This is a genomic window from Amycolatopsis sp. TRM77291, from assembly GCF_054166285.1.
Genome location: NZ_JBSZHF010000001.1, coordinates 8,162,772 through 8,274,823 on the forward strand (window position 1 = coordinate 8,162,772; position 112,052 = coordinate 8,274,823).

The window sequence follows — 112,052 nt, forward strand, 5'->3', positions numbered from 1 at the left end:
CTCGTGCTGCTCTGCACCAAACACCACCGGTTGATCCACCACAGCGAATGGACAGTCCACATCGCCCAAGACGGACTCCCCGAATTCACCCCACCCAGCTACCTCGACCCCACCGGCACACCGAGACGGAACACCATGCATCTCAGGGCATAGGCCGGCCCCGTGGACATGCATTTAGCTGACTAATTGCGAGACGAGCGGCCGGTCCCTTAAACGAGCCGGAACCGCACCCGCTGCCCGGGTCGCACCTGCGCGGCCAGGCCCAGTTCGCCCACCCACCGGGACGCCGAGACGCAACACCATGCATCTCAGGGCATAGGCCGGCCCCGTGGACACGCATTCAGCTGGCTAAATGCGAGACAGGCGGCCGGTCCCTTAAACGAGCCGGAACCGCACCCGCTGCCCCGGCCGCACCTGCGCGGCCAGATCCAGATCCGCCTCCTCCACCACCGCGATCACCGGATAACCCCCGGTCACCGGGTGGTCGGCCAGGAACAGGATCGGCTGCCCCGAAGGAGGAACCTGCAACGCGCCCGGCACGGCGGCCTCGGGCGGCAGCTCGCCACCCCGCGCCCGCGACAGCGCAGGGCCATCGAGCCGCACACCCACCCGATCGACATCGGCCGTGGCGCCGTAACCGGAAGAGACCAAAGTGGACAGTGCGTCGGGAACGAACCAAGAAACCCGAGGTCCTGGAGTGACCCGCAGGACCGGTTCGTCGGGCAAAGAAGCAAGAAGAGCCAGATCCACCCCGGGATGGACCAGTGACTCCTGCCCCACCGGCAAGGTCATCCCCGCCGATAGCGCGGGCGGGCCGAGTTTGCCGAGGGTGTCGGTCGCCCGTGCGCCGAGCACCGGAGGGACGTCGACACCGCCGCGCACGGCGACATAGCAACGCAAACCGTGAGAAGCCATCCCGAGAACGAGTTCGTCGCCCGCACGCACGAAAATCGGCGAGCCGGGGCCGAAAGCCCGCCCGCCGGCGGTGATCGAGCAGGGCGCGCCGGTGACGGCGACGGTCGCGGGAGCGGAGAACCGCAGGACGAGGCCGCCGAGAACGCACTCCAGGGCCGCGTGGCTCTCGGGGTTCCCGACCAGCCGGTTCGCCAGCCGCAGCGAGCCGCGGTCGGCGGCGCCGGACCGGCCGACGCCGATCGCGGCCAGCCCCGGTCGCCCGAGATCCTGCACGGTGGCGAAGAGACCGGGCCGGACCACTTCGATCTTCGCGGTCATGAAGTGAACCGGATCCGGGTACCGGGCGCCAGCAGGTTCGGCGGCTCCCGCTCGACGTCCCACACCGGCAGCGAGGTCCGCCCGATGAGCTGCCAGCCGCCGGGGGAGGCGTTCGGGTACACCGCCGTGTACTCGCCCGCGATCGCGACCGACCCGGCGGGCACCCGCGTGCGCGGGCTCGTCCGGCGCGGCAGGTGCAGCGCCGGGTCGAGTCCGGTCAGGTAGGCGAAACCGGGAGCGAAACCGCAGAACGCCGAGACGTAGGTGCCGTCCTCGTGCCGCCGGACGACGGCTTCCGCCGACATGCCGGCGGCGGCCGCGACGTCGGCGAGGTCCGGGCCGTCGTAGTGCACCGGCACGACGATCTCGGCGGTCTCGCGCGGTTCGATGTCCACTGTGGACCGATGGAGGACGTCTTCGGCGAGCCGGTCGTGGTGGGTCCGGCCGGGGTCGAACCGGATGAGCAGGGTCCGCGCGGCGGGGACCAGTTCGACGACGCCGTCCGGCGGGTCCTGCTCCAGTGACGCGTGCAGCCCGAGCACCTCCGACGGATCGTCGAAGTCGACCATGGCCGCACGCGCCCCATAGGGCAGCACTCGCATCATGCGGCCTCGATGAAGGGTCCGATGTGGACACCGGAGGCGTCGAGTCCCGCGCGGATCCGTCGCGCCAGCTCGACGGCGCCGGGCGTGTCGCCGTGCACGCACAGCGAATGCGGCTGGAGGGCCAGCTCGGTCCCGTCGGCGGCGACGACCTTGCCGGTGGTCGCCATCGTCACCGCCCGCGCGGCCACCTCGTCGGCGTTGTGGAGCACGGCGCCGGGCAGTTTTCGCGAGACCAGAAGGCCTTCGGACGTGTACGCGCGGTCCGCGAACGCCTCGGCGTACGCGGGGAGCCCAGCCTTTTCGGCCTGTTTGGCCATTTCCGAGCCCGGCGGGCAGAGCAGTGCGAGCCCGGGGTGGAACCGCCGGATCCCTTCGACCACCGCGGCCGCCTGATCCGGATCCACCCCGGCCGTGTTGTACAACGCCCCGTGCGGTTTGACGTACCGCACCCGCGAGCCCGCCGCGCGGGCGAACGCCTCCAGCGCGCCGATCTGGTAAAGCACGTCATCGGCGAGGTCGGCGGGGGCGACGTCCATCGCCCGCCGCCCGAATCCGGCGAGATCGCGGTAGGCGACGTGCGCGCCGATGACGACACCGCGCTCCGCCGCGCGCTCGCAGACACGCCGCATCACCGACGGGTCGCCGGCGTGGAAGCCGCAGGCGACGTTCGCGCTGGTGACGATGTCGAGCATGGCGTCGTCGTCGCCCATCTCCCAGGCGCCGAAACCCTCGCCCAAATCGCTGTTGAGATCCATCAGGCCACCCTGAACTCACTGTCGAGCTTGTCGGTCACGAACATGTAGCCCGGCGCGTGCGTGATCGCGAACGGCGGCCGCGAGGCCATCAACGCCGCCTGCGGGGTCACGCCGCACGCCCAGAACACCGGCACGTCACCGGGTTCCGCGTCGACCGGGTCGCCGAAATCGGGTTTGCCGAGATCGGTGATGCCGAGCGCGGCCGGGTCGCCGATGTGCACCGGCGCACCGTGCACGGCGGGCATCCCGCGGGTGATGCGCACGGCGTCGTCCACGCGGTCTTCGGGGATCTGCCGCATCGAGACCACCATCGGCCCGTGCAGCCGCCCGGCGGGGACGCACTCGCGGTTCGTCACGTACATCGCCACGTTGCGGCCCTGGTCGACGTGCCGCAGCGGGATGCCCTCCGCGGCCAGCGCCGATTCGAAGGTGAAACTGCATCCGATCGAGAACGCGACCATGTCGCTGCGCCACAGCCCGCTCGCGTCCGTGAGCTCGCCGGACAGCGCGCCGTTCTGCCAGACGCGGTACCGCGGCAGGTCGGTGCGCAGATCCGCGCCGGGCGCCAGCCGGGTCGACGGGTCGCCTGGGTCGCTGACGTCGAGTACCGGACAGGGCTGCGGGTTCCGCTGGCAGAACAGCAGGACGTCGTAGGCCCAGTCCTCGGGGACGGCGATCAGGTTGGTCTGGGTGAACCCGTTCGCCCAGCCGGTGGTCGGGCGGGCGGTGCCCGCGCGGAACAGGGCGCGGGCCTCGCCGGGGGACAACGTCGCCGGTTCGTCGAAGGTGGTCATCGCGGTGCCTCCTCTTCCGATTGTGGTCACAGAAGTTCGCGGCCGCGAGTCTCGGGCAGGCCGAGCAGCGCCAGCACGGCGATGCCGTAGCCGACCGCGCCGAACACCATCGCGCCGCCGGCGCCGAGGAAACCGACCACGGCGGGGAACGTGGCGCCGATGGCGCGGCCGAGGTTGTAGGTGAAGCCCTGCCCGGTCCCGCGCAGCGCCGACGGGTACAGCTCAGCGAGGAAGGCGCCGAACCCGCTGAAGATCGCGGACATCGAGAACCCGAGCGGGAACCCGAGGAACAGCACGAGTGTGTTCGCACCCGCCGGGATCTGCGTGTACGCGACGATGAGACCCGCCGACAGCACCGAGAACAGCAGGAACGTCTTCTTGCGGCCCAGGAGGTCCGTCAGGTAGCCGCCGGTGACGTAGCCGATGAAGGCGCCGGAGATCAGGAACGCGAGATAGCCGCCGGTCCCGATGACGGTGAGGCCGCGGGTGGTCTTCAGGTAGCTGGGCAGCCAGGTGGCGAGGGTGTAGTAGCCGCCCTGGACACCGGTGGCCAGCAGCGCGGCGAAGAACGTCGTGCGCAGCAGGTCCGGTTTGAAGATGCCCGCCAGTGAACCGCGTTCCTTCTTCGTGGCGCGGGCCGCTTCGGCGACCGGCGCGTCCTGGACGTTGCGGCGGACCCACAGCACGAGCAGCGCAGGGATGACGCCGGTCCAGAACATGACCCGCCAGGCGACGTCCGGGCTCCAGATACTGAAGACGACGGTGTAGACGACGACCGAGAGCGCCCAGCCGACAGCCCACGCGCTCTGCACGAAGGCGACCGTGCGGCCGCGATACTTCGCCTGCGAGTACTCCGCCACCAGCGCGGCGCCGGCGGCCCATTCGCCACCGAAGCCCAGGCCCTGCAGGGCGCGGAAGACCAGGAGCGTCTCGAAGTTCGGCGCGAACCCGCAGAGCACGGTGAAGATCGTGTACATCGCGATGGTGAGCTGGAGGGTGCGGACCCGGCCGATGCGGTCGGCCAGGATGCCCGCGCCGATCCCGCCGATCGCCGAAACCACCAGCGTGGTGGTGCCGAGCAGGCCCGCCTCGCCGCCGGAGAGGCCGTAGTAGGCGGTGATCGCGGCCAGGCCCAGCGGCAGGGTCTGGTAGTCGAACGAATCGAGCCCGTATCCGCCGAACGCGCCGACGAAGGCCCGGCGGCCTCGCGAACCGAGCGTGCGGAACCAGGCGAAGGGGCGTGTGTCTTCGGTAGTGGCTGTCGCGTTCATCGGCACCTCCAGAGGGTGAATCTCAGGGTGGCACGGGTCACATGAATAGCCACTGTAGGTATTGTTCAACAATTCCACAAGAGGATCCTTGGCTGAGCCTCTTGTGCCTAGGTAGGATCGGTCACGTGACGATCGCGGAGGGTGGTCCTGCCTCGGTAGAAGGACTCGAGGCGGATCGCGGCATGATCAGCCGGACCAGCACGGCCGAAAGGGTCGCGGGCGTCCTCCGCACGCGTATCGCGGAAGGTTTCTTCCTGCCCGGCGTCCGGCTGTCGGAGCAGGACATCGGCTCGGCGCTCGGCGTCTCCCGCAACACGCTGCGCGAGGCGTTCCGCCTGCTCACGCACGAACGCCTGCTGACCCACGAGCTCAACCGCGGTGTGTTCGTGCGGGTGCTGCCGGTCGAGGACGTCGTCGACCTCTACAAGGTGCGCAAGGTCGTCGAGTGCTCCGCGGTGCGGGCGGTGACGGAAAAACCCCCGACGTTCGGGAAACTCGCGCGACTGGTCGAGGACGGCAGGATCGCCGAGCGGGGTGAACGCTGGCAGGACCTCGGCACCGCGAACATCCGGTTCCATTCGGCGATCGCGGAGCTGAGCGGCAGCGAGCGGATCGACGAGCTGATGCGCGGCATCCTCGCCGAGCTGCGGCTGGTGTTCCACATGATGGCCGACCCGCGGCGCTTCCACGAGCCGTACCTCAAGCGCAACGCGGAGATCCTCGAGCGCATCGAAGCCGGCGACGGCCTCGGCGCCGAAAAGCTCCTCGCGCAGTACCTCACCGACGCCGAAAACCAGCTGGTCGAGGCCTACGCCGAGCGCTCCTCCTGACGCGTTTCGTCCTCTGGATGCGGTAGTTCGAAGTGCGAACCACCGCATCCAGAGGACGAAATGCGAGGGGTGGCTAGGGAGTGACCCACTTCTGGTTCGCGGCGCCGGTACAGGACCAGATCTGGAGCCGGGTGCCGTTGGCCGAGGAGTTGCCGGTGGCGTCCAGGCATTTACCCGAACCGGAGTTCACCAGGTCGCGGGCGGTGCTGGCCGCCCAGCGCTGATTCGGCCCGCCCGCGCAGTCCCACAGTTGCAGTCGCGCGCCGTCCGCCGTGGACATCCCGGTGACGTCGAGACATTTGCCCAGCGCCCGCACCGTGCCGTCCGCCTGGAACGACCACTGCTGCGCACCGGAGCCATTGCAGTCGTAGAGCTGCACCGTCGTCCCGTTGGCGCTGTTCGCCCCGGTGACGTCGACGCATTTGCCGCCGAGCCCGGTGATCGCGCCGGTGCGGACGCCGCCGCCCGACTGCGTCCCCGACCAGGTGAACGTCGCCGACGTCGACGCGGGCAGCGTGTACGTGAAGGACTGCCCGCCCCAGTTGACGCGCACGTTCTGGTTCACGCCACTGGTGTTGTACGCGATCAGCGCCTTCGACCCGTCCGGGTTCTTCCACGCGACGTTCCGCACGGCGGAGTTGTCGTTGGACGAGATCCGGTGCGCGCCCGGCTTCACGAACTTCGTCAGGTGACCCATCGTGTAGTACTCGACGGTGTAATCGACCTGCCCGTGCCGCGAATCTCCATTGTGGACGGTGATCAGTCCGGTGCAGGTGCCGCAGCCGCCGTTGTGCGGACCCATGTTCTGGTCCACCGCGAGGCTCCACTTGATGAAGCTCTTGCTCCAGTTCCTGGTGTAGTCGACGATGTTCGCCATGTCCTCGGCCTGCTGATGACTCACCCACGTCCCGCCCGAATGCTCCGTGCTGTACGCGGGCACGTCCGGGTACTGGTTGTGCACCGCGGTCTGCTGGGCGACGTCGCCGCCGTAGCCGTGCCAGGCCATCCCGCCGAAGTTCGGGTCGTTGCGGATCGAAGCGTCGTCCATCGTGGGTGCGCCGAATTCCGTGTACTTGTCCCAGTTCCAGTCCAGCGCGAGGACCTTTGTGGACAGACCAGAGCCGCGAAGGGCCGGCAGGAGGTTGGTCTTCGTGAAGTACTGGAGGCCGGCGCCGTTCCAGTTCATCGACGGATAGCTCGCGCAGCAGGTCGGCTCGTTCTGCACCGACACGTAATGAATCGGCACTCCCTGCGCCTGGTACGCCTGGATGTACTTGACGAAGTACTGCGCATAGACCGGGTAGTACTCGGCCTTCAGCCAGCCCAGCTTGAAGTCGCCGTTGTCCTTCATCCACGGCGGCGCGCTCCACGGCGACGCCATCACCTTGGTCGCCGGATTGATCTCCCGCGCCTGCTTGGTCAGCGGCAGGATGCTGTCGAGATCGTGGCCGATCGAGAACTTCGCCAGGCTCGGATCGGTCTGCCCGGCGGGGAGATCGTCGAACGAGTAACTGAACCGCGCCAGATCCGAGGAACCGAGCGGGTTGCGGATGAAGTTGACACCGATCCCCGAAACGGGATCGAACAGCTTCCGCATGGTCTCGTCGCGGGTCGCCTGCGACAACGCGCCGCTGCCCTTCATCAGCCACGCCGCGGTGTCGGTGAACGACGCGCCCGCGCCCTCGAACTGCTGGTACGTCGTGTTCTCGTCGACGGTGATGGTCTGCTGGCCGGTCCCCGTGCCCGCGGCGAAGGTGACCGGTGACTGCTGCTGGAGCCCGCGCGTGACGTTCACCCCGCGCGAGTCGTTCGTGGTGGTGAGCCAGATGTTCACGGTTTCCCCGGCGGCTCGCGCCGGGGTCGCGACGAGCGTGGCCGCCGCGATCACCGCGGCGCCGAGCAGCGGCAGCCTTCTCACGGCGTCGTCCACTTCTGGTTCGCGCTACCGCCGCAGGTCCAGAGCTGGAGTCTCGTCCCGTTCGCGGAGCTGTTCCCGGTGGCGTCGAGGCATTTGTTCGCCTGCGGGTTCACGATGTCGCGTGCGCCGCTGATCGCCCATTTCTGCGCGCCGGATCCGTTGCAGTCCCACAGTTGCACGGCCGTGCCGTCCGCGGTCCCGCCGCCGGAGACGTCCATGCACTTGCCGAGCGCGCGGATCGTGCCGTCGCCGCCGATGGTCCAGTTCTGCGCGGCGTTGCCGTTGCAGTCGGTGATCTGGAGCGGGGTGCCGTTGGCGGTGTTCGCCCCGGCGACGTCGACGCATTTCCCGCCGATACCGGTGATCCGCCCGGTGCGCCCGGCGGTGTCGCTGGAATTGACGCGCACGTAATCGACGACGAGACGCTGCGGGAAGACCGTGCTGGAGTTCGGGTCACCGGGCCAGTAGCCGCCGACGGCGAGGTTCAGGATCAGGTAGAAGGGGTGGTCGAAGACCCAGCGGTTGCCGTTGAGGTCGGCGGGTGTGCGGGTCTGGTAGAGGTTCCCGTCCACGTACCACTTGATCTGGTTCGGTGCCCAGTCGACGGCGTAGGTGTGGAAGTCGTCGGAGAAGTTCGGGCCGTTGTAGGCCGCGCCGATGCCGCCCGCGCCGGAGTAACCGGGGCCGTGAAGGGTGCCGTGCACCGTGTTCGGCTCGAAGCCGACGTTCTCCATGATGTCGATCTCGCCGCTGTTGGGCCAGCCGACGTTGCCGATGTCGGCGCCGAGCATCCAGAACGCGGGCCACATCCCCTGCCCGCGCGGAAGTTTCATCCGCGCTTCGAACCGGCCGTAGGTCTGGGTGAACTGGCCCTGCGTGGACAGCCGCGCGGAGGTGTACTCGCAGCGCCCGTACCAGCAGTTGTAGTTGCCAGGGTTCTCCTTCTTCGCGGTGATGACGAGGTTGCCCTGGCCGTCGAGCGCCGCGTTGTTCGTCCCGGATGTGTACCACTGCCGCTCGTGGTTGTTGACGTTGTCGCCGGTCTCGAAATGCCACTTCGAGGTGTCGATACCCGCCCCGGCGGGCCCGTTGAAGTCGTCGGTGAAGGTCGCGGCCGTGACCGCGGCCTCGGAGGCCGGGGCTTGTGCGGTGGCCGGGAGCGAGCCGAGGAGGACGCCGGCGGCGAGGAGTGCCGTCCAGCGGAAACGAGCTGAGATGGACATCGTTGTCGCCTCTCTGACCGTTGGGGACCCGAGGAGAAGGCTGGCAGAACTACTTTGTTGTGCCTGACAACAAAGTATGCATGGTCTCTACCACTGCGACAAGATGTATTTTTCGAGCTCGAATTAAGGTCAGGCGGCCGTGCCCCGCTTCGATCCGGCCGTGCGCGGGTCCGCGCCCTGTTCCAGGAGGGCGGCGACCGGGAGGGTGGCGGCTCCTATGGCGACGGCGTCCGGGCCGAGCTGTCCGAGCTCGATCTCGGTCTGGTCGAACACGTGCGCCAGCGCGTGCTCGCCCGCCACGCGCCGGATCTCGGGCAGGTACCGCTCGCCGAGGGCCAGCCCGGCCCAGCCGCCGAGCACGATCCGCTCCGGGTCGAACAGGTTGATCAGGTTGCCGATCCCGGCGCCGAGATAGCCCGCGGTCTCTTCCAGCACCTTGGCCGCGGCCTTGGACTTGCCCGCCGACTCCAGCAGGGCGGCGAACTGGGTCCGCTCGTCCTCGTCCGAGGTCTTTCCGCCGCGTGCCTTGCGATAGCGGGCGAGGACGCCCTCCGCACCGACGTAGGACTCCAGGCACCCGCGGGATCCGCAGCGGCATTCCTGCCCGCCGTAGACGATCGTCGTATGGCCCCATTCGCCCGCGCTGCTGGTGGAGCCCCGGTAGGTGGTGCCGTCGGCGACCACGGCCGCGCCGACGCCGGACCCGATCAGCGCGATCACCGCGTGCCGGGCGCCGCGGCCGGCACCGAACCACATTTCGCCCTGCCCCTGGGTTTTCGCGCCGTTGTCCACGAACAGGGGCAGCTCGACGCCTTCCGCGCGCAGGAGGTCGGTGAGCGGGACCTCCTTCCAGCCGATGGTGGGCGCGTGCACGCGCAGCGCTTCGCCCTGCTGGACGGTGCCGGGGACGCCGACGCCGACACCGAGCACGGTCGCCTCGTCGATACCCGATTCCGTGATCACCTCCCGGAGCCCGGACGCCACCTGGGTGACCGCCGCGGCCGCGTCCGGCCGGGGCGAGGCGAGGGGATGCTCGACGGTGGCGAGCCGGTTCATGGTGAGGTCGAACAGCTCGACCTTCACCCCGGTCTCGCCGATGTCGACGCCCGCGACATGCCCGTACGCCGGGTCGACGCGGAGCAGGACGCGCGGCCTGCCGCCGTCGGACTCGACCAGCCCGGCCTCGGTGATGAGGCGTTCTTCGCCGAGTTCGGCGGTCACGTTGCTGACGGTCGCGGCGCTCAACCCGGTCAGACCGCTCAATTCGTGGCGGCTGAGCGGGCCGTCGAAGTAGAGTTTCGACAACAGGAGGGAACGGTTGTGCCGCCGCAGGTCACGGACGGTGGTGCGCTTGGCAGGCATGCGGATACCCATCTTGTGGCGGCGGACCTTTCCAGGATGCCCCACGACCTTATCCTCCGCCATGTATCAACTGGTGAAATAAGGCGGGAAGAGGGGCCATGACGGGGGACGACGAGCTCATCGGTACCTTGCCGCCGGACTTCCGGTGGGGTGTCGGCAGTTCGGCGTACCAGGTCGAAGGCGCGGTCGCCGAAGACGGAAGAACACCGTCCATTTGGGACACCTGGGCCCGGTCCCCGTGGTCGGTCGACAACGGGGACACCGGCGAGATCGCCTGCGATCACTACCACCGCATGCCCGCGGACGTCGCGCTGCTCAAGGAACTCGGCGTCGACACCTACCGCTTCTCCGTTTCCTGGCCACGGGTGCAGCCGCGTGGACGCGGCGGCGTCAACCCCGCCGGGATCGCCTTCTACGACCGGCTGGTCGACGAACTGCTCAACAACGGCATCGACCCCTGGCTGACGCTGTACCACTGGGATCTTCCGCAGCACCTCGAAGACGCCGGCGGCTGGCCCGCGCGCGACACCGCCGTCCGGTTCGCCGACTACGCGATGCTCGTGTTCGAGCGCCTGAGCGACCGGGTCCGCCACTGGACCACGCTGAGCGAACCGTGGTGCACGGCCATGCACGGTTACGTCCACGGGGTGATGGCGCCCGGCCGCCGGGACGCGAAGGCGGGGATGGCGGCGGCCCATCACCTGCTGCTCGGCCACGGTCTCGCCGTGCGGCGGATGCGGGAGCTCGCGCCGCCGGGGACCGAGTTCGGGATCACGCTCAACCTGAGCACCGCCGACCCGGCCACCTCGAGTGAGGCCGACCGGGCCGCCGCGCGCTTCGAGGACGGGCTCGGGACGAGGTTCTACCTCGACGCGCTCGTCCACGGCCGGTACCCGGAGGACGTGCTCGAGACCCTCGCCCGGCAGGGCATCCGCCTGCCGTCCGAGCCGTGGGATCCGTCGATCATCGCGGCCCCGCTCGATTTCCTCGGGGTCGACTACTACTTCGGAACGCGGTACTCCGGGGTGGAGGAGAACGGGGACGCGGTGGAGCATTTCGGGATGCCCGCGTTCCGCAAGGTCCCGTTCGGGGCCCCGTCGACGGTGCTGGGCTGGGAGATCCTGCCGCACAAGCTCACCGAACTGCTCGTCCGGATCAGCCGGGACTATCCCGGTCTGCCGCTCTACGTAACGGAGAACGGGGCCGCGTTCGCCGACGTCCCCGACGAGACCGGCTTCGTCCGCGACGACGACCGCGCCGAGTACCTGTCGGCGCATATCGCCGCCACGGCCGCCGCGCGGCGGGCGGGCGCGGACGTCCGCGGCTATTTCGCCTGGTCCTTTTTGGACAGTTTCGAATGGGCGTACGGCTACGCGAAGCGGCTCGGCCTGGTGCGGGTCGACCGCGATACGCAGGCGCGGACGATCAAACAGAGCGGGCTGGTCTACCGGGATCTCGTGCAGCGGGTGCGAGGCGGACGGCGGTAGGGCCTGCTCCACCTTCGAACCGGCGGTCCGCTCCATTCTTCCCGGCCACCCCACGTCCTAGGTTCGGCAGCGGAAAGTTGTTTGCCGTTACCGGAAAACGTGGGGGACAGTGATGACTGTCAGGCTCGAACAACGTGACCAGCGGGAGGCGCCACGGAAAGCGTGGTGGCGAAGGCCTTGGGTCGTGCCGTTGGCCGTCGTCGTCGTGGTCTTCCTGGCCTTCTCGATGCCGCCGTACCTGTCGTTGGATCCGGCTCAGTCACGGGTCCCGCAGCCGCCCGGCTTCACGACGCACTACTGGTTCCTCGCGGCGCACGTCCTGTTCGGCTCGATCGCGATGGTCGGCGCGCTGCTGCAGATCTGGCCGTGGTTCCGGACGAAGTACCCGGCGGTGCACCGGAAGATCGGCCGGGTGTACGTCTTCGCCGGGGTGCTCCCGGCCGGGCTGCTGGCGCTGGTCGTCGGTTCGGTGAGCCCGTTCGGCCCGGCGACGCGAGTGGCCAACACGCTGGCCGCGGTGCTGTGGCTGGGGTGTACGTTCGCGGGCTGGCGTGCGGCTCGGCAGCGCCGGTTCGGCGACCATCGGCGCTGGATGATCCGCAGTTTCGCGCTGACCATGTCGATCATCCTCAGCCGCCTGATCGGTCCGGTCGCGGTGATCGTGCTGGGACCGCGGCTGGAGACCACGTTCGGCGGCAGCGAGATCGCCTTGACCCAGTCGGTCGCCGCGATCACGGCCTGGCTGAGCACGACGCTGGCCCTGCTCGCTGCGCAGTGGTACCTGGATCGCCGTCCGGCTAGGAAGAAGTCAGCGACCGCGCGATGATCGTCCGCTGCACTTCGGAGGCGCCTTCGTAGATCCGCGGCGCCCGCACCTCGCGGTAGAGGTGTTCGAGCAGATGCCCTCGCCGCAGTGCCCGGGCGCCGTGGATCTGCACGGCCGAGTCGACGACGTACTGCGCGGTCTCGGTGGCGAACAGTTTCGCCATCGCGGCCCGGCCGGCGAGATTCCGCTCGCCGGCGTCGTACGCGGCCGCGGCGGCGTAGATGAGCAGGCGTGAGGCCTCGGTGCGGGTCGCCATTTCGGCGAGGGTGTGCGCCACGGTCTGCTGCTTCAGGAGCGGGCCGCCGAACGCCACGCGAATCTTGGCGTGGGCGACGGCGGCGTCGAGCGCGGCCTGCGCCATCCCGACGGCGAACGCTCCGACACTCGGCCGGAACAGGTCCAGGGTCCGCATCGCCACACCGAAACCGCGATCTTGCTCGCCGAGCAGTTCGTCCCGTTCGACACGGACGCCGTCGAAGACCAGGGTGCCGATGGGATGCGGGCTGACGAGGTCGAGGTGCTCGCCCGAGAGCCCGGCGCGGTCGGCCGGGACGACGAACCCGGACACGCCGCGAGAACCCGCGTCCGGGGTGGTGCGGGCGAAGACGCTGTAGAAATCGGCCTCGGGGGCGTTGGAGATCCACATCTTCTCGCCGGTGAGACGCCAGCCGTCGCCGTCGGGCTCGGCGGCGAGCTCCAGTGCCGCCGCGTCCGAGCCCGCGTTCGGCTCGGTGAGCGCGAACGCGGCGACGGCGTCGCCCGCGGCCACGGCGGGCACCCACTTCGAGACCTGCGAATCCTGCCCGGACTGCAGTACCGGATACGTGCCAAGGCCCTGGAGTGCCAACGCCGTCTCGGCTTCGGTGCTCTGACTGGCCAGGGATTCGCGCAGGATGCACAGATCCGTCGCGGCGGCCTCCCGGCTCGGGCTGCCGCCCTCGACGCCGGGGAACAGCCGGGCGAGCAGGCCGAGCGCGCCCATTTCCTTGAGCAGGGGCCGGTTCACCGCGCCTTCGGTGCCGGATTCGGCCAGCGGGCGGAGCTTCTCGGCGCCCAGCCGCCGGACTTCTTCGGCGAAAGACTGCTGTTCAGGGGTCAGTGCGAAGGCGGTCATCGGTCGCTCCCAGGTCGCCAGCGGGCATGCGCGGTGCCGGGTTCTCCCGAGCGAAGGAGTTCCAGCCGTGGTTTCGGGCCATCGGTGCGGCCGCCCTGCGGTTTCCGGCTGCCCGCCGCGAACTGTTTCGGCCACGGCATCGGATAGCCCTGCTCGGCGGCGGCGTGCAGTGTCCACTGTGGATCGTAAAGGTGGGTCCTGCCGAGCGCGCACAGATCCGCGCGGCCGGCCAGGATCAGCGAGTTGACGTCGTCGTAGGAGGAGATCGCGCCGACGGCGATCACCGCGATGCCGTACTCGCGCCCGATCTCGTTGCGGATCCGGTCGGCGTACGGCGTCTGGTAACTGCGGCCGTACTCGGGTTTCTCCTCGCTGACGACCTGTCCGGTCGACACGTCGATACCGTCGGCCCCGTGCTCGGCGAACGCGCGGGCGATCTCGACGGCGTCGTCGACGTCGATCCCGCCGTCGTACCAGTCGGTCGCGGAGATGCGGACCGTCATCGGCCGTTCCGCCGGCCACGCCGCGCGGACGGCGTCGAACACTTCGAGCGGGAAACGCAGCCTGTTCTCCAGCGAGCCGCCGTATTCGTCGGTGCGCCGGTTGGTCAGCGGCGAGAGGAACGACGACAGGAGGTAGCCGTGCGCGCAGTGGAGTTCGAGGAGGTCGAACCCGGCGCGCGCGGCGGCTCGGGCGGACGCCGCGAACTGTTCGCGGATCTCTTGTAGCTCGGTGACCGCGAGCTCGCGCGGGGTCTGGTTCGCTTCGCTGTAGGGGATCGCCGACGGCGCGCAGATCTCCCAGTTGCCCTCGGGGAGCGGCTGGTCGATGCCGTCCCACATCAGTTTCGTGGAGCCCTTGCGTCCCGAATGTCCCAGCTGGACACCGATACGCGCGGGGGTGTGGCCGTGGACGAAGTCGGTGACCCGCCTCCACGCCTGTTCTTGTTCCTCGGTGTACAGGCCGCCACAACCCGGGGTGATACGGCCGGTCTCGGAAACGCAGACCATCTCCGTCATGACCAGCCCGGCGCCGCCGAGCGCCTTGCTTCCCAGGTGTACCAGGTGGAAATCGGTCGGGACGCCGTCTTCGGAGGAGTACATGTCCATCGGCGAGACGACGACACGGTTCGGCAGGTCGAGGCTCCCGATGCGGAACGGCTGGAACATCGGGGGCCGGACGTCGGAGTCAAGAGTGGAGGCGAACCAGGTGTCCAGCTCGGCGGCGAACTCGGGATCGCGCAACCGGAGGTTGTCGTAGGTGACGCGGCGGCTGCGGGTGAGGATGTTGAACGCGAACTGCGCGGGATCCTGATGGGTGTACTGGCCCAGGTTCTCGAACCATTCCAGGCTCGCCTGCGCGGCGCGCTGCGTGGAGTTGACGACCGGGCGGCGCTCGGCTTCGTAGGCTTCCAGCGCACTGTCCATATCGGACTGTTCGTGCAGGCAGGCGGCGAGGGCCAGCGCGTCCTCCATGGCGAGCTTCGTGCCGGAGCCGATGGAGAAATGCGCCGTGTGCGCGGCGTCGCCGAGCAGGACGACGTTCTCGTGCCGCCAGCTCGCGCTGCGCACGGTGGCGAACGCGGTCCACTTCGAGTTGTTGGCGAACACCTGATGGCCGCCGAGGACGTCCGCGCACAGCTCGCGGATGACCTCGATCGACTTCTCATCACTCTCACCCGGTGCCAGTGAGGTCGCGGCGATCTCGCCGAACGCGCGCTGCCAGACGTCCTCGTGCAGTTCGAGGATGAACGTGCTCGCGGTGTCGCTGTAGGGATAGCCGTGGATCTGCATGATCCCGTGCGGGGTTTCCAGCACGTAGAACTTGAAGGCGTCGAACACGAGATCCGTGCCGAGCCAGATGTACTTACAGCGCCTGGTCTGGAGGCTCGGCCGGAAGCTCTCGGCGAAGGCGGCGCGGGTGGGGGAGTTGACGCCGTCCGCCGCGACGACGAGGTCGTACTCGGCGGCGGCCTCGGCCGCGCTCGGCGCCTCGGTGCGGAAACGCACGTCCACGCCGAGCTCCGCGCAGCGTTCCTGGAGGATGCCGAGCAGCCGTTTGCGGCTCATCGCGGCGAACCCGTGCCCGCCCGAGGTGTGCACCGTGCCGCGGAAGTGGACGTCGATGTCGTCCCAGCGCGCGAACTCGCGGCGCATGGCGGCGTGGATCACCGAATCGGCGTGTTCGATGCCGCCGAGTGTCTCGTCGGAGAACACCACCCCGAACCCGAAGGTGTCGTCGGGCGCGTTGCGCTCCCAGACGGTGATCTCGTGATCGGGATGGAGCTGTTTCGCCAGCGTGGCGAAGTAGAGCCCCGCCGGGCCGCCGCCTAACACCGCGATACGCACGTCGCTCAGGGTATGTCGCGGTATGTACGACCGTCAACGATACGGGATATGGTGACCCGTATGGAGCGCATCAACCCGCCCGGGCTCGGCCGTCCCTCCGGCTTCTCGCACGCGGTCGCCGCGACCGGGAGATTCGTCTTCCTCGCCGGTCAGACGGCGTTGGACGAGGAGAACCGCATCGTCGGCGACGGCGTGGTCGAGCAGTTCGAACGCGCGCTGTCCAATCTGCTCACCGCGTTGCGCGCGGCGGGCGGGGAGCCGTCGGACCTGTGCAGCGTGACCATCTACATCGTCGACATGGACGATTACCGCGCCCACGCGCGCGAGATCGGCGCGGTGTGGAAACGGCTGGCCGGGAGCGAGTACCCCGCGATGGCGGGAATCGGCGTCAGCCGGCTTTGGGACGCGGAGGCGCTGGTGGAGGTGCAGGGCTTCGCGGTGGTCTAGGGCAGCGTGCGCGAGACGTGCGCGGCCGCGGCCTCGCCCAGCCGCGCGTGCAGCGTGAAGAACAGGTCCGCCGCCCGGATACCCGCCCAGCCCGGCGGCAGCAGTTCGGCGGGCAGGCCGGGGTCGAGGTAGGGCAGCCGCCGCCAGTCGGTCAGCACGCGGACGTAGTCGGCGAACGCTTCGGCCTCGTCCGTGGTCTTGCGCCGCTGCCACCGCCGGAGCGCGGCCGCGTGCTCGTCGAGGAAGGCCGTGTACAGCGACTCGAGCTGATCGAGGTCCCACCAGTCACGGATCTTCTCCCGCACGTCGCCGAACGCGAGGTGCTCGGCGTGGAAGAGATCGGCGTACCCCTCGAGTTCGAGCCGTCGCAGCATGTCGGAGGTCGCGTCGCGCAGATGCGCGGGCGCGATCCAGACCCCGGACGACGCGGTCCCGAAGCCGAGCCGGGCGAGCTGTGTGCGAAGAACGTGCCTTTTGTGCCGTTCGGCTTCCGGGACGGAGAACACCGCGAGCAGCCAGCCGTCGCCGGGGGTGGCGCGTTCGCGGCGGAAGATCCGCTCGTCGCCCTCGCGCAGGATCGCCAGCGCGGTTTCGGAAAGTTCGTAGCCCGCGGCCCCGTTCCGGCGTACCGCCGAAAGGATCCCGCGCCGTTTCAGCCGGGAGATCGACGACCGGACGGCCGGTTCCTCGACGTCCACCACGGCCAGCAGGTCGATCAGGGAACGGACGGAGAGCCAGCCGCCCTCGCCTCGTGAATAGAGGCCGTACACGGTCACGATGAGCTGGCGCGGTTGCGCCGTCCGCCCCGCGCCGTCGACTTCGGTTGCCTCCGACACGGCCGTCACCCGGTCACCATAACAACGACGATGTGCTCATGTTTCGGCCGTGACCGAAGCGTTCCGCACTTAGCGTCACGGTATGGACGATCCACTGATCGAAGCCCCCGTCCCGCCGGTGCCCCAGGACGTCGAGCCGGCAGGAGTCCGGTGGTTGCGGGCGAACGTCGCCCGGTTCAGCCGCCCGGAGGACCACCCGCGGCGGCGGGCGCTGGTGCTCGCCGAACTCGCGCCGATGGAATCCCTGCGGGACAAGGCTTTCGCGCTCGCGAGGGAGATGCGGGACGGCCCGGTCGAACGCATCTTGTGGACGGTTCCGGTGGCCGTGCTGGCCGCCGAGCTCGGCCTGCCGGACGTTTCCCGCGACGTCGCGACGGTTTCCGGCGCCTACCATCCGCACACGGAGATCGGGGCCGACGCCGAGGAGGCCATGCGGCGGCTGATCGAAGCCTGCGGCGAAGTCGACGAGCGGACGGCCGCGCGGATCGGGCTCCTCGTGCAGGCCTGTGACGCGACGGCCAAGCTGCTCGGCAAGGCGCTGGCCGCCCACCTGCCCGGTGAGGACGTCGAAGACCTGCTCGACCGGGTCCTGCGTGAGGATCCGCCGGTCCGGGTCACCCGGCGGTGGTCCGGCGGCGAAGTGGTCGAGGTGGACCTGGCGGAACGTCCGTTCGGAGCAGGGCCCAAGCGGTGCCCCGGGGAAACGCAGGCGCGGCAAGTGGCCGCGGGAATTCTCGACGCCCTCCTGTGCTAAGACTTACCCCGGTCATCTGGAACTGGGGAGTCTTTCGATGCTGTATTTCAATGGTTTCTTCGGCGTTCTCACGCTCGGTCTGTGGATCTTCTGCATCGTCGACGTGATCACCACGGACGAGGGATCGTGCCGCAACATGCCGAAGGGGATGTGGCTGCTGCTGGTGCTGCTCGTCCCGCTGATCGGCTCGATCGTCTGGCTGGTCGCCGGTCGCCCGCAGCATGCCGCCCGCGCCCCGCGCGGCCGGTTCGAACGGGAGACGCCGTCGTTCCCGGAGTACGACCGGCCTGGCCGCTTCGCCGCGACGAGCGCCGCGGACGACGAAGAATTCCTGCGCAAGTGCCGGGAGCGCGCCGAAGAACAGCGCCGCAAGGCCCGTGAAGGCTGAGTAGCCTCGGTATCGAGAAGATCGACACTGGAGGAAGAGTTGTCCGAAGCGCTCGACTGGAACAAGAACATCATCAAGGAGTTCCGCGAGAACGAGGGGAAGGTGGGCGGCCCGTTCGAGGGCGGCTCGCTGCTGCTCCTCACCACCATCGGGGCGAAGAGCGGCGAGCCTCGCACGTCGCCGCTCGCGTACGCGGAGGAGGGCGGCAAGTACATCGTCGCCGCGTCGTACGCCGGGGCGGACAAGAACCCGGCCTGGTACCACAACATCCTGGCGAACCCGAAGGTCACCATCGAGGTCGGCACGGAGAAGTTCGACGCGACCGCGACCGTCGTGCTCGAAGACCGCGCCGAGCGTGACCGGCTGTACGCGAAGATGGTCAGCCTGATGCCGGGCTTCGCCGACTACGAGAAGAAGACCGACCGGGTGATCCCGATCGTCACCATCTCGCGCTGACCCACCCCGCATTCAGTCCTCTGGATGCGGTACTTGCACGCGCGACTACCGCATCCAGAGGACGAAACGCGGAAGGTCAGCGGGCTCCGGCTTCGACGGCTTCCGGGCGCTTGAGTTCGGCCTCGGCCGCACGCAGTGCCTTGCGCTCCTGTCGGCGCGCGATCAGCTTCTTGCCGACGAGGATCATGGGCTGCTCGACCCAGCGGTGGATCAGGTCCGCGATCGCGAGCCCGACCGCGAACACGGTCAGCGCGCTGATCATCCGGTGCTGGCCCAGCGGCGGGATCGCCTCGACCACCACGAAGTGCACCGGGCCCTGCAGCAGGTAGAGCGAGTACGAGCGCTCACCGACGAACCGCATCACCTTCGTGGCCAGCAGCCACCGCAGCGGCCCCGGGGACACGAGCACGACCAGCAGCAGCGCGGAGAGAAGGCCGTAGGCGATCAGCAGCCCGAGGTTGCTGCCGCTCTCCCGCCACAGGCTTTCCATGTTGACGTGCAGCACGGCGAACGCGCCGAACACCGGGATCGCCGCGAGCGGATGGGTCAGCGGTTTGACCACCGCGTAGGACCGGCGGTAGTGCATCGCGACCGCCAGCACGCAGCCGATCAGCAGGATCGCGTAGTGCACGGTCGACTCGTAGATCGGCACGTTCGGCCCGGGGACCCAGCCGCCGGTGACCCCCACCAGCCCGGCCATCACGGCGAACGCGGCGAAGGCCAGCGCGAGCTTGCGCCAGGCCGCGGCCAGCCCGACCGCGCCCGCGACCACCAGCAGGAACGGCCAGACGAGGTAGAACTTCTCCTCGATGCCGAGCGTCCACGAGCCGCTGAAGAAGTTGTCCGCGCCGTTCGGCTTGCTGCCGGGCAGGAACTCGTTGAAGAAGGTCAGGTAGTACTTCAGCGCGTGCGGGAACTCGCGGGTGAAGAACTCGCCGCGCAGCCAGACGAACACGATGATCCCGCCGAGGATCACCAGGTACGGAGGCAGGATGCGGAACACGCGCCGCAGGTAGAAGGCCGAAAGCGAGATCCGGCCGGTCCGGTCCTGTTCACGCAGCAGCAGCGTCGTGATCAGGAAACCGGACAGCACGAAGAAGATGTAGACACCGACCCAGCCGGACAGCCAGCTCCACTTCGGGCCGGCGAAGTGGAAGAGGATCACGATGGTGGCCGCGATCGCTCGCAGGCCGTCGAGCGCGGGGAACCGGCGCATGGCGAGGAACTCGTCATGGTCCAAAGTGCGCACAGTGCCCCCTAATGGCGGTATCGGCCCGGAAGTATACGTGTCCCGTCCGCCGCGCTTTCGGCCCGTGCCGAGGCTCGCTACCTGCGATTTTCGGAGATCACCCAGCGTCACGCGCCGGTTCGACGTTATGCGTCAGCCGGAACCGGTTGGCCGGGTCGACGGCCGCCTTGACCTCGGCGAGCCGCCGCAGATCGGCCGGGGAGTACACCTTGGACGCTTCCTCGCCGGCGCCGCTCTCGCCGTAGACGAAGGTCAGCAGTTTGCCGGTCGACCAGGGCTTCAGCGCGTCGAACAGCTTCGCGTGCGCGCTCCGGATCTCGGTGATCGAAGCGTCGTCCACCACGGACAGCGCCCGGACGGTGAAGCTCGCGTCACGGTCCCAGCCGACGCCGGGGTGCTCGGGCGCGTCGGACAGCGCGCCGCCGAGGAGGTCCAGCAGGAGGACGGTCGGCACCGGGGCGCCCGGGCCGGCGTGTTCGAGGATCGCGTCGAGCATCGTGTCGTTGAGTTCGGACACGGTGGCGTTGTCGGCGCGGTAGCCGTGCGGGAAGGGCGGCTCGTTCGCGATCTTGCCCGATTCGGTGAACGGGATCTCGGCGAGCGTGTCACCCAGCAGGGGGGCGGCGGCGCGCAGCGGGGCGACGAGGCGCTCACCTTCGGCGGCGTCACCGAGATAGGCGACCCGGATCTGCGCGACGTGCTGCCCGCGCAGTGGTTCGGGCACCATCGGCAGATCCGGCATCGGGACCATGCCCAGCGACGACGTCATCTCGCGCGGCATCTCCGCCGCCCAGTCCCGCCAGGCGCGTAGTACCGCGGACAGCGATTCGGTGCCGAACTGCAAACTGCCGCCGTACAGCCGGGTGACCGGGACCAGGCGGAACTCCAGCGCGGTGACGATCCCGAAGTTGTCACGCCCGCCGCGCAGTGCCCAGAACAGGTCGCTTTCGGTGTCCGGGGTGGCGCGGCGCAGCTGCCCGTCGGCGGTCACCACCTCGATCGCGGTCACCTGGTCGGCGGCCAGGCCGTACTTGCGGCCGAGCAGGCTGAACCCGCCGCCGAGGGTGTAGCCGACGACGCCGACGCCGGGGAAGGAGCCGCTCAGCGGCGCGAGCCCGTGCTCCGCGGCCGCTTCGATGACCGCACCCCAGCGCACGCCCGCTTCGACGCGTGCGACGCCGTCCTCGATCCGGATCCCGGTCATCCGGTGGGTGGTTACGAGGACTCCGCCCACGAAGGGGACGCCCACGCCGTGCCCCGTCGAGTGGACGGCGATCGGGAGGTCGTGCTCGGCGGCGTGACGGACCGCCTCGACGACGTCGGCGGCCGACGCGGCGGGCACGATGACGTCGGGACGGCGGGGCACTGCGGTCTGGAAACCGGCGAGTTCGTTGTCGTAATCCGGGTCGCCGGAGCGGAGCATCGTGGTCATGTCACCAGCGTGATCTCGATTCTGTCAGAAGTCCAAGATCTGGTTGGTCTGGGAACTAGAATCAGCGGTTATGGAACTGCGTCAGCTCGAATACTTCGTCGCGGTGGCCGAGGAAGCGAACTTCACCCGCGCCGCCGAGCGGCTGCACGTCGCGCAGCCCGGCGTCAGCGCCCAGATCCGCCGTCTCGAACGTGAACTCGGGCAGCCGTTGCTCGACCGGTCGGCCAGGGCGGTCCGGCTGACCGAGGTCGGCGCCGCCGCGCTCCCGCACGCGCGGGCCGCGCTCGCCGCCGTCGCCGGGGTGCGGCAGGCGGTCGACGATCTCACCGGGCTGGTCCGCGGCCAGGTCGCGATGGGCATGGTGTCCTCGCGGGGCCCGGTCAACCTGCCGGATCTGCTCGCGCGCTTCCACGAGCGTCACCCGGCGGTCGACATCACGCTCGCCGAGGCGACCTCCGACGTCCTGCTCGCGGGGGTCGCCGACGGCCGGTTCGACGTCGCGCTGATCGGGGTCTCCGGCGAGCCGCCGCCGGGGATCGGCCTGGAAGTCGTCCTCGACGAGCCGCTCGTCGCCATCTCCGGTCCGGAGGATCCGCTCACCGGGCAGGCCACGATCACGCTGTCGGAGCTGGAAAGCCGTTCCCTGGTGAGCCTGCCGAAGGGCACCGGCATGCGCGCGATCGTCGACGCGGCGTTCCTCGCCGACGGCGCCCAGCCGAGGGTGACCCTGGAGGCGGGCGACCCGAACGTCGTCGCCGAACTGGTCGGGCGCGGGCTCGGCGTCGCCGTGGTGCCGATGTCACTGGCGACGCACTACACGGAACTGCATGCCATGGAGATCACGCGGCCCGCCGGCCTCCGGGCGAAACTGGCGCTGGCCTGGCGGACGGAGGGGCCGGTCAGCCCCGCCGCCCGCGTGTTCATCAGTCAGGCACGGGCGTTGCTCGGGTTGTGAGCCGCCACAGCGAAGTGACCTCCTTCGCGTCGGCACGCGGATGCCTCGGCCGGATGTCCTCTCTCCCCAGGACTTCGAGGCCGGACCGCTCGAACGCGGTGAGGAGTTCTCCGCGGGTGCGCAGGTCCAGCAGTTCGGCGAGGTCGGACAGGACCAGCCACGCCTCCCCGCCGGGTTCGAGGTGCCGGGGCAGCCGGTCGAGGAACGCCTTGAGCATCCGGCTTCCCGGGTCGTAGACGGCGCGTTCGAGCGGGGTGTGCGCCCGGGCGGGCAGCCACGGCGGATTGCAGACGACCAGCGGGGCGCGGCCGGGCGGGAACACGTCCGTTTCGAGGGTTTCGATTCCGTTGAAACCCAGGCGTCGGAAGTTCTCCCGCGCGCAGGCGAGCGCGCGGGGTTCGTTGTCCGTCGCCACCACGCGCTCGACCCCTCGATAGGCGAGGACCGCGGCGAGCACGCCGGTGCCCGTGCCGATGTCGAACGCCAGTTCCTTGGCGGGTAAGGGAGTTCTCGCCACCAGGTCGACATACTCGCCGCGGACGGGGGAGAAGACCCCGTGATGCGGATGGATTTTCGCGCCGAGCGCCGGGATTTCGACGCCTTTCACCCGCCATTCGTGCGCGCCGACGACGCCCAGCAGCTCACGCAAGGACACCAGCGACGCGGTCTCGGAAGGTCCGAAGACCTCAGTGCAGGCCTCGCGCACGTCCGGCCCGCGGCGCAACGGCAGGACGTGGCCGGGGTCCAGCGGGACCAGCAGCCTGCCGAGGATCCGCGCCCGGCGCGCCCGATGGTTCCGCTGTTCCCGGAACGATTTCCCGGCCGCGGTACCGCAGCGCCGGGACATCGCGGCGAGAAGGTTCCGCGCGCCGGGGAAATCGCCGTGCCAGGCGAGACCGGTGCCCGCCGCGGCGAGCCGGTACGCCTCGTCGGCGGTGACGCGATCGTCGATCGTGACGATGGTGCGGGGCATGTTCGTGCCGACGGTGGTCAGCCAGCGCCGACCACCGTCCTTTGTGGACTGGGGGTTCATGTTTCCGTTCCTGGATCCGCCCGCGGCGAAGAGACCCCGCGGGCGTGGCTCGTCGGGGGACAAGGTCAGGAACGGCGGTTAGTGGACCACCGCGGCATGAACCGGTGTCGACACGAACCCGAGTCTACCGGAACGCGGCGGCGTACTCGGCCGCCCAGACCTCGAAGTCCAGTCCAGGCCTGCCGGTCACGTCCTGGACGGTGGAGGTGACCTCGCCGGGTTCCGTCACCAGGCCACGGAAGCCGCCCAGCATCGTGTCGACGATGAAGTCCGGCATCTTGGTGAGCAGGTCGGCGCGTGCCTCGTCGAGCGGGATCTCCTCCCAGCGCGCCGGACGGCCCGCGGCCTCGCCGATGATCCGGACCTGCTCGGCCTGCGTCATCGGGCGGGTGCCGGTGAGCACGTACTTCGCCCCCGCGTGCCCGTCGCCGGTCAGCGCTTCGACGGCCACCGCGGCGATGTCCTTCTCGTGGATCAGCGGCATCGACGCCTCGCCGTACGCGCCGCGGACGACGCCGTCCGCGCGGATCGACGGCGCCCAGCCGAGGGTGTTGGCCGCGAATCCGTGCGGCCGCAGGAAAGTCCATTCCAGCCCCGCGGCCTCGATCGCCTCCTCGACCGTGCGATGCCAGGCCCCGATGGCGTTGTCCTGCTCCGTCAGGGAATCGTCGACGGCGCCCGAGGAAAGGAACACCACACGCTTCACCCGTTCCTCGAGCAGCGACACCGTGGGCACCAGCGCCTCGGCGGAACCGTTGAGCATCAGGAACACCGTGTCGACGCCGTCGAGCGCCGGTGCGATCGTTTCCGGTTTCGCCAGGTCACCGCGGACGCCACCGGCCGGCGGGTTCCGGCTCAGCGGCCGGACCGGGACGTCTCGCGCCCGCAATTGGCCGACTACTTGCGAGCCGACGTTGCCCGTCGCGCCGGTGACCAGGATCGGCTTCATGCCGCCACCGCCGAGAAGACCGGGCGGTACCGCTTGACCGACCCGCCCGACATCCCCGGGTAGGTCTGCACCTTCTTCCACACGTCCGTGGTCCCGATCCCGTCGGCGCCGGGGGCCGCGAGCGCGGCGCGGTGTGCGTCGGCGCTGGCCCATTCGGCGTAGTTCAGCACCCTCGTCCCGTCGGTGCTCACGTGGAAGAACCCCGAGATCCCGCCTTCGGGACGCGCGGGTTCGGACGCCAGCGCTTCGAAGACGAGGTCGATCCAGTCGCGTTGCCGCCGCTCGTCGGGCCCTTCGAACTCGACCGAGACGATCACGAGGCAGCCGGGCGCGCCCTCGCCGCGCTGCCCGCGGTAGAGGCGGAACACCGGCGCGCCGTCCAGCCCCTGGATGGCGTCTTCGCTGGTCCACTGCTCGTAGGTGAAGGCGCCGTCGTGATCGATGCCTTCGTACGCGGTGAAGGAAACAAGTCCTTCGTGGCTCTTGAACGCCGCCCGCGCCGCGTCGGCGTCCGGCCATTCCCGCGCCACCACGACCGTCGCTTCGTCCGGTGTCGGCCACTGTCCCGTGTGGATGGTCATTTCGGAGGTCCCCTGTGCTGTCATGACTCCAGCATGAAACTTAAACAAGGGTTCAAGTCAAGCTAGGATCGTGACCATGTCCGAACCGCCGTCCGAACTCACCATCGGCGAGCTGTCCCGGCGCAGCGGCGTCGCCACCTCCGCCCTGCGGTTCTACGAACGCCAGGGCCTCATCAGCAGCAGGCGGACCAGCGGGAACCAGCGCCGCTACCCCCGCAGCGCGCTTCGTCTCGTCGCGTTCATCCGCGCGTCGCACCACCTCGGCATCCCGCTGGAGGTGATCGGCGGCGTGCTCGACTTCCTGCCGGAGGGCGCCGCGCCGGACCAGGCGTTCTGGCAGCGGGCTTCCCAGTGCTGGAGCGCCGAGCTGAACAAGCGCATCGAGCAGCTGGAATGCATGCGGGACCGGTTCACCGAATGCATCGGCTGCGGCTGCCTGTCCTTCGAACAGTGCGTGCTGGTGAACCCCGGTGACGTCCTCGCCGCCAAGGGGCCCGGCCCGGCGCGGCTGATCACGGACTGACCGCGGCCAGTTTCCGTTCCAGCAGCCGCCGTTCGGCGCTGTTCTCCGCTCGCGCGATCGCCGCTTCGTAGGACCGCGCCGACTCTTCCGGCCGGCCGAGGCGATGCAGCAGATCCGCGCGGATGGCGTGGTACAGGTGGTATTCCTCCAGTTCGAGGCCGTCGATCACGGCGAGGGCCGCTTCGGGCCCGTCCACTTCGGCGACCGCGACGGCCCGGTTGAGCGCGACGATCGGCGTCGGATTCGCCGCCAGCAGCAGGTCGTACAGCTGGACGATCTGCGACCAGTCCGTGCTCGCCGCGTCGGCGGCGTCGCTGTGGACGGCGTTGATCGCCGCCTGGATCTGGTACGGCCCAGGCTGGTTCCGCCGCAGGCAGGCACGGACCAGCGCCTGCCCTTCGGTGATCAGCTCGCGGTCCCACCGCGACCGGTCCTGCTCCGCCAGCAGCACGACCTCGCCGTCCGCGCCGGTGCGGGCCGCGCGGCGCGACTCGGTGAGCAGCATCAGCGCCAGCAGCCCGGTGGCCTCCGGTTCGTCGGGCATGAGGGCGGTCAGCAGCCTGCCGAGCCGGATCGCTTCCGCGCACAGGTCTTCCCGCACCAGCCGATCGCCCGACGTTGCCGTGTACCCCTCGTTGAACACGAGGTAGATCACGGCGAGCACCGAACGCAGCCGGTCCGGCAGGTCGGCGTCGTCCGGGACGCGGTACGGGATCTTCGCGGCGCGGATCTTGCCCTTCGCCCGGACCAGGCGTTGCGCCATCGTCGTTTCGGGCACGAAGAACGCGTGCGCGATTTCGCCGGTGGTCAGCCCGCCCAGCAGTTTCAGCGTCAGCGCGACCTGCGCGGTGATGGCCAGCGCGGGGTGGCAGCAGGTGAAGATCAGCCGCAAGCGGTCGTCGCGCACGGGACCCTCCTCCACCGGTTCGTCGCTCGCGCTGATCAGCGCGGCCTGTGCGTGCTTGTCGTCGCGCGCGGCTTCCCGGCGCAACCGGTCGATGGCCTTGTTGCGGGCGGTCGTGATGATCCAGCCCGCGGGGCTGGGCGGTGGACCGCTGGACGGCCAGCGGTCCACCGCCTCGGCGAAGGCGTCCTGGACGGCTTCCTCGGCGATGTCGATGCTGCCGAAGACCCGGACCAGCACGGCCACGGCGCGGCCGTACTCCTCGGTGAAGACGCGTCCGATTTCCTCGGTGGTCACACGCACGAAGGACCTTCGTCGCCCTGGAACGGCCGGACCTCGACCGGAAGGTGGGTGATCTCGGTGACCCGCTTGGCCCATTCGAGCGCGGCGTCCAGATCCGGTGCCTCGAGGATGGTGAAACCGCCGAGATGTTCCTTGCCCTCTACGTACGGGCCGTCGGTCATCGCGATCTCGCCGTTCTCCTTGGCCCGCAGCACGGTCGCCGTGGTCGGCGGGTGGAGACCGCCGGCGAAGACCCAGACACCCGCGGCCTTCATCTCGTCGTCGAGCGCCTGGATCTTGCGCGCGATCGGCTCCAGGAACTCCGGCGGCGGAACGGGACCGTCGGGCTGGTACAGGCTGATCAGGTACTGGGTCATGGCGTCCTCCTGAAGTCGGAGCGGCTTGTCATCACCTACACGAAGAGCGTCCCGCCGATTCGACAGCCGGTGGGAATTATTTTTCGTGGCCACATCGTCGCAGGTCGAGCCGGGATCCCTGGGCGAGACAGGCCGCGATCCGGTGGACCTGCTGGCCGTAGCTGCGGCCCTTCAGCACCTTCACGGTCCCGTTCCGGCCGACCTCGCACGGGTTGCCTTCGGTGCAGCGCTCGCCGTCACGGTTGTGGGTGTTGTTGATGCCCATGACCGTGTTCCCGTCGCGGGACAGCAGCACGGAACCGGAGTAGCCGGGACCGCTCACGCAGGTGTCGCTCGGGGCGTAGCGAACCGCGTCGTCCTGCTGGTATCCGGCCTCTCGCAGGTGCGGCACCACGGCCTCCACGGTGCAGTTCGGCCTGCTGCTGGAATAGGCCATGAGGAGCCGGTCTCCGGCGCGCATCGGGGTGGTGGTCAGCCGGAAGACCTTCGCGCCCTCCCTGGCCAGCTGCGCGTAGGTCTTGTCCAGCCGGTAGAGCGCGATGTCGGTGCCGGTCATCGTCGCGTAGACCAGCCGGGTGGCGCGGGCGCTGGTCTTCGGATAGCCCTCCCGGTCGGCGATGGTGACCGGACGGGGCAGATCGGCGGGCCGGTCGACCAGGGCCTTCCCCGGTGCGGGCCGCCCGCTCGGCACGCAGTGGCCGTTGGTCAGCGCCAGCGCCGGGTCTTCGGGACGCGCGGTGGCGGCCCGCACCACCGCGCCCTTGCAGTCGCCCACCGCGGCCGTGCCCTCCACGTTCGGGACCGGGGTGTCCGGGGGAACGTCGGTGCCGGTCACGATGCCGTTGATCCAAGCGGCGTTCTTCGAGACGTCGGTGTACATGTCGGGGAAGTCGGCGCCCCTGATGCCGGGGCCGATGACCGTTCCGGCCAGCGCCCAGCCGTCGCCCGAACGGATCAAGGCGGGTCCGCCGGAGTCCGTCGTGCCCGGGCCGACGGGCGGCTCGGCGCGGCCGACGCACAACGGCAGGGTGTGCCCGTCGTCGTCCCAGCACCGGTCGAGCGGCACTACCTCGGTGTCCGCTTCACGCAGCTTGCTCGGAAAACACTTCGGATCCTTGAAGTCGTCGCAACCGGTCGCGGCCGCGCCCCAGCCGAGGATGCGGACCGGGGTGCCGACGGCGGGAGTGGCCCCGGCGAGCCGGATGGGCTTGGCGCGCACCGGGTTTCGCAGATGCAGGACCGCGATGTCCTCGCCGGCCGGGTTGTACGAGTTGTGGCGCCGGTAGAACTTGTCGACCTCGGTGACTTCGCCGCCGGTGGTGGTGTCCAGCGAACCGACGCGGACCTTCCAGCCGCGCGGGACCCCGGCCGTCGAACCGGTCGGGGTGTTGGCGCAATGCCCGGCCGTGACCGCCCATTGGGGCGCGATGAGCACCGCCCCGCACCGGTGTCCGTCCGGGCGGGGCGAGTCGTACTGGAGCGAGACCATGAAGTCGTAGGGCCTGGTGGATTCGGAGCCGCCGATGACGGCCGACGCGGGGGCCGCGGTAGCCGTCATCAAGGCCAGTGCGAGCGCGAGGGATCGGATACGCATACGGATCACCGTGGCCGGTCGGTGTCCGCGGAACTCGATGAGCGCGTAACAGTTCCGTGCCCGCCTTGATTGGTACTGCTGACTGGTACTGCCGGACCCAGGCTGAACAGACCGTGCCATCTCCTGGGAAAGCCCGGTTTTCTGGACTCGTCACCTCGTGAACGAGTCCACTTAGGAGAAACAGAAATGACGAACTCGCACGCGAACAGGGTCGCCGTCGTCACCGGAGCGTCCAGCGGGATCGGCGAAGCGGCCGCTCGGCGGCTCGCCACCTCCGGTGCTTCGGTCGCGCTGATCGCCCGCCGGGCGGACCGGCTGGAAACGCTGGCCAAGGAGATCGAGCGCGACGGCGGTACCGCGCTCGTGCTCGCCGTCGACGTCGCCGACGCCGCGGCGATGCGGGCCGCGGCGGCCGAGGTCGAAGCGAAACTGGGCCGCGCGGACCTCCTGTTCAACAACGCCGGCGTGATGCTGGCCGCGCCGATCGACGAACTCGCCACCGAGGACTGGCAGCGCATGATCGACGTCAACATGACGGGCCTGATGAACGCGATCGGGGCGTTCGTCCCGCATCTCGTCGCTTCGGCGGACGAGAAGGGCGTCGCGGACCTGGTGAACACCTCGTCCATCGGCGCGCAGGCCGTCTTCCCGTCCTTCGCCGTGTACGTCGCCTCGAAGGCTTACGTGACGCACCTGTCGAAGAACCTTCGCGCCGACCTCGGGCCGAAGGGCGTGCGGGTCGCGGCGATCGAGCCGGGCCTGGTCGAGACCGAACTGCAGGGTCATGTCACCGACGCCGGCGCTCTGCGGTGGCTGGACGGCGTGCGGGAGTCGCTGACCTGGCTGAAGCCCGAGGACATCGCCGAGACCGTGGCGTTCCTGACCTCGCTACCGGCGCGGGTGAACCTGCAGCAGGTCACCGTGATGCCCACGGCGCAGGTCTGATCACGGGAACAGGATTCGGGCGATCGCGCGGGCGGCGGTGTCCGGATCCTCCTGAAGCTCGGCGCGCAGCGCGCCGGTGAGCCACAGGTTCGCGAAACCGTGCATCAACGACCACGCGGCGACGCCCGCCATCGCGTCGTCGCTGACCGATGCCGCGCCGCTGGTCAGCAGGGCTCCGGCGCGGTCACGGGCGGCGGTGAGCGCCGCGTCGTCCTCGCGGTGGAGTTCGGGGCGGAACATCACCTCGAAATGCGCGCGATGCTCGATCGCGAAGCGCACGTACGCCACCCCGACCTCGACGAAATCCCGATCGCCCTCGGCCGCGAGCGCGTCCGCGAGCAGGTCGAACCCTTCGGCCGCCAGCGCGGTCAGCACCCCGGCCTTGTCACCGAAATGGTGCACCGGCCCGGCGTGCGAGACCCCCGCGCGCCGGGCGAGGTCGCGGAGGCTGATCCCCGCCGGGCCGTGTTCGGTGATGGCCGCGACGGCGGCGTCGAGCACGGCCCGGCGGAGGTCGCCGTGGTGGTACGGACTCATGCCGATGAATCTAGTCATTGACAAGATGGCCCGCAACAGCGCATCTTGTCAGTGGAAAGATTCACTTGGTCGGAAGGCATGGTCATGGATCCCGGTCTCGCGCCCGTTCTGATGTTGATCGCCGTCACGGCGACGTTGTTCCTGCTGGGCGTCTTCGGCGTCCAGCGGTTCAAGCCCTGGCCTGTCGCGGTGCGCGGCGGCGTCGCGGCACTGTTCGTCACCACCGGTCTCGCGCATTTCATCGGCATGCGCGAGGAACTCATCGCGATGGTGCCGCCCGCGCTGCCAGCGCCCGGGCTACTGGTGACCGTCACCGGTGTCCTCGAACTCGCGGGCGCCGCGGGCGTGCTGTGGTCGCGGACGGCGCCGTGGGCGTCCGCCGGGCTGACGCTGTTGTTGCTGGGGATGTTCCCGGCGAACGTGTACAAGGCGCTGCACGGGCCGGTGACTTCGACGATGGACGAACTGGTGCCGCGGAGCCTGATGCAGGTGGTCTTCCTCGCCGCGACGGTGTCACTGGTGGTGTATTACGCGCGTACTCCGGACAGACCCTTTGCCCAAAGGAGACCTTAAGTCTTTCCCAAGTTCTGGCCCCGCTCCCGGAAACGGCACTACCCTCTGAGAATGAAGATCTCATTGTGGATCGGATTCTGTGGGCTGTGCATCCTCGCCGGGCACATGCTTCTCGGTGCGGTCGGTGTCGTACTGCTGATGAGCTGTCTCCCGGCGGGGCGCGAACACGAATCCGGTGACAGAAAAGGGAAAACGTCCGCGCGGCTGGCCTGACCTCAGCCCAGCGCGCTCACGAAGGCGAGCGCGCCGAGGACCGGAACGGCGATCGTCGTGAGCACCATCGTCCGGCGGCTCGGTTTAGGAATCTCCAGTAATGCCCGGATACCGGCCGGAACCAACGCGACACAAAGTCCGGCGGTGCCGATGATCGACACGAATTCGGTACCTTTCAGAACACCGAGCGGCAGAAGTCCCATCGTCGCCATCCCGATCGACCCGGCGACGCCAAGCACTTTCGCCCGATAAGCGGCGAAAGCGAGCACGTACCAGCCGAACATGATCGTGAACGACAGAAAACTGAACAGATGCAGGTCCTGATACGACTCGCTGACCACGCTCTCGGCGAACCCGGCGCCGTGGCGTTCGGCGAGTCCCAGTGCCGCCTGGTCGATCCCCGCGTGGAAGGTCCGCTCGAAGAGTCCAAAGAGGACGAACAGGCCGCCCCAGGCGGCCAGCGCGGGTTTCGTGCGGCCGATCCTCGTGGCGAGCGCGACGATCGCGGGCCACAGCAGGACGTTGCCAGCCAGGAAACACGTGTACGCGGCTGTCATCAGCGCGGGCTGCTCGCTCATCGCCCTGAGCTGGCTCGGGAAGAAGAAGTCGAAGGGTGACCGGAGCAGCGTTCCGGTGAGCAACAGGACCGGGCCGAGGACCATCGAGACCGCGGCGACGCGGCGGCCGGGGAAGACGTAGTCGGTTTCCATACCTCGTGAGCCTGCCGCGCGTGGCGGTGGCGCGGATCGGATCACGGTCCGGTCTTCGGGCTCAGACCGTGGGTGGATTCCCGCCGGGCGGCTTTTTGCGATGGGCCGTGTGGTTCTTGGCTGGTGGATCGCTGTGGCCGCGGGGTATCTGGGGGAATCGCTGTCGGGTGGGTAGGTTGTTGCCGTTTCTTGGCGACTGGGGGTGCACGGTGTCTGGAGAGCTTGCCGTGGTGTGGGTGGGTTGTTGCCGGTTTTCGGCTACGTGACGGGGTACGGCGACGCGCGGTGTCTGTAGCCCGCCGTCGCGTAGTCGTGCTGTTGCCGTTTTTCGGCAAGGCCGGGAGACTGCGGTTCGGCACCTGGCCAACGATCAGCCCCGCCGCTTTCCAACGGTACGGCGGTAACCCTACGACTCGTCCTCATGGCGTCGCCGTTTTCCGGCACCGCCGCCTAGAACGGTGGCGGTTCGTCGGCGAGCGGTGTCCTTGGGCGGGGTAGGTGAAGCGGCGGGGGTGAGCTGTCGTAGCTCTGTCCGGTGGGGGTGGTGATGGTGAGGGTGCCGTCGGCGGCGACGTGGTAGGTCCAGCCGGGTTCGTCTTTGAGGCGGTGGTCTCGTCGGCAGAGGTCGATCAGTTCGTCGGCGTTGGTGTGGCCACCGTGTTGCCAGGGCACTGAATGGTCGATGTCGCAGGCCTGGGCTGGACGGTGACAGCCGGGTCTTCGGCATTCGCGGTCCCGGACCCGGACAAACTCGCCGAGGCCCGCGCTGGGGCGGTAGCGGTCCCGGCCGAGGTCGAGGACCTGGCCGGAGAGCGGGTCCGTGATGATGCGGCGCAGCACGGTGTTCGGGCCGGTGGCGATGTGCCGGGCCAGCGCCGCGGGGACAGTGCCGTGTCCGGCCATCTCTGCCGGGTGGTTGTTGAGGCCGAGATAGGTGAACAGGTCCATGTACAGGAACACTTCGGTGCGTTCGCCGGTGCCGCCTTGGCCGCCGAGCAGGAGGTCCAGCGCGACGTCGGCGCGTAGCTGCTCCAGAGTGCGAGTCTCCTCCCCTGTCTTGAGCGCCCGTGCTTCCCGATCGATGCGCCGATAGGCGGCGGTGACTTTCTCGACCGGACCGTCTTCGACCTCGATGGACGCCACTCCCGTTTCGCCTTGCCTCAAGGTCAGGCGACGGCCTTCGCGATGCCGTTCGGCCCGTGCTTCGGCGCCCTCCCGGTCGACGGTGGTCGCCGCGTGGTTCGCCGCTTTCCGGATCTGGTCAGGGTTCCTGCCCGGTAACCGCTCCTCCAGGAGCGCATCGACGGTGCGGGCGTCCTCGTCCGACAGCCACGCGGTGGCCGCGGCGACCTTCATCGCGCCGAAACCGCTCACTTCGCCCTGGTCCATCAGGGATAGCGTGCGAGGCAGACGAGTGGTCAGCGCGTCGGCCGCGGCGACCATCGCACCGGCATGACTGTCCACAAGCGACAGCGCGAAGGCGACCTCCTGCGTGACGCTCCGCGCTCCCTCGCGATGCCGGTTCAGCTGCGCCAGTGCCCGGAACCGGACCGCTTCCAGCCGTGCGATCCCGGCCGACGCCGCCTGCGCGACAGCGACGGAATCCTTGTCGTCCAACGAAATGACGGAAGCGTTCACCGCTGCCAGCACCTCGGGGCCGGTGAGGTTTTCGAGTAGCGCCACAGGCGCGGAATGTGTGTCCACCCCACGACCATACGACCGGCCACCGACAGTTTCCGGCCTCACGACACGGGGTGGGATCGCCGATTTTCGGTAATGAGGATTCGGTGGAGAACTGCCGGGAACGTGGTTGACGCCGGTCTTATTGATCACCTTATGTCTGAAGTGGCTGGACGAGATGATCGTGAAGGTCCGCGATGGCCACGCCGTGCGCGATAAGCCGCCCACATCGCCTTGGGTGCCGTCCTGGACGTGCCGATCGTGTCCTGCAACATGAACACCACTGCCCGGTGCCCGGCCAAGGACCGGACACCGAAACAGCGGCGTTCCCCGCTCAGTTCGTATCGAGTTCGACAGCGATATCCCCGACAGGCAAAGGAAAGTCGCCGATCTTCGTCGCCGCGCCGGTCAGCAGATCGACCGAATGGAACGTCGACGGCCCGGCGGCCGGGTTGAGTACGGCGAACGCGCTCACCGAGGTCGTCTTGCCATTGGTCAGGTCGCTGTAGATGTCGAAACCCGCGATCGGCCCGGTGTCGACGCCGAGCGCGCCGGTCGGGCTGAGGAACCCGGCGTTGGCTGGCGCCTGAACGAGCACCTGGTCGGTCACCGTGCCGATGTCGAACAGCGTGGTCGCGGTGTCGGGATTGAGGTCGTTGTTGGTGTAGGCGGCGGCCGTGACGCCTCTGGTCGGCCCGCCCGCCGGCGGTGTGGTGAGAATGGTGTCCTCGACCGTGACGTGGTCGGCGAGGTTGTGCCGCAGGTTCTGGCCGTAGTCACTGATCACCCGCAGCCGGTCGGCGGCCGGGTTGAAGTCGACGCCGAAGTTCGTGCCGTACAACGGAACGCTCAGTTGTGAGACCTTCGTGACGACGACGTCGGGGGCCGCGGGCGGGAACTTGATCGTGTAGATACAGCCTTTCTCGCCAACGCCGTACAGCAAACCGTTCTGTACCCGGAAATCGATCCCGATCAGCCGCGTCTCCCCGCAGGTGAGTCCCTGTACGAGCCGCACCCAGTCGAGGACCTGGGGCTGGGCGGTCCAGTAGGTGGCCATCAGCTTGCCGTCCGACGAGATCGCGAACGCCCGCAGCCCGGCAGGCTGCGCCGAGGCGGCGGTCGCGGTCCCGACGACCAGCATCGCTGTGACGGCCACCGCGGTCATGACCTTCTTGAGTCGTGCCCTCATCCGTACTCCCCTCAGCGGAAACTGTGCGAGCACAAGCTATTCGGCGGCACTGGACGGGCATTGGACGTCGGTTGGATCCGGCGTCCGGCGGCTTGCGGGCGCGAAGGACCGGCGGAACAGTGGAACGATGAGAGTCAAGAATGTCCTTGCCTGCTCGATGATCCTTTGCTCCGGTTTCACGATCACCGCGCCCGCTGAAGCAACTCCGGAATGCGCTTCCGGCGTCAAGGTCATCAAGCCGGTGGTGCTCGAAGACCCGGGCAGATGGACCTACACGTTCGACCTTTCGTGGTGCGCGGACGGCGGGACGATCCGCTGGGCCGAGCCGGCGGTGACGGCGCGGGTGCACAGTCCGGCCTGTCGCTGGGCCGGCCGGATCGAGGAGTCGGTGACGAAAACACCGGACAGCGAGGCGTGGAGCGCGTTCGACATGAGCGAGTTCTCCTGCCAGGACGGCGCGGGCAAGGAACACGGCGTCAACCCGTGGGTCGTCGTCGACTTCCACCCGACGGGCGCGTATGACACCAGCAGCGACATCGCGGCTTAAGCCCGCAGGATCGCTTCGATCGTGGCCGCGGCCCGATCCCGCAACGCGCGATAGCCCGCCCGCTCGGCGAGTGCGAGCGCCCGGCGGGCCTGTCCGAGGTCACCGGTCGCGGTGGCGAGCCCGATGAGCGCGTCGATCTCGGGGTACCGGTCGCCGCTCTCCCGCAGCAGGGCCAGCGCCTGCCGGTACCGGCGGACGGCGTCCTGCCGGTGCCCCACGCGCTGATGCACGCTCGCGAGCGCGACGAGCGCCTCGCCCTCACCCCGCGGCTCACCGGTCGCCCGTGCGAGCCGCAGTCCTTCGCGCGCGTGGTCGAGCGCGTCGGTGAGACGGCCGAGATCGCAGTACACCGAGGCGAGCCTGCCGAGGGTTTCCGCTTCCCCGGCACGGTTCCCGGCCTCTCGGTGCAGCGCGAGGGCCTTGGCGAGCAGGCCGGCCGCCTCGCTGACCCGGCCGCGGGCATGCTGCGCCTGCCCGAGGTTGGACAGGTTGATCGCCTCCCCGTAGCGCGAGCCGATCCCGCGATACCGGCGCAGCGCCCGGACGTAGTGCCCGGCCGCCCCGGCAAGATCCCCCATCTCCCAGTGGACGAGCCCCAGATTCCCGAGCGCGACGGCTTCCCCGGCGTGGCTTCCGGCGCGTCTGCTCAGCTCCAGACCCCGGGAGAACCGCACCGCGGCGGCCGGGAGCCGTCCCGACTGCCAATAGACGCAACCGAGGTTTCCCAGCACCGCGGCCTGCGCCTCCACCCATCCGGCCCGTCGGGCGAGCACGAGCGCGCCGGTGTGGTGCCGGACGGCCTCCCGGTACCGGCCTTGGCGGAAACCCAGGTCCGCCAAGCTGAACCGGGCGGACACGCGGGCGCGGAGATCGCCGTCCTCTTCGGCGGCCGACAGCGCGGCCCCGGCGGCCGCCCGCCACTCCACCTGGCGCGACGACATCCAGAAATAGCCGCGTAACGCGTCGGCCAGCAGCCAGGCCACCGGACGCGGCCCAGCCAGCGCCGCGTCCTCGACGACGGCGACGAGGTTGCCCAGTTCGGTCTCCAGCCACTCCGCCGCGTTCTCCTTGGCCGCGGCGGGAACCGGCCCGTCCGGCACCGAAAGCGGCATGCGGAACATGTGCGGGTAAACGATTTTCGCCGCTTGGTCGGCTCCCCGCAGATACCACTCGTGCAGTCGGCGCCGGGCGGATCCGGTCTCCGCCGGGGATTCCCGCAGGCGATCGGTGGCGTAGCGGCGAAGCAGGTCGTGGAAGTGGTAGCGGCCGGGCGCGTGCTGTTCGACGAGATGCGCGCTCGCGAGCGTGTCCAGCATCGGGCCCGCCCGCTCCGCGCCGGTCAGGATCTCGACCGCCTCGACGCCGATGTCGTTGCCCGGCACCAGGCTCAGCAGCCGGAACAGCCGACGCGTTTCGGCGGGCAGCGCCGCGTAGGACAGGTCGAAGGCGGTCCGGACGGCGATCTGCTCGTCGCCCGGCACGGTCAGCGCGGCGAGCAGATTGCCCTTGCGCAGCTCGATGACGTAGTCCTCGACGCCACCCTCGGCGAGGTTGGCCGCGGCGATCCTCAGCGCCAGCGGCAGGTACGCGCACAGCCCGGCCACCTCGGCGGCCGCTTCGTGCTCGGCCCGGACCCATTCGGGGCCGAGCACCCGCGCGAGCAGGTCCAGCGCCTCACCGGGTTCGAGCATGCCCAGCGTGAGCCGCCGGGCGCCGTGGAGGGCGACCAGCCCGGCCATCCGGTCCCTGGCGGTGACCAGCACCAGGCATCCCGGCCCGGCGGGCAGCAGCGGCCGGACCTGATCGACGTCGACGGCGTTGTCCAGCACCACCAACGCTTTCCGGTCGGTCATCAGTGTCCGGTACAGCGCGGACGCGGTCTCCGTGTCCGCGGGCAGTCGTTCGGCGGGGACGTCCAGCGCGGCCAGGAACCGGGAGAGCACTTCGAGCGCCGTCGAGGGCGCGCCGGCGGAATGGCCGCGCAGGTTCGCGTAGAACTGCCCGTCGGGAAACCGGTCCTTCACGCGGTGGCCCCAGTGCACGGCGAGCGCCGTCTTCCCGGCCCCAGCCGGCCCGGTGACGGCCACGAGCGCCACCGCGCCGCCGGTGCTTCCGGCGCGGGGCACCAGTTGGTCCAAAATGGACAGTTCGGCCGCCCGGCCGGTGAATCCGGACGGTTCGGCGGGCAGCTGCCGCGGGACGCGTGCGGTGGAAAGCGGCGCCGGGAGCGGTTCCCCGTCTTCGAGGAGCGCGACGTGCGCCGCGGCAAGTTCCGGACCGGGTTCGACGCCCAGCTCCTCGATGAGCCGCTCGCGAACCTCCTGGTAGAGCCGGAAAGCCGTCGCCCGCTGACCCGCGCCGTGATACGCGCGGATCAACCGGGCCTGGGCGGGCTCGTCGAGCGGTTGATCCGCGGCGGCTTCGGCCAGTTCGGCGAGCACCTCGCCGGCGGCGCCGATCGCGAGCATCGCGTCGCCGTAGCGGGCGAGCAGCGCACGACGTTCCGCCTGCAACGCTAAGACCTTCGGATGCGTTGCGAGTGAAGGGATATCGGCCAGCGGTCTGCCCCGCCACCAGCGCAGGGCCTCGCCGAACAGTGCCACGGCACGGCCGGTCTCGCCGTCGCGCAGGGCGTCGTTCGCCTCGGCGACGAGCCCGCGGACGTGGGGCAGGTCGATCTCGACGGCGTCCCAGCGCACCGCGTAGCCACCGCCGGCATGCGGCAGGATCTCACTCCCGGACCGCGCCGGACGGCCGGGTTCCAGCAGCCGCCGCAGGTGTTTGACGTGCGTCTGGAGGACGTTCACCGCGCTGCGCGGCGGCCGTCCGCCCCACAGCGCGTCGACCAGTTCCTGCTTGGACATCGCCTCGCCGCCGGCGAGCACCAGCAACCCCAGGACGGCACGGCGACCCGGTGGGCCCAAATCGATTTCCGTCCCGCCCAGCCATACGCGCAGCGAGCCCAGCACCTGGATCCGCACAGCCACCGGCAGGAACGTAGCGAGCGGTCCCGCGCCGCACAAGGAAGAACGGCGGAAAGAACCCCGCTGCGCCCGGCTTTGGGGCCGCTCAGGCTAATGCCCGGCGGGCAGGAGGTCGTGACCGTTCCAGGTGAACCGCGCCGTGGTGACCGCGTCGTCGCCGTCGCCGCCGGTGATGAGCTGGTGGATCCCGACGCCGCCGAGTTCGGCGTAGGTGCACCATTCGTGGTCCGACGTCAGCATCAGGTCGAGGTCGAGTTCGGACAGCAGGCCGAACACCTGCCCCCGGTTGGTCGTGTCGACGCCGACGAACACCTCGTCGAGCAGGATCACCCTCGGCGCCTCGGGCGCGGCCTGGTAGTGCGCGGCGACGGCGGCGAACAGCGGCAGATGCAGCGCGATCGCCTTCTCCCCGCCGGAAAGCGCGCCGTGCAGTTTCTTGGTCAGCAACTGCCAGCCCGCCCCGTTCGCGCGGTCCACCTTGACCACGAACCGGTGCCAGGACGTGTAGTCGAAGACCTGCGCGAGCTGCTGTTCCCAGCTGGTCGCCGTGTCGTCCGCCTTCGCCTGCTCGACCCGCTCACGGAAGAACTTGTGCAGGGACACACGATCTTCGGCGGTCAGCTGGTCCGGATCCTTCAGCAGCAGATCCCGCGCGGTCTTGGTGCCCGGCGGTAGATCCGGCGAGACCTGCCACACCAGCCGGACGGCCACCCTCGACGCGGTCCGCACGCGTTCCAGCCGCGCGTTCATCCCGTCGACGAGGTCGTTGGCCTGCCGGATGCGGGCCGCGAGATGGCGGCGGGTGTCGCCGGTCAGCGTCTTGTCGAACAGGTCGCTTTCCCGGTCGGTGATCTCGTGCCTGCTCTGTTCCGCCTCCGCGTAAAGGATCTTCAGCAGTTCGGCCGCGCCGACCCGCAGCCCGTCGACGACGGCGGTGAAGATCTGGACGTCCTCGTCGGTCTCCAGATCGAGTTCCGCCCGCGAACTGAGCGTGTTCCGGCAGGTGTGCACGGCTTCGGAGAGCCGGTGCAGCGCCTCGCCGAGGTTGCTCGGCGCGTGCGGCACCGACGGCCACGCCGCGGCGACCAGCCGGGCCGTTTCGAGCGCCGAGCGCACCCCTTCGGAGGCGGACAGGGTGGCCTGGAACTTCGGCAGGTCCTCGATCCCGCCGTCGGCGGGGAAGACGCCGGTCGCGAGCTTCCGGAACCGGAGCGCCGCCGCGTCCTGCTTCTTGGCGGCGTCCTCGCGGACCCGGGCGTCGGTCGTGCGGCGGACGCCGAGCGCGCCCAGCGACACCGCGAGCTCCTTGGCGTCGGCGTTCGCGGCACGGAGTTCGCCCGAGAGTTCCCGCAGTTTCGTGCGCAGCCCGTCGATTTCCGCGAGCACCTCGCGCTGGCCGCTGCCCGCGGTGCCTTCGATCGCTTCGAGCATCGCCGTGAGCTTGACGCGTTCGGCCTCCGCCTCGGCAGCCTCGTCCTCACGCCGGGCCGCGTTCGTCTCCGACCGGTTCGCCTGTTCGGCGCACAGCTCGGCCCGCTGGTTCGCGGTGAGCAGGTTCCCGTGCTCGTACAACCAGTTCTCACCCTGGTCGGAGTAGGTGCGCAGGGCCGTGGCGAGCGCGGCCAGCGGCGCGCGTTCGGTCGGCAGCCCGCTCTCCGAAGCCTGGGCGGTCAGCTCGTGCAGCGCGGTCTTGGCCTCGATCTCCAGCGCGGAGACAGCGGACTCCAGATGCCGGACGGCGGCGTCGGCGGCGGTCAGCTCGGCCTCGGCCGCGGTCAGTTCTCCTGTCGCGGCAAGGAGATCTTCGTGGCTGGGGCGGGCGGCGCGTTCGATCTTGGTCAGCTCGCGCCTGCCGCGCAGTGCGGCCAGCTCACCCTCCAGCTCGGCGATGGTCTTCTCGCGGAGAGAGATCTTGTCCCGCAGTCCGGCGATCCGGCGTTCCCGCGCGCGAAGGCGGGCGGACGCGCCGATGTACGCCGGAGCGTCCTTCGTCCAGCTGCCCGACAGGCCGCCCATCCGCCAGCCGCCGTCGGCGCCGATCGCGGCGGGTCCGGCGGGGAGCGTGTCGTCGAAGGCGATCACTTCCAGGATGCGGCGGATCTTCGCCGGGGAAAGCTCCGCGTCGAGTTCCGGCACGAGGACGTCGGCGAGGGAACGGCCGGTGGCCACCGGCAGCGTCCCGGTTTCGGCGAGCACGTCGTGTCCGTCGACGACGCCGTGGGAGTTCACCCAGGCGTCCAGCAGACCGGCGCCTTCGAGCGCGGCCTCGATCCCCGCCTGGGCGCTTTCCGGGACGGAGCCCGCGAAATCGACCAGCCGCCACAGCGGCGCGCCGCTCATTTCGGTGCGGTCCGTCGTGCGGGTGCGCGGCGGCTCGGGCGCGAGGACGTCCTCCGTTTCGAGCACGCCGGCCTCGACGAGCAGTTCGTCGTGCTCGGCGCGCGCGGCGGCCAGCGCGGCACCGGTCGCCGCCTCCTGCCGGATGATGTCCTCGAGCACGGTCTCGGCGACGACGCCGAGCCTGCCCAGCAGCGCGACCTCCGCCTCGGCGTCCCGGACGACCGCCTCGACGTCGGGGAACCGCAGCTCGCGGCAGCCGATCGCCCATTCGGCGAGCCGGGTGCGCAGATCGCTCAGCGCGAGTTCCCGCGTCGCCGTCGTGAGGTCCACTCGTTCCTGCGCGGCCGAGAAATCCGACCGCGCGCGGTCGAGATCCGCCTCGGCTTGATGACGCCGGCCGACCGCGCGTTCATGCTTGTCCAGTGCCCGGCCGAGCGTCTCGACCTGGTCGCGCTTACCGCGCACGGCGGCCTGCAGCAACGGACGGAGGCGGGCCGGTTCGTTCAGCCCGGCGACGAGTTCGTCGTGCACCCCGGCCAGGTTCGCGCGGGTCGCGGCGGCACGGACCTCGGTCTCCAGCGAACGCACGAGGTCGGCCTGTCGTTTCGCGACCTGCTTCGCCGCCCGCGAGCGCTCCTCGTCGGCGTCCGCCTCGGCACGGAACCGATCCGCGTCCGTACGCAGCGCCTCGGCCTTTTCGCGCGTGGACAAGGCCCGCTGCCGCAGCTTGTCGAGCTCCTGGCCCTTGCGGTACGACTCGGATTCGGTCAGCCCGGACAGGCGGGCTTCGGTCTCCTCGACGTCCTTTTCGAGCTTCGCCGCCAGTTCCTCGGCGGCTTCCTTCTTCGCGGCGACCTCGTCGTACTCCTCGGCCGAACGGCGGGCGGCCGCAGCGAGTTCGTCGAGTTCGGTGGTCGCGGTGATGAGGTTCGCGGCGCCCGCCCGCAGCACACGCTGGGCGTAGGTCTTCTGCCGCGCGGCGAGCGCGCGGGTCGCGTCGACCTCGGTCTCCAGCGAGCCCAGCCGTTCGCGTTGCGCGTCGAGCCGCTCGAAACCCTCGGCGAGATCCGCGATCTCCTGCTGCCCCAGCGGCGGAAGCGCGCGGGACAGCAGATTGGACAGCAGGCTCGGGTCGAGCCGCTGCGAGAGTTTGGGCATCCGCAGCTGGAGCAGCGCGGTGATCAGCGCGTCGTAGCGCTGTTCGCTCAAGGTGGGGAACAGTTTCGCGCGGATCGCCGCACGGTACTCGGCCGCGCCGTCGTGCACGGTCCCGTGCTCGCCGAGGGCTTCCTCCAGCGCGTTCTTGGTCAGCGGCTGGCCGGCCTCGTTGACCAGCGGCAAGCCGTCGCCCACGCGCAGATCGGTGGTGAAGAAGTCGGCGTGCACCGTGCTGGTGTGCGTGCTGGCCTGCAGCCGCGCGCCGCAGGTGAACCACTTCTCGCCGGCCATGCCGAATTCGAGCCAGACGTACCCGACGCGCGTGGCGCCGGAAGCGCCTTCGCCCATCAGGTTCCAGTGCATGCTGCGTTCACTGGTGCCGAAGGTCGACAGCCGGTTCGCGCGCAGGCTCGCGTCGAACAGGAACGGCAGCAGCAGCTCCAGCGCCTTCGACTTCCCGCTCCCGTTGGGGCCGCGCAGCAGCAGGCGCCCGTCGTGGAACTCGAAGATCTCGTCGTAGTAGCGCCAGATGTTGAGAATGCCCGCACGGGAGGGGATCCACCTCGTCACGGTCACGGCGCCTCCTCGGTGCGGTCGGTGTACCTCGCGGCGGCCGGGAGCGGCCGGACGAGTTCGGCTTCGACGCGGATCAGGCCGAAGCCGGTCAGCACGGCGAGCGCGTCGACGGTCAGCCGCCGCACACCGTCCCTGCCCCGGTACGTCTTGGCCCAGCGCGGGAAGCGTTTCAGCAGTTTGGCGGTGGCCTTCTGCAGGTAATCGGTGGTCCGCGGTTCATCCAGCGCGTCGAGTAGCAGGAGCGCGGCGACCTTCGCGTTGCTGCCGTCGTCCGGGAACCGCTCGTCGGTGGCCAGCCCGTCGACGTCGACGAGCAGCACGCCCTCCGCGCGTTCTTCGAGGACGAAACCGCCCTGCTCCGCGGCTCGCCGCAGCAGCTGGCGCCCGGTCGGCGTGCCGAGGTACGCGCGCTCTTCCGCGGTCAGTTCGGCGAAGTACAGCACCGGGTCGTCGACGAGACGGCGGAAGACCGTGTGCCGCAGCCACAGGTTCCGCTGGACGTCCGACGCGCTCGGCGTGTCCTCGTGGCGGCCCGACGAGAGGCCGTAGCGCTGCTCGTGCGACACCGCCTCCAGCAGTTCCTCGAACCGCAGCGCGACGTCGTCGGCGGGCACGGCCAGCTGGGACGGACCGACCGGCGCGGCGAGCAGCCGCAGCAACAGGGTCGCGTCCACCCGGAAGAGCACCTTCGCCGCCGGATCGTCCACAAAGGACTCCGGGTCGCCGTCGGCGGCTTCGAGGACGCCGTAGGACTCCAGGAGCTTGAGGACGTCCACGAACGCGAGACGCTCCGCCCTGGTGGCGACGTCGAAGGTGGTGACGAGGTCGTCGGCGGCGCTCGCCTGCGCGACGCGGCCGGCGAGCAGGCCGATGGTGGTCACCGGCACGGTCAGCAGTTCGGCGGCCACCACGCACAGCAGGACGTAGCGACGGCGGTCGAACGCGGCACGCCCGGACCGCAGCCGCCGCGCCGGGCGCGTGGGATCGGTGGCCGCGCGGACCTTGACCAGCCGCGCGTAGCCGAGCCGTGGCTCGACGGTGAGCGTCCAGCCGCAGTAGTAGTCGAACCACTGCCGGATGGGCTCGCGGCGGCGGCGGATGAGGTCGAAGGTCTCGGGGGCGCCGCGTTCGCCGATCAGCGGGGTGGCCAGCAGGGCCCGGATCCCGCGCGCGACCTCTTCGCGCTCCGCGATGACCAGTTGGTTGGTGAGGCTCACGCACCGCCTCCGGCCGTACTGATCTCGATTTCGAAGTCGGGGCCCCGGAAGACACCGCTCGTGGTGGTCAGGCGGGCGACCGCGCCGTTCCGCGGCGGCCGCAGGACGATCTCGATCTGGCCGTCCGACGTCGTGCTCCGCCGGGTGCCGTCCGCGCCGACGGCGCTGCCCAGCGCTTGCCCCATGAGGTCGAGCAGCCGCTCGAAAACGCTGTGGTCGAGCTTCTCGAACGCCGAAAGCCGCACAACACCGCCGGTGTCGAGCATGTTCCACGCCGCTTCGAGCTCGGCGCGTTCCTGCAGGGCCTTTTCCGCTCTCGCGGCTCTGAGCGCGCTGACGTCGCGGATCCGGCCGGTCCTGGTGAACCGCTCGGTGCGGCCCGCGGAGCGAAGCAGTTCCGACACCTCGACCGGCGGCGCGTCGAGCCACGACGCCGTCGTGCTGACCACTTCCGGGTCCGCGTGGGCGAGGTGCGCGTGCCGCGCGGAACTCAGCCCGAACATCGTGGACCACAGGCGATGCAGGTCCTCCTGCGCGGGGACGACGGTGAACCACCGTGCCAGCTCGCGGAAATCGGCGACCGCGCTGCTCGCGCGCCGCCGTGATTCGGTGATCCGGTCCAGGACCTGGAGAAGCGTGATGATCGCGCGGCGCGCGAGGCGATGAAGGTCCTCGACCCGCGGCGTCGCCCCGTCTTCGGGCAGGAACCACGCGCGAAGGGCGTCCCAGCGCGCCTTGCGGACGTCGATCCAGCGCTGATCAGGCGTGCGAAGGGTCGCTCCGTTGAGCGCCCGCCGGTGCACCCGCTCGACGCCGTGGTCGTCGATCTCCTTGATCCGGGTGGCGATCGTATGCGTGTGATGTTCCAGGTCGTTCAGGAACTCCTGCAGATACGTGACCGTCGCCGCCTTGACCTCGTGGAACGTCGCGAGGTCGGCTTCGGCGTGCAGGAGGCGCTGGAGGTCGCCGTTGAAGCGCTTGGTGTTGTCGCGGAACGCTTCGAGGTGGCTCTCGACTTCGGTGAGCGTGCTGAACACGCGCCGGTCCGTGCCGTCTTCGAGCTGCTTCACGAGCTCGCCGAGCCGCTCACCCAGCGCTTCGAGCGTCGCCGTCTGGAGCGCCCCGGACGCGTTGAGCACCTCGTTCGCGCGGACAATCCCCGCGTACGCCGCTTCGCCCTGCCGGCTCAGCGAGTACTGGAGATTGCGGCGCTCGTACTCCGACGCCGTCCGGTAGTCGCCCGCGTGACTCTGGACGACGTCGAGGTGGCCCTGGGCCTTGAGCTGGTCCAGCGCTTTGACGAGGTCTTCGTCCGCCAGCGTCTCCAGCCAGCCGACCTCGCGCAGTCTCGTGCGGACGTCGTCGATCCCGAGCGCCGTCTCCAGCCGCTCGTTCGCCTCGCCGAAGGCGTGCAGGATCGCCAGGGGGAGCCCGGATCTGCTGCCGTCGGTGAAACGGAACATCTCGGGCGGAACACGGATCGGATCCATGCGTCCTCCGGCGGCTGGTGCGTGGAGCTACACGTTAGGGGGTCACCCAGGCGAGTCCGAACGGCCCATCTTTTTCACGCAGAGTGCTCACGTCGTGAAGAGTTCGAGGCGCACCGTGGTCCCCTCGACGGTGACCTTGCGGTAGACGTGACGACCGTCGACGACCCGGTCGTCGTTCATCACCCCGGGCGCGAAGCCCGACGCATCGAGCAGCTTGGGCACGTCCTCCGCCGGAACGGTCGCGACGACCACGTACCTCGTGTCGATACCGCGGTCGTGCTGCGTCTCCAGCACCTTGCCGCTGGCAGGCATCGAGATCCCGCCGAACCGGAAGGCTTCTTCCGGTGTCGGGCTGGGCGGGGTCGTCGCGCAGCCGGCCAGGAGGAGGGCGAGGACCGCGAGCAGGGTTTTCACCTACCGTGAGACGCACGGTGGACGTAAGCGTTCCGTCACACTTGGACGGGGATGACAGGGACGGTGCGACACGTTGTACTGGGTGTCAACGACCGAAGGAGATCCACAGTGACGGAAAAGGCTGTTCTCGCGGGCGGCTGCTTCTGGGGTATGCAGGACCTGTTCCGCCGGCACCCCGGGGTCGTCTCCACCAGGGTCGGCTACACCGGCGGCGACGTGCCGAACGCGACCTACCGCAACCACGGCTCCCACGCCGAAGGCATCGAGATCGTCTTCGACCCGGCCCAGCTGTCGTACCGGCAGATCCTGGAGTTCTTCTTCCAGATCCACGACCCGACGACCCGCAACCGCCAGGGCAACGACATCGGCACGAGCTACCGGTCGGCGATCTTCTACACCGACGACAAGCAGAAGCAGGTCGCCGAGCAGACGATCGCGGACGTCGACGCCTCCGGCAAGTGGCCGGGCAAGGTGGTCACCGAGGTGACCCAGGCCGGTGACTTCTGGGAGGCCGAACCGGAGCACCAGGACTACCTGGAGCGCATCCCGAACGGCTACACCTGCCACTACGTGCGGCCGGAATGGCAGCTCGGCGAACGCTGATCGTCGCGCTGCACGTGTCTTCGGTGCACGCGTACGAGGGCCGTCCCACTGACGGCCCTCGCCCCGATCCCGCTCTGGTCTCGCGCGACCATGTCGAGGTGCGCGCGGGACTGGGGCTGGTCGGGGACCGGTACTTCAACCATCCCGCGCATCGCTCGGCCGCGGTGACGCTCTTCTCTGCGTCCGTGCCTGGTGATCCGCTGCTGGCCCGGCGGAACATCGTGCTCTCGGGCTTCGACGTGGACGCTTTGCCGCGGGGTTCGGTGGTGACTCTGGACTCCGGTGATGGCCCTGTGCGCTTCGAGGTCCACCGGCCCGCGAACCCGTGCGCCTGGATGGACGTCGTCTACCCGGTCGGGACCTTCCGCGCTTTGCGGGGCCGCGGTGGGAAGCGCTGCGTGCCGCTGGACGACGGCGTCTTACGCGTCGGTCCGGTAGAGATCTACTAGGCCCCTTTTGATCTGTTCCGTTGTCATGCTTTGCCGCTGGTAGACGTACTGCGCCGCCGCCAGTGGTGCGAGCAGCGCGTCGGCCCTGAAATGCGCGTCCGCTTCCGGCTCGATCTCGCTGATCAACGCGACCAGGTGACTGTGGTGCAGCCGGTACGCGCCGGTCACGAACCGGGCCATCGGCGTTTCGGTCTCCGCGACCATCAGCAGCTCGCCATGAGTCTCGAGTCTGTCGACGTACTTTTCGAGAAACGCGCTGAGCCTTTGGTCTGCCGGCGCTCCGGGCCCCAGTGGCGGCGGCCCGCTGATGAACGCCTCCTGGAACTCGCGCTCGTTCTCGTCGAGCAACGCCTGCGCCAACGCCCCCTTGTCCGGGAACCGGCGATACACGGTCCCGATCCCGACGCCCGCCTCCGCCGCGACCTCGTCCAACGCGAGCCCGTCGATCCCTTTGGCAGCAACGAGCTTGGCCGCCGCTTGGACGATCTTCTGCCGGTTGCGAGCCGCGTCCGCCCGCTCTGGAGCCCCGGCTCCTGCGATGGGAAGCACCCGGCAAGCCTAACCGGTGGACAAGTGGAACTTTCTCCAGTTAACTAAGTGGAGAAAGTTCCACTTAAGGAGGCTTGCATGTCCGTCGAACACTTCACGAGCGACGACGCTTCAACCTGGTTCCAGCGGCTCGACCAGCGGATCTTCCTGGCCGACGTCCTCGCGCAAGACAGCGGCGCGGCCATGTCCGTCGGCTTCGCCCGCTACGGAAAAGGGGAGAAGAACCCGTGGAAGATGACCTACGACGAGGCGCTGGTCATCACTTCCGGCGTTTTCACCGTCGAGAGCCCTTCGGGATCGGTGACGGCTCGGGCCGGCGAGATGATCTATCTACGCGCGGGGACCGAGCTCGTCTACGTGGCCGATGAGGACACGGAACTGGTCTATGTCACCTATCCGCATTGGCTGGCCGCTACGGAATCTTCAGTCGAAGCCCATCGTCTCGACGATTTCCACGAGGCCTGACGGTGGCTTGAACCTCCCAAATAGGACAAGTAGCCTCAGTTTGAGGGGGAGGGGTTCCATGACGGGGTTCGAAGCTGATCCGAAAGCCCTGCGCGACGCCGCTGATCAGGCAAAGCGTGCCGCGGGAATCGTTCGCGAGCTGGATCTTGAGCGGGTGGCGGCGCTTTCCGGCGCATTGACCGGAAGCGAGTCGGCGAAGACCGCCGCCGAGCTCGGTCCACATTGGGAGAACTCGATCGGGGTCTGGGCGAAGGGAGTGGATTCCTACGCGGCGTCGCTGACCACCGCCGCGACCGCGTACCGGGTGCGAGACGATGCCGGTGAACAGGAATTCGACGGGACAGGTGGTCGATGATGGTCACCTGGGCCGATGTCAGCCAATGGAAGGCTGACGGGATAGGGCAGATCGGTGACCACTTGGCCGCACAGAATCGCCAGGTGCTCGGTTTGCAGGACGAGATCGACGGCGCCGAACCCACCGGGTGGGCCGGTGAAGCGGCGGACGCGGCGGCCGAGAATTTGCGCGCCCGCTGTCAGGAACTCGAGGATCTCGCGGCACGCCTGTCCGCGGCCGTGAAGATCATCGACGACACCGAGCAGGCGGTGCGCGATTTGGTGCGCAGCGTCGAGACGACCGAGGATTTCGCCACCAAGAACGGTTTCCGGATCGACAACGGCAAGGTCGTCGAGACGGAAAACGCCGGTGGGTTTCTCTCCAGCATGCTGGTGCAGGTCGAGGTGGAAGCCATTCTGGCCCGCGCCGGCCAGATCGACGCCGAACTGAATTCGGTGCTCAAGCGCATCATGGCAGGCGAAATCGGTGACGCGGGCGCGACGACGCTGGCGGCGGCCGCCGCGGCAGGCGAAGACCGCATCGCCGACGAACAGCGACACCGAGATCTCCTGGCGAAGTACCAGGTCAAAACGGACGGCACGACAGTGTGGCCGAGCGGCTTGACCGGCTGGCTCGCGGAACGGGCGGGTTTTTCGAAGGAGAAGATCACCCAGTCCGAAGCCAAGTTGCTCGACGACCTGCAAATGCGCAAGGGCTTGCTCGGGCTCAAGGAATTCGCCGACATCCGGCAGGACGCCTTGCATGTCGCCGAGGGCAAGTTCGAGGGCAAAGGCCTGACCGACGGCCACGCCGACGCGTTCCGCCACGCCTATTGGAACGCGATGATGACGCAACGGTACGGAGAAGAGTGGGCCCGCGACTTCGCCACCGCGCACGAGCGGAACCCGAGCAGCCACCACGTCCCGGTGGCCATGGACCTGCACAACAACGAAGTCGGCCGCGCGATCGCCCGGGCCAACCCGGACGCCAGCCCCGAGCAGATGGCGACCCTGATCGAACAAGCCGTCAAGGACGGCAAAATGGTGGTCATCGACAAGAACGACACACTGGTATCGTCCAACGAATCGCCTCCGGGCGAGACCCGCGAAACCAAGAACAAGCCTTGGCCCACGGACAATCCGGGGCGCAACGACGACCACGACCCCGGCGACCCGTCGGCGTATCCGGACCAATACTGACCATGCGCTTGATAGTGACTCTGCTCGCCCTGCTCGCCCTCGTGGCGGGCTGTGGCACGAGCACCCCAGGAGTGACAGTGGAATTCGACGAAGGTCTCGAAAAGACGATCGGCGATCTCGCCAGGTCGGGCGGCTCGCGACCGCTCAAGGAGCTGGCACCCGGCGACTGGACGTCGGTGCACATCCTTACCGGCCCCGCTTCAGGCGCGCGAATCGAACGCGAACTCGGCCGTCCGGTCACGGTCGAAGGCGATGGCACGCACAGCGGGGACTACGTCCAGGACGGCAATCTGCTGGTGTTCGACCGCGACGGCGCCACCACGCGGATGGTCAGCCTCGGCACTCTCGCCGCTCTTGGTGAGGGTAAGTACCGGGCGGACGTGGTGCTGCGGGCGCAGGGCGGGGCGATCACGATGACGGACCCGGACGGCCGTCCCGCAGGCTGATAAGGGCTACCGGGTCATCTCTTCCAAGAAAGCTTGGGTCTCGGGATCGGTCGAATAAACGGCGGTGCCACGCATCCCCCGGGTGAGTAGCACCTTGTAGGTGTTCTTGATCAGTGCGCCGAAGTGCAGTTCGTCGGCCCGTTTCACGGCGCTGTCCTCGGAGTTCTGGCGCTGAGGAACCCACATCCCGTCGCGCCGAACGAGGTCTGAACCGAAGATGACCCCGGACCAGTCGTACTCGAATCCCTGGGCGGTGTAGATACAGCCCACTTGCCCGAAGCCGCGTTCGTCAGTGGCCCAGTAGTTGGATTCCGGGACACCGGCCACGGCTTTGTTCCGTTCCGACTTCGCGTTCCACGGACGCTGCCACCCGCCGATCTTGACGTCGTCGACCAGCGCGCGGCCGTCCGGAGTCATCACCGGATCGCTCCAAGGCCAGCAGAAGCCGGCGGCGAGCCGGGGCACTCCGCCGTGCAACTCCTTTTGATGCAGCACCCACGACTCCAACGCTTGGGGCGAGGCGGCGCTCGACACAGTGATCCCCGCGTCCAACGGGCCTGCGAGCTTGCTCCACGGGACAGGTGGTTCGACGTTCCGACCCAGACCCAGCAGCCGTGCGACCCACGTGTCGTAGGAAACTGAACCGCCGCAGCGCAACTGGTCGTGCAGGTGGACGACCTCCACCTTGCAGCCGAGTGACTCGGCCGCTGCGGAGATTTCGCGCAGTGAACCCATCTCGCCGGGTCGCACGATCTGATTCTCGTCGAGAAGGAACACCGGAACGGTGGCGACGTTGATCAATTCGTTGATCTGGCGTCCGGCGCGGTCGCGCTGCTCCTTCTTCGTGTACTGCGTGACGCCTTTCTCTCGGATGCGGTGCGCTTCGTCGCAGATGAGGACGTCGAGTTCTCGAGGCTGACAACCGACGTAGGTGTTGAAGTACTTGAACAGGCCCTGGACGCGTGTACTTCCACGGCCGGCGTATTTCCGCATCGTCTGAGTGAAGGACTTCGAACCGGTCGCGTGGTGGACGGCCAGACCACGACGAGCCAAATCCCCGAGAAGGCTCAGGGCGATCACGCTTTTACCTGAGCCGGGACCGCCCTCGACGATGACGACAGTACGAGTCTGTGCGGCGCGAGAACGTTCGACCGCCTGCATCACCAATTCGTAAGCGACCTTTTGCTCGTCCAGCAGGACGAACTGCTCGCGATCCCGGATCTCCGCGGCCGCGAGCGCCAGCAGGGGTTTGGTCGGGCGGTGTTCGAAGCCGAGGAGTTCGTCGCCCACGGCGATGTTACTTCCTCGCTCCGCGGATCTGTCGAGCACCGCGTTGAATGCCTGTCGGAGGTCGGCTTTGTCATCCATCGTGAACAGCCGCCCGTATTCGGTGACCTTGTACTGGAGGAGGCCGACGATATCGGCGCGGCGGGCATTGTGCAGATACGCGATCCCGTGGACTGCCTGAGGGCGCTCGGCAAGCGCCGGAGTGTGGTCTACGAAGTACTGGCAGTACCCGCGCACCTGCTCGACCGGATGGAGGTGCAGACCAGGAAGGCCCGGGATGTCGAGCACCTGGGCGAGGTGGACTTCGGCCTTCGACCATTGCTTGAGTTCGACGAACACGAACGAACTCTCCCCTGTGCGGGGGTGAGTGCCGCACAGAACGACGTCCACGCGTTGCCTACTGTGGGGAAGCTGGTGCTCGAGGAGGACTTCGATGTCTTCGAGCCCTGCGTCGATCAGGTCGCTGAGCAGGACGGGAAGGCTCTTCTGCCAAGAGGTGACCTCGCTCGTGCCCGCCCTGGTGCCGAGCACGTATCCGGACTGCTCGCGCAGCCTCTGATGAAGGTTGCCCGTCTTGGCCTCGATCAGAAGATCGGCTGCTCGGCCGCGTGCAAGTGCCACCTCGTCCCCTCCCCAGGGCGTGCGTCATCGACGTACGGGTGGGGACAACAACGAGAGAACTCGGTGTCCGTCGGACCGTTGCCGCCCAGGTTAGTGGATCGCTGTCCCCGTTGCGCTTCACCGGTCCGGGGGCGTTTCGGTTACAGATGGTTCACGCCAACGCGGCAGTCGTCATCTCCACCCCTGGTTCGCGGTCAAGGTGTAGCTCACTAGTGTGAGCGCACACGTTGGACTCTGACTAAGAGTGACTGCGCGACGCGAGCCTTGGGGGAGGACGTTTTGCCGGTGAGGAAGACCGCTGCCGAGTTGCGGGTGGCGTTGGGAGATGAAGGCTTCATAGCGAAGCTCGCTATACATGCGAGGGTTGATTACAGTGCTTCGACAAGGAACGGTGAAGTCGGTTCGTGGCGGCGCAGTCTCCCGGTCCTCGCGGAGACTCTTTGTGCCATCGGGCTGGGTCATGTCGAGGTGCTTCTCGAGTATCGGCTCCCCTTCAGTCCTAAGCGAGTGGACGCGATTCTGTGCGGTGTGCATCCGGAGACGGAGGAACCGTCGTATGTGCTGGTGGAATTGAAGCAATGGCGACGCATGGAGTTGGTGGGCGAGGGGCTGGTCAAGACGTCGGATGATGCCGCGCAGCCCGTCTTGCATCCGTCCGAACAGGTCCGGCGCTACTGCCGCCAGCTCCTTGACTTCACGCCTCGATTCGCGCGTGCACCGCGATTGGTGAAGGGAATCGCCTACCTGCACGACGCCGTCTACGATCCGGCCTGGCAAATGGACAAGACCCGTGTCGATGGTTTGGGGGAGCTCTTCGCGGCTGACACACAGAAGGACCTGGCCGGGTTCCTCTGTTCTCTTCTTGACACTGACGCTGGTTCGGCCGCTGGTGCGCGTGAGGCGGCGGTGGACCTTCTCGCTGCTCGGCACACCCCGGCTCGGAACCTGTTGACGACGGCCGCCAGCACCTTTGAGAAACGTGATGAGTTCATCCTTCTCGACGAACAACAGGTGGCCTATGAATCGGTAATGGGGGCCCTTGAAAAAGCGGACTCCAAGGGTTCCTCTGGGGCCAAGAAAAAGGTGGTCGTCGTCAGTGGCGGTCCGGGGTCAGGAAAGAGTGCGATAGCGATAACCCTTCTCGCCGCCCTCGCTCGTCGTAACAGGCGGGTCCTGCATGCGACAGGCTCGAAGGCGTTTACGGAGACGCTGCGAGCGACCGTTGCCGGAGATGAGCGTCTCGACGAGATGTTCAAGTATTTCAATCAATTCGGCTCGAAGCGCGAGAACTCGCTGGACGTGTTGCTCTGCGATGAAGCCCATCGTGTCCGTGGACTTCCCGATCGTGTGCGAGGGAGGTTCCGCGGCCAGATCGATGAGCTCATCGACGTGGCCAGGGTTCCCGTTTTCCTGCTCGACGAGCATCAGGTCGTGCGTCCCGGCGAAGTCGGTACCAGGGAATACATCACTGACATGGTGAACCTCAAGGGGCATGAGGTTCTCGACATCCGCCTCGACGGGCAGTTTCGGTGTGGTGGGTCGGACAAGTTCGACGAATGGGTCAGGCGCCTCTTGCGTCTGAGTCCCGAGCGCCCGATCGTCTGGTCTGAGCTGGTTGAGGGAAGTGACGACGAGTACGTGGTCGATGCGGCTGAGTCGCCTCAAGAACTTGAGGCATGGCTCCTCCAGCAGTCGGATCTACGTGGTGGGAATGCGAGGATGACGGCAGGGTTCTGCTGGGACTGGAGCCAGCCCGTCGAGGTCGATGGCACTCGTCGTCTGGTCGATGACGTGAAGATCGGTGGATGGTCGCGTCCGTGGAACGCCAGACCGGAAGCGCCCGTTCCAGGTGTTCCGTCGTCGTCGTTATGGGCCTCCGACCCGCGTGGTTTCGGTCAAGTCGGTTGTATTTACAGTGCCCAGGGTTTCGAATACGACTGGGCAGGCGTGATCTTTGGCGATGACTTGATTATTCGTGAGCGCGATTGGGTCTCGGACAGCGGTTCTTCGAAAGATGATCGGGTGAATACGGCCAAGGATGCAGATTTCGACCGGTTGGTGCGGAACACGTACAAGGTGTTGATGACCCGGGGCCTGCAGGGCGTGTGCCTCTACTCGAAAGATCCGGCAACGAACCGGATTCTTCGGAAATTCGCGCGTTGAGAGCCGGCGACTGTCGCTCATGAGGGCCGGATCAAGACCCGGTCGACCAGGCGGCCTGCGCCCTCAGGGACGGTTGCGGCACATGAGTTCTGCCGTGGTGCTGGTGGTGCCCCCGGCAGGATTCGAACCTGCGACACCCGCTTTAGGAGAGCGGTGCTCTATCCCCTGAGCTACGAGGGCATGTACTGTCAGGCGCAGCCTACCGGGTGACGCGAGCCGCCCGAGCGTGAGGTCGCAAGTCACACCCGGGCGGACCAAGCGGCCGGCTCGATGAACGCCCCGAACGGCGGTTGCGGCAGCGCCACGACACCAGGCGGCCGGACAGCGACACTGGCCGACCAGTGACACCCGACCTGCGGATCCACCCTCGAGCAGCGACACTCTCCACAAGCAAACCAGGGTCTGAATCGACGCCTAGATCGACACAGATGACCCGCGCGGGTCACTCGTACGTGTCTGGTTTCGAAACCCTGAACAACAGTAGGTAATCTTCGTTAACGGGACGCGAGACGCCGCTCCCCCGGCTGCCGGAGGGCTTCGTTGATCAAGCTCATGTTCGCCGACGACGAGGAACTGGTCCGTTCGGGCCTGCGTGCCATGATGTCGGGCGCTGCCGATATCGAGATCGTGGGCGAGGCGAGCGACGGGAGATCAGCGGTCGAGGTCGCCCGGAGGTACCACCCCGACGTCGCGCTGCTCGACATCAAGATGCGGGCGCCCGACGACGGCATTCGCGCGCTGCGCGCCATCCTCGCCCTGCCGGATCCGCCGACCGTGGCCATGTTGACCACGTTCGACATCGACGACTACGTCAGTCTCGCGCTCAGGCTCGGGGCCAACGGCTTCCTCCTCAAGGACATCGACCCGGCCGCGCTGCTCAGGGCGGTGCGCGACCTCGCGAGGGGTGGCGCGGTGCTCGACCCCGGGGTCGCGGCGCGCATGGTGCAGTCGCATCGGGACGAGCAGCGGGCCGCGCAGCCGGCGCGCAAGCTGCTCGCGTCGCTGTCCGAGCGGGAGCGTGAGGTCGTCGGGCTGATCGGGCAGGGGCTGTCCAACGCGGAGATCGGCGGGCGCCTCCACCTGTCCGAGGCCACGGTCAAGGGGTACGTCTCGGCTGTCCTGTCCAAGATCGGCGCGGCGAACCGGGTGCAGGCCGCGCTGCTGGCCTACCGCGGTGGCCTGCTCGACCAGTAATGATCCTCACCGCACTCGAGTTCCTCGGCTTGATCGCGTTCGCCGCTTCGGGGGCTCTCGCGGCGGTGCGGGCCAGGTTGGACGTCTTCGGGGTGGTCGTGGTCGGGTTGACGACCGCGCTCGGCGGCGGGGTCATCCGTGACGTCCTGCTCGGGATCACGCCGCCCACGACCCTGCGGACCTGGCCGTATCTCGCCGTTTGCGGCGGGACGGCGCTGGTCGTGTTCGTCTTCCATCCGCAGATCGCGAAGCTGCGGCGCGCGGTGCTGCTCGCCGACGCGCTCGGGCTCGGGGTGTTCGCGACGGCGGGGACCACCATCGCGTTGAACGCGGGCGCCACTCCCTACGCGGCGTGCTTGATCGGCATGACGACGGGTATCGGCGGCGGCGCTGTGCGTGATCTCCTGCTGCGGGAAATCCCGCTCGTGCTGCGGAAGGAGATCTACGCGGTCGCGGCGCTCGCGGGGGCCGTACTCGTCGTGATCGGTCACGCTCTGCGACTGCCGCCGGGGCCGGTGACGGTGGTAGCAGCAGCCGCCGTCGTGGGGGTCCGGATGCTCGCTTTGTGGCGGAGATGGAACGCACCTGTTGCGAAAGGGCCCGAGACCGGCTGAAACGTCTTCCGGATCGCCGGATTTCCTTTGTTGGTTCTGTGTGTGTTCTTAGGCGAGTCTCAGCACTCTGCGTAAGACTGTCGCCATGCGCATCCTCGTAGTGGACGACGACAGGGCCGTCCGTGAATCACTCAGGCGATCCCTTGAGTTCAACGGCTACCAGGTGGAGCTGGCCGGGGACGGCGCGCAGGCCCTCGAAGCGATCATCGCCAACAGACCCGACGCGATGGTCCTCGACGTGATGATGCCGCGGCTCGACGGCCTGGAGGTCGCCCGGCGGCTGCGAAGCACCGGTGACGACCTGCCCATCCTCGTCCTCACAGCGCGGGACACCGTCTCCGACCGGGTGTCCGGTCTCGACGCCGGCGCCGACGACTACTTGCCGAAGCCTTTCGCGCTCGAAGAGCTTCTCGCGCGCCTTCGCGCGCTTCTGCGCCGGGCGATCCCGGATCCGCAGGCCGGACAGAACGCCGAGGTCCTCTCGTTCTCGGACCTCACCTTGGACCCGGGGACGCGCGAGGTGCGGCGGGCCGGGCGGGAGATCAGTCTCACCAGGACCGAGTTCGCCCTGCTGGAGCTGTTCCTCTCCTACCCGAAGCACGTTCTGACCCGCAGCCGGATCCTGGAGGAAGTGTGGGGATACGACTTCCCGACGTCGGGCAACGCGCTGGAGGTCTACGTCGGCTATTTGCGCCGAAAGACCGAGGCTGGGAACGAACCGAGGCTGATCCACACGGTGCGGGGAGTGGGCTACGTCCTGAGGGAAACCCCGCCGTGACCGAACCGGTCCCGGTCGTCGACGTGTCCGAAAAGGATCCGCGCGGCGACCGCTGGAGCACGCGGCGGTTCTCGCTCCGAGGGCGGGTGACGCTGCTCGCGGCCGCTTCGGTGGCCGGCGCGGTGGCGCTGGTGTCGCTCGGCGCGTACCTCGTCGTGCGCGACAACCTCTACCAGCAGGTGGACGACAACCTGCTCGCCCGCGCGCAGGCCGCGGTCGAGTCGCCCCAGGTGCAGACCGAACTGCAGCAGGTGCCCGGCGCCTTCCTCGCCAGCGCGGACCTGCAGATCGGCCAGCTGACGGTCGGGGAGAAGGTCCGGCTGACCTATCCGCAGTCCGGGAGCCGCCCGCCGTACGGCGAGGACGAGATCGCCGTCGCCTCCGGGGACAAGGCGTTCTCCCTGCGCACCGACCCGAGGACCGACAGCCGCGTCGTCGCCCTGCCACAGGGCGACGGCCAGGCGATGGTGCTCGCACAATCGCTCGGGCCGACGAAGCGCACCCTGAACGAGCTTTCGGTGGTCCTGTTCCTGATCGGCGGCGCCGGGATCCTGGTCGCCGCGGCCGCGGGAACGGCCGTCGCGAGAGCTGGCCTGCGGCCGGTCGACAGGCTCACGTCGGCGGCGGAACGCGTCGCCACCACGGGCGACCTGCGGCCGATCCCGGTGAGCGGTGACGACGAACTCGCCCGCCTCACCCAGAGTTTCAACACGATGCTGGGCACGGTCGCCGAATCGCAGGAGCGGCAACGGCAACTCGTCGCCGACGCCGGCCACGAGCTCCGCACCCCGCTGACGTCGCTCCGCACCAACCTGGAGCTGCTCCTGTCCGCGAGCAGGCCGGGCGCGCGGACGCTGTCGGACGAGGACCGCAGCGACATCGAGGCCGATATCCGCGGCCAGCTCGACGAGCTGACCCAGCTGATCGGCGACCTCGTCGAGCTGGCCCGCCAGGACGAGCCGCGGATCGAACACGAGCGCGTCGAGATGGTCGACGTCGTCGAGCGCGCGCTGGACAGGGCGCGCCGCCGCGCGGGCGAGATCGAGTTCGACGTCTCGCTCCAGCCGTGGGTGCTCACCGGCGACACCAGCGCGCTGGAACGCGCGGTGCTGAACCTGCTGGACAACGCGGTGAAGTTCTCGCCGGAAGGTTCGACGGTCGGGGTCCGGTTGTACCCGGTCGGCGACGGCACCGCGGTGCTCGAAGTCGAAGATTCCGGGCCGGGGATCGCCGACGAGGACCTGCCGAAGGTGTTCGACCGCTTCTATCGCTCTTCGGAGGCGCGGACGCTGCCCGGTTCCGGGCTCGGCCTCGCCATCGTCCAGCACGCGGCGCAGCGGCACGGTGGCGATGTCTACGCGGGCCGCGCGTCCACCGGTGGCGCGCTGATGACCTTGCGGCTCCCGGGAGCTCCAGCCTGACGGGTGATTACGCTGACGGGTGATGAGCACCGAGAACGCGCCTGAGATGCCGCCCCGCCGTCTGCTGTGGACACTGCTGGTGGCCGCGGTGCTGCTGGCCGCCGACCAGCTGACCAAATGGTGGGCCGTCGACGCCCTCACCGGCCGGTCACCGATCCCGGTGATCGGCGACTTCATCCGGTTCCGGCTGCTCTACAACCCGGGCGCGGCGTTCTCACTTGGCGCGAACTCCACCTGGATCTTCGCGATCCTGGCCGCGGTCGCGGTGGTCGCGCTGCTCTGGATCTCCCGCAAGGTCCGTTCGGCGGGCTGGGCGATCTCGCTCGGGCTGCTGCTCGGCGGCGCGGCGACGCATCTGGGTGACCGGTTGTTCCGCGAGCCCGGCTTCGCGCGCGGCCATGTCGTCGACTTTATCGACTACAACGGCTGGTTCGTCGGCAACGTCGCCGACATCGCGCTGTTCTTCGGCGCTGTCTCGCTTTTCGTGCTGAGCTTCCGCGGCGTCCCGATCGAGGGCGTCAAGGAGTAACGAGACAGAACTCGTTCCCTTCCGGATCCGCGAGCAGGACCAAGCCGTCTTCGGGACGCGCGAGTACGCGCGCGCCCAGTGCGACGAGCCTTTCGACTCTGTCGCCGGTCAGGTCCAGATGCACCCGGTTCTTGACGGTCTTCGATTCCGGAACCAGATTGAAGAACAGCCGCGGTCCCGAGGCCGCTTCGACCAGCACCGAAGGGTCGTCCTCGGGGCCCGGAAATCCCAGCGAACGAAGGCGTTCAAGCTCCTCTTCGTCATAGGGCGCGATTTCGTAGCCGTCGAGAGCGGCCGCCCAGAAACGGGCGAGCGAAGCCGGATGCCGGCAGTCGAAGACGACGTCGCGAAGCCTGGCCATGGCCTCATGGTGGCAGTCCGCACGGCTCGTCGCGCCATGTTTGATCGTGTAGGATTTTGTGTAGTTGATCCAGGGAGGATTCGTGCTCGCGCGGCAGCGACAGGCGGTGATCCTCGAGGAGGCGCGCCGGACCGGGGCGGTCCGGGTCAGCGACCTCGTGGTGAGGCTCGGCGTCTCCGATATGACGGTGCGCCGCGACCTCGACGTGCTCGCCGGCCGCGGACTCGTCGAGAAGGTCTACGGCGGCGCCACCTCCGTCGTCGGCAAGAGCACCGACGAGCCCGGTTTCGAGGCCAAATCCGTGCGTCAGCGCGCGCAGAAGGAGGCCATCGCCGCGCTCGCCGCCGGGCTGGTCCGGCCGGGAACCGCGATCGGTATCTCCGCGGGCACCACCACGTGGACGCTGGCGAGGGCGCTCGACGAGATCGCCGGCCTGACGATCGTCACGAACTCCATCCAGGTCGCCGACGTGCTGCGCGGCGTGAACCAGCCGGATCGCACGGTGGTGCTCACCGGCGGCGTCCGCACCCCGTCGGACGCGCTGGTCGGGCCGGTCGCCGTGCAGAGCCTGCGGTCGCTGCACCTGGACGTCGTCTTCCTCGGCGTGCACGGGATGGCCGACGGGCCCGGGTTCACCACGCCGAACCTCACCGAATCCGAGACCGACCGCGCGCTGGTCGAAGCGGGCCGCAAGCTGGTCGTGCTGGCCGACCACACCAAATGGGGCATCGTCGGCATCTCCACGATCGCCGGGCTCGAAGAGGCCGACGTCGTCGTCTCAGACGACGGTCTTCCCGACCAGGCAAGGGAAACGCTCACCGAGCAGGCGGGGGAGCTGATGATCGCCGAAACGGTGGAGACGGCGGAAGCCGAAGAAGCGTGAAGCCGGCGGCCGTTGGCGCCATACTCATGTGCGATGCACAGCATTGGCTCAGGAACTTCTCAGGACCATCCCGCAAGGTGAAGACATGACCGAGAACGACCCCAGCGGCCAGGACGCCGAGAAGGCGCGGCCCGCCGTCGCTCAGCCGGACGCGGAGCAGAGCGCGAACTGGGCTCAGCCCGCGCCGCCGCAGCCCGACGCGACCGGCCTCGGCGGCCATGCCACTCCGCACACCGGAGCGCAGCAGGCCTACTCCCAGGAACAGCAGCAGTACAACCCGTGGTCCCCGCAGGCGCAGACCCAGCACGCGCCCACGCAGGGGCACCAGATCCCGGGCCAGCAGACGCCGTTCACCCAGCCGGGTCCGTCGGTGTACGCGGTCCCGCAGCAGCGGCAGGCGCAGAAGTCCACGCCGGGCAAGCTGCTCGCCGGCGTCGCGGCGATCGCGCTGGTCGTCGGCGGTGTCGCGGGCGGCACGGTCGGTTACCTGACCGGTGACGCGTCCGGTGGCTCGGCGGTGAACGCGCTCGACGCGCCGAAGCCCGCCCAGCAGACGGGCAACCTGCCCGCCGGTTCGGTCGAATCCGTGGCGCAGAAGCTTTCGCCGAGCGTGGTCGAGCTGCAGGTGTCCGGCCGGTCGGGTGCGGGCGAGGGCTCCGGCTTCGTGCTCAGCACCGACGGCTACGTGCTCACCAACAACCACGTCGTCGAGGTCGCCGCCGGCGGCGGGCAGATCCAGGCGGTGTTCCAGGACGGCAAGAAGGGCACGGCGACCGTCGTCGGCCGCGACCCCACGACGGATATCGCCGTGGTGAAGGTCAGCGGTGTCAGTGGCCTGACCCCGGTGGAGCTCGGCCGCTCCGACGACCTGCGCGTCGGGCAGCCGGTGGTCGCCATCGGCTCGCCGTTCGAGCTGACCGGCACGGTCACGTCGGGCATCGTCAGCGCGCTGAACCGGCCGGTGAGCGCCGGAGGCAACGGCGACCAGACCACGGTGATGTCGGCGGTGCAGACCGACGCGGCGATCAACCCCGGTAACTCCGGCGGCCCGCTCGCGAACATGGCGGGCCAGGTCATCGGCATCAACTCGGCGATCTACAGCCCGAAGTCCGCGCAGGGCCAGGGCGGCGAGAGCGGTGGCAACGTCGGCATCGGGTTCGCGATCCCGATCGACCAGGCGCGCCGCACGGCCGACGACATCATCAACACCGGCCAGGCGACGCAGACCTTCATCGGCGCGCGCGTGCAGACGGCGCCGACCGGTGGGGCGCAGCTCGGTGAGATCTCGCCGGGCAGCCCGGCGGAGAAGGCCGGCCTCAAATCCGGTGACGTCGTGACGAAGCTGGACGACCGGCCGATCCCCAACGCGGACGCGCTCGTCGCCGAAATCCGCACCAGGGCGCCGAACGACAAGGTGAAGTTCACGCTCAGCGGGGACAAGGTCATCGAGGTGACCCTCGGCGGGCAGCCAGTCACGCCGAACTAGCCCGCCCAGAGACGCTCGGCCGCAGTGCGCGGCCGAGACCAGCTCCGGCTCGAACCCCCAGCGGGCCGGACCCGAAGAGCCACGCGCGACCGGCTGCCAATCCCGGTCGCGCGTGGCTCTTTTTATTGATGGATAAGGCAATTGCGTGCAGCCCAGGTCAGGGAGGGGTTGCGAAAGCCACTTTCGCAACGGTCGCGCCTTCTGGCCGGACCATTCATCGCAGACGGCCAGCCGCATGTCGCGAAAGCCACTTTCGCGACATGTGACGTCCCGAAAGTGGCTTTCGCGACACGGCGCCGGGCAGGCCACCAAGGCCTCTCTAGCGCGCCTTCCGCCGGGCCAGCGCGGCCACGAGGACGCCGAACCAGACGACCGCCAGGCTGACGAGCAGGCCGGTGACGGTGTCGGCGTCGTGCAGGCCCGGGTTCCGTGCGCCGCCGAAAGGCCGCCACAGCAACGGGATCGCGAGCAGCGTCAACACCCCGCTGAGCACCGCGCCCGTCTTGACCGGCGTCTTCCAGCGCTCCGGGAGGAACCTGCTCAGCGCGAATCCCACGGCGCCGACCAGCGGCGCGATCAGCAGGTCGTGCGCCAACGGGCCACCGGCGAGCCAGCCCAGCGTCTTGAAGACGTCCGGGCGCAGCGGGAAGGCGTACTCGGAGAACAGCACCGCGCCCCACGCGATCGCGGCGAGGCCGGGCAGGAACAGCAGCAGCCGCAACGTTTTCACAGCGTCTCCAAACGGGTGACCCATTTCGTCTGCAGGACGCCGGGCCGGTTCGGGGCGATGATCCGGCACGGGAAGCCGTGGTCGGCGTCGAGCACCTCACCGTTGAGTTCCAGCGCCAGCAGGGTGAGTTCGTCCGCGGTGTGCTCGCCGGGAAGATCGCTGATCCCGTAGGGCCCGGCCTTCTCCAGCGAGAACACGCGGACCGGCGTGCCCGGCGTGCTTCCGGCGTGCCGCAACAACTCCGGCAGTGAGACGCCGCTCCACCGCGCGGACTCGCTCCATCCTTCCACGCACGCGATCGGCAGCTCGGCCGAAGTTCTCGGTAGCGCGCGGAGTTCTTCCAGCGAATAGGTCTTCGTACCGTTCGGCGTCACCACCGAAAGCCGCCAGGCGGGGTCGTTCGCCGTGTCCAGGACGCCCGCCGCCGCGGCGGTCCGGTTCACCGGCAGACCTTGCGGGCCCTTGTCACTCCGCCACGACAGGCCGGAAACGTTGCGCAGCAACGGAACCGTCGCTCCGGCGGTCGCCACGACCGCGACACCCGCGGCGAGCCAGGTCGTGCGGAGGAAGGCGCGCCGTGAAGGTTCGGGCTTTGTCGTGAGCGAGCGGCGGACGATCGGGAGCTTCATCGCGATGTGCACCAGGATCGAGCCGATCGCCACCCATGCGACCGCGTAGTGCAGCTGCGGGAAGTAGAACGTCCACGGATAGTTCTGCGCGACGTTGAACAGGCCGGTGACGAGTTCGAAGAACGCGGCGGCCGAAAGCACCACGATCGACAGGCGTTCCAGCGCGTGCGGCAGCGAGCGGATCACCGGGCGCTCGAACAGTTTCGGGTAGACGCTCCAGAGTTTGGCCAGCAGCAAGGGAATCGACGCGATACCGGAGATCACGTGCGTGCCCTGGGTGACCCGGTACAGCCAGACCGGGCGGCTCGGCCAGCCGAACCACGACGGCGGATGCTGCATGAGATGGCTGATCAGGCCGGTGACGAAGCACAGCGTGAACGTGACGGCGAGCGCGAGCCCGATCCGGGACGTCACCCGCTCCGAAGGGGTGTTCATGCTTTCTCCAGGCAGGCGAACCAGCGGTGACCGTGACTGGTGGACCACGCGACGCGGAACGCGGTGCGTGCGGCGAGATCCGCGATCGCTTCCACGCCGACCCAGGCCCAGGTGAACCAGGCGCCGTTGTCGGGGCGCAGCCGGACGCGGTCCTGCCGGAGGCCGCGGCCGGGCGGGTCGAGTTCGACGAGCACCGTCCCGCCGTCGGTGAGCAGTTCCGCCATCCGGGCCAGGAGGCGATGCGGGTCGCCGCCGATGCCGATGTTCCCGTCGGCGAGCAGGACATGCCGCCAGCGCCCTTCGCCGGGGAGCCGGTCGAACACGTCCCGGTGGAGCGCGGCGGCGCCGCGGGCGTGGGTGAGCCGCACGGCGGTGGCCGAGATGTCGACGCCGAGCGAGGCGACACCACGTTCGGTCAGCGCGGCGGTGAGCCTGCCGGGTCCGCAGCCGACGTCGAGGGTCGGGCCGTCGCAGGCGGCGAGGAGGACGTCGTCGCCGTCGCAGGGGATGGCCGTCCAGCGGTCGACCGGGAGGTCGACGCGTTCGCCGGTCGCCAGTTCCAGCCAGCAGCGGTGGCCGAGCAGACCGCGGTCGAAGGCGGTCATCGGACTTCCGCCACCGCTCGGGCGAACCGGCCGTGCGGAGCCGCCGCCGCGACCCGGTGCGCGTCCGCGATCGTGTCCACATCGGACAGTGTGGGCAGGGCGCCGGGCCGGAGGCCGATATCGGCCAGGGCGCGCAAGGTCTGACGTCCGGTGTCATCACGCGACATCGGCACCCCGGCGAGAGCCTTGGCGTGCAGCGGATCCTTGAGGCCCAGTGCCCACCAGCCACCGTCTTCGGCGAGTCCGAGGACCGAATCTTCTGGCCGGTTCGCGGCGTCGGCCAGGAGCGACGGGGTGACCTGCGGGGTGTCCATCCCGATCTGCAGCACCGGTTCGCCGGGACGGGGCGCGTCGGCGTGGGCGTTGACGAGTCGCAGGTCGAAACCTTCGCCGCGTTGGGGGATCACCTCCGTTTTTCGGAGCACCGAAGCGATTTCCGTGCCGCGGACGGCTTCGTCGAGCTTGCCGGTCATGGCGACGACCACGCGTGCCTTCGGGGTCAGGAGGGCGGCTTCGAGAGTGTCGAGCAGGGAGGCGGCCGCGACCCCGGCGGCCTGCTCCGGCGTCGCGGGCGGGCAGAGCCGCGTCTTCGCGAAACCGGGCACGGGCGCTTTGGCGACGATCAACAGGCAGAAGGTCATCGGCTCAGCACCCGCCCGAAATCCCTCGCCGCCCGCAGGGTTCCCCGCAGTGAGCCGGAGACCTTCGATTTCGTGCCCTTGGCGCGTTCGCCGTAGGACACGTCGAACTCGGTGACCCGCCAGCCCGCGCGATTCGCCTTGATCAGCAGTTCGAGCGGGTAGCCGAAGGCGCGATCGGTGACGTCGAGATCGAGCAGTGCCCGCCGCCGGACGGCTCGCAGCGGCGCGATGTCGCGGACCGATAACCCCTTGCGTCGCAGGAGAGACGAGATCACCGCGTTCCCCGCTCTCGCGTGCCACGGCCAGACTCCGGGGCTGCTGGGCACCCGCCGTCCCACCGTCAGCTCGGCGTCGGCGAGGCCGCCGACCAGCATCGGCAGTTCGGCGAGGTCGAGGGAGCCGTCGGCGTCGGCGAAACACACGACGTCCGCCGTGGCCGCCTCCAGCCCCGTGTGCACCGCGGCGCCGTAGCCGCGCCTGGGCTCGTGGACGACCTTGGCCCCGAGCCCGGCCGCGATTTCGGCGGAGCCGTCCGTGGAGCCGTTGTCGACCACGATCGCCCGGTAATGTCCGGGCAGGGCCGCCAGCACCCCGGGAAGGGCACCGGCCTCGTCGAGACAGGGGAGCACGACGTCAACCTGGTCATCGTTCACGCAACGCACGTTAAGTCCGGGGTGGACGGACGAAAACCCTTGCGCTGCTTACCGAATTCTGACGTCCGGGAAGTTCTTACCGAGTTCTGACGGTCCGCGCCGCCAAGCCGCCGGGCAGCGGGAACGCGGTTATGGTGCCGGTGATGTCCACTGTCACCGCCCCTTCCCGTACCGGCCGCCGGGCCGATCTGATCGCCGTGGGGCTGGCGATGCTCGTGGTCGCCGCCGCGATCGCTGTCGGCCTCCACTACAACCGTCCCGGTTCCGGCGTGGTGATCTACGCCTTCGCGCCGCCGCTGTTCGGGTTGTGGCTCCCGCATGTGGGGCCGGGTTCGGTGGCCGCGGTCGTGCTCGCGCTCGTGGTCGTCACCAAAGGTCCCTTGCTCGCCGCCCGGCTGCGGTGGCGTCCGCTGCTCGCGCTCGGCTACGTGACCGCGCTGGCGTGGACGTTCTCGCTGGCGATGATCGACGGGTGGACGCGCGGTTTCACCGGCAGGCTCACCACGGAACACGAGTACCTGCACGAGGTCCCGGGGATCACCGACATCCCGAAGATGCTGGCCGGGTTCTCCTCGCGCATCCTCGACTTCCAGCCGGATTCGTGGACGACGCACGTCTCCGGGCATCCGCCGGGCGCGACGCTGGTCTTCGTCTGGCTCGACCGGCTCGGTCTGCAGGGCGGGGCGTGGGCTTCGACGGTCGTCGTACTGGTCGGCTGTCTCGCGGTGGTCGCGGTTCCGGTGACGCTCTCCGCGCTGGGCAGGCAAGACGCCGCGAGGACGGTCCTGCCCTTCGCCGTCCTGACCCCGGGCGCGATCTGGATCGGTGTCTCCGCCGACGGTCTCTTCGCGGGGGTCACGGCGACCGGGATCGCGCTGCTGGCCCTCGCCACGCGACGGCGGATCCTCGCGCTCCCCGGTGGTCTGCTGCTCGGGTTCGGGCTCTTCCTCTCCTACGGGCTCGTGCTGCTCGGCGTGATCGTGCTGGCCGTCGTCGTGCTGACCCGCGAATGGCGGATCCTGCTCCTCGCCGCGACGGGCGTGGCCGTGGTCGTGGTGGCGTTCGCGCTGGCCGGGTTTTGGTGGCTCGACGGCTACCACCTGGTGGTCGAGCGCTACTACCAGGGGATCGCGACGCTGCGCCCGTACTCCTACTGGGTGTGGGCGGATATCGCGGCGGTGCTGATCGCGGTCGGCCCGGCCGTGATCGCCGGGACGCGGCGGGTGGGCGCGGAGTTCCTCGCCGAGCCGAAACGCTCGTTCCGCGAGCCGGTCACCCTCATCGTGGTGGCCGCGGTACTGGCGATCGCTTTCGCCGACCTGTCCGGCCTGTCGAAGGCGGAGGTCGAACGCATCTGGCTACCGTTCGAGGTGTGGCTGCTGCCCGCGGTGGCGCTGCTGCCGCCGAAGGGACGGCGGTGGTGGCTCGCCGCGTCGGCGGCGACGGCGCTGGTGGTGAACCATCTGGTGCTGACGAGCTGGTGAGGTGGATGGCATGACAGAGCAGGGCCGCGTGCTCGTGGTCGACGACGACGAGACCGTGCGGGACGTCGTCCGGCGGTACCTGGAGGTCGCGGGCTTCGAAGTCGAAGTCGCCGGGGACGGCACCGAAGGGTTGCGGCTGTTCTCCGCGACCGGGCCGGATCTCGTGGTCCTCGACGTCATGATGCCCGGCCTCAACGGACTCGAGGTGTGCCGCCGCCTGCGGCAGGTGAGCCAGGTGCCGGTCGTGATGCTGACCGCGCTCGGCGAGGAGGAGAACCGGATCGCCGGGCTCCAGCTCGGCGCCGACGACTACGTCACGAAACCGTTCAGCCCCAAGGAACTCGCGTTGCGCGTGGCGTCGGTGCTGCGGCGGGCGCGGATGCCGCGGCCAGAACCGGCGGCGCGCGTGATCACCGACGGCGACCTCGCGTTGCAGATGTCGGCGCGGCAGGCGGCCATCGGTGGCGTGGAACTTCCCCTGACGAGCCGGGAATTCGATCTGCTGGCGTTCTTCCTCACCCATCCCGGTGTCGCGTTCTCCCGCGCCGATCTGCTGGAGAAGGTCTGGGGCTGGGACTTCGGCGACCAGTCCACGGTGACCGTCCACGTGAGACGGTTGCGGGAGAAGATCGAGAAGAACCCGGCGAAACCCGTCCGCGTCGCCACCGTGTGGGGCGTCGGCTACCGGTACGACCCGGTGCGGCGATGATCGGCTCCGGTGAGTCGTTCGGTGAGATGCTGGCGCACGCCTGGCACATCCTGCCGTTCGCGCTGATGTTCGCGTTGCCGGTGATGGTGCTCGGCGGTCTGGCGCTGTACCTGCTCCGCCGCGGCTCGCTGGCCAGCACGATGACGATCCTCGTGCTGATCCCGGTGCTCGCGACGCTGATCGCGGTGCTCGGGATCAGCGGGTTCATGTTCACCCCGGCGCTGACCACGATGACGCTGGTCTGTGTGCTGGTCGCGCTGGTGACGGTGCCGGCGGCGCTCGTGCTCGGCCGCGCGATCGCGCGCCGCAGTGTGTGGGAGCGGGAGGCGCGGGAACGGGAGCGCGCGGCCGAGGCGTCACGGCGCGAACTGGTCGCGTGGATCAGCCATGACCTGCGGAGCCCGCTGGCCGGGATCCAGGCGATGGCCGAGGCCGTCGCGGACGGCGTCGTCGCCGACCCGATCGAGGTCACCGGCTACGCACGGCGGATCAGCGGCGAGACCACGCGGCTGTCCGGCATGGTCGGCGACCTGTTCGAGCTCTCGCGGATCACCGCGGGCGCGCTGCGGCTGACGATGGCGGCCGTTCCGCTGCGCGACGTCGTGAGCGACGCCGTCGCCGCGCAAGCGCCGCTCGCCGAGCAGAAACGCGTGCGGATGATCGAGTACGCGAACGTGTGGCCGGTCGTCTCCGGCAGCGACCCGGAACTGGCGCGGATCGTGCGCAACCTGGTGTCGAACGCCGTGCGGCACACGCCGCCGGACGGGACGGTCGCGGTCCAGATCGGCATCGAGGGCGGCGAGGCGCTGCTCGCGGTCTCCGACGGCTGCGGCGGGATCCCCGAAGACGAGATCGGGCGGGTCTTCGACGTCGCGTTCCGCGGGACGACGGCGCGCACCCCCGAGCGCGGCGGGCTGGCGAGCGGCGGCGGGCTCGGGCTCGCGATCGCGAAAGGCCTCGTCGAAGCCCATCGCGGCCGCATCGGCGTCCGGAACGACGGCCCCGGCTGCCGGTTCGAGGTCCGGCTCCCGCTCGCCATGCCCTGACCGTGTCAGCGGCGTGTCACCGCGGTGTCAGGGCGGGCCGCGATCGTTGCCGCCATGACGACTTCAGCGAAGCGATTCTTCCGACGGGCCGGGATCACCGCGGTGGCGGCCGCCCTGCTGGCCGGGATCACGCCCGGCGTGGCCGCCGCGGACAAGGGACGGGACCGGCCGGATCTGCGGGTGATGGCCGAGCAGATCGTCGCCTCCGGTTTCGCCGGGACACAGCTGCGGGTGCACGACGCGCGCGGCGACTGGACCGGCAGCGCCGGGGTGCGCGAGCTGGGCTCGGCCGCCAAGCCGCCGACGAACGGGAGGTTCCGGATCGGCAGCAACACCAAGACCTTCGTGTCCACCGTCGTCCTGCAGCTGGTGGGGGAGGGCAAGGTGGGCCTGGACGCGCCGGTGGCCGGGTACCTGCCCGAGTTCGGCCTCGACCGGCGGATCACGGTGCGGATGCTGTTGCAGCACACCAGCGGCCTGTTCGACTACACCGGCTCGATGCTGCCCGACGGCACGATCGTGCCGGGAATCCCCTTGACCGGTAAGGAGTTCCTGGACAACCGGTTCCACACCTACCGGCCGGAGGAACTGGTGCGGTTCGGCCTGTCCAAGCCGCCGCTGTTCGCGCCGGGCACGGACTGGACCTACACGAACATCAACTACGTCCTCGCCGGTCTGGTGATCGAGAAGGTCGCCGGCCGCCCCTACGGCGACGAGATCCAGCGTCGGATCCTGCGGCCGCTCGGGCTGCGCGACACCGTGGTTCCCGGCACCTGGCCGGGCATCCCCGGGCCGCACGCCCACGGCTACTACCGCTACGAGGAGAAGCCCGGGCAGTGGAAGACCGTCGACATCACGAACCAGAACCCGTCGTGGGCCTCCAGCGCCGGTGAGCTGATCTCGACCACGAAGGACCTTCACACGTTCTTCTCCGCGCTGCTGGGCGGAAAACTCCTGTCGGCCCCGCTACTCGACGAGATGCGCAAGCCGCACCCGAAGGGCGGCTACGGCCTGGGCGTCTACGTCCAGGAAGCGAGCTGCGGCACCGTCCTCAAAGGCATGGGTGGCTTCCACGGCTACGGGACGGTGATGGCCGGCACGCCCGACGGCAGCAGGACCTTCGAGCTGTCCATGACCTACGGCGACTCGGCCGCCGATCTGGGACAGGCCTACAACAAGGCCGACCAGCTGCTCACCGACAAGGTGCTCTGCGGCAAGTAGGTCAGAGCCGCCGGAACCCCATGTCCGGGAAGTGGGCCGGCGCGATGATCGCGCCGGTCTCTTCCGCTTCCGCGAGGAAGCGCTGCCGGGTACGGAGCGCGAGATCCGGGTCGACGTCGCCGAGGAAGCCCACCCGCGCGTCCGTCAGCTGCGCGGGCGTGTGCAGGACGTCGCCGAGCAGCAGCAGGCGTTCGTCGTCCGCGGTGATGTCGAGGACGTAGTGGCCGGGCGTGTGCCCGGGGGCGTGCCGCGCCACGATCCCGGGCGCGATCTCGACGGTGTCGCCGCTGATCGCCTCGGTCAGCCCCGCGCCGCGGGCGGTCTCCATGCCGGCACGGCTCCATTCGCCCGTCCCGGCGGGCTCGATCAGCGCGTCCCAGTCGAGCTGGCCGAAGACGACCTGAGCGCCGGGGAAGGTCAGTTCGCCTTCGGGCGCGATCCAGCCGATGTGGTCGTTGTGCAGGTGGGTGAGGAAGACGGTGTCGATCTCGTCGACCGGGCAGCCCGCCTTGTCCAGCGCGGCCGCGAGGTCGCCGCCCGTTCCCATCGGCGGGGTGGGGTCGCCCTTGGCGGGCGTCATCCCCGGCGGGAAGGCGAATTCGCGCGGGCCGAGGCCGGTGTCGACCAGGATCGTGCGGCCGTCGCCGCGGATGAGGTACGCGCCGGTCGGGACGTGCACGGTGCCGTCCTCGTCGAAGATCTCCGGGTGGGCCTCGGGGTCGAGACCCGGGAAGAACGCGAGCGGCAGCCTGATCAGACCGTCCCCGAGCGCTTCGATCTCGATGTCTCCGACGGTGATGCCCACCAAAACCCCCTAGAAAGTCGATTCCGTTACCGGGAACGACAACCGGCGGCGGGCGCGGTCTGTTCCCGGTTTCAGAGACCGGCCGGTTCCCGCAGCTCAGCGGTGGCGAACCCGGCGACGCCCTCGGCGAAACCGGTTCGCGCGGTGAAGCCGAGCAGCCGCCGGGCGCGGGAGGGGTCCGCGACGACATGCCGGACGTCGGCGGGCCTGGCGCCCCCGGCGATCTTCGGAGAAGGCCCGCCACAGGCCTTCGCGAGTTCCTCGGCGAGTTCGCCGACGGTGTGGGGCTGCCCGGAACAGATGTTCAACGGGGTCAGGTCACCTTCGGGCCCGTCGGTGCGCAGCGCCAGGACGTTCGCCCTCGCCACGTCGTGGACGTGCACGAAGTCTCGCTGCTGTTTCCCGTCCTCCAGCACGATCGGCGCCTCACCGCGCAGGAGCGAGGAACGGAACAGCGACGCGACGCCCGCGTACGGGGTGTTCTGCGGCATCCGCGGCCCGTAGACGTTGTGGTAGCGCAGCGCCCAGACCGTTCCGCCGGTTTGCCGGGCCCACGCCGCCGCCAGATGTTCCTGCGCGAGCTTGGTGGCCGCGTAGGTGCTTCGCGGACGTAGCGGCGCGTCTTCGGGGACCAGGCGCCAGCCGAGTTCGGCGCCGCAGGTGGCGCACGAGGGCTCGAAGCAACCGGCGTCCACATCGGACCGCTTCCGCGGCGACGGCGGCACGATCCCGTGGATGGGGCATTCGTAGCGGCCTTCGCCGTAGACGACCATCGACGAGGCGAGCACCAGCTTCCGGACCCCGGCTTGGTGCATCGCGGCGAGCAGGACAGCGGTCCCGTAGTCGTTGTTCAGCGCGTACGACGGCGCGTCGGACGGATCGACGCCGTGCCCGACGACGGCCGCCTGATGGCAGACCGCGTCGACACCGTCCAGCAACTCGGCGACCAGCTCCGTGTCTGTGACGTCACCACGCAGGAACCGATGGCGGCCGGTGTATCCGGGCGGGCGCGACGAACCGTGCGCGGTGCTCAGGAGGTTGTCGAGGACGACGACCTCCTCACCTTGATCGGACAGCAGATCGGCGATGTGGGAGCCGATGAATCCGGCCCCGCCGGTTATCAGTGTTCGCACCGTCCCGACGCTAGGGGCGATCCCGGGCGGCGGCGCCGGATCGCGGGCTCACGTCAGGGAATCGTCACAACTACGCGGCACCGCTGAAGCGAAGATCAGCCGAAACCGGATACGGTGTGACCATGGAACGGAGCGCACAACGGCTGGGCCGCGCACTGGTGGTCATCGTGGACGATCGGGTCGCCCACGGTGAACACGAGGACAACACGGGACCGCTGGTCACGGAGCTGCTCGAAGAGGCCGGGTTCATCGTCGACGGCGTCGTCGTGGTCGAGGCCGAGACGGCCGCGATCCGCAACGCGCTCAACACCGCGGTGATCGGCGGTGCCGACCTGGTGATCACCGTCGGTGGCACCGGGGTCTCGCCGCGCGACCGCACCCCCGACGCGACGGCCGGGGTGCTCGACCGCCCGATCCCGGGCATCGGCGAAGCCCTGCGCGCCTCCGGCCTGGCCGCCGGCGCGGTGGACGCGGGGATCTCCCGCGGGCTCGTCGGCGTCTCCGGCAGCACGCTGGTGGTCAACCTCGCGGGTTCGCGCGCGGCCGTCCGCGACGGCATGGCGACGCTCTCGTCGCTGGTGCCGTACGTGATCGACGAGCTGTCCGGGCTCGAAGAGGCCTAGTTTTCAGTTCAGGAGGCAGGGTCCTTCGGGGCGGGTCCGGGTTCGGTCCCGGGCTCGCCCTTTTTGTCGTGGTGCAGCACTCCTTCCACTTTTTCGGTGACCTGGCCGATCTTGTCCTCGAACCGGCCGCCGGTGACCTTGTTCGCCCCGGCCGACGCCGCCGAGACACCCTTGGCCGCCACGTCGCCCGCCTTCTCGGCCAGCGGCCCGGCCTTCTCGCGGACTTCGCCCGCGACCTCTTCCGCTTTGTGGATGGCCTGCGCGGCCAGCCCCTTCGCTTTGTCGACGATGCTCATGCGCTGATGGTCCCACCGGCGGGCGGCCCCCGCGACCGGTGCGAAAATGGGTGTCATGCCAGGTGACGACGAGGACAAGCGCCGCTGGGCGGCGGAGAAACGGCGGGCCGACGAGATCTTCGGCGACGTCCTGCCGGACACGACCTCCGACGAGCGAGAGCCGGGGCAGCGCACCCCGGACTCCGACTCGTGGTTCCTGGAGAACCGGCCGCCTCACCACGACCGGTGACCCGGGTCAGTTCGCGCGGTTCTGCTGCGCGCGCAGCAGGTCACGGATCTCGGTGAGCAGTTCGACGTCGGTCGGCTCCGACGGGCCCGCCTCTTCACCGCGCTTGCGCCGCTCCTGGACGTGCTTGACCGGCAGCACGATCACGAAGTAGACGACGGCCGCGACCAGCACGAAGTTGATCGCCGCGTTGATCACGCCGCCGAAGTCGAGGAACGTGGCGTCGTTCTCGGCCAGGATGTTGAACCCCAGCCCCTTGGCGGCGTCCGACCCGCCGATGGTGTTGATCAACGGTTTGACCAGGCCGTTCGTGAAGGCCGTGACGATCGCTGTGAACGCGGCGCCGATGACCACCGCGACCGCGAGGTCGACGACGTTCCCGCGCATCAGGAAGTCCTTGAAGCCCTTGATCAAGACGCTCTCCTCTTTCACCTGGGACGGTTCGCCGACCGTCCCTTTCTTCCGTACCGGGGGGACGCAGGCGCCCGCCGCCACAGGGCAGGCGCGAGCTAGCGGAGGGTAACCGTTATGGACCGTTCCAGCGAGGTGGCCGCGACCCGTGTCGCGATCGCGGAAGGCAGGGAAAGCAGCACCAAAGGTCCCTTGCTCCCGGCACGGGGCGATGTCGGATCGCGGGTGCCCTGTTGGCCCACCGCCGCCACGACGGCCGCGCTGGCCAGCACGGACGCCTCGCGCCCGGCTTCGGCGGCCGCGACGACGTCGACCCGGCGGCCAGGCCTGAGCAACTCCGCGACGCCGGCGTCGGCGAGCCTCACCGGGACAGTCGAACTCTCGGGATCACCCGATCCGGGGATGCCCGCGTCCAGCAGGCGGACGTCCGTCAGCGGTTCACCCGCCCGCGCCGCACCGACGAGCATCCGCCCCTCCACCGAGGAAGGCAGGCCGGTGGCGCCCTGTGGACGGACGTCGTCCGGGAGGTCGACGAGTTTGACGTCTTCGGCACGCAGCAGCGAGCCTGCCGGGAGGTCGCGGGCGGAGACGACGGTCGCGGTGCCGGGCGTGCCGCGTGCGGACGCGGGCAGGAACAGCGCTATCAGGCCGCTGAGCAGCAGGGAAAGGGCGAGCCAGCGGCGAAGCAACCGGGCTGGCCTGCCGTGGAGTCTTCGCAGGACGGGCAGTTGATGGAGCACGGGATTCCCCCTCGTCGATCGGTGATGATCTCGACGTTAGGGGCGGGTGCGCCGCCCTGGAAAGAACGAAAACCCCCGGCTGTGGATAACCGGGGGCCTGTGGACAACTCGGGACGTCAGGAAGCGGCGGCGGCCGTTTTCGTCGTACCCGTGGAGGAGGATGCCGCGCTCTTGGTCTCCGGCTTCGACTCGCTCTTCGACTCCGTCTTGGTCTCGGACTTGGCCGGGGCCGAGGTGGTGCTGGCCTTCGAGTCACGCGAGTCGGTGCGGTAGAAACCGCTGCCCTTGAAGACCACGCCGACCGAGCTGAAGACCTTGCGAAGCGGGCCCGAGCACTGCGGGCACACGGTCAAGCTCGCGTCGGAGAACGACTGCACGGCCTCGAAAGCGTGGTCGCATTCCTTGCAGGCGTACTGGTAGGTGGGCACTGCTGCTCCTTCGTGCATTGGCACTCAGCCGACAAGAGTGCTAACGCCCTACGGTACCGGGGCATTCCGACGCAGGTCAAACAAGGTTTCCCAAGGTCACATGACGACCTGGTCACGCCCGGTGTCCCGCCCGGCGACGGTGTCTACGATCGTGGCCGTGACGTGGACCGACCGCGTGGACCGGTGGACGCGGGCACACCCGGCCGGTTCGGACCTCCTGCTCGCCCTGGCCGTCGCCGCACTGCTGGGGCCGGGTTCGCTCGACATCCTCGTGGTCGCCGACTCCCCGGACTGGGCGCTGTGGATAGCGGGTGTCTGCGGGATCGTGGTGCACTCCACCGTCGCGTTGCGACGGATCGCCACCGAAGCCGCGTTCGTCACCGCCGCGCTCGCGATGGCGGTGCTCGTCGCGCTGCCGAACACGGTGGTCCGGCCCGTGCCACTGGGGCTGGCGAGCGCGAGCGACAGCATGGAGATCCCGCTTTTCTTCCTCCCGACGTCGGCGGTCTACCTGGTGCTCCTGTACGCCGTCGCCGCACATCGGCCGCTGCGCGAGAGCCTGCTCGCCCTCGGGATCAGCGTGCTCGGGGCGTTGCTGTGCACGGCCCGGACGGCGACGGCCTACGGCGCGCTGCCCGCGGGGTGGCTCACATTGCTGCTGGCCGTGCTCGCCCTGGTCGCGGCGGTGGCGGGCACCTGGGCGGTCGGCCGCTTCCGGTTCGACCGGCGGCGGCGCCTCGCCGACGAGGCCGCGGAAGCCGCGGAGCGTGCCGCGGCCGGCGAACGACAGCGCATCGCCCGCGACATGCACGACATCGTCGCCCATTCGCTGGCGGTCATCGTGCGTCAGGCCGAAGGCGGTTCCGCCATCGCTTCCAAGGCGCCGGACCGCGCGGCACAGGCGCTCACCGTCATCGCCGGGACCGCTCGTGAGGCACTGGCCGACATGCGGGGCACGCTGCGGGTGTTGCGGGACAGCGAAACGCGGCCCTCGCTCGCCGGGATACCGGACCTGGTGGAGCGGGTCCGCGCGACGGGTGTCGACGTCCGGCTGACCGAGCGGGGGCGGCCCGACGCGCTGACGGCGAGCGCGGCCATGGCGGCGTACCGGCTCGTCCAGGAGGGCTTGACCAACAGCGTCAAGCACGCGGGCCCGCGCACGGGTGTCACCGTCACGATCACCCACACCCCGCAGGCGTCGGAGTTCGTCGTCGAGGACGACGGGGCCAGTGCCGGCGAGCGGCCGTCGCTCCCCGGGACGGGCGCCGGACTGAGTGGCGTCCGGGAACGCGTGCGCGCCGCGGGCGGTACGTTCGAGGCCGGTCCGGCCGGGGGCGGTTTCAGGGTGCGGGCGGAGTTCCGCGCCGGCGAACAGGGAGCTTCGGGATGACGATCGACGTCGCGCTGGTCGACGACCAGGAACTGGTCCGGACCGGGCTGGCCATGGTCGTCGACGCGACCGACGACATCCGGATCGTCGTCCAGGCGGCCGACGGTGTCGAGGCCGTCGCGAAGCTCGCCGGGACACCGGTCGACGTCGTGCTGATGGACGTCCAGATGCCGCGGATGGACGGTGTCGAGGCCACCGGGCTGATCGCCGCCCGCGAGAACGCGCCCAAGGTGATCCTGCTGACGACGTTCGATCTGGACGAGTACGCCATCGCCGGCCTGCGCGCCGGGGCGAGCGGGTTCCTGCTCAAGGACGCGTCGGCCGGCGAAGTGCTGCACGCCATCCGAGCCGTGCACGCCGGCGACGCCGTGATCGCGCGTTCCACGACCCGCCGCATGCTGGACCAGCTCGCGGTCGCACGCGAGACTTCTCCGCTGCTGAACCGGCTCACCGCGCGCGAACGCGACGTGTTGCTGGAGATCGCGCAGGGTTACTCCAACGCCGAGACCGCGCAGCGGCTCTTCCTCTCCGAGACCACGGTGAAAACGCACGTCGGTCATCTCCTCGCCAAACTCGAGGTCCGTGACCGGGTGCAAGCGGTGATCTTCGCGTACGAGAACGGGCTCGTGCGGCCGAGCTGAGGCGATCTCATCATTTCGGAGGAGGGACCGGGCACCTCAGGCCGAGGATTCCCGTCGCGCCGGCGAGCAGCCTGATGCGCATGCAGACAATCGATAGGCCTTACGAAGCGACCACCACCCGCGTCCGCTGGCGCGACCCGGCCACCTGGGGCGGGATCCTCGCGCTGGGCGGCGGCCTCTTCCACACCGTCGTCGCCGGCTTCATGCGCCAGGACGTCTGGGCGCGGATCTTCGACGAAGGGTTCTTCAACACGGTCACGCTGGACCCGACGCCCGACCGGCTCCCCATGGCCGAAGCGTTCTGGCTCAGCCCTGGCAGTTTCGGGGTGCCGCTGCTTCTGCTCGGCGGAATGGTGCTCCGGCACACGCGGCGCGGCGGACGTGTGCCCGCCTGGCTGGGCTCGGGTGTCGTCGCGTGGGCGGTCCTGCTCGGGCTGCTGGGCGGTTTCGACGCCGGAACGATCGCCCTGCTGCTCGTCGGCTCGCTTTTTCTGGCAGGAGCCCGGCGCGGTCGTGGAATCATGAACGAATGACCGAGTTGGGGGATCTGCTGGCCGATGTCGCCGCCCGTGTCACCCGTTACCGCGAAAGCGTCACCGACGCCCCGGTCTTCCCCGAGGACACGACGGGCGTCCGGGAGAAGCTCGGCGACCTCCCCGAGAAACCCGCCGCGCCCGCCGACGTGATCCGGCGGCTGGCGGACGCCGTCGAGCCGGCGCTGGTGGCGAACACCGGCCCGAGGTACTTCGGTTTCGTCACCGGTGGGGCGCTGGACGCCGCGACGGCGGCCGACATGCTCGCGACCGGCTGGGATCAGCCCGCGTTCAACAAGATCACCTCGCCCGCCGCCGCGATCGTCGAGGAGGTGGCTGGCGAATGGCTCAAGGACGTCCTCGGCCTGCCGTCCGGCGCCTCGTTCGGTTTCGTGACCGGCGGGCAGGGCGCGAACACGGTCGGCCTCTCCGCCGGCCGGCACCACGTGCTCGCGCGGGCCGGGTGGGACGTCGAGCGCCGCGGGTTGCACGGGGCGCCGCCGCTGCCGGTCGTCGCCAGTGAGGAGCGGCACGCGACGATCGACCGGTCTCTCCGCTTGCTCGGCCTTGGCACCGACGCCGTCCGGCCGGTCCGCGCGGACGGTCAGGGCGCCATCGACATCGCCGATCTCGAACGGAAGCTCGACGGGCCCGCAATCGTTTGCCTCCAGGCCGGGAACGTGAACACGGGCGCGTTCGACGATTTCGCCGCGGCGACGGAGATCGCCCACCGCCACGGTGCGTGGGTGCACGTCGACGGCGCGTTCGGGCTCTGGGCGGCCGCCGCCCCCGCGCTCCGGCGGCTGACCGTGGGGCTGGAGAAGGCCGACTCCTGGGCGGTCGACGGGCACAAGTGGCTCAACGTCCCCTACGACTGCGGTTACGCGTTCTGCGCTCATCCCGAGTCGCACCGGGCCGCGATGGCGCTCACCGCCCCGTACCTGACCGGCCAGGGGGAGGGCGGGGTGAGGGCGCCGGGCGACTTCGTGCCGGAATCCTCCCGCCGGGCGCGGGGGTTCGCGACGTGGGCGGCGCTCAGCGAACTCGGTCGCGAGGGGATCGCCGAGCTGATCGAGCGGTGCTGCGCGCTGGCCAGGAGGTTCGCCGAAAAGCTCGAAGCGTGCGAAGGCGTCTCCGTCGTGAATGACGTGGTGCTGAACCAGGTCCTTGTCAGCTTCGGCGACGAAACGGACCGGGTCGTCGAAGCCCTTCAACGGTCCGGCGAGTGCTGGATGGGCGCGACCACCTGGCACGGCATGCGCCTGATGCGCGTCTCCGTGTCCAACTGGAGCACCACCGAGGCGGACGTCGACCGCAGTGTCGCCGCGATCGAGGCGATCAGGAATCGAGAAGCGTCGTGAACCGGTCTCACCTAGCGTGACCGTCATGGACATCGCCATTCACGGGAGCTTCCTCCCGCAGACCGACCCCGACGCCGCCCTGGCCTTCTACCGCGACCTACTCGGCTTCGAGGTGCGCAACGACGTCGGCTACGACGGCATGCGCTGGATCACCGTCGGCCCGCCGGGGCAGCCGGTGTCGATCGTGCTGCACCCGCCGGCCGTCGACCCGGGCATCACCGAAGACGAACGCCGCGTCATCGGCGAGATGATGGCCAAGGGCACCTACGCGGGCATCCTGTTCTCCTCCGACGACCTCGACGGTCTCTTCAAGCACCTGCAGGAGTCGGGCGCCGAGGTCATCCAGGAGCCCACCGACCAGCCGTACGGCCTGCGTGACGGCGCCGTCCGCGACCCGTCGGGGAACCTGATCCGTATCCAGCAGCGCGTCTGAGCGCTACCGGGTGCGGGCGCGGACGTGGACCCGTTCGCCCTGTTCGCCGAAGAGGCTGAGCACCTCGACCCGCCCGCGGCCGGTGGCGCCGAACCAGTGCGGCGTCCGGCAGTCGAACTCGGCGGCCTCGCCCGCGCCGAGCACGACGTCCTGGTCGCCGAGCACGAGCCGGAGCCTGCCGCGCAGCACGTACAGCCATTCACGGCCGCCGTGCGTTCGCGGGCGGGGTTCGTCGTCGCTCGCCGGGATCGTCATCTTGTAGGCGCGGGGCCCGTCCTCGTGCCGGGTGAGCGGGATGAGGACACGCCCGTCCCGGCCGTCCACAGGGGCGTCGAGCACTCTCGGTGACGAGACGATCTCGTCGACGCGCAGGCCCAGCGCGGCGATGACCGGCAGCAGCAGTTCGAGGCTCGGTTTGCGCTGCCCGGATTCGAGCCGGGACAGGGTGCTGGTGGAGATGCCGGTGGCGCGGCTCAGTTCCACCAGTGTGGTGCCCTTCTTCTCCCTGGCGCGGCGCAGCCGGGGCGCGATCTGTTCGATCGCCGCGGTGACGGTGGGTTGGCTCTCCATGCCGCCAGCACAGCAGGTCGTCCCGGTTCCGGCAAAGTTCTTTGCCGAAACAGCCAAGAGCTCCCGATGCTGGCGGCATGATCGAGACGAAACGCCTTCCCGCCGGGGTCTACCTCCTGTCCTTCAGCCTGTTCGCGATGGGGAGCGCCGAGTTCCTGATGGCAGGCGTCCTGCCCGCCGCCGCCGCCGATCTCGGCGTCTCCCTGTCGTCCGCGGGCGCGCTCATCACCGCGTTCGCCCTCGGTGTCGTCCTCGGCGGACCGCCGTTCGCCGTGCTGAGCCTGAAGTGGCCGCGGCGGACGGCCTTGATGACCACGCAGGCCGTCTTCGCCGCCGCCATCGCGATCGGCCTGCTCTCCGGCGACTACTGGATCCTCCTGATCACCAGGTTCGTCGCCGGTCTCGCCTACGCCGGTTTCTTCGCCGTCGCCGCCGTGACCGCGATCAGCCTGGTGACGCCCGACCGCAACGCCCGCGCTTCGGGTGTCGTCGTCGCCGGGCTCAGCGTCGCGATGGTGGCCGGGGGACCGGCGGGCACCCTGCTGAGCAACCTCACCGACTGGACCGGCGGCTTTTGGGGCGTCGTCGCGCTCACCGTTCTGGGTGTCTTCGCCTGTGCTGTTGGGCTGCCGGTCACGACGTCCGCCGCGCCGAGCCTGTCGGGTGAACTGCGCGCCATGCGGGCGCCGCGCCTCTGGGGCGTCTACGCGGTCACCATCCTGAGCACGGCCGCGTACATGGTGTCCTTCAACTACCTGGCGGCGATGCTCGCGGACGTCCTGCCCGCGGTCTGGATCCCCGCGGTCCTCGCGCTGTTCGGGATCGGCGCCTTCGCCGGCCTGTCGCTCGGCGGCCGGATCTCGGACCGCCGGCCGCACCACGCGCTGCTGGGCGGCGGTGCGGGCATCGCGGTCTTTTCGGTACTGCTCGCGCTTTTCCCGGCCTCCGCCTTGGTGGTCGTGCCGGCGGTGTTCTTGCTGGGCGTCGCGGCCTTCGTGCTCAATCCGGCGCTCTACGGGCGGGTCTTCACGATCGCCGCTGCCGCCCCGACCCTCGCCGGCGCGACCACGGTCTCGGCCTTCCAGCTGGGCATCAGCCTCACTCCGGCCTTCGCCGCCGGGGCGCTGAACCTGGGGGCGTCGCTGACGGCCATCCCGTGGATCGGCGCCGCACTGGCGCTGGCCACGATCCCGTTGGTGCTCCTCGACCGCTCGCGTGATCGCATGCTCACTTGCTAGCATGCGAGCATGGCTGAGGTCACCAAGCGGCAATTCAACGTCTACCTGCCGAACGACCTCATCAAGCGGGTGAAGCACGCGTCCGTCGACGCCGACGAGTCGCTCTCGTCGTTCGTCGAACGGGTGCTGGAGGAGTACCTGCTGCGGACCAGTGAGGAACGTGAGCGATGAAGGTCATGCCGATCCGCTACAGCGCGGACGTCGAGGCGATGACGCGGTTCTACGAGGCGCTCGGCCTCGGTACCGGGCCGGTGTCGAGGCCAGGCGGCTGGGTCGAGATGCCCGCCGCGGGCGGGATGCTGGCCATCCACCGGTCCTCCGGCGACGACGTCGGCCGTTGCGAGCTGGCGTTCGAGGCCGAGGAACCGTTGGAGGACGTCGCGGAACGCCTGCGGGCGGCCGGGTTCGAGCCGGGACCGCCGATGGACGAAGGTTTCGGGCATTCGATGCGCGTCCAGGACCCGGACGGGGTGTGGGTGCAGCTCAACCTGTACGACCGCGACCTCTACACGTGACCGAGACCCGGCGCGCGGGCCCGCTGTTCCTCGCGGTGGGCATCGTCGCGCTCGAATTCGCGGCGGCCGTCACCGGTTTCGTCGCTTCCAGCCTGCTGCCGATCGTCGCCGCCGAGCTCGACGCGAGGAACGACCTCGGACTCCTGATCGCCGGCTCGACACTGGGGCTGTTCGTCGCGCTTCCCTTGGCGAGCCGCGTTCTCGGCAGGCTGGGCCCGCGCGGAACCCTCGCCGTCGGGATGGCCGCCTATCTCGGCGGGCTGCTTCTCGCCGCGACGGCACGGGCGGCGTGGATGTTCGCCCTCGGCCAGTTCTCCGCCGGGCTCGCCAGTGGCCTGCTGGCGATTTTCGGGATCAGCTCGGCGATCCGGCATCTCGACGACCGGCTGCGGATCCGCGTGGTCGCGGCGTCCTCGGCGATGTGGATCGTGCCCGCGCTGGTCGGCCCGGCCGCGACGCTGGGCCTGGAGCATCTCGTCGGCTGGCGGTGGACCCTGCTGCTACCGGTGCCGTTCGTCCTTTTCGGACGGTTGCTGGTCGTGCGCGCCGCCCGTGGTGAACCGTCCACAGAGGACGGACAGCGGCCGCTCGCGAAGACGCTGACGGTACCGCTGGGAGCGGCGCTCGTCGTGTTCAGCGGGGATTCCTGGCCGCTCGCGCTCGCCGGGGCGGCGATCACCGTCGCCGGGATGGTCGCGATCCTGCCGCCGGGCACCGCGCGGCTCCGGCCGGGGACCCCCGCCGCGCTCGGCGCGATGGTGCTGTTCGCCACCGGCTATTTCGGCGCGGACAGCCTCATCACCGTGCTCCTGACGAGTGGTTACCAGGTGAGCCTCGGGCAGGCGGCGATCGTCTTGAGCGCCGCCCCGCTCGGCTGGGCGGTGACGAGCCTGGTGGCAGCCAAGTTCACGTCGGCGCGCTTTCCCGTCGTGGGCTTGGGAATGACCGCGCTCGGCACCGCCGTCCTCGCCTTCGGTGGTTCGTTCGCCACGGCTCTCGCCGCCTGGGCCGTCGCCGGGATCGGCGTCGGACTCGCGTATCCGGGTCTGTACATCAGAGCCACGACCGCGGGTACGAGCGGTTTCACCGCCGCCGAACTGGCGACCGCCGTCATCACCGCGGAATGCGTCGGGCAGTTGCTGGGCCGGGCCGTCGGTGGCGCGTTGAGCTCCTCCGGCACCGGTTTGTCCACCTCGTACGCGCTTTTCGCGGCCTCACTGGCGGCCGCCGCCTACGCCGCGGCCCGCCGGGAATGAATCAGCTGGCCCGAAGATGCCGCCACGGCTCGACCATCGACCGCCTGCCCATCAGCGTGCCCAGCGCGTCCAGCGCCTGCGACAGTTCCTGAAGATCCTCGGTCACCAGCGCCTGTGGTCCGTCACAGAGCGCCTCCTCCGGATGCGGGTGCACGTCCACGAGCACACCGTCGGCACCCACCGCGATCGCGGCCCGGCTCAGCGGCAGCACGAGATCGCGGCGGCCACCGGAATGCGACGGGTCGATCATCACCGGCAGATGCGAAAGATGCTGGACCACCGGCACCGCCGAGACGTCGAGCGTGTTGCGCGTCGAGGTCTCGAAGGTCCGGATCCCGCGCTCGCACAGCACGATGTCGAGACAGCCGCGCTGCGCGATGTACTCGGCCGCCATCAGCCATTCCTCGATGGTGGAGTTCATCCCGCGCTTGAGCAGCACGGGCTTCCCGGCCCGTCCCGCCGCCTGCAGCAGCCCGAAGTTCTGCATGTTCCGGGTGCCGATCTGCAGCATGTCGGCGTATTCGGCGACCATGTCGACGTCGTGCGGTGCCACCACCTCGGTGACCACCGGGAGCCCGGTCTCGCCCCGGACGTCGGCCAGGATCCGGAGCCCGAGTTCCCCGAGCCCCTGAAAGGCGTACGGCGACGTCCTGGGCTTGAAGGCGCCGCCACGAAGGAGAGTGGCGCCCGCTTTCTTGGCCATCAGAGCGGCTTCGAGGGTCTGCTCCGGTGTCTCCACCGCGCACGGCCCGGCGACCAGTGTCGTGGTGTCCGGCCCGATCGACACCCCGCCGACCACGACCGTCGACCGGCCCTCCGGCCGGTGTTCGCGGCTGACCAGTTTGTACTTGGCGGAAATCCGGGTCACCCGTGCGACGCCGGGGCGCCCGCTGAGATTCAGGGTTTCGAACAGGTCGACATCGCCGATCAGCCCGATGATCGTCCTGCTCACCCCACGGCTGACGAAGGCGCTTCCACCGACGGATTCCACCTGGTCGACGATCGCCCACACCTCTTCGTCCGTGGCGTCCGGCGTCATCACGATGACCATATCCACGATCTCCTCTTGGTCGGCGGGCGAGCCTGAAGTCCCTCCCGGCCGCCCCATCGTCTCCGCGCCGCCCGGCACCTCACGTCCTTAAACCTGCCGCAATCGGAGAGACGTCACGGCCGCGCCCGGCTGGGATCGTCGGAACAGGTTCACGCGAGGACCGGTGTCCTCCCGCTACCAGCCCACCCGGTTCCACGGCTAGGAGGAAATGGTGTCGAACACCGAGAACCCGACTCGCGAAGAGCTCGTCCAGCGAGCCACCGATCTGGTTCCGACGCTGCGGAAGCACGCGGCCTGGACGGAGGAGAACCGGCGGCTGCACGACGAGTCGATCGAGGCGATCACCGGGGCCGGTCTCTTCCGGCTGCGGGTTCCCAAACGGTACGGCGGATACGAGGCGGACACCCGCACCATCGTCGAGGTCGCCGCCGAACTGGGCCGCGCCGACGCGTCCCCGGCTTGGACGACCGCGGTCAGCTGGATCACCAGCTGGATGACCGGTCTCTTCCCGGACGCGGTGCAGGACGAGGTCTTCTCCCGTCCCGACATCCGGGTGTGCGGGACGCTCAGCCCGACGGCGATCGCCGGGCCCGCCGAGGGCGGCATCGTCGTCAACGGCAAGTGGGGCTTCATCAGCGGCGCGCGGCACGCCCACTGGCAGGTCGTCATCGCGGTCCTCGTCGAGGAAGGCGCGGAGCCGTACCCGGTCATGGGCGTCGTCCCGCTGACGGATCTGCTGATCGTCGACGACTGGAACACCACCGGCCTGCGCGGCACCGGCAGTGTCAGCACGGTCGCCAAGGATCTGTTCATCCCGAGCGAGCGGATCATCAGCCTGCCGGCGGTCCTGCAAGGGCAGTACTCCTCGACGGCCAACGCCGGGCTGGAGATCTTCCGGGCTCCCCTGCTCCCGGTCGCCGCGGCGTCGTCGGTCGGCAGTGTCCTCGGCCTCGGCCGGGCGGCGAAGGAACTGTTCCTCAAGCGCCTGCCGAACCGCAAGATCACGTACACCGCCTACGAAAGCCAGCGCGAAGCGCCGCTGACGCACCACCAGGTCGCCGACGCGACGCTGAAGCTGGACGAGGCCGAGTTCCACGCCACCCGGCTGACCTCGCTCGTCGACGGGAAGGCGGCAGGCGGCACACCGTGGAAGCTCGACGAGCGCGCCCAGGCACGGGCCGACATGGGCGCGACGGTGAAGCTGAGCAAGGAGGCCATCGACATCTTCGCCAACGCCAGCGGCGGGTCGTCGATCTTCTCCGACGTCCCGATCCAGCGGATCGTCCGCGACATCCAGGCGGTCAACCTGCACGCGCTCATGCACCCCGACACCAACAACGAGCTGTACGGCCGCGTGCTGTGCGGGCTCGAGCCGAACACCCTCTACATCTGACGCCCATGGACCTCCAGGAAGGAAAGTCATGACGACCACCGAAACCGCCAAGGTCACCGACGCGGACAAGGCGGCCATCGCGGCCCTCACCCAGAAGGTCATCGCCGCCTGGGCCTACCACGACGCGGACGCGTTCGCCGACGTCTTCACCGAGGACGGCACGATGATCCTCGCCGGCAGCTTCGCCGACGGGCGCGAAGAGATCCGGGCGTTCCTCAAGGACGCCTACGCCACCAACTACAAGGGCACGCAGGTGACCGGTAAACCCGTCAGCCTTCGCTTCCTTTCCGCGGACTCCGCGGTACTGCTGACCCAGGGCGGCGTGCTGTACAAGGGTGAATCCGAGGTCGCCGACCACAACGCGATCCGCGCCTCGTGGACCGTCGCCCGCCAGGACGGCGAGTGGCGTCTCGCCGCGTACCAGAACACCCCGCGCGACAAGTGAGTTCCGCCGCCCGCGGGCGGCGATGTCCGAACGAGGCCTGCCTCCCGCCGGAGGCAGGCCTCTTCGGCGTCCGTCCTCTGTGGACGTCGGGGCACGGCTGGAGGGGCGGCCTGCCGGGCGTGTCGCGAAAGCCACTTTCGCGACTTCTGATGTCACGAAAGTGGCTTTCGGGACGCTCTCGAACGGCGGTGGCGGCAGGAGACGCCGAAAGGGCCGGTCACGTCACCGGGGAGGTGAGCGTGACCGGCCCGGCGGGCCGATCTCGTGCGACGGCGTCAGGCCGTGCGGCTGTCCGGCGTCGTCGAGGCCGCCAGCTTCGCCACCACGTCCCGGGTGAAGGTGGCGAGGTCGGGATCCTCGAACAAGCCGCCCATGTCGATCTGGACGCCGAGCTCGTCCTCGATCCGCGCCGCGATCCGGACCGCCGAAATCGACTGCCCCCGCAGCTCGAAGAAGGTGGCGCCGGCGGGGATCTCCCGGACGTTGAGGACGTCCTTCCAGATCTGCTTGATGTGCTCGGCCGCGGTGGACAGATCGGCACGCCGCTCGTCGTTGGTCATGGTGGAATCCTCCTGCTCGCCGGTTCTCCGATCCATGATCCCGGCGAACCGCCGATCGTCACGTCTCCACGTTTGCGGTCAGGCCGCGAGGTCGCCGCCGAGCAGGTCGTTCCGGAGCGTGGTCAAATCCGGGTACGAGGCGAGGTCCGGTACGGTCCAGCCGTCGAGGTCGTATTCGCCGAGGCATTCGTCGGCGAACCTCTTGTACCCGTCGAGTTCGCCGCCCGCCATCTGGGAGAACAGCAGTTCCACCCGGGTGTTCTCGTGGTTGCCGGAGTAGTTCCGCTCGTAGAGTTCGTGGCGCCCGCCGAATTCGGTGCCGATGGCGTCCCACAGCAGCTTCATCAGTTTCACCCGCTCGACCGCGGTGGCGCCACCCGAACCGCGGACGTATTTGTCGAGATACGGCCGGATCGCCGGGTTCTTGAAGTCTTCCGCGCTGGAGTTGACGTAGATCAGCCCGCTGGCCACGTCCTGTTCGATGATCTCCTTGATCCGGGGATAGCCGATCTGCATGAACCACCGGTAGGCGAGCCCGTACTGCGGATTGGGCAGCAGGGCGCCGTTGTTCCATTCGATCGGATTCCGCGCGGACGCGTCGGAAAGCGCCCAGAAGAGGTTGCGCCAGGCCAGCACCTCGCCGAGCCTGCTCTGCACGCCGCGGAAGTCCTGGGTGCCGGTCATCTCCAGTGCCTTGGCCAGCAGCCCGGCGATGAACTCGAGTTTCACGGCGAGGCGGGTGCAGCCGTGGAAGGTGAACCGCTCGACGAAACCCGAGCGGCCGGTGAACATCTGCACCTTGCCGAGGTCACCGTAGATGAACACGTTCTCCCACGGGATGAGGACCTTGTCCAGCACGAGAATGGTGTCGTTCTCGTCCAGCCGGGAGGAAAGCGGGTAGTCGAACGGGCTGCCCATGACCGCGGCGGTCGCCGAATAGGACGGTCGGCAGATCAGTTTGACCCCGGGCGCGCCCATCGGCACCGTGGCGACCAGCGCGAATTCCCGTTTCTTGATCGGCAGCCCGTAGTGCGCGATGAAGTTGTAATGGGTGAGGGCGGAGCCGGTCGCGACGACCTTCGCCCCACTGACCAGGAGGCCGGAGTCGGTCTCCTTCTCCACCTTGATGAACACGTCCGCGACCTCGTCCGGCGGCCGGTCGCGGTCGACCGGGGGATGGACGATCGCGTGGTTCCAGTACAGGACCTTCTCCTGGGATTCCCGGTACCAGCGCCGGGCGTTGTCCTCGAACGGCGCGTAGAACTCGGCGTTGGCCCCGAGCGTGCCGAGGAAGGCGGCCTTGTAGTCGGGACTGCGGCCCATCCAGCCGTAACTCATCCGTGCCCACTGCGCGATGGCCTTCTGGTCCGCGACGAGATCCTCGACACTGCGCGACGTGGTGAAGAACCGGTGGGTGTAGCCGCCACCGCCGGTGTCGGTCGAGGTGGTGAGCACGTCCTTGGTCTTGGGGTCGTGGAGGGCGTCGTAGAGCCGCGCCGTCATCCGGATGGGGTTATGGAACGCCGGATGGGTGGTCACGTCCTTGACGCGGTCACCGTAAAGGTAGATTTCGCGATCGTCACGCAGGCTTTCGATGTATTCGCCGCCGGTCAGCGGCCGCGTTCCTGCGGGGGTGTCCTGGTCGCCCGTCACGAGTTCTTCCTCATTCCTGCCCGGCAGCACGCACGTGGATTCCTCTCCGATCAGCATTTCACCGCGTGGTCGCGGCGGCACCTTCTCCGATGCGGCTTCGCTCGCGAAGACGTGATCGCGCGGGCAATCGAGGAGTACGGGAATACGTCCCCGGACATAGACTCGAATTGCTCGGTCAATTCTTTCGACCCTGCTCGATGCGGCTGCACTGATTCCGAAGCCGCCCCTCAGTTCAGAAGGAGATCGCTGTGAGCGGTGCAATCGACGATCGCCGTGCCCCTGACCGGCTGGAGCGGAACTGATGCGGGTCCTGTTCTCGACCATTCCGTTGTCGGGGCACTTCTTCCCGATGGTTCCGCTGGCCTGGGCGTGCCGGCTCGCCGGCCACGAAGTGCTCGTCACCACCGCGGAGAACTTCGTCCCGACGGTGGCGCGGTCGGGCCTGCCGGTCGTGGCGTGCGGTCCCGCGGCCGACGGGCTGGACGAGGCCTTCGTCTTGGCCAAGGGACACGAACTCGCGGAGCGGCGTTACGCGCACGGGAAAGGGTTCGCCCGCGTCGCCGCGCGAGCCCTGCCGGGTATGGCGGCGGTGATGGACTCGTGGCGGCCGGACGTGGTCGTGAGCGAGCGGGCGGAGCACGCCGGCCCGGTGACCGCCGCCGCACGCGGGATCCCGGTCGTGGAGTTGCACTGGGCCGTCGCCGAACTCGGCGAGTACCGCGCGTCGGCGGCGGCCGAACTGGGGGAGCTGCCGACCGCGTCGGCGGTGCTCAACCCGTGGCCGCCGAGCCTGCGCCTGCCCTACTCCGACGGCCATCGGAGCATGTGCAACGTCGACTACAACGGCGACGGGAGGGTGCCGATCTGGGCGTTGCGCCCGGCGGACCGGCCGAGGGTGTGCGTCACCTTCGGGACCGTGCTGCCCCAGTTGTACCTGGACGACGCCTATGAGCTGGTCGTGCCGGTACTGGAGACACTGGCCAGGATGAACATGGAGATCGTGGTCGCCGTGGACGAGAAGGTCGCGGCGGGCTGGCCTCCGTTGCCGAAGGCCGTCCGTCACGTGGGCAGGCTTCCCCTGTCCGAGGTCCTGCGGACGTGTGATCTGGTGGTCCACCACGGCGGCCAGGGCACGACGCTGACCGCGCTGGCGGCCAGCCTGCCCCAGCTCGTGCTGCCCACGTTCGACGACCAGTTCGACAACGCGGCGGCGGTGGTCCGGGCGGGTGCCGGGATCTGCCTGCCCCTGGCCGACTTCACCCCGGCCGCGATCGGTGAGCACGGCGGCGAACTGCTGGCGGTGCCCCGGTACACCGAGGCCGCCACCGAGGTCGCCGGGGAGATGTTCGGCCAGCTTCGCCCCGCGGACGTCGTCCCCTTGCTGGCCCGCCTCGCGTCCTGAGCGGGGAAGAGCCCTGGCCGTGGTGAACACCCGGCCAGGGCTCTCGCGCTCGGTCAGATGTAGAGCGTGTCCGGTTCGAGGCCGCACAGCACGCGGCCGTACAGCTCGTTGTTGGTGTTCGGGTTCATCAACGCGTGCAGGCTGATCGCCTGGATGTCCCGCGCGATCCGCTGGATGGGCACGTCGAGGTAGATGGAGGAACCGCCGCTCGCCGACTGGAAGATGTCGATGGATTCCTTGGCGAGCCGGACGATCGCGCCGACGTCGGCGCGCACCTGTGCGCGTTCTCCCAGCTTCCATGGCGTGTTTTCCGCCGACTTGGTGTCGACGAGGTTCGTCAGCCGCCACGCGTGGAATTCCGCGGCATCGAGCTTCAGTGCCGCTTCGGCGACCTGGTGGTGCGTGAGCGGGGCCTCTCGCTGGCTTTCGTAGCCCGTGTAGGTGATCTTCCGGTCGGGCAGCCGGCTCAGGAAACTGTCCTTCGCGCCCTTCGCGAGGCCGATCGCGGTGCCGACCGCGGACGCGGACGCCACCGGGAGCAGCGGCGCGCGGTAGATCGGGCTCCCCGCGTTCAGCTTCGACGCGCTCTGCCCTTCGAGAACCGCGGGCAGCGGCAGGATCCGGTCCTGCGGGACGAACAGGTCCTGCGCGACGGTGGTGACACTTCCGGTCGCCTTCAACCCCGCGGTGTGCCAGTCGTCGACGACCAGCAGGTCGGATATCGGGACCAGCGCCATGATCGGGTACGGTTCGCCGTCGTCGGGGACCAGGATCGCGATGATCTCCTGCCAGTGGCTGTGCAGCGCCCCGCTGATGAACCCCCACTTGCCGTTGACGACGACGCCGCCGTCGACCGGCTTGGCCATCCCACCCGGGCTCAGCGTGCCGCACACCCGGACGTCCGGTGTCGAGAACACCTCGTCCTGGACGTGGTCCGGGAACAGACAGGTCATCCAGGTGGGGATCCAGTAGACGGAGGCGACCCACGAGGTCGAACCGTCCGCGCCGCCGAGTTCGGTGGCCACGTCCGCCAGTGTCTTCGTGTCCACTTCGTAGCCGCCGTAACGGACCGGAGTACGCAGCTTGAAGACCCCCGCGCCGGCGAGGGCCTCGATGGACTCTTCCGGTATCCGGCGGGTTTCCTCGGCTTGGGCGGCGTTCGCGCGCAATACCGGCGCCACCTCGGCGGCCTGGCGAACCAGCTGCTCACGCGTCGGTATGTCGGTGGTCGGCATCATGTCCTCCTGACACGAGTAAGGAACGTCGACGACCATCCCACGGTCCGGTACCGGACCGCGTCCTCTCGAATGCCCAGCCGGTCAGGAAAGGTCCTTTGTGGACAACCGGGCCGGTGATGGCGTCCCACGGGTGGTCGTGCGGCGGCTTTCGCGACACCTGGGCGCCTAGCTGGTCAGTAACTCGTCGAGCGTGACCGGTTCGCCCGTGGTCATCGCCGCGAGCAGGGCGGCGAACCGCTCGGCGGGCATGGTGCGCACGCCCAGCGCGATCGCCTTGTCCACTTTGGACCCCGCGCCCGCGCCGACCACGACCAGATCCGTGCGGCCGGAGACCGAGCCGGACGCGGTGCCCCCGAGCCGTTCGACGGCTTCGTTGCCCTCGTCCCTGGTCAATCCGGGCACCGCGCCGGTGACCACGACCTTCATCGGGGTCCCGTCCGGTTTACGCAGTGGCGCCGGAGCGGGCTCCCCGCCGTCCGGTACTGGCCGGTCGTGGCCGGGCTCGGTCATGGTGACGCCGCGGTCGGCCAGCCTGTCGATCAACGGGGTCAGTTCGGCGAGATCGGCCGCGATGGTCACCGCGCGTTCGGGGCCGACGCCGTCGACCGCCCGCAGCTCGTCGATCGTCGCCGCCAGCAGCGCTCGCATGGTGCCGAAATGGGCGGCGAGCCGTCGCGACATCGCGCGGCCCGCCATCCGGATGCCGAGCGCGGTGAGCAACCGGGACAGCGGCCGTCCCTTCGACGCGGCGATGCTGGCCACCAGCTTGCCCGAGGAGAGTTCCGCGAACCGTTCGAGTGTCGCCAGTGTCCCGGCGTCGAGATCGTAGAGATCGGCGGGGTCGGTGACCATGCCTTCGCCGACGAGCTGGTCGAGGATCTTCTCGCCGAGCCCTTCGATGTCCATCGCGTTGCGCGTCGCGTAGTAGGCGAGCGCTTGGCGCGCGCCGCAGACCCGTCCTCCGGTGCAGCGCCACCGCTTCTGGCTCCGGTCGATCTCGCCTCCGCACCGGGGGCAGTGCGCCGGTGGCAGGAACGCGACCGAGCCCGGCGGCCGTTCGTCCAGTTTGGCCCCGACGACCTCCGGGATCACGTCACCCGCCCGCCGGACGAACACCGTGTCGCCGACCCGGACGTTGCGCCGCACGAGGTCGTCGAAATTGTGCAGGGTGGCCGAAGTGACCTTGACGCCGCCGAACAGCACCGGGGCGAGCGTGGCCACCGGGGTGATGACACCGGTACGGCCGACCTGGACATCGATCCCGAGCAGGGTGGTGGTGCGCGTGTCGGCGGGGAACTTGTAGGCGATCGCCCAGCGCGGGGCCTTGCTCGACGAACCGGCCAGCTCCCGGTCCGCCGGGGCGTCCGCCTTGATCACCGCGCCGTCCACCCCGAAGCCGAGCGTCGCCCTGGCTTCCCGGAGTGCCTCGACCGCCGCGAGCACCTCGTCGATGCCGTCGCAGATCGTCATGCCCGGTCCGGAGCTCGCCGTGGTCTTCACGCCGAGGGTTTCGAGCGCGGCGACCGCGGCCGAACGCGGCATCGCCGCGTCCAGGCCGTCTACGGCATAGGCGAAGAACGACAGCGGCGCGTGGTAGCCGCGTTTGTCGGCGCGCAGCGTTCCCGCGGCCGCGCTGCGCGGATGGGCGAACACGGGTTCGTCGTGCTCGACGCGCATCGCGTTGGCCACTTCGAAATCGGCGTCGGTCATGAAGACCTCGCCGCGGATCTCGATGGTCGCTTCGGTGCTCAGCCGTGCGGGGAGACCGGCGGCCCGGCGGGCCGTCCCGGTCACGTCCTCGCCGGTGCGCCCGTCACCCCTGGTCGCGATCCGGACCAGCTTGCCGCCGGCATACCACGCGGCGACGGCGAGGCCGTCGATCTTCGGCTCGACCGTGTACCCGGCGGACGGCCCGCCGAGCAGCTTTTCCAGCCGGGCGGCCCACTTCCGCAGCTGATCCTCGGCGAACACGTTGTCGAGACCGAGCATCGGGGAACTGTGCTCGATGTCGCCGCCCGCCGCCGCGCCACCGGCGACCGCGCCGGTCGGCGATCCCGCCGCCCGCCAGTGCGGGTGAGCGGCTTCGGTCGCGGCGATCCGGGCCAGGACGGCGTCATACGTCGCGTCGTCGACGAGGATTTCGCCGCTGTCGTAGTACGCGGACGCCGCGGCCTTGGCCTGTTCGATCGCTTCGGCGTAGCGCTGCCGGGTGGCGAAGGGCAGCGCCTGTCCCGGATCGACGACCGCTTCGGCTGCGTTGTCCACCATCGGACCGTACCTCCACGGGTGCGGCTGGCACCGTCTCCGAGCTTGCTCTGTTCACGCCCGCGTGAGGGTCAGGAAACCCTTGTGGTGGCCGCGATCGGGGCGGGTCCGCCACAAGCGAACCGGAAGATCCCGTCGATCGAGACGAGCAGGCCGGTCGGTTTGAAGGTGACGTCGCCGGCCGACGGCAAGGTGACCCGTGCCGTCCCGCCGTCCAGCCGCAGCGGTGTCCCCTCTGCTGTCGCCGGATTCGACAGCCCCTCGGCGTGGATCGTTCCCGCGGCCGGGCCGCCGAGGGCGATCGCCAGCCGCGCGGTGTAGCGCCCCGCCGGTTCGGCCAAGGGATGGTTCGAGGTTTCCACCGTGTTCGCCTGGATCGTCACGGTTTCGCCCGCCGTCGCCGCGGCGGGGGCGGTGACCGTGACGTGCAGTCCCTTCTGGCCGCCCGGTCCCAGCGGTGAGCCGCAACCCCAGGTGACCGTGACCGTGCCCGCCTGCGCGGTCGCCGGGGCGACCAGGGTCAGGCCCCCCGCGACCGCGACGGCGGCGGCGATGCCCATGGCTCTTCGCGCTGTACGCATGTGATTCTCCTGGAATGGGTTGATGGGGGGGGGCAGGACGCTCCGCCTCAATGACCGTCGTACGGCGCGAGAGTGACGGGAACGCCGTTGAAGACCGCGTTCCCGGATAAAGCGTCCACTTTGGACTCGTCGGTCAACGTGTTCGCGTTGACCCCCGGATGGTCCGCCGCGACCCGCTGGGCACTGCCCTGATGACCCCATCCGTGCGGGAGGCTCACCACCCCGGGCATGATCCGGTCGGTCGGCTCGACCGGGACGACGAGCTCGCCCGTCGCGGAGCGGACGATCGCCGTGTCGCCGAGCCCGAGCCGGGCCACGTCGGCCGGGTTGACGTGCAGCGTGCACCGGTTGCTCCCGCCGACCAGTGGCGCGGTGTTGTGCAACCAGCTGTTGTTGGACCGGAGCTGGCGCCGTCCGATCAGCAGGAATTCGCCGGGAGGCCCGGCCAGGGCGTGACGCAGCCGGTCGACGTCGGCGACCAGTTCCGGCGGGGCCAGCTCGACCAGTCCGGACGGCGTGGTGATCAGTTCCTTCAGCCGGGGCTCCAGCGGGCCGAGGTCGATGCCGTGCGGATGGGCGCGCAACTCGGCTAGGGAGAGGTCGTAGGGCCCGAGCTTGAGCATCGCGTCGAGCATCCGCTCCGGACCGCTGTCACCGGTCAGCCCTTCGTACAGGGCGGCCACGTCGACGTCCGCGAACGGGGAGCCAGGGGCCGAGGTGACGCCTTGGAGCAGCCCCTCGATGATCATGGCGTCCGCCGCGGCCGGGTCGGCCTCCGCGCCGTGGCCACCGGCGATGAGCAGCAGGCGGGCCAGGATCTCGGCCTCGGACCGCTGATCGCCGTCCAGCGGCGTGATCTGCGGCGAGAACCGGGTGTAGTTGCGGACCGCGACGATGAGCAGCAGGAAATCGTAATGCGGGGTCTGCGTCATACGTGGTGGCGGCAGGATCACGTCCGCGTGCTTCGTCGTCTCGTTCAGGTACGGGTCCACGCACACCATGAAGTCGAGCCCGGGCAGCGCGCGATCCAGCCTCGGCCCGTTCGGTGCCGAAAGCACGAGGTTGCCCGCGATCGAGATGAGCGCCCGCACCTGGCCTTCACCCTCGGTCTCGATCTCGTCGGCGAGGGTCGCGACCGGCAGTTCGCCGAGCGTCTCGGGAAGGCCGCGGACCCTGCTGTGCCACCGGCCGGTACCGAACGGCTGACCGGTGCGGAAGATCTCCAGTGCCGCCGTCCTGGTGAACATCACCCCGCCCGGACGGTCGAAATTGCCGGTCAGGATGTTCACCGTGTCCACGAGCCACTGCGTGATGGTTCCGAACTCGGCCGTCGACGTGCCGATCCGGGTGTACACCGCCGCCGTCGGCGCGGCGGCCAATTCCCTCGCCAGCTTGACGATCTCGCCGGCGGGAACCCCGCTCACCACCTCGACGGCCTCCGGCGTGAACTCTTCGGCGAGCTCCCGGAGTTCCGGGAGCCCCCGCACGTCGAGATCGACCGAGGTGAGATTTTCGGCGAACAGGGTGTGGATGATGCCGAACAGCAGCCCGGCGTCCGTGCCGGGCCGGATGGGCAGATGCCGGTCGGCGAATTCGGCGGTGCGGGTGCGGCGCGGGTCGACGGCGACCACCGTGCCGCCGCGCCGCCGCAACGCCTTCAGCCTGCGCGGGAAATCCGGGGCCGCGCAGAGCGACCCGTGCGACTCGAGCGGATTCGCCCCGATGATCAGCAGATAATCGGTCCGGTCGAGGTCGGGGACCGCGATGGCGTACGGATCACCGAACATGAACCCGGTCGAGACGTGCTTGGGTTGCTGGTCGATGGTGCTCGCCGAATAGACGTTCCGGGTGTTCAGCACCTGCGCCAGCGGTTGCCGGTACATGAAACCGGCCATCGTGTGATAGGTCGGATTGCCGAAGTAGACACCGACCGCGTCGCGGCCGTGCGTCTCCATCACCTTCGTCAATCCCGTTTCGACCCGCCGGAACGCCTCGTCCCAGGTCGCCTCCCGCCACCGGTCGCCCTCACGGATCATCGGCACCCGCAGGCGATCGGGATCCCCCTCGATCTTGCCGAGGCTCGCTCCCTTCGGGCAGATGTATCCCTTGGAGAACGGATCGTCCTGATCGCCGGTCACCGAGAGGACGCGGCCCTCGTCGAGTACCAGTCGCAGGCCGCAGACGGCGTCACAGATCGGGCAGGTCCGGTGCGCGGTGGTGGTCGGCATCGCTCACGCGGCCCGGCGGTCTTCGATCACCGGCGTGACGTCCGCGGCCGGTGCCCAGTTCGCGTGGACGCCGCTTTCGGCCGACGGGCCGAACAGCGACTTCGCCAGCACCCGGAGGACCATGCCGGGACGCATCAGCGCCTCGGGGCGGTCGACGAGACCCGCGGCCCGCATGTAGGCGGCGGTGACCTTGCCGTCGCGGGTCGCGGCGACCTGCACACGCTTCAGGTACTTCTGCGCCATCCGGACCTGGAACGTGCGGTTTCCCTTCACCCCGGGGAAAGTGAGGTCCACCGTGTTCGTCATCTCCCACGGCGGGTCGATGACGTCGTGGGCCAGATCGCGGAAGTAGTCGGTCGGCTCGGGCGCCGCACCGCTGTGCAGATGCTGGCGCATGGTCATCGCGGACATCGCCGCGACGCTCATGCCCTGCGCGTACACCGGGTTGAAACAGGTGATCGCGTCACCGGTGACCAGCAGGCCGGCGGGGAACCGGGTCAGCTTCTCGTACTGGCGGCGCACCGTCGTCGGGAAGCGGAACGCCGTCGGCTCGTCGACCGGGTCGGCGTACCGGATGGCGTCGTAGACGTCCCTGGAGGGCAGTGTCTTCAGCCATTCGTAAAGGCCGGCCTGGTCGGTGGGCGGGTGGTCGCCGAGCAGACCGTACGTGGTCAGCTCGAGTTCGCCGTTGTCCGTGCGGATGAAGACCGCGCCGCGCGGCCTGCCGGGGTAGGCGACGGGGTTGATCGCCACGTCCTCGCCGAACGGGTCGGCCCCTTCGCGCAGGCGGAAATGCTGCGTGACATAGACGAGGTCGATCTTCTTCCGTTCCTCCGGCACGGCTCCGTAGCCGAGTTCCTCCAGCCAGACGGGGGTCCGCGACCCTCGGCCGGTGGCGTCGACGACCAGGTCGGCCCCGATCACCTTCTCGGTCTTCGTACCGCGCCGCTGCACCCGGACCCCGGTCACCGTGCCGCGATCGGCCGTGGTGACCAGACCGAGGATGTCGTGCTGCTCGGTGAAGACCACGTTCGGGATCTTTTCGACGCGTTCGCGGATGTGGAACTCGAGCACCGGCCGCCGCGCGCCCAGCGTGACGAGACCGGCGCGTTGCTGCTTCAGCCGCCTGCCGCCGAAGAACCAGCGGCAGCTGCCGGAAAGGTCGCCGCCGGGCACCCCGTAGTCCAGGATCTGCTTGGTGAGCCCGGGAAACAGCTCTTCCATGATCTGCTGGCCCCTGGCGAGCAGGCCGTTGATGTGCCGCCCCTGGGGCGCGTGACGGCGAGGGCCCTTCGTCCCGACGAGGGTGTCGCGATCCACGATGCGCACCTCGTCGTAGGCGTCCGCGAGGACCCTGGCCGCGAACAATCCGGCAATGCTGCCGCCGAGTACCACCGCGCGGGTTGGCGCATCCTGGCCCATCGCGGTCACCTCCTTCACTTTCAAAGGGACAAAGGGTGGCCGTCAGGCCTGGACGGAGCTCATCGGGATGGAGGTGGTCAGGCCGCCGTCGACGGCGAGCTCCTGGCCCGTGATGTACGAAGCCTTGGAAGAGAGCAGGAAGAGCGCGGCGCTCGCGACGTCCTCGGGAAGGCCGAGCCTGCCGAGGGAAACCTGGACCCGGCACGCTTCGCGGGCCTCTTCGGTGGGCGAAATACCGTCGAACATGTCGGTCCGGATATAGCCGGGGCTGATCGCGTTGACCCGGATCCCGGCGTCACCGAGATCGGACGCGAGCGAGCGGGCCAGGTTGATGACGGCGGCCTTGGTCGCCGCGTACACCGCGGCGAAACCCAGCCCGCGATGCGCGAGCCACGATCCGTTGATGACCACGGATCCGCCGTTTTCCAGCAGCGGCACCGCTTTCTGGATGGTGAAGAAGACACCCTTCAGGTTGGCGCCGACGAGCTTGTCGAAGGCGTCCTCGCCGACGTACGCGCTCGGCGCGAAATCGGCCGTGCCCGCGTTGGCGAACACGCCGTCCAGACGGCCGAACCGGTCGCGGATCGCGGTGACGAGCGCGTCGAGGTCCTCGGTGCTCGCGACGTCGGTCGGCACGGTGAGGACCCGGTCGCCCGCGTTGAGCTCCTTCGCCGCCGTGGTGAGCCGCTCGCGGTCCCGGCCGGCGAGTACGACGTTCGCGCCCTCGGCCAGCAATTGTCCTGCGGTGGCAAGGCCCATTCCGCTGCCGCCACCGGTGATGAGTACGGTCTTGCCGTCGAATTCAGCCATGCAGCCATGGTCACACGCGTGCGCCTGGGCGGTCCTCTCCACGTTTGCGCATCGAGAAGTGCTTGTGTGCCACGACATCAGGCGGCCGCCGGCCGTTCGTGGCCGGATTCGGGATCTTCGGCGCGCGCGCCCTGCCACCGTTCGTGATCGATCCGCCGAAGGTGTTCTTCTTCGCTGTGTTCCAACCCGTTCATGGCGAAGCGCAGCAGCGGGGGCGCCATCAGCGAGGTCACGATGGCCACCAGGACGATGATCGTGTACGTGGCCGTGTTCAGCACGCCCAGCCGTAATCCGGTCAACGCGATGATCACCTCGACGACGCCTCGTGCGTTCATCCCCGCGCCGAGCGCGAACCCTTCCCGCCTGCTGAGCTTGCCGAGCCGGGCGCCGAGGTAGGCCCCGCCGAACTTGCCGACGATCGCCACGACGAGCACGGCCGCCGCGGTGATCGCCACGGAAGGCTCGCCGAGCGCGGTCAGATCCATCCGTAACCCCGCCGAGGCGAGGAAGATCGGCGCGAGGACGGAGAGCACGATGGTCCGCAGTGGCGCCAGTTTGACCTGTGCCTCCGGCGAGCCGGCGACCAGCAGGCCGGCGACGAAGGCCCCGAAGATCGCCTCCATGCCGAGCGCGTGGGTGATCACCGCGCCCGTCAGCACGACGATCACCGCGGTGGCGACCGCGGGCCCCGGCGCGGCGGATCGCGCGGCGACGTTCATGATCTTGCGGACCAGCGGACGACCGATCGTCGCGGCGAACACGACGAAACCGATCAGATAGAGCACGGAGAGGGTGATACCGCCCGCGCTGATCCCGATGGTCGCGGCGGCCGCGACGACGGACAGGAGCAGCCAGCCGACCGCGTCGTCGATCATCCCCGCGGCCAGGGTGAGCTGGCCGATGTCGCGGTGCAGCAACCGCATGTCGCTCAGGGTCTTGGCGATGACCGGGATGGCGGTGACGCACATGGCGACACCGAGGAACAGTGCGAAGACCAGCGGGCTCGCCTTCTCGCCCGCGGTCACCGAACCCGGCAGCAGCAGGCCGAGTGCGATGCCGAGGCCGAGCGGAACGATCAGGCCGCACAGGCTCACCAAAGCCGCGGCCTTGCCCTGACGGCGCAGGACCCGGGGATCGAGATAGGTGCCGGTGACCCCGACGAGCAGCAGCACGCCGAGCTGGCCGACGGCGTCGAGCAGGTGCATCTGCGCCGGTTCGGACGGCAGCAGCCAGGCCGTGAAGCCCGGCGCGAGATGTCCGAGCAGCGACGGCCCGAGCAGGACACCGGTGAGCAGTTCGCCGGTGATCGACGGCAGCCCGAATCTTTCGGCCAGCCTGCCGAGCAACCGGGCCAGCACCAGCAGTACGACCAGCGCCAGCAGAAAGATCAGCAGCGGATGCGCGGCCAAGGGGGCGACTGGGGCAGCAAGGCTCACGACCGACCTCCAAAGAGTTTGCCGATCAGTTTTCAGTCCGTGCCCCCGCCCGTGCCTCCTCCGCTTTGCGGGGATACGGGGACGGCCGAGCGCAATCGACAGGACGCCCCGCGGCCGCGACCGGCCGACGATGTCCCTGTATCCGGGTGCCGAGTTCCAGGAGGACCGATGGGCAGCGCGGGTTTCGCCGAAACCAAGCATTTACTGGTCGATCAGGCCACGGGCGACTATCTCGCCGCCGCCACCACGGCACCCGATCCCGTGGTGCGGTCCCTGATCGACCGCACCGCGTCACTCGGCGAGGCGGCGGGCATGATGGCGACCGCCGCGCAGGCGACCCTCCTGACGATGCTGGCGAGGCTGGTGTCCGCGAAGACGGTCATCGACATCGGCACGTTCACCGGGTTGTCGGCCCTCGCGCTCGCCCGCGGGCTCGCCGACGGCGGGCGGGTCATCACCTGTGACGTCACCGACGACTCGCTGGCGCTCGCGCGGGAGCATTGGGAACGTGCGGGGGTGGCCGATCGCATCGAGTTCCGGCTCGGCGCCGCCGGGCGGACGCTGACCGGACTGGCCGAGGGGACGAGTGCCGATCTCGTCTTCATCGACGCGGACAAGATGAACTATCCGAAGTACTATCGGCTCGCCGCGCCCTTGGTGCGTTCCGGCGGTCTGCTGATCGCGGACAACGTGCTGCTCGACGGCCACGTCGTCGACCCGGCGCTCGCCGGGCCGGGGCTGCCGCGGCTGTGCGCCGAAACCCTGCGGTCGTTCAACGCCGACCTCGCCGCCGACGACCGGTTCGACGTCGTCATGCTTCCTTTCGCGGACGGGTTGACCATCGCGCGGAAGAAGTAATTTCGATCATCGCGGCCGAGGCGCCTTTCCGGTAGCGGGAAGGCGCCTTTTCTTTTTCCGGCGGAAATCAAGGTTTTTCACATATTTTCGGCGTGAAGAACGCATGGGCCGAAATGTCCGTCCCGCCCTTGTGCCGGTCGGGTGATGACGGGACGCTGCTCGATGACTTTGGTGTTGCCAAAGGAAAACCGATGGGCCGCACGTTCGGAAAACGCGCGCTTTCCGGCGGGAATTCACCGCGCGGGAACGGCAATTCGTGAGATGCCGCGCCCGGTTTCGCCGTGTGACGATGCAAATATGCAAGAGGAACGCGGAACCACCGCTTCTGAAGCGCCGGGGCCGCGCGCCTTCCCGGTCGTGACGTCATCCGCGCAGGACGCGGTGTGGCTGCTCGACCGGGTCACGTCGTGGCGGCCGGCGCATCAGGTGTGCCGCGCGTTCGAAATCTCCGGCCTCCTCCGGGTGGAAGCGTTGCGCGCGGCCTGGTACTCGGTCGTCGGACGGCACGAAATCCTGAGGACCACGCTCACCGGCGTCGCGGGCCGTCCGGTGGCGAGCGTCTCCGCGGGCACGGATTCGTTCCGCTACCTCGATCAGAGCGACCTGCCGCCTGCGGGCCACGACGCGCGCACCGAGCGGCTGGCCGCCGAGCCGCTGGACCTCGCGGCCGGGCCGGTCGCCAGGCTGACCGTGATCCGGCTGAGCGCCGCCGTGCATCGCGTCGTCCTCGTGCTGCACCGGGCGGCCGCCGACGACCGTTCGCTGTCGCTCGTCCTGGACGAGTTGTCCGCGTGCTATCCGGAACCGGCGTCGCCCGGCCCCGTCCCGCCCCAGTACGCCGTTCACGCGGCGGGGGAGCGCGCCCGGCAGGAGACCGCCGAGTTCCGGAAGCTCCTGCGGTGGTGGAAGACGGAACTGACGCCGGTACCCGGCCCGCCCGTCCTGCCGGTGGAGCGGCCCCGGTTCACCCGGCCGCCCGCCGCCGACGGCGCCGTCCCGTTCTCGTGGGAGGCACTCGGCTCCGCGCTCGCCGGGCTGTGCCGCGCGGAGCGCACCACGCCGCTCGCGGTGCTGCTCGCCGCGTTCCAGGCGGTGCTGCACCGGTACGGCGGTGGCGACCGGGTGCCCGTCGGAGTCCCGGTCGGCACCCGCACGGAGGGCTGCGAAAAGACGATCGGCCCGTTCGGCAACACTCTGGTGCTCTGCGGCGATTTCGCCGGCGGGCCGACCTTCCGCGAGCTCGTCGCCAGGAGCACCGCGACGGTACGTTCGGCCTTCGAGCGACGGGCCGTTCCGTTCGGCAGGCTGCTACGGGAGCTCGACGTCGACCACGATCCACGCCGGACACCGCTGTGCGACGCGATGCTCGTCGTCCACGACGAACCGGAGGCCGTGCCGCGGCTCGCCGGAACGACGGTCCGGCGGTACGACCTCGGCCGGATCGGGCGGCCTCGCCCGTGGCAGCCCGCCGAGCTCACCTTGATCGTCACCGGAATCGGTGAGTCGATCGACGGGGCGCTCGAATTCCACGGCGACCTGCTCCGGCCGGAGCAGGCGGCGGTCCTGCTCGGCCAGACGCGCACCCTGCTGGCCGGAGCGCTGGCGAAGCCGGACACGGTGGTGGACGAGCTTCCCCTCGAAGACGCCGAACGGTCCGCCGAGATCGCCCGTGCGGCGGACCGCAGCGACGAGCCGCCCGCCGCGGTCCCCGTGCACGAGCTGGTCCGCGGGCACGCCGAGCGCGTCCCCTCGGCCGACGCGGTCGTCTGGAGCGGCGGCACGATGACCTACGCGGAACTCGAGCGCCAGGCGGTGGCGGTCGCCACCCGGCTGCGCGCGCTCGGCGTCGCGGGAAGGGCCGCCGCGGTCCGGATGACCCCGGGGCCGCACCAGCTCGCGGCGTCACTGGGCGCGCTGCGCGCGGGCGCGCACCTGATCTGGTTCGGCACCGGCGACGCGGGTGACCGGGCCAAGTCGATCCTCGCCGAGCTGCGGCCCGCCTGCCTGCTGCTGGCCGGCGCCGCGGACGCCGACGAACTGGCGGGCTACTACCGGGACGAACTCGGCGGCCGGATCGTGGACGTCACGGCGCCCGGCCGCGCGGACGCCGCCGGGGCGGACGGAGAACGCGTCACGCCGGAAGACCCGGTCTACGTGGCCTACACGTCGGGCTCGACAGGGAAGCCGAAGGGCGTCGCACAGTCCCATGGTTCGTTCGCCCAGTTCGTCACCTGGTTCGCGGGCGAATTCGGGTTCGGGCCGGGAGCACGCGTCGCGGCCTGGGTCGCGCCCGAACACGATCCCAGCATCTGCGAGGTGTTCGCGGCCCTCTCGGGTGGCGCGACCTTGCTACCGGTGCCGGAGAACGTCCGGGTGCATCCGGAGAAACTGGCGGACTGGCTCGCCGTGGAACGGATCACCTTCCTGCAGACCGTGCCCAGTTTCGCGCGGGAACTGCTCGTCGCGATCACCGGTGGGCGGGCCGCCCGCCCGGTTTCGCTGCGGCACCTGGTGCTGATGGGGGAGGCGTTGCCCGCCGACCTGGTCGACGGCCTGCGTGCGGCGCTGCCGGAGACCCGCGTCGCGAACATGTACGGACCGACCGAGACGATCGCGGCCACCTGGTGCGTGCTCGACACGCCCGTCATCGGGAGCGTGCCGATCGGCAGGCCGATCCCCGGCAGGCAGGTGCTCGTGCTGGACGGCGCGGACCGGCCGTGCCCCACCGGGGTCACCGGCGAGATCGTGATCCGCGGCCCGCACGTCGCGCGGGGGTACCTCGGTGGTGACGAACGGGGCGGCGCGTTCCGCCCGGTGCGCCAGGACTCGGACGGTGACCGGGAGATCCGCTGCTACCGCACCGGCGATCTCGCCCGTGTCCGGTGGGACGGCCAGCTGGAGTTCCGGGGCCGCAAGGACTTCCAGGTCAAACTGCAGGGCAACCGGATCGAACTCGCCGAGGTCGAGGCCGCCCTCGCCGGGCACGAGTCGGTCGCGGAATGCGTGGTGGTCCCGCTGACCGGCCAGGACGGCCTGGTCGCGCAGCTGATCGCCTACGTCGTGCCGCGGGACTCGGCGCCGGTCAGGGAGTGGCGGACGCGCCTGCGCCGCCGGTTCGGCGCGTCGATGGTGCTGGTGTCGTTCGAAATCGTGGCGGACGCGTTGCCGCGCAACCTGGCGGGAAAGGTGGATCGCCGTCGGCTGCCCCCGCCGCGCGCGCTGCGGGCCGGTGCCGGGAGGGCACCGGGGACCTGGGTGGAACGAGAGGTCGCCGCCATCTGGTCGGACCTTCTCGGTATCGCCGAAGTCGGCGCCGATGACGGCTTTTTCGCCTCAGGCGGGCATTCCCTGCTGATCCCCGAACTCGCCGATCGCCTACGGGAGCGGTTCGGCGTGGCGATCCCCAGCTGGGATTGCTTCGAAAACTGCACGGTCTCCGGTCTGTCCGCGTTGCTCGGATCGGCGGGCGTGCGAGAAGACCCGGACGGTGTGCGGGACATGGCGGTATGAGCGGTTCGGGCAGCGACGAGTGCTGCCGTCCAAGTGATGGAGGAGAGCGATGACCCTGGTCGAGGAAGCCGTTGTTTTCAACGGCGAGACGCTGGACATTGCCGATGTCCGGCGGGTTGCCGAAGACCGAGTGCCGTGCCGAGTGTCGCCGTCCGCGCTGGAGAAAGCGGCCAAATGCCGGACGATGTTCGAGGACATCGTCCGCCAGGAGATCCCGATCTACGGGGTCACCACCGGCTACGGCGAAATGATCTACATGCTGGTCGCCACCTCGGAGGAGGTGGCGCTGCAGACCAACCTCGTCCGCAGCCACAGCGCCGGTGTCGGACCGCTGTTCTCCGAGACCGAGGCGCGAGCCATCGTCGCCGCGCGGCTGAACGCGCTCGCCAAGGGCCACTCCGCGGTGCGGCCCGAGGTGCTGGAGCGTCTCGCGTTGTACCTCAACCTGGGGATCACGCCCGCGATCCCGGAAATCGGTTCCCTCGGCGCGAGCGGTGACCTCGCCACCCTGTCGCATATCGCCTCGACGCTCATCGGCGAGGGCTACGTCCTCCGCGACGGCGAGAAGGTCCCGACCCGTGAGGTCCTCGACGAGTTCGGCATCGAGCCGCTCGAACTGCGGTTCAAGGAAGGCCTCGCGCTGATCAACGGCACCTCCGGGATGACCGGGGTCGGCTCGCTCGTCGTGCACAAGGCGCTCGAGCAGGTGCGGCAGGCCGAGATCGTCACCGCGCTCCTCATCGAGGTCCTGCAGGGTTCGAACAGCCCGTTCCTCCGTGAAGGCCACGACATCGCGCGGCCGCACGCCGGCCAGATCGACACCGCGGCGAACATGCGGGCGCTGATGAGCGGGAGCAAGCTCACCGTCGACCACGCCGATCTGCGGCGCCAGGTCGCCGATCGGGGCGAGCGCGGCGGTGACGACGGGAAGCTGCACGACGGCGGCGTCCAGCGCACCGAGATCTACCTGCAGAAGGCGTACTCCCTGCGCGCCATCCCCCAGGTGCTCGGCGCGGTGCGGGACACCCTCTATCACGCGACGACGAAACTCGACATCGAGCTCAACTCGTCCAACGACAATCCGTTGTTCTTCGAGGGCCAGGAGATCTTCCACGGCGCGAACTTCCACGGCCAGCCGATCGCGTTCGCGATGGACTTCGTGACGATCGCGCTGACCCAGCTCGGCGTGCTCTCCGAGCGGCAGACCAACCGGGTGCTGAACCGGCACCTGTCCTACGGTCTTCCGGAGTTCCTCGTCAAGGGCGACCCCGGCCTCAACAGCGGTTTCGCCGGCGCCCAGTACCCGGCGACCGCGCTGATCGCGGAGAACCGGACCATCGGCCCGGCGAGCACGCAGAGTGTCCCCTCCAACGGCGACAACCAGGACGTCGTCAGCATGGGCCTGATCGCCGCCCGCAACGCCCGCCGGGTGCTGCAGAACAACGAAAAGATCCTCGCGGTCGAGTTGCTCGCCGCGGCGCAGGCGGTCGACATCTCCGGCCGGGTCGCCGGGCTCAGCCCCGTCGCGAAGGCCACCTACGACGCGGTGCGCGCGCTCGTCCCGACCCTCGACGAGGACCGCTACATGTCCGACGACATCGAGACGATCGCCGAGGCGGTCTCCCGTGGTGACTTCCTCGCCGCCGCCACGGCGGCCGGCGCCGAACTTCGGTGAAAGCCCGCTCGCCGTCATTGGATCAGGAGGACTGACACGTGAGCACTGAGAACGATTACGACGTCGTCGTGGTCGGCGGCGGCCCCTGCGGTTCGACCGTCTCGACCCTGGTGGCGATGCAGGGGCATCGGGTGCTGCTGCTCGAAAAAGAGCGGTTCCCCCGCTATCAGATCGGGGAGTCGCTGCTCCCGGCGACGGTGCACGGGATCTGCAGCCTGCTCGGGGTGACCGAAGAGCTCGAGCAGGCGGGGTTCGTCGTCAAACGCGGCGGGGCGTTCCGCTGGGGACGCAACCCGGAGCCGTGGACGTTCTCGTTCTCGGTCTCTTCGAAGTTCGCCACCGAAGGGTCGACCGCGTACCAGGTCGAGCGGTCGAAGTTCGACCAGATCCTGCTCGAGAACGCCCGCCGCAAGGGAGTCGACGTCCGCGAGCAGGCGTCGGTGGTGGACGTTCTCGAGGACGGCGACCGGGTGAGCGGGGTGCTGTACGCCGACGAGGACGGGGTCCGGCGTGAGATCCGCGCCCGCTACGTCGTCGACGCGTCCGGCAACAAGAGCCGGATCCACGGCCGGGTCGGCGGGAAGCGGCACTACTCCGAGTTCTTCCGCAACATCGCGCTGTTCGGCTACTTCACCGGCGGCAAGCGGCTGCCCGCCCCCAACGAGGGCAATATCCTCGCCGCCGCGTTCGAATCCGGGTGGTTCTGGTACATCCCGCTTTCGGACGAGCTGACCAGCGTCGGTGCCGTGCTGATGCCGGAGGCGCTCGAACGGGCGAAGGGGGACCGCGAGAAGGCGCTGCTCGACCTGATCGAGGAATGCCCGCTGATCGCGTCGTTCCTCGCCGACGCGAAACGGGTCACCGAGGGCCAGTACGGGGAGATCCGCGTCCGCAAGGACTACTCCTACATCCAGGAGAAGTTCTGGCGGCCGGGTCTGGTGCTCGCCGGCGACGCCGCCTGTTTCATCGACCCGGTGTTCTCCTCCGGAGTGCATCTGGCGACCTACAGCGGCTTGCTGGCGGCCCGTTCCCTCAACACGGCGCTGCGCGGCGAGGTCGGCGAGACGATCTGCTTCGAAGAGTTCGAGTCGCGGTATCGCGGTGAATACGCGCGCTTCCACGACTTCCTCGTCGGGTTCTACGACATGCACCAGGACGAGGACTCGTACTTCTGGAAGGCGAAGAAGGTCACCAACAACGTCGCCTCGGATCTGGAGGCGTTCGTCGAACTGGTGGCGGGCGGGGCATCGCACGAGCACGCCCTCGTCGACCCGAAGTCCTATGTGGACTCCCGGGCGGCCGCGTTCCGCGAGCTGACCGAGGCCGTCGAACAGCCGGTCAAGGTGGCCGGGGAGGACCGTGACCTCCTGCAGACCTCGCTGGCGAAGGCGGTGTCGAAGGAAGGGGCCAGGATCCAGGTCCAGGCCGTCGTCGGCGCGAACGCCGACGAGACGGTCCCGGTGCGGGACGGGGGGCTCGTCCCCTCTCCCGACGGTCTGCACTGGTCGTTGCCCGCGCAGCGGCTCGCGAGCTGAAAGGAACTGTCCTCATGAGCGAGACGTCCGGTGTGCCGGAGCGGTTTCCGCTGTCGTTCCAACACGATTTCCTGCGGATGATGGACAGGGGAGACGGCACCGGCCCGTTCGGGCCCCGGTACGTCATCGTCGGCGGCTGGCGGGTCCACGGCGAGATCGACCTGACCGCGCTGCGCGGCGCCGCGGCCGATGTCGTCGAGCGGCACGAGGCACTCCGCACCCGGGTCGTCCTCGACGAGAACGATCCGCACCAGGTGATCCTGCCGCCCGTCTCGCCCGAGTTACGTGAATGCGCGCTCGACGGGGACGCGGACCGGGACACGGTGGCCGACCTCTTCCTCAACGAGATCGAGGCGGGCGAGTTCGGCGCCGGCGAACAGCCGCTGGTCCGGTTCCTGCTCGGCCGGTTCGACGAACGGGACGCGGTACTCGCGTTCGTCGCGCATCACACCGCCGTCGACGGCTGGTCGGCGCAGGTGCTCGTCCGCGATCTCGTCGCCCGCTACGCGGCGCGGCGGGACGGGGCGGCGGACGGGCTCCCCGCGGTGCGGCAGATGCGGGACTACGTGGCGTGGCAACACGAGAACGCGGACTCCCCGGCGGTGCACCGGGCACGTGAGTTCTGGCGGGAGAACCTGCGGGGCGGGCGCGTGGTGGCGATGCGGACGGACCTGCCCCGTTCGCCCGACGCCACGTTCCTGACCTCGTGGCACCGCTACACCCTCGAGCCGGAGTTCAGTGTGGCGACCGTTGAGATGGCGGCGGAGACCCGCAGTTCCGTCTTCATGGTCCTGCTGGCCGCCTATCTCACCTACCTGCGGGACGAGACCGGCGAATCCGATCTGGTCGTGCCGACGTTCACGCCGGGGCGGCATCCCACGTGGACTCAGGAAAGCGTCGGGTACTTCTTCAACTTCCTGCCGCTGCGCGTCGATCTCACCGGATGCGCAGACTTCCGGGAGGTCGTCGCCAAGACGCGCGCGGCCTGTGTTTCGGCGTACACGCACGAAATCCCGTTCTCCCAGATCATCGCGGAGGCACCGGAGCTGATGAACGCCGTCATGGAGCCCTACGGCGCGGCCTGTGTGTTCCAGGCGGTCCAATCGCCGTTCACCATGACCGACGAGGAACACGGCGGTGTGCGCTGGACCGCCATCCGGCGGCGGCTGCGGTCCGCGCCCGTGGGAACCCAGATTCCCAACGGCGCCCTGTGGTCGCTCGAACTGGACCCGGCCGGGGACATCCTCGGCAAGTTCGGGTTCAACACCAATCTCTTCCACGAGAGCACGATCACCGGAACGGCGGACGGCCTGCGGCGAACCCTGCGCGAGACCCTCGTCGAGCCCTACGAAATCCGGCGCCGGGCCGCCTGACCGCGTGGCTTCGCCTCGCGCAACGTACGAGATGACAAGCGGAAACCGCCGCGGATACCTTGATGGACAAGTGAATCCGCCGATGTCGAGCGCGCGTTTCCATCAGCACAAGAGGTGAGGGAAGCCATGACCGAACTGGGGACGATCTCGGATGAGCTCGGCAAGATGTACGACCAGACCACGCCCCTGTCCATCGCGCTGAACGACGGGCAGGAGCATCTGGCGTACTGGTACGGAAAGGAAGACGACACAACGGTTTTCGAAGCGGCGCAGCGGATCACCCGCAAGGTGGCGGACACCTTGTACCTGCGTCCCGGGGAGCGCCTGCTGGACGCCGGCTGTGGTGTCGGCGCCCCCGCGGTCCTCGTCGCGAAGGAAACCGGCGCGCTGGTGACCGGGATCACCGTCAGCGCGGCACAGGTCGCCGAGGGCGAGCGGCGCGCCTTCGAGAGCGGGCTTTCCCGGAACGTGCGGTTCGAACGCGGCGACTACCAGTCGATCGCTTATCCGGACGGCAGTTTCGACGCGATCATGGCGATCGAGTCGCTGATGCACGCGCCCGATCTCGAGGCCGTGCTCGCCGAGTTCCATCGCGTGCTCCGCCCCGGCGGACGGCTCGCTCTTTCCGACTGCACCCGGGAACCGGGGATGAGCGACGACGAGTTCGTCCAGCTGTCGGAAGCGTTCAAGATGCACTGCCTGCTGACGATCCCGCAGTGGGTCGAGACGTTGCGGCGGGCGGGTTTCGTCGTCGAGGAGTACATCCAGTGCGGTCCTCGGGTCTACGGCATGGGTTTGCGCTATCTCGACCGGGCGAACGAGCTGCAGGACGAGCTGGTCTCGGACTTCGGTGAAGAAGCCATCGAGAACTTGAAACAGGGCTACCGGAACTATTTCGGGGCAGGCGGGGAACGCATGGGCTACGGAATCATCGCGGCCCGCAAACCCGTCGAAGGGCGCTGCTGCGCCAAATGCGGGACCGACTACTGATCCCGCCGAACGCCTGTGACGGAAACCCGTCACAGGCAGGACTTTCCGCTCGCCGGGGCCTGGGGAGATGGCACCAGAGTCCCTCATATCCGAGAGAAGGGCGCCATGACCACCACGCCGTTGCACGCCGAAAACCCGCCGGAGTACCCGATCCCGCGGAAGTGCCCGTACCGGCCGGCGAGTGAGCTCGTCGACCTCAGGAAGCACAGCCCGATGACCAAGGTACGGCTCTACAACGGCCGCACCGCGTGGCTGGTGACCGACACCGAGGCCGCCCGCACCGTCCTCGCGGACCACCGGAAGGTGTCCATCAGCGCCAAGGTCGGGAACTTCCCGATGCTGAACGAGGAGTTCGAGGCGATCGTCGACAGCGGTTTCGCCGAGGTGCTCTTCGGCGCGGATCCGCCCGTGCACACCCAGCAGCGCCAGATGATCATGCCGAGCTTCACGATGCGGCGCGTCGACCGGCTGCACTCGGACATCCAGCGCATCGTCGAAGAGAAGTTCGACGAGATGATGAGCCAGGGGAACACCGGCGACATCGTCGCCCAGTTCGCCCACCCGGTCCCCTCGCTGGTGATCAGCCTGCTGCTCGGTGTCCCCGCCGAGGAACGCGAAGAGTTCGACGAGCCCGCCAGGAGGCTGTTCTCGGCGGAACCGGGCCAGGCCGAGCAGGCGATGACCGACCTGAACGCCTACCTGGAGAAGCTGATTTCGCACAAGGAGGCCAATCCGGGCGCCGGTCCGGTCGGTCTCGTCGACGACCTCGTCGAGAACCAGCTGAAGGGCGGCAAGGTCGACCGGGCCACCCTGATCCAGCTCGCGCTGGCGATGCTGGTCGCCGGCACGGACACCACGACGAACGTGATCTCGCTCGGCACGCTGGCGCTGCTGGACAACCGGGAGCAGTGGGACGCGCTGGTCGCCGACCCGGGGCTCGTGCCGAACGCGGTCGCCGAGATGCTGCGGTACGTCTCCCTGATCGAGCAGTACGGCCGGGTCGCGACCGAGGACATCGACCTCGGCGGTCACGTGATCAAGGCGGGCGAAGGAATCCTGATCAGCTCGGTCGGCGTCGCGTTCGACCCGGCGACCACGCCCGATCCCTTCCGGTTCGACATCACCAGGGAGCCCGGGGCGAACATCGCGTTCGGCCACGGTGTGCACCGTTGCCCCGGTGCCGAGCTGGCGCGGCTCGAACTCGAGATCACCTTCCGGGCGATGATCGCGCGCATGCCGAACCTGCGGATCACCATTCCGCACGACCAGGTCCCCGGTAACAACGACGGAACCCTGCAGCGGCTCTTCGAGCTGCCGGTCGCCTGGTGAGGGGGAGGACACGATGACGAATTACCGTGGTGTCGCCTACGACACGGGCACCAACTTCGCCACCGGCCAGGGCGAGCTCTCCAGGAACGTCTGGAGCGACGCGCTGATGCAGGCCGAGATCGACGTCATCGGCTCGGACCTGAACTGCAACTCGGTCACGGTCTTCGGCACGGATCTCGATCGGCTGACCGCCACCGCGACCGCCGCGGTGGACCGCGGCCTGCACGTGTACCTCCAGCCGCGGCTGGTGGAAGGCACGCAGCAGGAGATCCTCGATCATCTCGCCGAGGGCGCCCGGCTCGCCGAGTCGCTGCGCGGCGACGGCGCGCTGATCAGCTTCGGCGTAGGCGCCGTGCAGCTGATCTTCACCCCCGGGCTCATCGAGGGCGGCTTCTATCACGAGCGGATGGCGAACGTCTTCGCCGACGCGAACCACTTCCTGCTCCACCCGACCGCGCGGGTCGACCCGGCGGCCGCCGCGCCCCTGCTCAACGAGTTCCTCGGCAAGGCCGCGGCGGTGGCGAGGGCGAACTTCGAGGGCGAGGTCGGCTACTCCGCCGCGCCGTTCGAGGACGTGGACTGGGATCCGTTCGACTTCGTCGGCATCCAGTACCACTGGACGCCGAAACCCCGGACGCGCGAGGGGCATCTCGCGTTCATCGACGGCTACCGCAAGTGGAACAAGCCGATCCGGATCACCGAATACGGGACGGCGACCTACACCGGCGCCGAGCAGAAGGCGTTCTTCGTCTGGGACATCGCCGACCGCAGCGGCGAGGTGCCGACGATCGTCGACGGCTACGTCCGCGACGAGGCGGCGCAGGCCGGCTACCACCGGAAGATGCTGGATCTCTTCGAGACGGCGGGCGTCGACGGCGTCACGGTCTCGGAACTGATCCACCCGACCCATCCGCATTCGCCCGATCCGCGATACGACCTGGACATGGCGAGCATGGCCGTCCTGAAGACCATCAGGGACGACTTCTCGGATGTGAATTCCACGTATCGCTGGGAGAAGAAGGAATCGTTCCACGCGATCGCCGACCACTACGCGCGAGCCGTTTCCGGTGACGGGAACAGTTCCGCGCGAGTCGCCTGAGAGGGGTGAGTTCCGATGCGAGTGTTGTTCACCGTCTATCCGTCGTTCGCCCACCTGTGGCCGATCGTGCCCTGTGCCTGGGCGCTGCAGAGTGCCGGGCACGAGGTCCGGGTGGCCACGCACGCCAGCTTCGCCGACGCCGTCGCCGGCGTCGGTCTCTCACCGGTGGGGCTGGGCGACCCGAACGCCAACGAGGCGCGGATGCGTCCCGACGCGAAGGCCCCGCCCGGGCCTGAGGACGTCCTGCGCTACGCCGAGGTCCTCGGCCTCGACGAAGAGGGCCGTGAGCACTGGATCGCCTTCTACCAGTATCTGCTGAACGCGGTGTCCGACTACGTCCGGACCGACCTTCCGGACGCCTCGGACCTGGTGAGTTTCGCCAAGGTGTGGAAGCCGGATCTGGTCATCTGGGATCCGACGTTCGCGTCCGGTCCGGTCGCCGCCCGCGCCTGCGGCGCCGCGCACGCCCGTTTCCTCATGGGCCCGGACTGCTTCGCGTGGAGCATGGACAAACTCGCCGAGCGCCGTGCCGAGCTCCAGGCGGCGGGTCTGTCCGAAAACCCGCAGGCGGATCTCCTCCGGCCGCTCGCCGAGAAATACGGGATCGAAGTCGACGACGAACTGATGTACGGGCAATGGTCCATCGACCCGCTGCCGCCGGGCCTCGGCCTGCCGAACAGCTCGACCCGTATTTCGATGCGTTACGTGCCCTATTCGGGCACCGAAACGCTGCCCGAATGGCTTTACGAGCAGCCCGAGCGGCCGCGGATCGCGCTGACGCTCGGCGAATCCACCCGGCGGTTCATCAAGGGGGACTGGGGCCGCACCCCGGCGATCATCGAGGCGGTGGCCGATCTCGACGTCGACGTGATCGCGACACTGAACGAAATGCAGATGGACGGGGTCGGCACCCTGCCGCCCAACGTGCGGCGGATCGAGTGGGTCCCGCTGACGTATCTGCTGCCGACCTGCTCGGCGATCATCCACCACGGCGGGATGGGGACCTTCGCCGCGTCGATCGCGTTCAAGGTGCCGCAGATCGTATGCGACACCGACGAATCGCTGCTGATCCGGGCCGTCGAGGAGGAGCCGTCGGCCGGGCTGTGCCCGCGGTGCGCCGCCGCCGGGGAAGCGGGTTCGCTGGACTCGGGCACGTACCGGGTCGGCTGGGAGTTCGGGGTGCGCGAGGAGGCCCGCGAGAAGGTCACGCAGTGGGAAATGCCGGCGAAGAAACTGGAGTCGACTCCCACCGCGAACTACGTGCTCGGCCGCGGCAACGGTGTGCGGCTCGATCACCGGACCCAGTCGGTCGACGAGATCCGCAAGTCGATCCTCCAGGTCGTGACCGAACCCTCGTTCGGAGAGGGCACGGAGGCCGCGTATCAAGAGTGGCTTTCCCGCCCGAGCCCGCATGAAATCGTTCCGATGCTCGAAAAACTGACCGAGGCGAATCGTAGGCGCTGACGGCCTGCCCGGCGACAGAAGTTCCCATTTGCCCCTGATGTCGCATTTTGAAAGATGCCGCCGACGCTGAGTCTTGACACGCTTACACATAGTGGGACCCGTGATGGTGCCCCTTTGAACATTCCGAGAGAGGTGAGGTTTGTGTCTGTTGACGAGGCGGTCCCTCGAGCAGGTCGGCGTGAATGGTTGGGATTAGCGGTATTGGCCCTGCCGACAATGCTGACGATGCTGGACATTTCGGTGTTGTTCCTTGCGTTGCCGAGCTTGTCAGCGGATTTGGGAGCTTCCGCGTCGGAGCAATTGTGGATCAGTGATATCTACGGATTCTTGATCGCCGGTTTCCTGGTCACCATGGGCACGCTCGGCGACCGGATCGGCCGGCGGCGGGTGCTGCTCTTCGGTGCCGCGGCGTTCGGACTTGCCTCGATTCTCGCGGCGTATTCGACCTCGCCGGAGATGCTGATCGCGGCGCGGGCGTTGCTCGGTATCGCCGGTGCGACGA

The 112,052-nt window shown here is 69.2% G+C and carries 109 protein-coding genes, 1 tRNA gene and 1 pseudogene (2 of these 111 cut by a window edge); 57 read left to right on the forward strand and 54 right to left on the reverse strand.

What is annotated here, in order from left to right:
• Positions 1–153: pseudogene (locus ACXIZN_RS38305) on the forward strand (HNH endonuclease signature motif containing protein) (its annotated part extends 12 nt beyond the left edge of the window); the annotation flags it as partial.
• A 222-nt stretch (positions 154–375) separates the two neighbouring features.
• Here the strand turns inward: ACXIZN_RS38305 and ACXIZN_RS38310 are convergent.
• From ACXIZN_RS38310 to ACXIZN_RS38330, 5 genes are read right to left on the reverse strand one after another with little or no spacing between them, the layout of a single operon-like run.
• Positions 376–1,233 (reverse strand): 5-oxoprolinase subunit C family protein, encoded by an 858-nt coding sequence (locus ACXIZN_RS38310; protein WP_457959686.1) that lies wholly within the window; start codon positions 1,231–1,233, stop codon positions 376–378.
• A complete protein-coding gene (locus ACXIZN_RS38315) occupies positions 1,230–1,835 on the reverse strand; it encodes a 5-oxoprolinase subunit B family protein (protein WP_457960702.1) in 606 nt (201 codons plus the stop codon). Before ACXIZN_RS38315 ends, ACXIZN_RS38310 begins: the two co-directional genes overlap by 4 nt.
• A complete protein-coding gene (locus ACXIZN_RS38320; protein ID WP_457959687.1) occupies positions 1,835–2,593 on the reverse strand; it encodes a LamB/YcsF family protein in 759 nt (252 codons plus the stop codon). Before ACXIZN_RS38320 ends, ACXIZN_RS38315 begins: the two co-directional genes overlap by 1 nt.
• Positions 2,593–3,387, reverse strand: a complete 795-nt coding sequence (locus tag ACXIZN_RS38325; RefSeq protein WP_034305879.1) for a putative hydro-lyase — start codon at positions 3,385–3,387, stop codon at positions 2,593–2,595. Before ACXIZN_RS38325 ends, ACXIZN_RS38320 begins: the two co-directional genes overlap by 1 nt.
• A 26-nt stretch (positions 3,388–3,413) precedes the next feature.
• A complete protein-coding gene (locus ACXIZN_RS38330; protein ID WP_257484129.1) occupies positions 3,414–4,658 on the reverse strand; it encodes an MFS transporter in 1,245 nt (414 codons plus the stop codon).
• 182 nt (positions 4,659–4,840) lie between these two features.
• Between ACXIZN_RS38330 and ACXIZN_RS38335 the strand changes: the two genes are divergently transcribed.
• Positions 4,841–5,488, forward strand: coding sequence for a GntR family transcriptional regulator (locus ACXIZN_RS38335; RefSeq protein ID WP_091599994.1), 648 nt, complete (start codon positions 4,841–4,843; stop codon positions 5,486–5,488).
• A 73-nt stretch (positions 5,489–5,561) separates the two neighbouring features.
• Here ACXIZN_RS38335 and ACXIZN_RS38340 read toward each other — a convergent pair whose 3' ends face one another.
• The 3 genes from ACXIZN_RS38340 to ACXIZN_RS38350 all read right to left on the reverse strand — a co-directional run bounded on the left by ACXIZN_RS38340 (position 5,562) and on the right by ACXIZN_RS38350 (position 10,003).
• Complete coding sequence (locus ACXIZN_RS38340; RefSeq protein WP_457959688.1) at positions 5,562–7,406, reverse strand: ricin-type beta-trefoil lectin domain protein; 1,845 nt, start codon at positions 7,404–7,406, stop codon at positions 5,562–5,564.
• Positions 7,403–8,629, reverse strand: a complete 1,227-nt coding sequence (locus ACXIZN_RS38345) for an RICIN domain-containing protein (protein ID WP_457959689.1) — start codon at positions 8,627–8,629, stop codon at positions 7,403–7,405. The genes ACXIZN_RS38340 and ACXIZN_RS38345 overlap by 4 nt, the downstream gene beginning before the upstream one ends.
• 129 nt (positions 8,630–8,758) lie before the next feature.
• Positions 8,759–10,003 (reverse strand): ROK family protein, encoded by a 1,245-nt coding sequence (locus ACXIZN_RS38350; protein ID WP_457960703.1) that lies wholly within the window; start codon positions 10,001–10,003, stop codon positions 8,759–8,761.
• Between the two features lie 86 nt (positions 10,004–10,089).
• On the opposite strand from ACXIZN_RS38350, the gene ACXIZN_RS38355 reads away from it, so the two are divergent.
• Together ACXIZN_RS38355 and ACXIZN_RS38360 are read left to right on the forward strand one after the other, a co-directional pair.
• Positions 10,090–11,478: a GH1 family beta-glucosidase gene (locus ACXIZN_RS38355; RefSeq protein ID WP_457959690.1), complete on the forward strand. Its 1,389-nt coding sequence runs from the start codon at positions 10,090–10,092 to the stop codon at positions 11,476–11,478.
• Between the two features lie 190 nt (positions 11,479–11,668).
• Positions 11,669–12,304: a DUF2306 domain-containing protein gene (locus ACXIZN_RS38360; protein WP_457960704.1), complete on the forward strand. Its 636-nt coding sequence runs from the start codon at positions 11,669–11,671 to the stop codon at positions 12,302–12,304.
• Here ACXIZN_RS38360 and ACXIZN_RS38365 read toward each other — a convergent pair.
• A complete protein-coding gene (locus tag ACXIZN_RS38365; RefSeq protein ID WP_457959691.1) occupies positions 12,276–13,418 on the reverse strand; it encodes an acyl-CoA dehydrogenase family protein in 1,143 nt (380 codons plus the stop codon). The two genes, ACXIZN_RS38360 and ACXIZN_RS38365, sit on opposite strands and share 29 nt — an antisense overlap.
• Positions 13,415–15,766, reverse strand: coding sequence for a bifunctional salicylyl-CoA 5-hydroxylase/oxidoreductase (locus ACXIZN_RS38370; protein WP_457959692.1), 2,352 nt, complete (start codon positions 15,764–15,766; stop codon positions 13,415–13,417). The genes ACXIZN_RS38365 and ACXIZN_RS38370 overlap by 4 nt, the downstream gene beginning before the upstream one ends.
• A gap of 48 nt (positions 15,767–15,814) precedes the next feature.
• Between ACXIZN_RS38370 and ACXIZN_RS38375 the strand changes: the two genes are divergently transcribed.
• Positions 15,815–16,213, forward strand: coding sequence for a RidA family protein (locus ACXIZN_RS38375; RefSeq protein WP_457959693.1), 399 nt, complete (start codon positions 15,815–15,817; stop codon positions 16,211–16,213).
• On the opposite strand, the gene ACXIZN_RS38380 is transcribed toward ACXIZN_RS38375, so the two are convergent.
• Positions 16,210–17,058, reverse strand: a complete 849-nt coding sequence (locus ACXIZN_RS38380) for a PaaX family transcriptional regulator (protein WP_457959694.1) — start codon at positions 17,056–17,058, stop codon at positions 16,210–16,212. The two genes, ACXIZN_RS38375 and ACXIZN_RS38380, sit on opposite strands and share 4 nt — an antisense overlap.
• A gap of 73 nt (positions 17,059–17,131) precedes the next feature.
• Here ACXIZN_RS38380 and ACXIZN_RS38385 point away from each other — a divergent pair, with 73 nt between their 5' ends.
• Genes ACXIZN_RS38385 through ACXIZN_RS38395 form a run of 3 tightly spaced genes read left to right on the forward strand, consistent with a single transcriptional unit; the run spans position 17,132 to position 18,647 of the window.
• Complete coding sequence (locus ACXIZN_RS38385) at positions 17,132–17,803, forward strand: oxidoreductase (protein ID WP_457959695.1); 672 nt, start codon at positions 17,132–17,134, stop codon at positions 17,801–17,803.
• A gap of 37 nt (positions 17,804–17,840) precedes the next feature.
• Entirely contained in the window at positions 17,841–18,191 is a 351-nt protein-coding gene (locus ACXIZN_RS38390; protein WP_126730603.1) for a PLDc N-terminal domain-containing protein, read from the forward strand.
• Between the two features lie 39 nt (positions 18,192–18,230).
• Positions 18,231–18,647 (forward strand): nitroreductase family deazaflavin-dependent oxidoreductase, encoded by a 417-nt coding sequence (locus ACXIZN_RS38395; protein ID WP_457959696.1) that lies wholly within the window; start codon positions 18,231–18,233, stop codon positions 18,645–18,647.
• Positions 18,648–18,723: 76 nt separating this feature from the next.
• On the opposite strand, the gene ACXIZN_RS38400 is transcribed toward ACXIZN_RS38395, so the two are convergent.
• On the reverse strand, positions 18,724–19,896 hold the full coding sequence (locus tag ACXIZN_RS38400) for an acyltransferase family protein (protein WP_257484136.1): 1,173 nt from the start codon (positions 19,894–19,896) through the stop codon (positions 18,724–18,726).
• Between the two features lie 97 nt (positions 19,897–19,993).
• On the reverse strand, positions 19,994–21,328 hold the full coding sequence (locus ACXIZN_RS38405) for an FAD-binding oxidoreductase (RefSeq protein ID WP_457959697.1): 1,335 nt from the start codon (positions 21,326–21,328) through the stop codon (positions 19,994–19,996).
• Positions 21,329–21,398: 70 nt separating this feature from the next.
• On the opposite strand from ACXIZN_RS38405, the gene ACXIZN_RS38410 reads away from it, so the two are divergent.
• On the forward strand, positions 21,399–22,283 hold the full coding sequence (locus ACXIZN_RS38410; RefSeq protein WP_457959698.1) for a LysR substrate-binding domain-containing protein: 885 nt from the start codon (positions 21,399–21,401) through the stop codon (positions 22,281–22,283).
• On the opposite strand, the gene ACXIZN_RS38415 is transcribed toward ACXIZN_RS38410, so the two are convergent.
• The 3 genes from ACXIZN_RS38415 to ACXIZN_RS38425 form a co-directional block, all read right to left on the reverse strand.
• A complete protein-coding gene (locus ACXIZN_RS38415) occupies positions 22,252–23,316 on the reverse strand; it encodes a methyltransferase (RefSeq protein WP_457959699.1) in 1,065 nt (354 codons plus the stop codon). The genes ACXIZN_RS38410 and ACXIZN_RS38415 overlap by 32 nt on opposite strands.
• A 124-nt stretch (positions 23,317–23,440) precedes the next feature.
• The gene (locus tag ACXIZN_RS38420) at positions 23,441–24,265 is read right to left on the reverse strand and encodes an NAD(P)H-binding protein (RefSeq protein ID WP_457959700.1); all 825 of its coding nucleotides are present in this window, start codon (positions 24,263–24,265) and stop codon (positions 23,441–23,443) included.
• Positions 24,262–24,870 (reverse strand): hypothetical protein, encoded by a 609-nt coding sequence (locus ACXIZN_RS38425; RefSeq protein WP_457959701.1) that lies wholly within the window; start codon positions 24,868–24,870, stop codon positions 24,262–24,264. The genes ACXIZN_RS38420 and ACXIZN_RS38425 overlap by 4 nt, the downstream gene beginning before the upstream one ends.
• 52 nt (positions 24,871–24,922) lie before the next feature.
• Between ACXIZN_RS38425 and soxR the strand changes: the two genes are divergently transcribed.
• Complete coding sequence (gene soxR, locus ACXIZN_RS38430) at positions 24,923–25,369, forward strand: redox-sensitive transcriptional activator SoxR (RefSeq protein ID WP_457959702.1); 447 nt, start codon at positions 24,923–24,925, stop codon at positions 25,367–25,369.
• Here soxR and ACXIZN_RS38435 read toward each other — a convergent pair.
• The 3 genes from ACXIZN_RS38435 to ACXIZN_RS38445 form a co-directional block, all read right to left on the reverse strand.
• Complete coding sequence (locus tag ACXIZN_RS38435) at positions 25,359–26,576, reverse strand: RNA polymerase sigma factor (protein ID WP_457959703.1); 1,218 nt, start codon at positions 26,574–26,576, stop codon at positions 25,359–25,361. The genes soxR and ACXIZN_RS38435 overlap by 11 nt on opposite strands.
• Positions 26,567–26,932, reverse strand: coding sequence for a YciI family protein (locus ACXIZN_RS38440; RefSeq protein ID WP_457959704.1), 366 nt, complete (start codon positions 26,930–26,932; stop codon positions 26,567–26,569). The genes ACXIZN_RS38435 and ACXIZN_RS38440 overlap by 10 nt, the downstream gene beginning before the upstream one ends.
• A gap of 76 nt (positions 26,933–27,008) precedes the next feature.
• Positions 27,009–28,526, reverse strand: coding sequence for a trypsin-like serine protease (locus ACXIZN_RS38445; protein ID WP_457959705.1), 1,518 nt, complete (start codon positions 28,524–28,526; stop codon positions 27,009–27,011).
• A gap of 186 nt (positions 28,527–28,712) precedes the next feature.
• On the opposite strand from ACXIZN_RS38445, the gene ACXIZN_RS38450 reads away from it, so the two are divergent.
• Positions 28,713–29,471, forward strand: coding sequence for an SDR family oxidoreductase (locus tag ACXIZN_RS38450; protein ID WP_457959706.1), 759 nt, complete (start codon positions 28,713–28,715; stop codon positions 29,469–29,471).
• Here ACXIZN_RS38450 and ACXIZN_RS38455 read toward each other — a convergent pair whose 3' ends face one another.
• Positions 29,472–30,008: a TetR/AcrR family transcriptional regulator gene (locus tag ACXIZN_RS38455; protein ID WP_457959707.1), complete on the reverse strand. Its 537-nt coding sequence runs from the start codon at positions 30,006–30,008 to the stop codon at positions 29,472–29,474.
• 78 nt (positions 30,009–30,086) lie between these two features.
• On the opposite strand from ACXIZN_RS38455, the gene ACXIZN_RS38460 reads away from it, so the two are divergent.
• Both ACXIZN_RS38460 and ACXIZN_RS38465 read left to right on the forward strand, forming a co-directional pair.
• Positions 30,087–30,581: a DoxX family protein gene (locus ACXIZN_RS38460; RefSeq protein WP_126730698.1), complete on the forward strand. Its 495-nt coding sequence runs from the start codon at positions 30,087–30,089 to the stop codon at positions 30,579–30,581.
• 51 nt (positions 30,582–30,632) lie between these two features.
• On the forward strand, positions 30,633–30,794 hold the full coding sequence (locus ACXIZN_RS38465) for a hypothetical protein (protein WP_257484144.1): 162 nt from the start codon (positions 30,633–30,635) through the stop codon (positions 30,792–30,794).
• A gap of 2 nt (positions 30,795–30,796) precedes the next feature.
• Here the strand turns inward: ACXIZN_RS38465 and ACXIZN_RS38470 are convergent, their stop codons facing one another.
• From ACXIZN_RS38470 to ACXIZN_RS38480, 3 genes are all read right to left on the reverse strand, one after another.
• Complete coding sequence (locus ACXIZN_RS38470; RefSeq protein ID WP_457959708.1) at positions 30,797–31,504, reverse strand: hypothetical protein; 708 nt, start codon at positions 31,502–31,504, stop codon at positions 30,797–30,799.
• A gap of 450 nt (positions 31,505–31,954) precedes the next feature.
• Positions 31,955–33,187 (reverse strand): DUF222 domain-containing protein, encoded by a 1,233-nt coding sequence (locus ACXIZN_RS38475; protein ID WP_457960705.1) that lies wholly within the window; start codon positions 33,185–33,187, stop codon positions 31,955–31,957.
• A gap of 331 nt (positions 33,188–33,518) precedes the next feature.
• Positions 33,519–34,373: a DUF4394 domain-containing protein gene (locus tag ACXIZN_RS38480; RefSeq protein ID WP_457959709.1), complete on the reverse strand. Its 855-nt coding sequence runs from the start codon at positions 34,371–34,373 to the stop codon at positions 33,519–33,521.
• Positions 34,374–34,500: 127 nt separating this feature from the next.
• On the opposite strand from ACXIZN_RS38480, the gene ACXIZN_RS38485 reads away from it, so the two are divergent.
• Positions 34,501–34,920 (forward strand): hypothetical protein, encoded by a 420-nt coding sequence (locus ACXIZN_RS38485; RefSeq protein ID WP_457959710.1) that lies wholly within the window; start codon positions 34,501–34,503, stop codon positions 34,918–34,920.
• On the opposite strand, the gene ACXIZN_RS38490 is transcribed toward ACXIZN_RS38485, so the two are convergent.
• The 5 genes from ACXIZN_RS38490 to ACXIZN_RS38510 all read right to left on the reverse strand — a co-directional run bounded on the left by ACXIZN_RS38490 (position 34,917) and on the right by ACXIZN_RS38510 (position 45,099).
• Positions 34,917–37,907: an AfsR/SARP family transcriptional regulator gene (locus ACXIZN_RS38490; protein ID WP_457959711.1), complete on the reverse strand. Its 2,991-nt coding sequence runs from the start codon at positions 37,905–37,907 to the stop codon at positions 34,917–34,919. The genes ACXIZN_RS38485 and ACXIZN_RS38490 overlap by 4 nt on opposite strands.
• 87 nt (positions 37,908–37,994) lie before the next feature.
• Positions 37,995–41,978 (reverse strand): TIGR02680 family protein, encoded by a 3,984-nt coding sequence (locus ACXIZN_RS38495; RefSeq protein ID WP_457959712.1) that lies wholly within the window; start codon positions 41,976–41,978, stop codon positions 37,995–37,997.
• On the reverse strand, positions 41,975–43,195 hold the full coding sequence (locus tag ACXIZN_RS38500) for a TIGR02678 family protein (protein WP_457959713.1): 1,221 nt from the start codon (positions 43,193–43,195) through the stop codon (positions 41,975–41,977). The genes ACXIZN_RS38495 and ACXIZN_RS38500 overlap by 4 nt, the downstream gene beginning before the upstream one ends.
• Positions 43,192–44,685 (reverse strand): TIGR02677 family protein, encoded by a 1,494-nt coding sequence (locus tag ACXIZN_RS38505; RefSeq protein WP_457959714.1) that lies wholly within the window; start codon positions 44,683–44,685, stop codon positions 43,192–43,194. The genes ACXIZN_RS38500 and ACXIZN_RS38505 overlap by 4 nt, the downstream gene beginning before the upstream one ends.
• An 87-nt stretch (positions 44,686–44,772) precedes the next feature.
• On the reverse strand, positions 44,773–45,099 hold the full coding sequence (locus tag ACXIZN_RS38510; protein ID WP_457959715.1) for a hypothetical protein: 327 nt from the start codon (positions 45,097–45,099) through the stop codon (positions 44,773–44,775).
• 108 nt (positions 45,100–45,207) lie between these two features.
• On the opposite strand from ACXIZN_RS38510, the gene msrA reads away from it, so the two are divergent.
• Complete coding sequence (gene msrA, locus ACXIZN_RS38515; RefSeq protein ID WP_034305803.1) at positions 45,208–45,702, forward strand: peptide-methionine (S)-S-oxide reductase MsrA; 495 nt, start codon at positions 45,208–45,210, stop codon at positions 45,700–45,702.
• Positions 45,681–46,151, forward strand: coding sequence for a molybdenum cofactor biosysynthesis protein (locus ACXIZN_RS38520; protein WP_457959716.1), 471 nt, complete (start codon positions 45,681–45,683; stop codon positions 46,149–46,151). The genes msrA and ACXIZN_RS38520 overlap by 22 nt, the downstream gene beginning before the upstream one ends.
• Here the strand turns inward: ACXIZN_RS38520 and ACXIZN_RS38525 are convergent.
• On the reverse strand, positions 46,122–46,700 hold the full coding sequence (locus ACXIZN_RS38525) for a TetR/AcrR family transcriptional regulator (RefSeq protein ID WP_457959717.1): 579 nt from the start codon (positions 46,698–46,700) through the stop codon (positions 46,122–46,124). The two genes, ACXIZN_RS38520 and ACXIZN_RS38525, sit on opposite strands and share 30 nt — an antisense overlap.
• A 78-nt stretch (positions 46,701–46,778) precedes the next feature.
• Between ACXIZN_RS38525 and ACXIZN_RS38530 the strand changes: the two genes are divergently transcribed.
• From ACXIZN_RS38530 to ACXIZN_RS38545, 4 genes are read left to right on the forward strand one after another with little or no spacing between them, the layout of a single operon-like run.
• Positions 46,779–47,165: a cupin gene (locus tag ACXIZN_RS38530; RefSeq protein ID WP_457959718.1), complete on the forward strand. Its 387-nt coding sequence runs from the start codon at positions 46,779–46,781 to the stop codon at positions 47,163–47,165.
• Between the two features lie 58 nt (positions 47,166–47,223).
• Positions 47,224–47,520: a hypothetical protein gene (locus ACXIZN_RS38535; RefSeq protein ID WP_034305792.1), complete on the forward strand. Its 297-nt coding sequence runs from the start codon at positions 47,224–47,226 to the stop codon at positions 47,518–47,520.
• Positions 47,517–48,698 (forward strand): DUF6973 domain-containing protein, encoded by a 1,182-nt coding sequence (locus ACXIZN_RS38540; RefSeq protein ID WP_457959719.1) that lies wholly within the window; start codon positions 47,517–47,519, stop codon positions 48,696–48,698. The genes ACXIZN_RS38535 and ACXIZN_RS38540 overlap by 4 nt, the downstream gene beginning before the upstream one ends.
• A gap of 2 nt (positions 48,699–48,700) precedes the next feature.
• On the forward strand, positions 48,701–49,144 hold the full coding sequence (locus ACXIZN_RS38545) for a hypothetical protein (protein ID WP_457959720.1): 444 nt from the start codon (positions 48,701–48,703) through the stop codon (positions 49,142–49,144).
• Between the two features lie 6 nt (positions 49,145–49,150).
• On the opposite strand, the gene ACXIZN_RS38550 is transcribed toward ACXIZN_RS38545, so the two are convergent.
• Positions 49,151–51,052, reverse strand: coding sequence for a DNA/RNA helicase domain-containing protein (locus ACXIZN_RS38550; protein ID WP_457959721.1), 1,902 nt, complete (start codon positions 51,050–51,052; stop codon positions 49,151–49,153).
• 285 nt (positions 51,053–51,337) lie between these two features.
• On the opposite strand from ACXIZN_RS38550, the gene ACXIZN_RS38555 reads away from it, so the two are divergent.
• Positions 51,338–53,215, forward strand: coding sequence for a DUF2075 domain-containing protein (locus ACXIZN_RS38555; RefSeq protein ID WP_457959722.1), 1,878 nt, complete (start codon positions 51,338–51,340; stop codon positions 53,213–53,215).
• Positions 53,216–53,319: 104 nt separating this feature from the next.
• On the opposite strand, the gene ACXIZN_RS38560 is transcribed toward ACXIZN_RS38555, so the two are convergent.
• Positions 53,320–53,395: transfer RNA gene (locus ACXIZN_RS38560), tRNA-Arg, on the reverse strand.
• Between the two features lie 360 nt (positions 53,396–53,755).
• On the opposite strand from ACXIZN_RS38560, the gene ACXIZN_RS38565 reads away from it, so the two are divergent.
• The 5 genes from ACXIZN_RS38565 (at position 53,756) to lspA (ending at position 57,751) form a co-directional block, all read left to right on the forward strand.
• Positions 53,756–54,409, forward strand: a complete 654-nt coding sequence (locus ACXIZN_RS38565) for a response regulator (protein ID WP_005155565.1) — start codon at positions 53,756–53,758, stop codon at positions 54,407–54,409.
• Positions 54,409–55,023 (forward strand): trimeric intracellular cation channel family protein, encoded by a 615-nt coding sequence (locus ACXIZN_RS38570; protein ID WP_192743658.1) that lies wholly within the window; start codon positions 54,409–54,411, stop codon positions 55,021–55,023. Before ACXIZN_RS38565 ends, ACXIZN_RS38570 begins: the two co-directional genes overlap by 1 nt.
• 85 nt (positions 55,024–55,108) lie before the next feature.
• A complete protein-coding gene (locus ACXIZN_RS38575; protein ID WP_457959723.1) occupies positions 55,109–55,801 on the forward strand; it encodes a response regulator transcription factor in 693 nt (230 codons plus the stop codon).
• Complete coding sequence (locus ACXIZN_RS38580; RefSeq protein WP_457959724.1) at positions 55,798–57,222, forward strand: ATP-binding protein; 1,425 nt, start codon at positions 55,798–55,800, stop codon at positions 57,220–57,222. Before ACXIZN_RS38575 ends, ACXIZN_RS38580 begins: the two co-directional genes overlap by 4 nt.
• A gap of 22 nt (positions 57,223–57,244) precedes the next feature.
• Positions 57,245–57,751 carry a signal peptidase II gene (gene lspA, locus ACXIZN_RS38585; protein ID WP_457959725.1) on the forward strand — a complete coding sequence of 169 codons (507 nt, stop codon included), beginning with the start codon at positions 57,245–57,247 and terminating at the stop codon, positions 57,749–57,751.
• On the opposite strand, the gene ACXIZN_RS38590 is transcribed toward lspA, so the two are convergent.
• Positions 57,741–58,112 carry a VOC family protein gene (locus ACXIZN_RS38590; protein WP_457959726.1) on the reverse strand — a complete coding sequence of 124 codons (372 nt, stop codon included), beginning with the start codon at positions 58,110–58,112 and terminating at the stop codon, positions 57,741–57,743. The genes lspA and ACXIZN_RS38590 overlap by 11 nt on opposite strands.
• A gap of 82 nt (positions 58,113–58,194) precedes the next feature.
• Between ACXIZN_RS38590 and ACXIZN_RS38595 the strand changes: the two genes are divergently transcribed.
• On the forward strand, positions 58,195–58,995 hold the full coding sequence (locus ACXIZN_RS38595; RefSeq protein WP_457960706.1) for a DeoR/GlpR family DNA-binding transcription regulator: 801 nt from the start codon (positions 58,195–58,197) through the stop codon (positions 58,993–58,995).
• Between the two features lie 85 nt (positions 58,996–59,080).
• Positions 59,081–60,481: a trypsin-like peptidase domain-containing protein gene (locus ACXIZN_RS38600; RefSeq protein WP_457959727.1), complete on the forward strand. Its 1,401-nt coding sequence runs from the start codon at positions 59,081–59,083 to the stop codon at positions 60,479–60,481.
• A gap of 319 nt (positions 60,482–60,800) precedes the next feature.
• On the opposite strand, the gene ACXIZN_RS38605 is transcribed toward ACXIZN_RS38600, so the two are convergent.
• Genes ACXIZN_RS38605 through ACXIZN_RS38625 form a run of 5 tightly spaced genes read right to left on the reverse strand, consistent with a single transcriptional unit; the run spans position 60,801 to position 64,174 of the window.
• Positions 60,801–61,211 carry a hypothetical protein gene (locus ACXIZN_RS38605; RefSeq protein ID WP_457959728.1) on the reverse strand — a complete coding sequence of 137 codons (411 nt, stop codon included), beginning with the start codon at positions 61,209–61,211 and terminating at the stop codon, positions 60,801–60,803.
• A complete protein-coding gene (locus ACXIZN_RS38610) occupies positions 61,208–62,275 on the reverse strand; it encodes a molybdopterin-dependent oxidoreductase (RefSeq protein ID WP_457959729.1) in 1,068 nt (355 codons plus the stop codon). Before ACXIZN_RS38610 ends, ACXIZN_RS38605 begins: the two co-directional genes overlap by 4 nt.
• The gene (locus ACXIZN_RS38615; protein WP_126736837.1) at positions 62,272–62,880 is read right to left on the reverse strand and encodes a methyltransferase domain-containing protein; all 609 of its coding nucleotides are present in this window, start codon (positions 62,878–62,880) and stop codon (positions 62,272–62,274) included. Before ACXIZN_RS38615 ends, ACXIZN_RS38610 begins: the two co-directional genes overlap by 4 nt.
• Positions 62,877–63,521, reverse strand: a complete 645-nt coding sequence (locus ACXIZN_RS38620; RefSeq protein WP_457959730.1) for a TIGR04282 family arsenosugar biosynthesis glycosyltransferase — start codon at positions 63,519–63,521, stop codon at positions 62,877–62,879. Before ACXIZN_RS38620 ends, ACXIZN_RS38615 begins: the two co-directional genes overlap by 4 nt.
• Positions 63,518–64,174 carry a glycosyltransferase family 2 protein gene (locus ACXIZN_RS38625; RefSeq protein ID WP_457959731.1) on the reverse strand — a complete coding sequence of 219 codons (657 nt, stop codon included), beginning with the start codon at positions 64,172–64,174 and terminating at the stop codon, positions 63,518–63,520. The genes ACXIZN_RS38620 and ACXIZN_RS38625 overlap by 4 nt, the downstream gene beginning before the upstream one ends.
• A gap of 131 nt (positions 64,175–64,305) precedes the next feature.
• Here ACXIZN_RS38625 and ACXIZN_RS38630 point away from each other — a divergent pair, with 131 nt between their 5' ends.
• Genes ACXIZN_RS38630 through ACXIZN_RS38645 form a run of 4 tightly spaced genes read left to right on the forward strand, consistent with a single transcriptional unit; the run spans position 64,306 to position 68,634 of the window.
• Positions 64,306–65,658, forward strand: coding sequence for a hypothetical protein (locus ACXIZN_RS38630; RefSeq protein ID WP_457959732.1), 1,353 nt, complete (start codon positions 64,306–64,308; stop codon positions 65,656–65,658).
• Positions 65,659–65,668: 10 nt separating this feature from the next.
• Positions 65,669–66,367, forward strand: coding sequence for a response regulator transcription factor (locus ACXIZN_RS38635; protein ID WP_457959733.1), 699 nt, complete (start codon positions 65,669–65,671; stop codon positions 66,365–66,367).
• On the forward strand, positions 66,364–67,413 hold the full coding sequence (locus tag ACXIZN_RS38640; RefSeq protein WP_457959734.1) for a sensor histidine kinase: 1,050 nt from the start codon (positions 66,364–66,366) through the stop codon (positions 67,411–67,413). Before ACXIZN_RS38635 ends, ACXIZN_RS38640 begins: the two co-directional genes overlap by 4 nt.
• A 54-nt stretch (positions 67,414–67,467) precedes the next feature.
• Positions 67,468–68,634 (forward strand): serine hydrolase domain-containing protein, encoded by a 1,167-nt coding sequence (locus tag ACXIZN_RS38645; RefSeq protein WP_457959735.1) that lies wholly within the window; start codon positions 67,468–67,470, stop codon positions 68,632–68,634.
• 1 nt (position 68,635) lies between these two features.
• Here ACXIZN_RS38645 and ACXIZN_RS38650 read toward each other — a convergent pair whose 3' ends face one another.
• On the reverse strand, positions 68,636–69,439 hold the full coding sequence (locus ACXIZN_RS38650; RefSeq protein WP_457959736.1) for an MBL fold metallo-hydrolase: 804 nt from the start codon (positions 69,437–69,439) through the stop codon (positions 68,636–68,638).
• A gap of 71 nt (positions 69,440–69,510) precedes the next feature.
• A complete protein-coding gene (locus ACXIZN_RS38655) occupies positions 69,511–70,572 on the reverse strand; it encodes an NAD-dependent epimerase/dehydratase family protein (protein ID WP_457959737.1) in 1,062 nt (353 codons plus the stop codon).
• A gap of 122 nt (positions 70,573–70,694) precedes the next feature.
• Here ACXIZN_RS38655 and ACXIZN_RS38660 point away from each other — a divergent pair, with 122 nt between their 5' ends.
• The gene (locus ACXIZN_RS38660; RefSeq protein ID WP_005155592.1) at positions 70,695–71,195 is read left to right on the forward strand and encodes a MogA/MoaB family molybdenum cofactor biosynthesis protein; all 501 of its coding nucleotides are present in this window, start codon (positions 70,695–70,697) and stop codon (positions 71,193–71,195) included.
• Between the two features lie 8 nt (positions 71,196–71,203).
• Here ACXIZN_RS38660 and ACXIZN_RS38665 read toward each other — a convergent pair whose 3' ends face one another.
• A complete protein-coding gene (locus tag ACXIZN_RS38665; RefSeq protein ID WP_185927365.1) occupies positions 71,204–71,491 on the reverse strand; it encodes an Rv0909 family putative TA system antitoxin in 288 nt (95 codons plus the stop codon).
• 55 nt (positions 71,492–71,546) lie between these two features.
• Here ACXIZN_RS38665 and ACXIZN_RS38670 point away from each other — a divergent pair, with 55 nt between their 5' ends.
• Positions 71,547–71,720, forward strand: coding sequence for a hypothetical protein (locus ACXIZN_RS38670; protein ID WP_457959738.1), 174 nt, complete (start codon positions 71,547–71,549; stop codon positions 71,718–71,720).
• Between the two features lie 6 nt (positions 71,721–71,726).
• On the opposite strand, the gene mscL is transcribed toward ACXIZN_RS38670, so the two are convergent.
• From mscL to ACXIZN_RS38685, 3 genes are all read right to left on the reverse strand, one after another.
• Complete coding sequence (gene mscL / locus ACXIZN_RS38675) at positions 71,727–72,131, reverse strand: large-conductance mechanosensitive channel protein MscL (RefSeq protein ID WP_192743642.1); 405 nt, start codon at positions 72,129–72,131, stop codon at positions 71,727–71,729.
• A gap of 95 nt (positions 72,132–72,226) precedes the next feature.
• Positions 72,227–72,868 carry an SAF domain-containing protein gene (locus ACXIZN_RS38680; RefSeq protein ID WP_457959739.1) on the reverse strand — a complete coding sequence of 214 codons (642 nt, stop codon included), beginning with the start codon at positions 72,866–72,868 and terminating at the stop codon, positions 72,227–72,229.
• Positions 72,869–72,984: 116 nt separating this feature from the next.
• Entirely contained in the window at positions 72,985–73,296 is a 312-nt protein-coding gene (locus tag ACXIZN_RS38685) for an FmdB family zinc ribbon protein (protein ID WP_457959740.1), read from the reverse strand.
• 157 nt (positions 73,297–73,453) lie between these two features.
• On the opposite strand from ACXIZN_RS38685, the gene ACXIZN_RS38690 reads away from it, so the two are divergent.
• The 5 genes from ACXIZN_RS38690 (at position 73,454) to ACXIZN_RS38710 (ending at position 77,654) form a co-directional block, all read left to right on the forward strand.
• Positions 73,454–74,686 (forward strand): sensor histidine kinase, encoded by a 1,233-nt coding sequence (locus ACXIZN_RS38690; protein ID WP_457959741.1) that lies wholly within the window; start codon positions 73,454–73,456, stop codon positions 74,684–74,686.
• On the forward strand, positions 74,683–75,327 hold the full coding sequence (locus ACXIZN_RS38695; RefSeq protein WP_457959742.1) for a response regulator: 645 nt from the start codon (positions 74,683–74,685) through the stop codon (positions 75,325–75,327). The genes ACXIZN_RS38690 and ACXIZN_RS38695 overlap by 4 nt, the downstream gene beginning before the upstream one ends.
• An 80-nt stretch (positions 75,328–75,407) precedes the next feature.
• Entirely contained in the window at positions 75,408–75,860 is a 453-nt protein-coding gene (locus tag ACXIZN_RS38700) for a DUF6463 family protein (protein ID WP_457959743.1), read from the forward strand.
• Positions 75,857–77,221, forward strand: a complete 1,365-nt coding sequence (locus ACXIZN_RS38705; protein ID WP_457959744.1) for a pyridoxal phosphate-dependent decarboxylase family protein — start codon at positions 75,857–75,859, stop codon at positions 77,219–77,221. Before ACXIZN_RS38700 ends, ACXIZN_RS38705 begins: the two co-directional genes overlap by 4 nt.
• 25 nt (positions 77,222–77,246) lie before the next feature.
• Entirely contained in the window at positions 77,247–77,654 is a 408-nt protein-coding gene (locus ACXIZN_RS38710; RefSeq protein ID WP_126736854.1) for a VOC family protein, read from the forward strand.
• 3 nt (positions 77,655–77,657) lie between these two features.
• Here ACXIZN_RS38710 and ACXIZN_RS38715 read toward each other — a convergent pair whose 3' ends face one another.
• Complete coding sequence (locus ACXIZN_RS38715; protein WP_457959745.1) at positions 77,658–78,224, reverse strand: helix-turn-helix domain-containing protein; 567 nt, start codon at positions 78,222–78,224, stop codon at positions 77,658–77,660.
• A 77-nt stretch (positions 78,225–78,301) separates the two neighbouring features.
• Here ACXIZN_RS38715 and ACXIZN_RS38720 point away from each other — a divergent pair, with 77 nt between their 5' ends.
• Genes ACXIZN_RS38720 through ACXIZN_RS38735 form a run of 4 tightly spaced genes read left to right on the forward strand, consistent with a single transcriptional unit; the run spans position 78,302 to position 81,233 of the window.
• Positions 78,302–79,462: an MFS transporter gene (locus ACXIZN_RS38720; RefSeq protein ID WP_457959746.1), complete on the forward strand. Its 1,161-nt coding sequence runs from the start codon at positions 78,302–78,304 to the stop codon at positions 79,460–79,462.
• Positions 79,463–79,471: 9 nt separating this feature from the next.
• Positions 79,472–79,633 carry a hypothetical protein gene (locus ACXIZN_RS38725; protein WP_034305716.1) on the forward strand — a complete coding sequence of 54 codons (162 nt, stop codon included), beginning with the start codon at positions 79,472–79,474 and terminating at the stop codon, positions 79,631–79,633.
• Positions 79,630–79,977 (forward strand): VOC family protein, encoded by a 348-nt coding sequence (locus ACXIZN_RS38730; RefSeq protein ID WP_257484225.1) that lies wholly within the window; start codon positions 79,630–79,632, stop codon positions 79,975–79,977. The genes ACXIZN_RS38725 and ACXIZN_RS38730 overlap by 4 nt, the downstream gene beginning before the upstream one ends.
• The gene (locus ACXIZN_RS38735) at positions 79,974–81,233 is read left to right on the forward strand and encodes an MFS transporter (protein WP_457959747.1); all 1,260 of its coding nucleotides are present in this window, start codon (positions 79,974–79,976) and stop codon (positions 81,231–81,233) included. Before ACXIZN_RS38730 ends, ACXIZN_RS38735 begins: the two co-directional genes overlap by 4 nt.
• A 1-nt stretch (position 81,234) precedes the next feature.
• On the opposite strand, the gene aroF is transcribed toward ACXIZN_RS38735, so the two are convergent.
• Complete coding sequence (aroF, locus tag ACXIZN_RS38740) at positions 81,235–82,284, reverse strand: 3-deoxy-7-phosphoheptulonate synthase (protein ID WP_457960707.1); 1,050 nt, start codon at positions 82,282–82,284, stop codon at positions 81,235–81,237.
• Between the two features lie 211 nt (positions 82,285–82,495).
• Here aroF and ACXIZN_RS38745 point away from each other — a divergent pair, with 211 nt between their 5' ends.
• Together ACXIZN_RS38745 and ACXIZN_RS38750 are read left to right on the forward strand one after the other, a co-directional pair.
• Positions 82,496–83,677 (forward strand): acyl-CoA dehydrogenase family protein, encoded by a 1,182-nt coding sequence (locus ACXIZN_RS38745; protein ID WP_457959748.1) that lies wholly within the window; start codon positions 82,496–82,498, stop codon positions 83,675–83,677.
• Positions 83,678–83,705: 28 nt separating this feature from the next.
• Positions 83,706–84,122 carry an SgcJ/EcaC family oxidoreductase gene (locus ACXIZN_RS38750; protein WP_378435389.1) on the forward strand — a complete coding sequence of 139 codons (417 nt, stop codon included), beginning with the start codon at positions 83,706–83,708 and terminating at the stop codon, positions 84,120–84,122.
• Positions 84,123–84,397: 275 nt separating this feature from the next.
• Here ACXIZN_RS38750 and ACXIZN_RS38755 read toward each other — a convergent pair whose 3' ends face one another.
• Together ACXIZN_RS38755 and ACXIZN_RS38760 are read right to left on the reverse strand one after the other, a co-directional pair.
• Positions 84,398–84,682, reverse strand: a complete 285-nt coding sequence (locus tag ACXIZN_RS38755; RefSeq protein WP_457959749.1) for a phosphopantetheine-binding protein — start codon at positions 84,680–84,682, stop codon at positions 84,398–84,400.
• Positions 84,683–84,760: 78 nt separating this feature from the next.
• Positions 84,761–86,335, reverse strand: coding sequence for a 4-hydroxyphenylacetate 3-hydroxylase N-terminal domain-containing protein (locus tag ACXIZN_RS38760; protein WP_457959750.1), 1,575 nt, complete (start codon positions 86,333–86,335; stop codon positions 84,761–84,763).
• A 301-nt stretch (positions 86,336–86,636) separates the two neighbouring features.
• Here ACXIZN_RS38760 and ACXIZN_RS38765 point away from each other — a divergent pair, with 301 nt between their 5' ends.
• Positions 86,637–87,737 carry a nucleotide disphospho-sugar-binding domain-containing protein gene (locus ACXIZN_RS38765; protein ID WP_457959751.1) on the forward strand — a complete coding sequence of 367 codons (1,101 nt, stop codon included), beginning with the start codon at positions 86,637–86,639 and terminating at the stop codon, positions 87,735–87,737.
• A gap of 53 nt (positions 87,738–87,790) precedes the next feature.
• On the opposite strand, the gene ACXIZN_RS38770 is transcribed toward ACXIZN_RS38765, so the two are convergent.
• The 7 genes from ACXIZN_RS38770 to ACXIZN_RS38800 form a co-directional block, all read right to left on the reverse strand.
• Positions 87,791–88,972, reverse strand: coding sequence for an acyl-CoA dehydrogenase family protein (locus tag ACXIZN_RS38770; protein ID WP_457959752.1), 1,182 nt, complete (start codon positions 88,970–88,972; stop codon positions 87,791–87,793).
• A 168-nt stretch (positions 88,973–89,140) separates the two neighbouring features.
• Positions 89,141–91,243, reverse strand: coding sequence for an NAD-dependent DNA ligase LigA (ligA, locus tag ACXIZN_RS38775; protein ID WP_457959753.1), 2,103 nt, complete (start codon positions 91,241–91,243; stop codon positions 89,141–89,143).
• Between the two features lie 68 nt (positions 91,244–91,311).
• Positions 91,312–91,821: a hypothetical protein gene (locus ACXIZN_RS38780; RefSeq protein WP_457959754.1), complete on the reverse strand. Its 510-nt coding sequence runs from the start codon at positions 91,819–91,821 to the stop codon at positions 91,312–91,314.
• 47 nt (positions 91,822–91,868) lie between these two features.
• A complete protein-coding gene (locus ACXIZN_RS38785; protein ID WP_457959755.1) occupies positions 91,869–94,049 on the reverse strand; it encodes a molybdopterin-dependent oxidoreductase in 2,181 nt (726 codons plus the stop codon).
• Positions 94,050–94,052: 3 nt separating this feature from the next.
• Positions 94,053–95,471 carry an FAD-binding monooxygenase gene (locus ACXIZN_RS38790; protein WP_457959756.1) on the reverse strand — a complete coding sequence of 473 codons (1,419 nt, stop codon included), beginning with the start codon at positions 95,469–95,471 and terminating at the stop codon, positions 94,053–94,055.
• Between the two features lie 42 nt (positions 95,472–95,513).
• Positions 95,514–96,281, reverse strand: a complete 768-nt coding sequence (locus ACXIZN_RS38795; RefSeq protein WP_457959757.1) for an SDR family NAD(P)-dependent oxidoreductase — start codon at positions 96,279–96,281, stop codon at positions 95,514–95,516.
• A 77-nt stretch (positions 96,282–96,358) separates the two neighbouring features.
• Positions 96,359–97,717 (reverse strand): cation:proton antiporter, encoded by a 1,359-nt coding sequence (locus tag ACXIZN_RS38800; RefSeq protein WP_457959758.1) that lies wholly within the window; start codon positions 97,715–97,717, stop codon positions 96,359–96,361.
• A 168-nt stretch (positions 97,718–97,885) separates the two neighbouring features.
• On the opposite strand from ACXIZN_RS38800, the gene ACXIZN_RS38805 reads away from it, so the two are divergent.
• The 11 genes from ACXIZN_RS38805 to ACXIZN_RS38855 form a co-directional block, all read left to right on the forward strand.
• The gene (locus tag ACXIZN_RS38805; protein WP_457959759.1) at positions 97,886–98,575 is read left to right on the forward strand and encodes an O-methyltransferase; all 690 of its coding nucleotides are present in this window, start codon (positions 97,886–97,888) and stop codon (positions 98,573–98,575) included.
• Between the two features lie 92 nt (positions 98,576–98,667).
• Positions 98,668–98,835: a hypothetical protein gene (locus ACXIZN_RS38810; RefSeq protein WP_457959760.1), complete on the forward strand. Its 168-nt coding sequence runs from the start codon at positions 98,668–98,670 to the stop codon at positions 98,833–98,835.
• Positions 98,836–98,932: 97 nt separating this feature from the next.
• Positions 98,933–102,085: a non-ribosomal peptide synthetase gene (locus ACXIZN_RS38815; protein ID WP_457959761.1), complete on the forward strand. Its 3,153-nt coding sequence runs from the start codon at positions 98,933–98,935 to the stop codon at positions 102,083–102,085.
• Positions 102,086–102,134: 49 nt separating this feature from the next.
• Complete coding sequence (cmdF, locus tag ACXIZN_RS38820; protein ID WP_457959762.1) at positions 102,135–103,760, forward strand: tyrosine 2,3-aminomutase; 1,626 nt, start codon at positions 102,135–102,137, stop codon at positions 103,758–103,760.
• 38 nt (positions 103,761–103,798) lie between these two features.
• Positions 103,799–105,295, forward strand: a complete 1,497-nt coding sequence (locus ACXIZN_RS38825) for a tryptophan 7-halogenase (protein ID WP_457959763.1) — start codon at positions 103,799–103,801, stop codon at positions 105,293–105,295.
• A 14-nt stretch (positions 105,296–105,309) separates the two neighbouring features.
• A complete protein-coding gene (locus ACXIZN_RS38830; protein ID WP_457959764.1) occupies positions 105,310–106,668 on the forward strand; it encodes a condensation domain-containing protein in 1,359 nt (452 codons plus the stop codon).
• 126 nt (positions 106,669–106,794) lie between these two features.
• Complete coding sequence (locus ACXIZN_RS38835) at positions 106,795–107,658, forward strand: SAM-dependent methyltransferase (protein WP_457959765.1); 864 nt, start codon at positions 106,795–106,797, stop codon at positions 107,656–107,658.
• A 105-nt stretch (positions 107,659–107,763) separates the two neighbouring features.
• On the forward strand, positions 107,764–108,987 hold the full coding sequence (locus tag ACXIZN_RS38840) for a cytochrome P450 (protein ID WP_457959766.1): 1,224 nt from the start codon (positions 107,764–107,766) through the stop codon (positions 108,985–108,987).
• A gap of 13 nt (positions 108,988–109,000) precedes the next feature.
• Positions 109,001–110,086: a hypothetical protein gene (locus ACXIZN_RS38845; protein ID WP_457959767.1), complete on the forward strand. Its 1,086-nt coding sequence runs from the start codon at positions 109,001–109,003 to the stop codon at positions 110,084–110,086.
• Between the two features lie 15 nt (positions 110,087–110,101).
• Positions 110,102–111,550, forward strand: coding sequence for a nucleotide disphospho-sugar-binding domain-containing protein (locus ACXIZN_RS38850; protein WP_457959768.1), 1,449 nt, complete (start codon positions 110,102–110,104; stop codon positions 111,548–111,550).
• A 141-nt stretch (positions 111,551–111,691) separates the two neighbouring features.
• A protein-coding gene (locus ACXIZN_RS38855; protein WP_457959769.1) for an MFS transporter crosses the window boundary here: on the forward strand, positions 111,692–112,052 show its 5' portion. It continues 1,235 nt past the right edge of the window; only the first 361 of its 1,596 coding nucleotides appear in the window; its start codon is at positions 111,692–111,694; its stop codon lies beyond the right edge, outside the window.

Bases quoted from the DNA above. Each gene is read 5' to 3' on its own strand.
- ACXIZN_RS38390 (WP_126730603.1), top strand. From the start codon at position 17,841: ATGCTGTATTTCAATGGTTTCTTCGGCGTTCTCACGCTCGGTCTGTGG.
- ACXIZN_RS38780 (WP_457959754.1), bottom strand. From the start codon at position 91,821: ATGCGTACAGCGCGAAGAGCCATGGGCATCGCCGCCGCCGTCGCGGTC.
- ACXIZN_RS38700 (WP_457959743.1), top strand. From the start codon at position 75,408: ATGCAGACAATCGATAGGCCTTACGAAGCGACCACCACCCGCGTCCGC.
- ACXIZN_RS38830 (WP_457959764.1), top strand. From the start codon at position 105,310: ATGAGCGAGACGTCCGGTGTGCCGGAGCGGTTTCCGCTGTCGTTCCAA.
- ACXIZN_RS38415 (WP_457959699.1), bottom strand. From the start codon at position 23,316: ATGAACCCCCAGTCCACAAAGGACGGTGGTCGGCGCTGGCTGACCACC.
- ACXIZN_RS38545 (WP_457959720.1), top strand. From the start codon at position 48,701: ATGCGCTTGATAGTGACTCTGCTCGCCCTGCTCGCCCTCGTGGCGGGC.
- soxR (WP_457959702.1), top strand. From the start codon at position 24,923: ATGTCCGAACCGCCGTCCGAACTCACCATCGGCGAGCTGTCCCGGCGC.
- ACXIZN_RS38325 (WP_034305879.1), bottom strand. From the start codon at position 3,387: ATGACCACCTTCGACGAACCGGCGACGTTGTCCCCCGGCGAGGCCCGC.
- ACXIZN_RS38405 (WP_457959697.1), bottom strand. From the start codon at position 21,328: ATGACCACGATGCTCCGCTCCGGCGACCCGGATTACGACAACGAACTC.
- ACXIZN_RS38730 (WP_257484225.1), top strand. From the start codon at position 79,630: ATGAAGGTCATGCCGATCCGCTACAGCGCGGACGTCGAGGCGATGACG.
- ACXIZN_RS38465 (WP_257484144.1), top strand. From the start codon at position 30,633: ATGAAGATCTCATTGTGGATCGGATTCTGTGGGCTGTGCATCCTCGCC.
- ACXIZN_RS38590 (WP_457959726.1), bottom strand. From the start codon at position 58,112: ATGGCCAGGCTTCGCGACGTCGTCTTCGACTGCCGGCATCCGGCTTCG.
- ACXIZN_RS38805 (WP_457959759.1), top strand. From the start codon at position 97,886: ATGGGCAGCGCGGGTTTCGCCGAAACCAAGCATTTACTGGTCGATCAG.
- ACXIZN_RS38750 (WP_378435389.1), top strand. From the start codon at position 83,706: ATGACGACCACCGAAACCGCCAAGGTCACCGACGCGGACAAGGCGGCC.
- ACXIZN_RS38440 (WP_457959704.1), bottom strand. From the start codon at position 26,932: ATGACCCAGTACCTGATCAGCCTGTACCAGCCCGACGGTCCCGTTCCG.
- ligA (WP_457959753.1), bottom strand. From the start codon at position 91,243: ATGGTGGACAACGCAGCCGAAGCGGTCGTCGATCCGGGACAGGCGCTG.
- ACXIZN_RS38610 (WP_457959729.1), bottom strand. From the start codon at position 62,275: ATGAACACCCCTTCGGAGCGGGTGACGTCCCGGATCGGGCTCGCGCTC.
- ACXIZN_RS38485 (WP_457959710.1), top strand. From the start codon at position 34,501: ATGAGAGTCAAGAATGTCCTTGCCTGCTCGATGATCCTTTGCTCCGGT.
- ACXIZN_RS38710 (WP_126736854.1), top strand. From the start codon at position 77,247: ATGGACATCGCCATTCACGGGAGCTTCCTCCCGCAGACCGACCCCGAC.
- ACXIZN_RS38470 (WP_457959708.1), bottom strand. From the start codon at position 31,504: ATGGAAACCGACTACGTCTTCCCCGGCCGCCGCGTCGCCGCGGTCTCG.
- ACXIZN_RS38350 (WP_457960703.1), bottom strand. From the start codon at position 10,003: ATGGGTATCCGCATGCCTGCCAAGCGCACCACCGTCCGTGACCTGCGG.
- ACXIZN_RS38355 (WP_457959690.1), top strand. From the start codon at position 10,090: ATGACGGGGGACGACGAGCTCATCGGTACCTTGCCGCCGGACTTCCGG.
- ACXIZN_RS38505 (WP_457959714.1), bottom strand. From the start codon at position 44,685: ATGGATCCGATCCGTGTTCCGCCCGAGATGTTCCGTTTCACCGACGGC.
- ACXIZN_RS38480 (WP_457959709.1), bottom strand. From the start codon at position 34,373: ATGAGGGCACGACTCAAGAAGGTCATGACCGCGGTGGCCGTCACAGCG.
- ACXIZN_RS38715 (WP_457959745.1), bottom strand. From the start codon at position 78,224: ATGGAGAGCCAACCCACCGTCACCGCGGCGATCGAACAGATCGCGCCC.
- ACXIZN_RS38645 (WP_457959735.1), top strand. From the start codon at position 67,468: ATGACGACTTCAGCGAAGCGATTCTTCCGACGGGCCGGGATCACCGCG.
- ACXIZN_RS38540 (WP_457959719.1), top strand. From the start codon at position 47,517: ATGATGGTCACCTGGGCCGATGTCAGCCAATGGAAGGCTGACGGGATA.
- ACXIZN_RS38420 (WP_457959700.1), bottom strand. From the start codon at position 24,265: ATGAAGCCGATCCTGGTCACCGGCGCGACGGGCAACGTCGGCTCGCAA.
- ACXIZN_RS38640 (WP_457959734.1), top strand. From the start codon at position 66,364: ATGATCGGCTCCGGTGAGTCGTTCGGTGAGATGCTGGCGCACGCCTGG.
- ACXIZN_RS38790 (WP_457959756.1), bottom strand. From the start codon at position 95,471: ATGGGCCAGGATGCGCCAACCCGCGCGGTGGTACTCGGCGGCAGCATT.
- ACXIZN_RS38460 (WP_126730698.1), top strand. From the start codon at position 30,087: ATGGTCATGGATCCCGGTCTCGCGCCCGTTCTGATGTTGATCGCCGTC.
- ACXIZN_RS38335 (WP_091599994.1), top strand. From the start codon at position 4,841: ATGATCAGCCGGACCAGCACGGCCGAAAGGGTCGCGGGCGTCCTCCGC.
- ACXIZN_RS38425 (WP_457959701.1), bottom strand. From the start codon at position 24,870: ATGACAGCACAGGGGACCTCCGAAATGACCATCCACACGGGACAGTGG.
- ACXIZN_RS38660 (WP_005155592.1), top strand. From the start codon at position 70,695: ATGGAACGGAGCGCACAACGGCTGGGCCGCGCACTGGTGGTCATCGTG.
- ACXIZN_RS38665 (WP_185927365.1), bottom strand. From the start codon at position 71,491: ATGAGCATCGTCGACAAAGCGAAGGGGCTGGCCGCGCAGGCCATCCAC.
- ACXIZN_RS38570 (WP_192743658.1), top strand. From the start codon at position 54,409: ATGATCCTCACCGCACTCGAGTTCCTCGGCTTGATCGCGTTCGCCGCT.
- ACXIZN_RS38455 (WP_457959707.1), bottom strand. From the start codon at position 30,008: ATGAGTCCGTACCACCACGGCGACCTCCGCCGGGCCGTGCTCGACGCC.
- ACXIZN_RS38765 (WP_457959751.1), top strand. From the start codon at position 86,637: ATGCGGGTCCTGTTCTCGACCATTCCGTTGTCGGGGCACTTCTTCCCG.
- ACXIZN_RS38755 (WP_457959749.1), bottom strand. From the start codon at position 84,682: ATGACCAACGACGAGCGGCGTGCCGATCTGTCCACCGCGGCCGAGCAC.
- ACXIZN_RS38575 (WP_457959723.1), top strand. From the start codon at position 55,109: ATGCGCATCCTCGTAGTGGACGACGACAGGGCCGTCCGTGAATCACTC.
- cmdF (WP_457959762.1), top strand. From the start codon at position 102,135: ATGACCCTGGTCGAGGAAGCCGTTGTTTTCAACGGCGAGACGCTGGAC.
- ACXIZN_RS38635 (WP_457959733.1), top strand. From the start codon at position 65,669: ATGACAGAGCAGGGCCGCGTGCTCGTGGTCGACGACGACGAGACCGTG.
- ACXIZN_RS38785 (WP_457959755.1), bottom strand. From the start codon at position 94,049: ATGCCGACCACCACCGCGCACCGGACCTGCCCGATCTGTGACGCCGTC.
- ACXIZN_RS38535 (WP_034305792.1), top strand. From the start codon at position 47,224: ATGACGGGGTTCGAAGCTGATCCGAAAGCCCTGCGCGACGCCGCTGAT.
- ACXIZN_RS38770 (WP_457959752.1), bottom strand. From the start codon at position 88,972: ATGCCGACCACCGACATACCGACGCGTGAGCAGCTGGTTCGCCAGGCC.
- ACXIZN_RS38725 (WP_034305716.1), top strand. From the start codon at position 79,472: ATGGCTGAGGTCACCAAGCGGCAATTCAACGTCTACCTGCCGAACGAC.
- ACXIZN_RS38445 (WP_457959705.1), bottom strand. From the start codon at position 28,526: ATGCGTATCCGATCCCTCGCGCTCGCACTGGCCTTGATGACGGCTACC.
- ACXIZN_RS38695 (WP_457959742.1), top strand. From the start codon at position 74,683: ATGACGATCGACGTCGCGCTGGTCGACGACCAGGAACTGGTCCGGACC.
- ACXIZN_RS38375 (WP_457959693.1), top strand. From the start codon at position 15,815: ATGGTGACCCGTATGGAGCGCATCAACCCGCCCGGGCTCGGCCGTCCC.
- lspA (WP_457959725.1), top strand. From the start codon at position 57,245: ATGAGCACCGAGAACGCGCCTGAGATGCCGCCCCGCCGTCTGCTGTGG.
- ACXIZN_RS38320 (WP_457959687.1), bottom strand. From the start codon at position 2,593: ATGGATCTCAACAGCGATTTGGGCGAGGGTTTCGGCGCCTGGGAGATG.
- ACXIZN_RS38345 (WP_457959689.1), bottom strand. From the start codon at position 8,629: ATGTCCATCTCAGCTCGTTTCCGCTGGACGGCACTCCTCGCCGCCGGC.
- ACXIZN_RS38630 (WP_457959732.1), top strand. From the start codon at position 64,306: ATGGTGCCGGTGATGTCCACTGTCACCGCCCCTTCCCGTACCGGCCGC.
- ACXIZN_RS38520 (WP_457959716.1), top strand. From the start codon at position 45,681: ATGGCAGCTCGGCGAACGCTGATCGTCGCGCTGCACGTGTCTTCGGTG.
- ACXIZN_RS38310 (WP_457959686.1), bottom strand. From the start codon at position 1,233: ATGACCGCGAAGATCGAAGTGGTCCGGCCCGGTCTCTTCGCCACCGTG.
- ACXIZN_RS38850 (WP_457959768.1), top strand. From the start codon at position 110,102: ATGCGAGTGTTGTTCACCGTCTATCCGTCGTTCGCCCACCTGTGGCCG.
- ACXIZN_RS38530 (WP_457959718.1), top strand. From the start codon at position 46,779: ATGTCCGTCGAACACTTCACGAGCGACGACGCTTCAACCTGGTTCCAG.
- ACXIZN_RS38330 (WP_257484129.1), bottom strand. From the start codon at position 4,658: ATGAACGCGACAGCCACTACCGAAGACACACGCCCCTTCGCCTGGTTC.
- ACXIZN_RS38795 (WP_457959757.1), bottom strand. From the start codon at position 96,281: ATGGCTGAATTCGACGGCAAGACCGTACTCATCACCGGTGGCGGCAGC.
- ACXIZN_RS38670 (WP_457959738.1), top strand. From the start codon at position 71,547: ATGCCAGGTGACGACGAGGACAAGCGCCGCTGGGCGGCGGAGAAACGG.
- ACXIZN_RS38615 (WP_126736837.1), bottom strand. From the start codon at position 62,880: ATGACCGCCTTCGACCGCGGTCTGCTCGGCCACCGCTGCTGGCTGGAA.
- aroF (WP_457960707.1), bottom strand. From the start codon at position 82,284: ATGGTCATCGTGATGACGCCGGACGCCACGGACGAAGAGGTGTGGGCG.
- ACXIZN_RS38450 (WP_457959706.1), top strand. From the start codon at position 28,713: ATGACGAACTCGCACGCGAACAGGGTCGCCGTCGTCACCGGAGCGTCC.
- ACXIZN_RS38720 (WP_457959746.1), top strand. From the start codon at position 78,302: ATGATCGAGACGAAACGCCTTCCCGCCGGGGTCTACCTCCTGTCCTTC.
- ACXIZN_RS38600 (WP_457959727.1), top strand. From the start codon at position 59,081: ATGACCGAGAACGACCCCAGCGGCCAGGACGCCGAGAAGGCGCGGCCC.
- ACXIZN_RS38385 (WP_457959695.1), top strand. From the start codon at position 17,132: ATGGACGATCCACTGATCGAAGCCCCCGTCCCGCCGGTGCCCCAGGAC.
- ACXIZN_RS38315 (WP_457960702.1), bottom strand. From the start codon at position 1,835: ATGCGAGTGCTGCCCTATGGGGCGCGTGCGGCCATGGTCGACTTCGAC.
- ACXIZN_RS38840 (WP_457959766.1), top strand. From the start codon at position 107,764: ATGACCACCACGCCGTTGCACGCCGAAAACCCGCCGGAGTACCCGATC.
- ACXIZN_RS38365 (WP_457959691.1), bottom strand. From the start codon at position 13,418: ATGACCGCCTTCGCACTGACCCCTGAACAGCAGTCTTTCGCCGAAGAA.
- ACXIZN_RS38410 (WP_457959698.1), top strand. From the start codon at position 21,399: ATGGAACTGCGTCAGCTCGAATACTTCGTCGCGGTGGCCGAGGAAGCG.
- ACXIZN_RS38620 (WP_457959730.1), bottom strand. From the start codon at position 63,521: ATGACCTTCTGCCTGTTGATCGTCGCCAAAGCGCCCGTGCCCGGTTTC.
- ACXIZN_RS38705 (WP_457959744.1), top strand. From the start codon at position 75,857: ATGACCGAGTTGGGGGATCTGCTGGCCGATGTCGCCGCCCGTGTCACC.
- ACXIZN_RS38835 (WP_457959765.1), top strand. From the start codon at position 106,795: ATGACCGAACTGGGGACGATCTCGGATGAGCTCGGCAAGATGTACGAC.
- ACXIZN_RS38845 (WP_457959767.1), top strand. From the start codon at position 109,001: ATGACGAATTACCGTGGTGTCGCCTACGACACGGGCACCAACTTCGCC.